This is a genomic window from Undibacterium hunanense (genome assembly GCF_014284335.1).
GTDB classification, from domain to species: domain Bacteria; phylum Pseudomonadota; class Gammaproteobacteria; order Burkholderiales; family Burkholderiaceae_D; genus Undibacterium; species Undibacterium hunanense.
Genome location: NZ_JACOGF010000008.1, coordinates 57672 through 173014, shown reverse-complemented (window position 1 = coordinate 173014; position 115343 = coordinate 57672). Strand labels below are relative to the sequence as shown.

The 115343-nt window shown below is 51.5% G+C and carries 106 protein-coding genes and 2 pseudogenes (2 of these 108 cut by a window edge); 71 read left to right on the top strand and 37 right to left on the bottom strand.

Annotated elements, in window-relative coordinates; all coding sequences use genetic code 11:
- Positions 1-382, top strand: the final stretch of a protein-coding gene (locus H8L32_RS16395; RefSeq protein ID WP_186948339.1) for a tetratricopeptide repeat protein. Its footprint begins 1286 nt before the window's first position; 382 of the gene's 1668 nt are visible here — the last part of the coding sequence; the start codon falls outside the window, past its left edge; the stop codon is at positions 380-382.
- Positions 383-577: 195 nt separating this feature from the next.
- Positions 578-1774: an eCIS core domain-containing protein gene (locus tag H8L32_RS16390; protein WP_329605193.1), complete on the top strand. Its 1197-nt coding sequence runs from the start codon at positions 578-580 to the stop codon at positions 1772-1774.
- Positions 1775-1980: 206 nt separating this feature from the next.
- Here the strand turns inward: H8L32_RS16390 and H8L32_RS16385 are convergent, their stop codons facing one another.
- Positions 1981-2655, bottom strand: a complete 675-nt coding sequence (locus H8L32_RS16385) for a glutathione S-transferase family protein (protein ID WP_186948338.1) — start codon at positions 2653-2655, stop codon at positions 1981-1983.
- Between the two features lie 108 nt (positions 2656-2763).
- On the opposite strand from H8L32_RS16385, the gene H8L32_RS16380 reads away from it, so the two are divergent.
- The gene (locus H8L32_RS16380; RefSeq protein ID WP_230412269.1) at positions 2764-3771 is read left to right on the top strand and encodes a helix-turn-helix transcriptional regulator; all 1008 of its coding nucleotides are present in this window, start codon (positions 2764-2766) and stop codon (positions 3769-3771) included.
- Between the two features lie 31 nt (positions 3772-3802).
- On the top strand, positions 3803-4297 hold the full coding sequence (locus tag H8L32_RS16375; RefSeq protein ID WP_186948336.1) for a hypothetical protein: 495 nt from the start codon (positions 3803-3805) through the stop codon (positions 4295-4297).
- Between the two features lie 88 nt (positions 4298-4385).
- Here the strand turns inward: H8L32_RS16375 and H8L32_RS16370 are convergent.
- A pseudogene (locus tag H8L32_RS16370) lies at positions 4386-4916 on the bottom strand (contractile injection system tape measure protein); the annotation flags it as partial.
- Positions 4917-5178: 262 nt separating this feature from the next.
- On the opposite strand from H8L32_RS16370, the gene H8L32_RS16365 reads away from it, so the two are divergent.
- Positions 5179-6471 carry a glycosyltransferase gene (locus tag H8L32_RS16365; protein WP_186948334.1) on the top strand — a complete coding sequence of 431 codons (1293 nt, stop codon included), beginning with the start codon at positions 5179-5181 and terminating at the stop codon, positions 6469-6471.
- A 218-nt stretch (positions 6472-6689) separates the two neighbouring features.
- Complete coding sequence (locus H8L32_RS16360) at positions 6690-7316, top strand: DUF2306 domain-containing protein (protein WP_186948333.1); 627 nt, start codon at positions 6690-6692, stop codon at positions 7314-7316.
- Positions 7317-7712: 396 nt separating this feature from the next.
- Here H8L32_RS16360 and H8L32_RS16355 read toward each other — a convergent pair whose 3' ends face one another.
- Positions 7713-8615 (bottom strand): LysR family transcriptional regulator, encoded by a 903-nt coding sequence (locus H8L32_RS16355; RefSeq protein ID WP_186948332.1) that lies wholly within the window; start codon positions 8613-8615, stop codon positions 7713-7715.
- Positions 8616-8753: 138 nt separating this feature from the next.
- Here H8L32_RS16355 and H8L32_RS16350 point away from each other — a divergent pair, with 138 nt between their 5' ends.
- On the top strand, positions 8754-9365 hold the full coding sequence (locus H8L32_RS16350; RefSeq protein ID WP_186948331.1) for an FMN-dependent NADH-azoreductase: 612 nt from the start codon (positions 8754-8756) through the stop codon (positions 9363-9365).
- 42 nt (positions 9366-9407) lie between these two features.
- Complete coding sequence (locus tag H8L32_RS16345; RefSeq protein ID WP_186948330.1) at positions 9408-9995, top strand: NADPH-dependent F420 reductase; 588 nt, start codon at positions 9408-9410, stop codon at positions 9993-9995.
- Between the two features lie 89 nt (positions 9996-10084).
- On the opposite strand, the gene H8L32_RS16340 is transcribed toward H8L32_RS16345, so the two are convergent.
- Positions 10085-10564 carry a c-type cytochrome gene (locus H8L32_RS16340; protein ID WP_230412268.1) on the bottom strand — a complete coding sequence of 160 codons (480 nt, stop codon included), beginning with the start codon at positions 10562-10564 and terminating at the stop codon, positions 10085-10087.
- Between the two features lie 3 nt (positions 10565-10567).
- Complete coding sequence (locus H8L32_RS16335; RefSeq protein WP_186948329.1) at positions 10568-10867, bottom strand: hypothetical protein; 300 nt, start codon at positions 10865-10867, stop codon at positions 10568-10570.
- 663 nt (positions 10868-11530) lie between these two features.
- On the opposite strand from H8L32_RS16335, the gene H8L32_RS16330 reads away from it, so the two are divergent.
- From H8L32_RS16330 to H8L32_RS16315, 4 genes are all read left to right on the top strand, one after another.
- Positions 11531-12613, top strand: coding sequence for a heme-binding protein (locus tag H8L32_RS16330; protein WP_186948328.1), 1083 nt, complete (start codon positions 11531-11533; stop codon positions 12611-12613).
- A gap of 1302 nt (positions 12614-13915) precedes the next feature.
- Positions 13916-16387 (top strand): TOMM precursor leader peptide-binding protein, encoded by a 2472-nt coding sequence (locus H8L32_RS16325; protein WP_186948327.1) that lies wholly within the window; start codon positions 13916-13918, stop codon positions 16385-16387.
- Between the two features lie 252 nt (positions 16388-16639).
- Positions 16640-17626: a Gfo/Idh/MocA family oxidoreductase gene (locus tag H8L32_RS16320; protein ID WP_186948326.1), complete on the top strand. Its 987-nt coding sequence runs from the start codon at positions 16640-16642 to the stop codon at positions 17624-17626.
- A gap of 114 nt (positions 17627-17740) precedes the next feature.
- Positions 17741-17956 carry a VF530 family protein gene (locus H8L32_RS16315; protein ID WP_186948325.1) on the top strand — a complete coding sequence of 72 codons (216 nt, stop codon included), beginning with the start codon at positions 17741-17743 and terminating at the stop codon, positions 17954-17956.
- Positions 17957-17999: 43 nt separating this feature from the next.
- Here H8L32_RS16315 and H8L32_RS16310 read toward each other — a convergent pair whose 3' ends face one another.
- Positions 18000-18215, bottom strand: a complete 216-nt coding sequence (locus H8L32_RS16310) for a hypothetical protein (RefSeq protein ID WP_186948324.1) — start codon at positions 18213-18215, stop codon at positions 18000-18002.
- A gap of 628 nt (positions 18216-18843) precedes the next feature.
- Here H8L32_RS16310 and H8L32_RS16305 point away from each other — a divergent pair.
- Both H8L32_RS16305 and H8L32_RS16300 read left to right on the top strand, forming a co-directional pair.
- Positions 18844-20352, top strand: a complete 1509-nt coding sequence (locus tag H8L32_RS16305) for a hypothetical protein (protein ID WP_186948323.1) — start codon at positions 18844-18846, stop codon at positions 20350-20352.
- Positions 20353-20387: 35 nt separating this feature from the next.
- On the top strand, positions 20388-22517 hold the full coding sequence (locus H8L32_RS16300) for a hypothetical protein (protein WP_186948322.1): 2130 nt from the start codon (positions 20388-20390) through the stop codon (positions 22515-22517).
- Between the two features lie 185 nt (positions 22518-22702).
- On the opposite strand, the gene H8L32_RS16295 is transcribed toward H8L32_RS16300, so the two are convergent.
- The 4 genes from H8L32_RS16295 to H8L32_RS16280 all read right to left on the bottom strand — a co-directional run bounded on the left by H8L32_RS16295 (position 22703) and on the right by H8L32_RS16280 (position 28250).
- The gene (locus H8L32_RS16295) at positions 22703-23755 is read right to left on the bottom strand and encodes a beta-propeller fold lactonase family protein (RefSeq protein ID WP_186948321.1); all 1053 of its coding nucleotides are present in this window, start codon (positions 23753-23755) and stop codon (positions 22703-22705) included.
- Between the two features lie 229 nt (positions 23756-23984).
- A complete protein-coding gene (locus H8L32_RS16290; RefSeq protein ID WP_186948320.1) occupies positions 23985-24890 on the bottom strand; it encodes a protein-tyrosine phosphatase family protein in 906 nt (301 codons plus the stop codon).
- 228 nt (positions 24891-25118) lie between these two features.
- A complete protein-coding gene (locus tag H8L32_RS16285) occupies positions 25119-25901 on the bottom strand; it encodes a substrate-binding periplasmic protein (protein ID WP_186948319.1) in 783 nt (260 codons plus the stop codon).
- Positions 25902-26183: 282 nt separating this feature from the next.
- Positions 26184-28250, bottom strand: a complete 2067-nt coding sequence (locus H8L32_RS16280; protein WP_186948318.1) for a DUF4214 domain-containing protein — start codon at positions 28248-28250, stop codon at positions 26184-26186.
- A gap of 279 nt (positions 28251-28529) precedes the next feature.
- Here H8L32_RS16280 and H8L32_RS16275 point away from each other — a divergent pair, with 279 nt between their 5' ends.
- Positions 28530-29633 carry an endo-1,4-beta-xylanase gene (locus tag H8L32_RS16275; protein WP_186948317.1) on the top strand — a complete coding sequence of 368 codons (1104 nt, stop codon included), beginning with the start codon at positions 28530-28532 and terminating at the stop codon, positions 29631-29633.
- A 15-nt stretch (positions 29634-29648) separates the two neighbouring features.
- Here the strand turns inward: H8L32_RS16275 and H8L32_RS16270 are convergent, their stop codons facing one another.
- Entirely contained in the window at positions 29649-30836 is a 1188-nt protein-coding gene (locus H8L32_RS16270) for a TCR/Tet family MFS transporter (protein ID WP_186948316.1), read from the bottom strand.
- A gap of 211 nt (positions 30837-31047) precedes the next feature.
- Here H8L32_RS16270 and H8L32_RS16265 point away from each other — a divergent pair, with 211 nt between their 5' ends.
- From H8L32_RS16265 to H8L32_RS16215, 12 genes are all read left to right on the top strand, one after another.
- Positions 31048-31710 carry a TetR/AcrR family transcriptional regulator gene (locus tag H8L32_RS16265; protein WP_186948315.1) on the top strand — a complete coding sequence of 221 codons (663 nt, stop codon included), beginning with the start codon at positions 31048-31050 and terminating at the stop codon, positions 31708-31710.
- Between the two features lie 343 nt (positions 31711-32053).
- Positions 32054-33268, top strand: coding sequence for a fumarylacetoacetate hydrolase family protein (locus tag H8L32_RS16260; RefSeq protein WP_230412266.1), 1215 nt, complete (start codon positions 32054-32056; stop codon positions 33266-33268).
- An 89-nt stretch (positions 33269-33357) separates the two neighbouring features.
- The gene (locus H8L32_RS16255) at positions 33358-34125 is read left to right on the top strand and encodes an SDR family NAD(P)-dependent oxidoreductase (RefSeq protein WP_186948473.1); all 768 of its coding nucleotides are present in this window, start codon (positions 33358-33360) and stop codon (positions 34123-34125) included.
- Positions 34122-35009: an SMP-30/gluconolactonase/LRE family protein gene (locus H8L32_RS16250; RefSeq protein WP_230412265.1), complete on the top strand. Its 888-nt coding sequence runs from the start codon at positions 34122-34124 to the stop codon at positions 35007-35009. The genes H8L32_RS16255 and H8L32_RS16250 overlap by 4 nt, the downstream gene beginning before the upstream one ends.
- Positions 35006-36790: an IlvD/Edd family dehydratase gene (locus tag H8L32_RS16245; protein WP_408058921.1), complete on the top strand. Its 1785-nt coding sequence runs from the start codon at positions 35006-35008 to the stop codon at positions 36788-36790. The genes H8L32_RS16250 and H8L32_RS16245 overlap by 4 nt, the downstream gene beginning before the upstream one ends.
- Positions 36791-36926: 136 nt before the next feature.
- Entirely contained in the window at positions 36927-37940 is a 1014-nt protein-coding gene (xylF, locus tag H8L32_RS16240; RefSeq protein WP_186948311.1) for a D-xylose ABC transporter substrate-binding protein, read from the top strand.
- 125 nt (positions 37941-38065) lie between these two features.
- Complete coding sequence (gene xylG, locus H8L32_RS16235; RefSeq protein ID WP_186948310.1) at positions 38066-39643, top strand: D-xylose ABC transporter ATP-binding protein; 1578 nt, start codon at positions 38066-38068, stop codon at positions 39641-39643.
- A gap of 42 nt (positions 39644-39685) precedes the next feature.
- Complete coding sequence (locus H8L32_RS16230) at positions 39686-40828, top strand: sugar ABC transporter permease (RefSeq protein WP_186948309.1); 1143 nt, start codon at positions 39686-39688, stop codon at positions 40826-40828.
- 58 nt (positions 40829-40886) lie between these two features.
- A complete protein-coding gene (locus H8L32_RS28005; protein ID WP_268977639.1) occupies positions 40887-41015 on the top strand; it encodes a hypothetical protein in 129 nt (42 codons plus the stop codon).
- 128 nt (positions 41016-41143) lie between these two features.
- Positions 41144-43570, top strand: coding sequence for a glycoside hydrolase family 3 N-terminal domain-containing protein (locus H8L32_RS16225; protein WP_186948308.1), 2427 nt, complete (start codon positions 41144-41146; stop codon positions 43568-43570).
- A 175-nt stretch (positions 43571-43745) separates the two neighbouring features.
- The gene (locus tag H8L32_RS16220; protein ID WP_186948307.1) at positions 43746-44993 is read left to right on the top strand and encodes a XylR family transcriptional regulator; all 1248 of its coding nucleotides are present in this window, start codon (positions 43746-43748) and stop codon (positions 44991-44993) included.
- Positions 44983-46032 (top strand): aldose epimerase family protein, encoded by a 1050-nt coding sequence (locus H8L32_RS16215; protein WP_186948306.1) that lies wholly within the window; start codon positions 44983-44985, stop codon positions 46030-46032. The genes H8L32_RS16220 and H8L32_RS16215 overlap by 11 nt, the downstream gene beginning before the upstream one ends.
- Before the next feature lie 100 nt (positions 46033-46132).
- Here the strand turns inward: H8L32_RS16215 and H8L32_RS16210 are convergent, their stop codons facing one another.
- Positions 46133-47122, bottom strand: coding sequence for an alpha/beta fold hydrolase (locus tag H8L32_RS16210; protein WP_186948305.1), 990 nt, complete (start codon positions 47120-47122; stop codon positions 46133-46135).
- Between the two features lie 351 nt (positions 47123-47473).
- On the opposite strand from H8L32_RS16210, the gene H8L32_RS16205 reads away from it, so the two are divergent.
- On the top strand, positions 47474-48565 hold the full coding sequence (locus H8L32_RS16205) for a class I SAM-dependent methyltransferase (protein WP_186948304.1): 1092 nt from the start codon (positions 47474-47476) through the stop codon (positions 48563-48565).
- A 202-nt stretch (positions 48566-48767) separates the two neighbouring features.
- Here H8L32_RS16205 and H8L32_RS16200 read toward each other — a convergent pair whose 3' ends face one another.
- Positions 48768-49082, bottom strand: coding sequence for a metalloregulator ArsR/SmtB family transcription factor (locus tag H8L32_RS16200; protein WP_186948303.1), 315 nt, complete (start codon positions 49080-49082; stop codon positions 48768-48770).
- Between the two features lie 131 nt (positions 49083-49213).
- Here H8L32_RS16200 and H8L32_RS16195 point away from each other — a divergent pair, with 131 nt between their 5' ends.
- From H8L32_RS16195 to H8L32_RS16155, 9 genes are all read left to right on the top strand, one after another.
- On the top strand, positions 49214-49591 hold the full coding sequence (locus tag H8L32_RS16195; protein ID WP_186948302.1) for a thiol-disulfide oxidoreductase DCC family protein: 378 nt from the start codon (positions 49214-49216) through the stop codon (positions 49589-49591).
- Positions 49592-49625: 34 nt separating this feature from the next.
- Positions 49626-50351: a bifunctional 2-polyprenyl-6-hydroxyphenol methylase/3-demethylubiquinol 3-O-methyltransferase UbiG gene (gene ubiG / locus H8L32_RS16190; protein WP_186948301.1), complete on the top strand. Its 726-nt coding sequence runs from the start codon at positions 49626-49628 to the stop codon at positions 50349-50351.
- Between the two features lie 180 nt (positions 50352-50531).
- Positions 50532-50933 (top strand): hypothetical protein, encoded by a 402-nt coding sequence (locus tag H8L32_RS16185; protein WP_186948300.1) that lies wholly within the window; start codon positions 50532-50534, stop codon positions 50931-50933.
- 634 nt (positions 50934-51567) lie between these two features.
- Complete coding sequence (locus tag H8L32_RS16180) at positions 51568-54456, top strand: glycosyl hydrolase 115 family protein (protein WP_186948299.1); 2889 nt, start codon at positions 51568-51570, stop codon at positions 54454-54456.
- A gap of 57 nt (positions 54457-54513) precedes the next feature.
- The gene (locus H8L32_RS16175) at positions 54514-55809 is read left to right on the top strand and encodes a glucarate dehydratase family protein (protein WP_230412264.1); all 1296 of its coding nucleotides are present in this window, start codon (positions 54514-54516) and stop codon (positions 55807-55809) included.
- 37 nt (positions 55810-55846) lie between these two features.
- On the top strand, positions 55847-57115 hold the full coding sequence (locus H8L32_RS16170; protein ID WP_186948298.1) for an SGNH/GDSL hydrolase family protein: 1269 nt from the start codon (positions 55847-55849) through the stop codon (positions 57113-57115).
- A 208-nt stretch (positions 57116-57323) separates the two neighbouring features.
- Positions 57324-57842 carry a glutaredoxin family protein gene (locus H8L32_RS16165; RefSeq protein ID WP_186948297.1) on the top strand — a complete coding sequence of 173 codons (519 nt, stop codon included), beginning with the start codon at positions 57324-57326 and terminating at the stop codon, positions 57840-57842.
- Positions 57843-57977: 135 nt separating this feature from the next.
- Complete coding sequence (locus H8L32_RS16160) at positions 57978-58133, top strand: DUF3096 domain-containing protein (RefSeq protein ID WP_186948296.1); 156 nt, start codon at positions 57978-57980, stop codon at positions 58131-58133.
- A 67-nt stretch (positions 58134-58200) separates the two neighbouring features.
- Positions 58201-58713 carry a GFA family protein gene (locus H8L32_RS16155; protein ID WP_186948295.1) on the top strand — a complete coding sequence of 171 codons (513 nt, stop codon included), beginning with the start codon at positions 58201-58203 and terminating at the stop codon, positions 58711-58713.
- Positions 58714-58803: 90 nt separating this feature from the next.
- Here the strand turns inward: H8L32_RS16155 and H8L32_RS16150 are convergent, their stop codons facing one another.
- Positions 58804-60963 carry a metallophosphoesterase family protein gene (locus H8L32_RS16150; RefSeq protein WP_222619386.1) on the bottom strand — a complete coding sequence of 720 codons (2160 nt, stop codon included), beginning with the start codon at positions 60961-60963 and terminating at the stop codon, positions 58804-58806.
- Between the two features lie 503 nt (positions 60964-61466).
- On the opposite strand from H8L32_RS16150, the gene H8L32_RS16145 reads away from it, so the two are divergent.
- Together H8L32_RS16145 and H8L32_RS16140 are read left to right on the top strand one after the other, a co-directional pair.
- Entirely contained in the window at positions 61467-62078 is a 612-nt protein-coding gene (locus H8L32_RS16145; protein WP_186948294.1) for a DUF4124 domain-containing protein, read from the top strand.
- A 250-nt stretch (positions 62079-62328) separates the two neighbouring features.
- Positions 62329-65472, top strand: a complete 3144-nt coding sequence (locus tag H8L32_RS16140; protein ID WP_186948293.1) for an eCIS core domain-containing protein — start codon at positions 62329-62331, stop codon at positions 65470-65472.
- Between the two features lie 148 nt (positions 65473-65620).
- Here the strand turns inward: H8L32_RS16140 and ppnP are convergent, their stop codons facing one another.
- From ppnP to argF, 3 genes are all read right to left on the bottom strand, one after another.
- Complete coding sequence (ppnP, locus tag H8L32_RS16135; protein WP_186948292.1) at positions 65621-65935, bottom strand: pyrimidine/purine nucleoside phosphorylase; 315 nt, start codon at positions 65933-65935, stop codon at positions 65621-65623.
- 72 nt (positions 65936-66007) lie between these two features.
- A complete protein-coding gene (locus tag H8L32_RS16130) occupies positions 66008-67240 on the bottom strand; it encodes an argininosuccinate synthase (RefSeq protein ID WP_186948291.1) in 1233 nt (410 codons plus the stop codon).
- Positions 67241-67534: 294 nt separating this feature from the next.
- A complete protein-coding gene (gene argF, locus H8L32_RS16125) occupies positions 67535-68449 on the bottom strand; it encodes an ornithine carbamoyltransferase (RefSeq protein ID WP_186948290.1) in 915 nt (304 codons plus the stop codon).
- A 477-nt stretch (positions 68450-68926) separates the two neighbouring features.
- Between argF and H8L32_RS16120 the strand changes: the two genes are divergently transcribed.
- Genes H8L32_RS16120 through H8L32_RS16100 form a run of 5 tightly spaced genes read left to right on the top strand, consistent with a single transcriptional unit; the run spans position 68927 to position 73194 of the window.
- Positions 68927-69586 carry an SGNH/GDSL hydrolase family protein gene (locus H8L32_RS16120; protein WP_186948289.1) on the top strand — a complete coding sequence of 220 codons (660 nt, stop codon included), beginning with the start codon at positions 68927-68929 and terminating at the stop codon, positions 69584-69586.
- Between the two features lie 23 nt (positions 69587-69609).
- Positions 69610-70269: an alginate O-acetyltransferase AlgF gene (locus tag H8L32_RS16115; protein ID WP_186948288.1), complete on the top strand. Its 660-nt coding sequence runs from the start codon at positions 69610-69612 to the stop codon at positions 70267-70269.
- Positions 70270-70294: 25 nt separating this feature from the next.
- Positions 70295-71692: an MBOAT family O-acyltransferase gene (locus tag H8L32_RS16110; protein WP_186948287.1), complete on the top strand. Its 1398-nt coding sequence runs from the start codon at positions 70295-70297 to the stop codon at positions 71690-71692.
- Between the two features lie 9 nt (positions 71693-71701).
- Positions 71702-72844: an alginate O-acetyltransferase AlgX-related protein gene (locus H8L32_RS16105; protein ID WP_186948286.1), complete on the top strand. Its 1143-nt coding sequence runs from the start codon at positions 71702-71704 to the stop codon at positions 72842-72844.
- Entirely contained in the window at positions 72814-73194 is a 381-nt protein-coding gene (locus H8L32_RS16100; protein ID WP_186948285.1) for a hypothetical protein, read from the top strand. The genes H8L32_RS16105 and H8L32_RS16100 overlap by 31 nt, the downstream gene beginning before the upstream one ends.
- 315 nt (positions 73195-73509) lie before the next feature.
- Here H8L32_RS16100 and H8L32_RS16095 read toward each other — a convergent pair whose 3' ends face one another.
- Positions 73510-74397 (bottom strand): AraC family transcriptional regulator, encoded by an 888-nt coding sequence (locus H8L32_RS16095; RefSeq protein ID WP_186948284.1) that lies wholly within the window; start codon positions 74395-74397, stop codon positions 73510-73512.
- A 148-nt stretch (positions 74398-74545) separates the two neighbouring features.
- Between H8L32_RS16095 and H8L32_RS16090 the strand changes: the two genes are divergently transcribed.
- The 5 genes from H8L32_RS16090 (at position 74546) to H8L32_RS16070 (ending at position 77443) form a co-directional block, all read left to right on the top strand.
- Positions 74546-75289 (top strand): SDR family NAD(P)-dependent oxidoreductase, encoded by a 744-nt coding sequence (locus tag H8L32_RS16090; RefSeq protein WP_186948283.1) that lies wholly within the window; start codon positions 74546-74548, stop codon positions 75287-75289.
- Between the two features lie 18 nt (positions 75290-75307).
- Complete coding sequence (locus tag H8L32_RS16085; protein ID WP_186948282.1) at positions 75308-75721, top strand: VOC family protein; 414 nt, start codon at positions 75308-75310, stop codon at positions 75719-75721.
- Positions 75711-76031: a hypothetical protein gene (locus H8L32_RS16080; protein ID WP_230412263.1), complete on the top strand. Its 321-nt coding sequence runs from the start codon at positions 75711-75713 to the stop codon at positions 76029-76031. The genes H8L32_RS16085 and H8L32_RS16080 overlap by 11 nt, the downstream gene beginning before the upstream one ends.
- Positions 76032-76163: 132 nt before the next feature.
- On the top strand, positions 76164-76865 hold the full coding sequence (locus H8L32_RS16075; protein ID WP_186948281.1) for an SIR2 family NAD-dependent protein deacylase: 702 nt from the start codon (positions 76164-76166) through the stop codon (positions 76863-76865).
- A 77-nt stretch (positions 76866-76942) separates the two neighbouring features.
- Positions 76943-77443, top strand: a complete 501-nt coding sequence (locus tag H8L32_RS16070; RefSeq protein ID WP_186948280.1) for a 2'-5' RNA ligase family protein — start codon at positions 76943-76945, stop codon at positions 77441-77443.
- Positions 77444-77597: 154 nt separating this feature from the next.
- Here H8L32_RS16070 and H8L32_RS16065 read toward each other — a convergent pair whose 3' ends face one another.
- The 6 genes from H8L32_RS16065 to H8L32_RS16040 form a co-directional block, all read right to left on the bottom strand.
- The gene (locus tag H8L32_RS16065) at positions 77598-79232 is read right to left on the bottom strand and encodes a S41 family peptidase (RefSeq protein WP_186948279.1); all 1635 of its coding nucleotides are present in this window, start codon (positions 79230-79232) and stop codon (positions 77598-77600) included.
- Positions 79233-79585: 353 nt separating this feature from the next.
- Positions 79586-81253 carry an outer membrane protein assembly factor BamB family protein gene (locus tag H8L32_RS16060; RefSeq protein WP_186948278.1) on the bottom strand — a complete coding sequence of 556 codons (1668 nt, stop codon included), beginning with the start codon at positions 81251-81253 and terminating at the stop codon, positions 79586-79588.
- Positions 81254-81791: 538 nt separating this feature from the next.
- Positions 81792-82556 (bottom strand): substrate-binding periplasmic protein, encoded by a 765-nt coding sequence (locus H8L32_RS16055; RefSeq protein WP_186948277.1) that lies wholly within the window; start codon positions 82554-82556, stop codon positions 81792-81794.
- A 232-nt stretch (positions 82557-82788) separates the two neighbouring features.
- A complete protein-coding gene (gene rsgA, locus H8L32_RS16050; RefSeq protein WP_186948276.1) occupies positions 82789-83694 on the bottom strand; it encodes a ribosome small subunit-dependent GTPase A in 906 nt (301 codons plus the stop codon).
- On the bottom strand, positions 83694-84044 hold the full coding sequence (locus H8L32_RS16045; protein ID WP_186948275.1) for a 4a-hydroxytetrahydrobiopterin dehydratase: 351 nt from the start codon (positions 84042-84044) through the stop codon (positions 83694-83696). The genes rsgA and H8L32_RS16045 overlap by 1 nt, the downstream gene beginning before the upstream one ends.
- 10 nt (positions 84045-84054) lie before the next feature.
- Entirely contained in the window at positions 84055-85314 is a 1260-nt protein-coding gene (locus H8L32_RS16040; protein WP_186948274.1) for a M48 family metallopeptidase, read from the bottom strand.
- 42 nt (positions 85315-85356) lie between these two features.
- Here H8L32_RS16040 and orn point away from each other — a divergent pair, with 42 nt between their 5' ends.
- Complete coding sequence (orn, locus tag H8L32_RS16035; protein WP_186948273.1) at positions 85357-85944, top strand: oligoribonuclease; 588 nt, start codon at positions 85357-85359, stop codon at positions 85942-85944.
- Positions 85945-86121: 177 nt separating this feature from the next.
- Here the strand turns inward: orn and H8L32_RS16030 are convergent, their stop codons facing one another.
- A complete protein-coding gene (locus H8L32_RS16030) occupies positions 86122-86478 on the bottom strand; it encodes an FKBP-type peptidyl-prolyl cis-trans isomerase (RefSeq protein WP_186948272.1) in 357 nt (118 codons plus the stop codon).
- 507 nt (positions 86479-86985) lie between these two features.
- On the opposite strand from H8L32_RS16030, the gene H8L32_RS16025 reads away from it, so the two are divergent.
- The 8 genes from H8L32_RS16025 (at position 86986) to H8L32_RS15990 (ending at position 94764) form a co-directional block, all read left to right on the top strand.
- Complete coding sequence (locus H8L32_RS16025; protein ID WP_186948271.1) at positions 86986-87960, top strand: YVTN family beta-propeller repeat protein; 975 nt, start codon at positions 86986-86988, stop codon at positions 87958-87960.
- Between the two features lie 13 nt (positions 87961-87973).
- The gene (locus H8L32_RS16020; RefSeq protein ID WP_186948270.1) at positions 87974-88777 is read left to right on the top strand and encodes a polysaccharide deacetylase family protein; all 804 of its coding nucleotides are present in this window, start codon (positions 87974-87976) and stop codon (positions 88775-88777) included.
- Between the two features lie 2 nt (positions 88778-88779).
- Positions 88780-89757, top strand: a complete 978-nt coding sequence (locus H8L32_RS16015; RefSeq protein WP_230412262.1) for a sterol desaturase family protein — start codon at positions 88780-88782, stop codon at positions 89755-89757.
- On the top strand, positions 89754-90584 hold the full coding sequence (locus H8L32_RS16010; RefSeq protein WP_230412261.1) for an EI24 domain-containing protein: 831 nt from the start codon (positions 89754-89756) through the stop codon (positions 90582-90584). Before H8L32_RS16015 ends, H8L32_RS16010 begins: the two co-directional genes overlap by 4 nt.
- 67 nt (positions 90585-90651) lie before the next feature.
- A complete protein-coding gene (locus H8L32_RS16005; RefSeq protein WP_186948268.1) occupies positions 90652-91458 on the top strand; it encodes a competence/damage-inducible protein A in 807 nt (268 codons plus the stop codon).
- The gene (locus H8L32_RS16000) at positions 91445-92791 is read left to right on the top strand and encodes a TAXI family TRAP transporter solute-binding subunit (protein WP_186948267.1); all 1347 of its coding nucleotides are present in this window, start codon (positions 91445-91447) and stop codon (positions 92789-92791) included. Before H8L32_RS16005 ends, H8L32_RS16000 begins: the two co-directional genes overlap by 14 nt.
- Positions 92792-92877: 86 nt before the next feature.
- Positions 92878-93324: a hypothetical protein gene (locus tag H8L32_RS15995; RefSeq protein WP_186948266.1), complete on the top strand. Its 447-nt coding sequence runs from the start codon at positions 92878-92880 to the stop codon at positions 93322-93324.
- A 189-nt stretch (positions 93325-93513) separates the two neighbouring features.
- Positions 93514-94764 carry an acetamidase/formamidase family protein gene (locus H8L32_RS15990; RefSeq protein WP_222619385.1) on the top strand — a complete coding sequence of 417 codons (1251 nt, stop codon included), beginning with the start codon at positions 93514-93516 and terminating at the stop codon, positions 94762-94764.
- A gap of 51 nt (positions 94765-94815) precedes the next feature.
- Here the strand turns inward: H8L32_RS15990 and H8L32_RS15985 are convergent, their stop codons facing one another.
- The gene (locus H8L32_RS15985; protein ID WP_186948264.1) at positions 94816-95085 is read right to left on the bottom strand and encodes a hypothetical protein; all 270 of its coding nucleotides are present in this window, start codon (positions 95083-95085) and stop codon (positions 94816-94818) included.
- Positions 95086-95162: 77 nt separating this feature from the next.
- On the opposite strand from H8L32_RS15985, the gene H8L32_RS15980 reads away from it, so the two are divergent.
- Both H8L32_RS15980 and H8L32_RS15975 read left to right on the top strand, forming a co-directional pair.
- Positions 95163-95954: an AraC family transcriptional regulator gene (locus H8L32_RS15980; RefSeq protein WP_186948263.1), complete on the top strand. Its 792-nt coding sequence runs from the start codon at positions 95163-95165 to the stop codon at positions 95952-95954.
- Positions 95955-96015: 61 nt separating this feature from the next.
- Positions 96016-96483, top strand: coding sequence for an SRPBCC family protein (locus H8L32_RS15975; RefSeq protein ID WP_186948262.1), 468 nt, complete (start codon positions 96016-96018; stop codon positions 96481-96483).
- 12 nt (positions 96484-96495) lie between these two features.
- Here the strand turns inward: H8L32_RS15975 and H8L32_RS15970 are convergent, their stop codons facing one another.
- On the bottom strand, positions 96496-97617 hold the full coding sequence (locus H8L32_RS15970; RefSeq protein WP_186948261.1) for a hypothetical protein: 1122 nt from the start codon (positions 97615-97617) through the stop codon (positions 96496-96498).
- A 146-nt stretch (positions 97618-97763) separates the two neighbouring features.
- Between H8L32_RS15970 and H8L32_RS15965 the strand changes: the two genes are divergently transcribed.
- Positions 97764-98459 carry a response regulator transcription factor gene (locus tag H8L32_RS15965; RefSeq protein ID WP_186948260.1) on the top strand — a complete coding sequence of 232 codons (696 nt, stop codon included), beginning with the start codon at positions 97764-97766 and terminating at the stop codon, positions 98457-98459.
- Positions 98456-99898, top strand: a complete 1443-nt coding sequence (locus tag H8L32_RS15960) for a sensor histidine kinase (protein ID WP_186948259.1) — start codon at positions 98456-98458, stop codon at positions 99896-99898. Before H8L32_RS15965 ends, H8L32_RS15960 begins: the two co-directional genes overlap by 4 nt.
- A 139-nt stretch (positions 99899-100037) precedes the next feature.
- Here H8L32_RS15960 and H8L32_RS28365 read toward each other — a convergent pair.
- Positions 100038-100322 (bottom strand): annotated as a pseudogene (locus H8L32_RS28365) (hypothetical protein); the annotation flags it as partial.
- 181 nt (positions 100323-100503) lie between these two features.
- Positions 100504-101604, bottom strand: coding sequence for a threonine aldolase family protein (locus tag H8L32_RS15950; protein ID WP_186948258.1), 1101 nt, complete (start codon positions 101602-101604; stop codon positions 100504-100506).
- 126 nt (positions 101605-101730) lie between these two features.
- On the opposite strand from H8L32_RS15950, the gene H8L32_RS15945 reads away from it, so the two are divergent.
- The 6 genes from H8L32_RS15945 (at position 101731) to H8L32_RS15920 (ending at position 107637) form a co-directional block, all read left to right on the top strand.
- A complete protein-coding gene (locus tag H8L32_RS15945; protein ID WP_186948257.1) occupies positions 101731-103449 on the top strand; it encodes a M14 family zinc carboxypeptidase in 1719 nt (572 codons plus the stop codon).
- A 101-nt stretch (positions 103450-103550) separates the two neighbouring features.
- Positions 103551-103760, top strand: a complete 210-nt coding sequence (locus H8L32_RS15940) for a hypothetical protein (RefSeq protein WP_186948256.1) — start codon at positions 103551-103553, stop codon at positions 103758-103760.
- A gap of 196 nt (positions 103761-103956) precedes the next feature.
- The gene (locus H8L32_RS15935; protein WP_186948255.1) at positions 103957-105546 is read left to right on the top strand and encodes a tetratricopeptide repeat-containing diguanylate cyclase; all 1590 of its coding nucleotides are present in this window, start codon (positions 103957-103959) and stop codon (positions 105544-105546) included.
- A gap of 300 nt (positions 105547-105846) precedes the next feature.
- The gene (locus H8L32_RS15930) at positions 105847-106224 is read left to right on the top strand and encodes a hypothetical protein (RefSeq protein WP_186948254.1); all 378 of its coding nucleotides are present in this window, start codon (positions 105847-105849) and stop codon (positions 106222-106224) included.
- A complete protein-coding gene (locus H8L32_RS15925; protein WP_186948253.1) occupies positions 106221-107048 on the top strand; it encodes an SAM-dependent methyltransferase in 828 nt (275 codons plus the stop codon). Before H8L32_RS15930 ends, H8L32_RS15925 begins: the two co-directional genes overlap by 4 nt.
- A 190-nt stretch (positions 107049-107238) precedes the next feature.
- Positions 107239-107637: a hypothetical protein gene (locus H8L32_RS15920; RefSeq protein ID WP_186948252.1), complete on the top strand. Its 399-nt coding sequence runs from the start codon at positions 107239-107241 to the stop codon at positions 107635-107637.
- Between the two features lie 96 nt (positions 107638-107733).
- Here H8L32_RS15920 and H8L32_RS15915 read toward each other — a convergent pair whose 3' ends face one another.
- From H8L32_RS15915 to H8L32_RS15895, 5 genes are all read right to left on the bottom strand, one after another.
- Entirely contained in the window at positions 107734-107949 is a 216-nt protein-coding gene (locus tag H8L32_RS15915) for a DUF3820 family protein (protein ID WP_186948251.1), read from the bottom strand.
- 21 nt (positions 107950-107970) lie between these two features.
- Positions 107971-108618: a DUF2242 domain-containing protein gene (locus H8L32_RS15910; RefSeq protein ID WP_186948250.1), complete on the bottom strand. Its 648-nt coding sequence runs from the start codon at positions 108616-108618 to the stop codon at positions 107971-107973.
- Between the two features lie 64 nt (positions 108619-108682).
- Positions 108683-108880: a hypothetical protein gene (locus H8L32_RS15905; protein WP_186948249.1), complete on the bottom strand. Its 198-nt coding sequence runs from the start codon at positions 108878-108880 to the stop codon at positions 108683-108685.
- Between the two features lie 418 nt (positions 108881-109298).
- Positions 109299-110009: a histidine utilization repressor gene (hutC, locus tag H8L32_RS15900; protein ID WP_186948248.1), complete on the bottom strand. Its 711-nt coding sequence runs from the start codon at positions 110007-110009 to the stop codon at positions 109299-109301.
- Positions 110010-110093: 84 nt separating this feature from the next.
- Entirely contained in the window at positions 110094-111029 is a 936-nt protein-coding gene (locus tag H8L32_RS15895) for a LysR family transcriptional regulator (RefSeq protein ID WP_186948247.1), read from the bottom strand.
- Between the two features lie 165 nt (positions 111030-111194).
- Between H8L32_RS15895 and H8L32_RS15890 the strand changes: the two genes are divergently transcribed.
- On the top strand, positions 111195-111962 hold the full coding sequence (locus H8L32_RS15890; RefSeq protein WP_186948246.1) for a 3-oxoacyl-ACP reductase family protein: 768 nt from the start codon (positions 111195-111197) through the stop codon (positions 111960-111962).
- Positions 111963-112024: 62 nt separating this feature from the next.
- On the opposite strand, the gene H8L32_RS15885 is transcribed toward H8L32_RS15890, so the two are convergent.
- From H8L32_RS15885 to H8L32_RS28000, 3 genes are read right to left on the bottom strand one after another with little or no spacing between them, the layout of a single operon-like run.
- Positions 112025-112501 carry a GNAT family N-acetyltransferase gene (locus H8L32_RS15885; RefSeq protein ID WP_186948245.1) on the bottom strand — a complete coding sequence of 159 codons (477 nt, stop codon included), beginning with the start codon at positions 112499-112501 and terminating at the stop codon, positions 112025-112027.
- Positions 112502-112504: 3 nt separating this feature from the next.
- Positions 112505-112912, bottom strand: coding sequence for a rhodanese-like domain-containing protein (locus H8L32_RS15880; RefSeq protein WP_186948244.1), 408 nt, complete (start codon positions 112910-112912; stop codon positions 112505-112507).
- The gene (locus H8L32_RS28000) at positions 112896-113027 is read right to left on the bottom strand and encodes a hypothetical protein (protein WP_268977638.1); all 132 of its coding nucleotides are present in this window, start codon (positions 113025-113027) and stop codon (positions 112896-112898) included. The genes H8L32_RS15880 and H8L32_RS28000 overlap by 17 nt, the downstream gene beginning before the upstream one ends.
- Positions 113028-113193: 166 nt before the next feature.
- On the opposite strand from H8L32_RS28000, the gene hutU reads away from it, so the two are divergent.
- Together hutU and hutH are read left to right on the top strand one after the other, a co-directional pair.
- A complete protein-coding gene (hutU, locus tag H8L32_RS15875; RefSeq protein WP_186948243.1) occupies positions 113194-114897 on the top strand; it encodes a urocanate hydratase in 1704 nt (567 codons plus the stop codon).
- A 213-nt stretch (positions 114898-115110) separates the two neighbouring features.
- Positions 115111-115343, top strand: the 5' portion of a protein-coding gene (gene hutH, locus H8L32_RS15870) for a histidine ammonia-lyase (protein WP_186948242.1). 1309 nt of this gene lie beyond the right edge of the window; only the first 233 of its 1542 coding nucleotides appear in the window; it begins with the start codon at positions 115111-115113; the stop codon falls past the right edge of the window.

The following is a 115343-nucleotide window of genomic DNA, read 5'->3' as shown; positions in this document are numbered from 1 at the left end:
CCTGATGCAACATGCGACAACGCTGGTAGGCCCGCTCAAACGGGAAGTCGCCGACATGGCCGCGCAGGTGTGGCACAACTATTACCCGCTGGGCGAGGTGCGCGACCTCGCCTTTGCGCTGGGTAGCCTGCTGTATGAAATTGAATATTATCCAGAGGCCATTACGTATCTGGAACAGTCACTCAGCCTGTATGGCAAGGCCAGCCCCACGCTGTACAACCTGGGCATGTGCCACTACAACCTGGGCCAGTTGTCACAGGCATTGCAGTATGTTAACGACGCCCTGCAACTTGATCCTGACTACGAACCGGCGTGTGTCATGCTGACTGCGATAGAAAATGAAATTCAGCAGAATGCAGAAAAGCGCAACGAAATAAAGTGAAATGTCCTGAATCGCCAGAAACCTGTACAGGTGTTAACGCTTATGAAAACCCAACAACCCGCGCCTGCTGAAGCACAAACAGCACAGCAAGCAATCAGAGTTGAATCGCAACCGGCGCAACTCAGTACGGAGCCACAGGCAGCATTTGCAGACAATCGCCCGGCAGCAGTCGCGCAGCGGCAATTGCAGACACTGGTGAACAACAGCCCGCAGGCAACACAAGCCAGCGCACTGCAAGCCATGATGAACAACAGTCCTCAGGCGCAGCACATGCAGGCGATACAGCGCATGGCGGATCAAAGCGCACAAAGCCATCGCCTGGGCACTGCTACGGGCAATGCGCCATTGCAACGCATGGCAGAGGCAGCACCTGTGCAGCGCGAGGTGCAAGTCGCTGCACCCAAGCCGAACAACACCGGTTTGCCGGACAATCTTAAGTCAGGCATCGAAGGCTTGTCTGGTCATTCGCTCGACGATGTGAAAGTGCATTACAACTCGCCACAACCAGCGCAGTTGCAGGCGCACGCCTATGCCCAGGGCACCGATATCCACCTGGCACCCGGGCAAGAACAACACCTGCCGCACGAAGCCTGGCACGTAGTGCAACAGAAACAGGGCCGCGTCCGGCCAACTTTCCAGATGAAGGCCGGGGTGCAGGTCAATGATGACGCCGGCCTTGAGAGTGAAGCAGATATGATGGGCAGCAAAGCCCTGAGCCTGGACACGGCACAGTTGGCGCGGGACAGCCAGACTGCGCATGGACGCGAAAGCGTGGAGGGCCGTGATCCCGTACAGAGGAAGCTCATGTCGCAGACAGGGGGGAGCAAGGTTGTGCAGGCTTTAGCAGATACTAAATTGGTTGATCGACCATTGCTGGCCCATATCGCTGAAGAAAAAACGCACCTGAAGCAATGGGCTGCGGGAGAGTTCTATGCGTGGGAATTGGATCAACATTCAAAAAACGAGTGCCATGCACACTTATTTAAACCAGAATTGAAGCCGGCAGAGGTAAAATTTAAAGGTCACGTGGTCACGGGCAAGAGCGGCGAGCTTAGAAATCAAACTCCGCACGAAATTAAAGCTGTAATGGCTAAACCCGATGATTGGACCACAACGGTCACGGTAGGCGCGCCTTTAAAACAAATAGAAACAGGCACACTTGTTGAACTCAAAGATCATGATGATTACGCAGAGAGGATAAGAGGTACTCTGCGTGATGCCGTTGCGGTTATGATGAATTCGCCAGAAAGTAACTTAGAATCCAGTATTGCAGAGGCAAAAAAAATTGCAGAAGGATTTAAAAAAGAAAAGAAAGATAAAAATGCGACAGGCTCAGTTGTTAAAGAGACAGAGTGGGCTGATGATTTCAGTCTTGGGACTGCCTTCGAGTAATCATGACTAACTCAGAGGCGATTCGTGTCAAGGGATGTGAGTAGCAGAGAGAGATTTTTCAATTTCTGCTACTGATTAACTGGCTGTTAGTATGGCAGTTGAGCGAAGGGGCAAGTGATGTAGCGTTTGTTTAAAGCGGTAATACATCAGGTATTTTTGCAGACTTAAACTTTTGCTGAATTAGCCCCCGCGCTCGTCACCCCACCTTACGCCGCCTTACCCTCTTTCGCTTCATTCATTTCATTCACAGCCCGCTCATGCTCAGCAGCCCAGGCGGCATCCATCGCGCCGACTTTGACGAACGAAGGGCGGCTGGTGATGCGCTGTACATACTCCATGATGATCGGGGTTTCGGGCACCAGCTTGAACATCGTGCCCCAGTTCAAGGCATTGCCCCACAGGATATCTGCTGCCGACAGTTGTTCACCCAGCAGGTAAGGTCCTTTTGCCAGTTGGGCGGTAACGGTATTGAGCATCGTATCAAAATCGCCGTAAGGACACATCGATGGGGATGCTGGCGGATTTTGCTGTGACTTGTCCACCAGGGCCGGTTCAAAACAGGAAGCATAAAATGCCATCCAGCGCAGATAAGTGCCACGCAGGCGGCTGCTTGGGGCAGGGCTCAGGCCAGTTTCCGGAAACAGCTCTGCCAGGTACATAAAGACAGCAATCTGTTCCGTGATCAGCTCGCCATGATGCAGCAGGGCCGGTACCTTGCCCATGGGGTTAATGGCCAGATACGGAGCTTGCCTTTGCTCACCAGCCTTCATGTTCAAGACATGCAATTGATAAGGCGCACCCATTTCCTCCAGTAAGGTCAGCGTGCCGGTAGCGCGGGTTTGGGGGGAATAGAACAGGGTGATGTTGTCATTGTTGCTCATGATCTTGCCTTTCTGTGTCAGGGTTGGCGGCTGTAAAGCGTCATTGCTTGGCCGATGTGAACAGAATACGGCTTGATACCTGTCATCTTTTGTCAGGATTGGTTATTATTGAAAAATTATTTAATCTCAACCATTCCGCACCATCCTGACATGCGCGCCAGCCGACTGATCTCCATCCTCACCATCCTGCAAGCGCGGGGTTTTGCCACTGCGCCTGAACTGGCGGACGAGTGCGGTGTCACCTTGCGCACCATTTATCGTGACATCGATTCCATGAGCGAGGCAGGCATCCCCGTCTATAGCGAACGCGGTTCGGCAGGCGGCTACCGGCTGCTGGACGGTTATCGTACGCAATTGAATGGCTTGTCCGCCAAAGAAGCCGAAGCCCTGTTCATGAGCGGCCTGGCCGGTGCCGCCACCGACATGGGCCTGGGGTCTGTCATGGTGGCGGCGCAAAACAAGCTGCTGTCTGCCATGCCGGCGGCCTTGCGTGACGGTGCCATGCAAATGCGTTCGCGCTTCCACCTGGATGCCCCCGCCTGGTTTTCGCTGACAGATCAGCCGCATTACCTGCCGCAGGTGGCCGATGCCGTATGGACGCAACGCTTGATCCATATCCGCTATGAAAGCTGGAAAGGCATCAAGGAAAGAACCGTCCAGCCCCTGGGCATGGTCATGAAAGGTGGTGCCTGGTATCTGGTAGGGCAGGTGGACGACAGACCTCGCACCTATCGCATCTCACGCATACTCGATTTCAATCTGCTGGAACAACATTTCGAACGCCCGGCCAGCTTCGACCTCACCCACTACTGGCGCGCATCCACCCGCAGAGTGGAACAGGACATGTATAACAGCCAGGCCACCATCCGCCTGTCACCCCTGGGCGTCAAAATGTGTGAACACTTTTTGTCGCCCTATGTCTACGCCGAAATGCACCTGTCCAAAGAAGTGGACGAACAAGGCTGGACCACCGCCACCATCCCAGTAGGATCACTGTGGCAAGCCAGCGCAGAAATACTGCGCTTTGGCAAAGACGCCGAAGTGCTGGAACCACCGGAATTGCGTAGCAGGATGAGGGATGTGGTGGGGGAGATGGGGGCGTTGTATGGGGTGTGAATTGATTTACTTAAAATCTGGAGGAGGCGTGATGAAATATTTTGTAACTCTATTTTTTGCTTTGAGTACGATTACTGCTTATGCAGATACACCTTTGGAGCCACCAACGGTACTCAGAAAAGAAAGCATCAATAAAGAATTCATCGTGACGTCAGACCCCAAAGAAGGGACGGTCGCTACCAGCCGTGATGGCAAAATAATCTGGCACATACCGTCTTGGTTCCGGTCATTTTATATTGCCAACGATGGCGAGTATTTCGTGACGTATTATTCCGGATTGAATTTAATACCCCGAGATTATCAAGATAGTCTGCCATTATTCACGTTTTGGAAAAATGGAAAAATTTTTAAAACAGTCTCTGTTAAAGAGTTTGTCACGCGTAAGAGCATTCTGGTGACAACAGCATCCCACTATTATTGGGGAACTGTTGAAGGTGTGAGTGATGATCGTGAGTTGAGAGTACGTCGGGCTGATGATGTCGTTTTCTTTTACGACATCAGGACAGGGCGCGAGGTCAAGAAGTAATATCCTTTCAATGTTTTTGGACGTGCTGGCAGAAAAATATTCAGTCATCTTGATTTTTACTTCTGCTGGCGTGAATGACAACTTAAAATTAAGTCGGCCAAGTCACCCGCAACACCTTATTCATCCACGGAAATTTGATGATGGAAAAACTAAACGGGCACTGGTTGATAAGTACATCGTAAGCGCGTTTTTCCACTTTCAGGTGCCAGTCTGCGCTGTCGCCTGACGAGCCATCTAGCGCACCATCCCTGACCAGCCAATTACCACGCATGCCTTCTACTGAGCTGGCACCGATTGCGGACCAATGGCCCATGAAGGCGTGCAGCATGCCCTCGCACAGGAGTGCTTCTTCTGCTGTCAATGTGATGCCGGTGCCCACGGTGTCTTGTGGTTTGAAGCCGCACAGGATTTTATTCAGCGTCAGATACTGGTCGGCGGTCTGGCTATGCCCGGTTACTAAAAACTGCAGGTAGTGGACAGCACGCTGTTGTGCTTCGGCAGAGATGAAGCGATTGTCTTCGGTCAGATGCAGATGTGAGAAAAGCGTGGGGACATAGCTTTGCAAGAGTATCAGTCCTGCATTATTCACTTTGATAGATGTAATCATTTTTTTCCTGTTGTCCCTGCTGTCAGATTGTGGTGTTGGGCGTCAATGTCGTTGCAAGCCGTGCAAGCGTACTAATTTACCATTTGCTGGCAGATTGGCATAGGTGGGCATAAGTTCACATAGATAGGCTTGTGTATGGTCCGGGCTATCAATGTCTGCACGGGTTTATGTTTGATCGGGTATTTCCAGCATCTCTTCCATACAAAGCTGCCGCCACCCGCTACAATTCTGTTTGCCCGATTTGATTGAAGCGCCTGAGCAAGCAAAACAGAATATGAAAATAGGAATACAAACTTGGGGTAGCCATGGTGATGTGCGGCCATTTCTGGCGCTGGCGGAAGGCTTGCAGGCAGCGGGGCATGAAGTCAGCCTGGTTATTACCTGCTTCGATGGTGCTTTGTATGCCGGTTTCAAATCGGCGCGTGGTGTAAAGATAAGGGTACTTGCTTCGCCGGTGGTCAGCCCGGAAGAGGCTGAGAAGATTGGTCGCCTGGTGTACACCACCCGCAATCCCATGACGCAAATGGCGACCATCTTGCGGCTGTGCTATGACCCTGTTGAAGATGCCATGTTTGACGCCGCCCAAAGCCTGTGCGCTGATGCCGATGTATTGATCGGGCATTATTTCATGCATCCGCTACAGATCGCGGCAGAAAAAGCGGGCAAGCCTTATGTCAGCGTCTTGCTGTCACATGCTGCCATACCCAGCGCTTTTAATCACCCCTTGAGCGTGGCTGTATTTGGGCAAACCGGTAATCGCGTGCTTTGGTGGCTGACGCAATTTGCGCTGAACCGGACGTTGAGGCATTATCCCAACCGCCTGCGGCAGCAGCTTGGTATGCCACTGACGCAAGACATCGTGACGCAAGTATGGATCTCGCCGCAGCTTGCCCTGGTGGCGGTCAGCCCGCAGATATGTCAGGCGCAGGCGGATTGGCCTGTATCTGCGCATGTTTGCGGTTTTCTGGATATGCCGAATTCTGAAGTGGAAGGTGTTGTGCCTGCTGCGCTGGCCAGCTTTCTGGCGGCAGGTGATGCACCTGTCTACATGACGTTTGGCAGCTGGATGCCCGCAGATGCCTTCGAACAGGGTAATACCATGCGCCTGTTCACGCAGGCAGCAGCACTGGCGGGTTGCCGGGCGATTATCCAAAGCCCGGGCTGGCAGGAATGCGGACAGGATGATGGTTGCGAATCCAGCGATCAGGTTTTGTATGTATCGGCGGCACCGCATCATGCCATCTTCCCGCTGTGCAAGGCTATCGTGCATCACGGCGGGGCAGGGACGACACAATCGGCGACGCTGGCGGGCAAGCCATCGGTAGTCGTTGCCCACATCAGCGAGCAAGAACACTGGGGCAATGAGTTACGCCGCCTGGGTATCGCCGGCAAGCTATTGAAACGACGCAAACTGACGGCGCGTGGCCTGGCGACACAAATCAAGGCCGTATTGAATGCGCAGCAGATGACAGTCAAAGCAAAATCAATTGCCGAAGCAATGAAGCAAGAAAACGGTGTTGCCGAGGCGGTTAGGTTGCTTAACAGGACTTTTGCAAAACTGGGCTAATCGTATCTACGCCGGTGACATACGTACGATTACGCTTCGCTAATCGTACCTACGACCTATCTTGGTTCGCATCTACATTGTGATACTTACTTTTACTCACAGACTTTACAGCTTTTGTGTCAGTCAAAACTCCCGCAATGACGTTGAATACCCTTTAAGTCGCTCTTTAAGCCTCTCTGGCACATAGCCATTGCGCTTGCATCTTTTGGGAGAAAATCATGCTGAACCGTGAGGTATTCGTTCGTCCCCGGCTGGTTTTTTTCCTCATTACGGGTTTGCTGTTCATGCTGGTGATGTGCAAGGTGGAGCTGCCTTTGCTGCTGGGTATGAATCCGCAGTGGGAACAAAAAATAAATGCCTATCGCTGGTGTCTGCACGCGCACGCACTGGCGGCAACGGTGGCGCTGCTGGTTGCACCGGTACAATTTTTCCCCGAAATTCGACACGGGCATTTGCAGATGCACCGGCTACTGGGGCGCTTGTATGCAGTCGCTGTCGGCATTGCCGCACCGCTTGCGATATACATTGCGTTGATGCATCTGGCCCCGGCTGAAAAATGGCCTGCGGTTGCGCAAGGCTGTTTGTGGCTGGGGACGACCGTGGCGGCTGTGGTCACGGCCTGTAACCGGCAACTGATCATGCACCAGATCTGGATCACCCGCAGTTATGCACTGACGTTGACTTTTATCGTCACGCGTATGCTGGTCGACGTATTGAAAATGGATATCAACGCCAGCTTTGGCGGCGCCGCCAACCTGATCTGGGTCAGTAGTTTGATGGCCCTGGTGATGGCTGATTTGTTGTGCCTGTCCCTGCCACGCGCCAGTCAGTTGGAAATTGCCTGAGCCCAGTCAGAACCTGTTCCAAAAAAAGCCCACAACTGTTGCCAGTTGTGGGCGAACACCTTTGGAGAGGAATATCTTGCACCTTGCACAGCAGACCTGATTTGGCTTCTGCGTTACTCCAGCAAGCAGAATAAGATAATCAGGTCAATAAATTAATTATATACATTTTATTGATAAATTGTAGTTAATTTGTGATTAAGTTGTCGGTGTCGTGATTTTGTTGAGGCTTTTACGGGACTTTCTGCATGATCTTGCCTGGTGCTATTTCCTTTCGGCAAGGCTGTCGGAATAGGCGCCTGAGTAATGTGGTTGACTACTGTGATTGACTACTGTGATTGATTAATGTGCTTACTCGATACGGATGATCAGGCTGGTGTTTGTATAGGGAGTCTGATTTTATGCAGGACCAAGGCAACGCTGTACCTGTTCAATAAACCAGCGCCCCGCCGGGCCGGGTGGGGCGGCGCTGGGGTGGACTGCCAGCATGGGAAGTTTTTTGCCACCCTTGGGGAATTCTTCGATATCGAGAATCTTCAGGGTGCCGGCGGCCAGGTCGCGCTCTATCATCGGCAGAGGCATGCCGCCCCAGCCTACGCCATTGAGCAGGAACGCATGTTTGGCTGACAGGTCGGCCAGGCGCCAGGTGTGGGGTGACATGACGCCCAGTTCCTGGCCTGCCATCAATTCTGAACGGTCGGTGATGACTAGCTGGGTATGCCTGGCCAGTTCGGATTTGGGGATGGTGCCATGGATGGCTGCCAGCGGATGACTGTGCAAGGCCACCATCAGCAACGGCACTTCACCCACGACCTTGCTGCTGAGCGTTGGAAAATGAAGCGGCAGGGATGCCAGTATGCCCAGGCTGCAACGTTCATCCAGCACTGGCTGATACGCAGCGCCCAGGCCTTCTACATACAGCCGCAAGGGCGTATGCGGGAATTGTCTGGCGAAATCTTTGGCGACGGCGGCAATCACGGCGGTGGGAAAGAACACGTCCACCACCACCGACAGTTCCGGTTCCAGCCCGGATGCCATTAATCTGGCACGCGCTTTTAGCGTATCAACACCGGCCACGATATTGCGGGCATCGGCCAATAACAATACGCCTTCAGGTGTGAGCCTGGGGTAGCGGCCAGAGCGATCAAACAGCACCACGCCTATCTGTTCTTCCAGGCTGCTGACCCAGCCGCTGACGGCAGACTGCACACGGTTCAGCTTTCTGGCGGCGGCAGAAAAACTGCCTTCATCTACGGCCGCGATGAAGGTTCTGAGTTGATCCAGCGATACGCCGTCCAGCATGGTTGATCCTAGCTTGATACCTATCCATCTCAAATGAAGATGGTATATATCTCAATATATCATCTTTTCAGATTCAAACATTGGCAGCATCATTCAGTTCACTTCTTCTTCCTTAATTTCCTTATTAAAGGTTCTGTTATGAAACTCCTGCATCTTGATTCCAGCATTCTTGGCGCTTATTCCGTCAGTCGCCAGTTGTCTTCGGACATCGTGACACGTGAAGTGGCCCTGCATCCGGGTATTGAAATTATCTATCGTGATCTGGCTGCGGATGCGGCCCTGCATTTGTCCGGCGCGCACATGGCAGTGCGCCAGGGCGCAGCGCTGGAAGACGCTGCTCTGGGTAGCGACATCGCCAAGGGCGACGCCTATGTGGAAGAGCTGATCGCCGCCGACATCGTGGTCATTGGCGCGCCCATGTATAACTTTTCTATCCCTACCCAGCTCAAAGCATGGATAGACCGGGTCGCAGTTGCCGGCAAGACGTTTCGCTATGGTGCCAATGGCCCCGAAGGTTTGTTATCCAAAAACAAAAAGGTGGTGATAGCCGCCGCCCGTGGCAGTGTGTATTCGGCGGGTAGCCCAGCCGCCGTGTACGAACATCACGACAGTTACTTGTCTGGCCTGCTGTCCTTTTTGGGTATCACTGACATCACCATCATTCGCGCCGAAGGCCTGGCTTTCAGCCCGGAAGCCAAGGAAGCTGCCATTCACCAGGCGCGTCAGGAAATCGCGGCCATTGCTGCCTGATGCCATCTTGAATTCCCTCTTAAATAGATCAAGGAAATGAACATGACTTACTCCATCATCGGTGCCGGCAAGGTCGGCACTGCACTGGCCCGCCATTTTGCCCAGGCTGGTATCCAGGTATCGATTGCCAATACCCGTGGCTCTGCCAGTATGACTGCGCTGGCAAAAGAACTGGGGCCGACAGTGACGCCAGCAAACTTGCAGGATGCACTTGCTGCCGACACCGTCATTTTTGCCATACCGTTTCGCGCTCATGCAGATGTTGCTGCCGCGCTGCCCAGTTGGAAAGGAAAAATCGTCATCGACGCCATGAATGCCTATGGCATTGCGCCAGAAGAATTACGTGGCATGGCCTCGACAGAAGTGTTGGCGGCAGCATTGCCCGGTGCCCGCGTGGTCAAGGCATTTAACCAGTTGCCAGCAGCCTTGCTGGCCAGCACGCCTGCACAGAATGAAGGCCGCCGTGTGGTGTTTGTGGCAGCTGATGACGCTGAAGCCAGTGCCAGCGTTGCCCATCTCGCCACCCAGTTTGGCTTTGCACCGATACAGCTGGGCAAGATAGCTGAAGGTGGCCGTTTGCTTGCGCTGAACGGGCCACTCTTGCTACAGAATCTTATCAAGCTGGTTTAGGCAGCGGATGACGGCGTGGGCATGAGTATGAGCATGAGCATGAGCATGAGCATGAGCATGAGCAAGAAGATGAGGGCGCTGCTGGCGACTTACTTTTTTGCCGTCTTCGTGCTCAGGGTTTTCAGGTAGGCGATCAGGTTTTTCCTGTCTTCGGCCTTGCTGACGCTGACATCCATCTGTTGGCCGGGGACATAGGATTCGGGGTCTTGCAACCAGCGATCCAGAGTTTTTTCATTCCAGACTATTTTTGCACCACGCAAGGCCGGTGAATATTCAAAATCCGAAATACTGCCTGCCTTGCGGCCTATCAGATTGGCATGTTTTGGGCCAATGCGATTGGCATCCACCGAATGGCAGCCAAAACAACGCGCTTCATACAAGGCCTGACCCTGCTGCACATCGCCAGCAGAGGCGGCGAGGGCATCTGCACCCATGATCAGCATGCTGATAGGTAATAGCCAGACGGCCAGGTTTTTTAGCCAGGCAACAAAGCCCGGTCTTTGTGACAATGCGGGCAAGGTGCTTGTTGCTACTGTGACCGATGGCGTGAAAGTAAAAAAAGCAGCCATCGTTTATACACCCACACTCACTGTTTGCTCAGACACGCTCGTATCCGGCGTGGTCGACAAAATAGTCCATTGCATGGTGTCATCAGCAACCAGGTGACCGGTGATTTTGACCAGTTCGCCATCCTTGATGGCGGGCTTGGTTGCCAGATAGGCATTAAGCACCGCATTGGCACCGACATTCGCCGCCAACACCTCATTACCAGCCAGCAGCGCAATACCCGACGCTGACAGCGCCATGCTCGACATGGTGCGGGAAAACCGCCGGCGATTGCCAACGGATGTAGAAATATTCAAATTTGTCATGACATCCTCTTCGTTTTAACCAGGGCTGTGTTGGCCACTCTGGATATACGGCAACAATTTCAAATCGGATTCACATTTCTTTGCACTTTTTTTGTTCTTTTCTTTGCACTTTGCGATGTGCTGATTTTGTCCTTCTTTTTTCGAGGGAAAGTGCCTGAAGGCACTACGGTAAGTCATGCGTAGTTTTAACTATTAAATAACATTGCAATATTATCTTTTGGATAATATTATTATCAAATAAGTATATAAAAATTTCAACTAAGGGAGTGTGGAGCTCGTTTTCTTCCTTAATAGAAATGGCAATAGATCCTGATTCTGCTGGATTTTTACAGCAGGTTTTGGATTGAAGCGTTATCGGGTCACCCATGCATGGCTGGCTATATCAAGGCGTGGTGGATTGGCTTGGTAGCAGAATTTTAATAATAAAACCAATTTTTCCTTACGGAAAAATATGAATTGCATTGAGAGATGTTTTCTTATTGCAATGCAATTTTAAAGAATGACGATTCCTGCGTTTTGATACGGTGCGTTGACATAGCAACTGGTAACGCCACCCATTTTCAAAAAATCGTAATCAATGCATCTCCTGCTGTTCGCGACGTTTATTTCACCTTTGTTCCGCACATTTCGCCTTTATTCCACACTAGAAGGAGCCAGAACGACATGAAATCTGAAAATGAAATTGAACAATTGCAAGTTGATATAGAACAATTAAGTTCTGCTATTGATCGCTTGCAAGCATCAAGCTGTCCGGTCAGTCACGCCGTACAAAAATGTCATTGTCCAGTGAGCAAATGCAGTAGCTGTGGTCCGGTTTCCCCTTTTGTACCTGATTACAATATTCCTTTACTTGCGCCCGGTGGCGGCGACCACAACCCGACAATGCTGAATAATCTGGGCCCGTTGGCAGGGTTGATAGGCACCTGGGTAAGCCCCAAAACCAATGGCTTTAACGTCATGCCTTTACCGCAGGCAACCGCGCCAAACGGTTTTATCCTGAAGAATGTTTTTTACTATGAAGTAATGACCTTCAGCGCGCTGCAGGGAAAAGTCGCCAATCGCGGCGGCGTGGATGAGCAGGACAGCTACACCTTATTCTATGAGCAGCGTGTGTTCTTCTCTGACGGTGTTCAGGCGAATACGCTGGTACATGCAGAAAACGGTGCCTGGCTTAATCTGATCACCGGTCCGCAGGGGCAAGGGCCGCTCGATACGCAACCGTATATCCCCAGCCCACCTGCACCTGACCCCATTCCGCCACAAAACCCGGCACGACAAATCATCAAACAGGTTTCTGTGCCGCACGGGAATTCCATCCTGGCGATGGGCGATGTCACAGTCATTCATGGCGCACCGGATATTCCCAATGTCAGTACTTTGCCGATTGATGCACCGGCTGCTTTCAATGTGCCTTATGGCACGGATATTCCAAGCAACCCGAACATCAATCCCAATATCGTTTTGCAGGATGCGTTGGCGGTGCTGCCCCAGCAGGGCATCAGGGTATTGCGCACCCACAAGCTCAATGTTGATACCGCTAATAACGGTGGCATTACCAATAACCCCTTCATCGCAGAGCATAACAACGTGACGCAGTTCACGCATACCGTCTGGCTGGAAGAATTATCCAACGGGCAGTTGATGTTGCAGTATTCGCAGAACATCAGTCTGCGGCTGCATCTGGTGGATGGTCAGTCTTATGTGTTCCCGCATATCACTGCCAACACCCTGAGCAAAATCCAATAGTTGATTTTGTTGTAGTAGCAACAGCGTCCATGGAGCGAAATTATGCTGCTAAAGACAATGTTTCAGGCGCTGATCAGTATCTCCCGCCATTTATGGCACAGGCTGTTTTATCAACATCCGTTGGCGCAAGCCAATATTTCAGGAAGAGAAATCATGAGCGATAACATCCAAGAGCTTCAATTGCAACTCACCGAATTGACATCCAAAGTCAAGGCGCTGGAAGAAACCTTGAGCAACAGCGCGCCCGTATTCAAATGCGACACCTGCCTGCAGTGTACGCCGTGTGTGGTGCATTGCGTGCCATGCATTACACTCTGCGCACATTGCCTGCATTGCTATTATTGCGTACCGTGCATCGTCAATTTTTGCGCACTGTGCCAACCTGCACCACAGGCACAGACTGCCAATGTCGTTTGCGCCGTCTGTCAGCCGGTCGCATTCTGCGCCCAGTGTGTGCACTGTACACCTTGCACTCCTTGTACCTTGTGCGCGCAGTGTAGCCATTGTGCACAATGCTATCAATGCGCAGCCTGCCAGCCAGCGGCGCAGTATCAAACTTCGAACGTCGTGTGCGCGGTGTGTCATCCTACCCAGCAATGTTTCTGCTGCCAGCCTACGACGCAGTGCCAGGCCTCCAATGCAGTCTGTGCAGTTTGTCAGCCAGTTTCCTTGTGTACGCCATGCACTCCATGCACACCATGTGCCACCGGTTATCCGACGGCACAATGTTTCTGCTGCCAGCCAACCGCACAGTGCCAGACCGCCAATGTAGTCTGCGCAGTTTGTCAGCCAGTTGCCTTGTGTACGCCATGCACCCCATGCACACCATGTGCCACGGGTTATCCGACAGCGCAATGCTTCTGCTGCCAGCCAACGGCACAGTGCCAGACAGCTAATGTGGTATGCGCGGTTTGCCAGCCAAGTCCGCAGTGCTATTGCTGCCAACCTGGTGGCCCGGTCACTTTTTGTGTACTCAGCGCAACCAGCAGCAGCTAGTTGTGAAGGGTGAAATGGGCAGGCTAGTGGACTGTAACAGTTGAAACAGAAGTGAAAGACGCTTGCCCGGCGATCAGGGCAAGGCAAGGTTAAAACCTGGGCAGAGCGATAGTGAACTATCGCGAGCATTTGCAACGCAGCCATGGTCGTCGCGCAAGCGGAAGGCACTCTGTTTTCAACTGTGACAGTCCACTAATATTATCTTGCCTTGAGGAAGTAGACGGTGCGGATAGTGACATGTGTACGCCACTATCCGTACTGTCCGTAGTTTTCAGCATAACCGTATTGACTAAAGAGCGATTTGCCATGATGAAGAAACTTCAGTTATCTCCCGCAGCCACGATCACGCCCAATGCACAAGGTGTGCTATTGCAATCCGATCTGGGCGATTTTCAATTGCATGGTAAGGACGTCCGCGATTTTGTGAATAATATCTGCCCCTTATTGCAGGGACAATATAGTCAAACCGAACTGTGCACCCAGCTTCCTGGCTATGCCGATGCCAGCATTATTGCCGTCGTCGATTTGCTCAAGAAGCATGGCCTGTTGGAAGAAATTGACGAGAGCAATCAATTTTCACCGCCATGGTCGCCGCATGAACGTTTTCTTAAAGCCTGGCAGCATCCAGATAAAAAATCGACAGATGATCTCAGTCAGGCCAGGTTGCTGGTGATTGGTCTGGAACCCTGGTCAGTCAAAATGATTGATGAACTGGCCAACGCAGGCATTGGTCATTTACATCTGCTGGATAACGAATCCCTGACCAAAGACGATGTGCTTTGCCATCGGCCATTTGGATCCGAACATATAGGACAAGCGCGGGCCGACATATTGCAGACCATACTGGCGCAACAGGCGCCCTGGTGCAAAGTCACCACAGGGCGATTGGCCCTTGGTGAACAAAAGCAGTTGACGGTGACAGACGAGAGCGAATGGGATCTGGTGATCGTCAGCCTGAGCAAAGAGGCACAATTCTGGCTGCACAAAGCATCAGAATATATCGATGCCGGTGGCTACCAGGCCTTGTTTGGCTGCCTTGATGGCCTTGAGTCCTGGATAGGCCCTTGGGTAATCCCCAGCCAGACCAGTTGCTGGAACTGCCTGCGCTTGCGCCGGCTGGGTACGGCGCATCAACCCTCGATGGCCCACGAACTGGACAAAGTGGCGACCGATAGCCAGCAAACCAGCCGCGCCCGCACATTGCTCAGCCCGATGGCGGTGATGGTGGGGCAGCAAATGTCGATGGAAGTCCTGAAATTATTACTGCGCTATACAACATCTACCCTGGACGGCCAGGTAAGGGTACAAAACCTGGTCACAGGTGAAAGTGAGCAACACAAAATTATTCCCATGCCGTGGTGTGAAATCTGCGGACATCAGCATGAACTTCGGCATCAAGATCAGCCACGCATCCCTGCAACAAGCGTCGGCCAACTGCCGCAATTCGGCGCCATGAGTGCGGTGGCGTCGTATGAACAGCCAGGCAGCAATCCGCTGAATCATGTCACCACGGTTGAGCAGTTAAAAAAATTACTGGCAGGCTGGATCGATCCTGTCACCGGGATTATTCGTCAATTGAGTGGTCATGCACTGCATCTGCCTGATTTTCCGGTTACTGCATCAGCAGGCATGTCGACTTTTTCTGCCGGCAAATTTGATCCGCGCAGTATGGGACAGATAGGCTCAGGCAAGGGTCTGGATGATATTTCTGCACACATCAGTGCCATTGGCGAAGCGATAGAACGCTATTCCGCCGCGCGTTACAACATGCGCGATTTTAAATACGCCAATGTCAGTGAATTGCGTGGCGACTATGTAGATCCGGAAAAACTGGTCCTGTATTCGAAACGCCAATACAGCACACCCAATTTTCCTTTTTCACCGTGGCGTGCCAAGCAAAAAATTCACTGGACGAAAGGGCATTGGCTGGGTTTGCAAAAGCCGGTGTGGGTACCCGCACTGGTCAGTTATTTCAACTTTGCTTCTCCTTATGAAGAACAGTTCAGCCAGGTATCATCCAATGGCCTGGCTGCGGGACAAAACAATGATGATGCCGCCATCCGCGCCACCTACGAATTGATAGAACGTGATGCCATGATGCTGACCTGGTATGCCCAATTGCCTTGCCAGCGCTTGAGTCTCGACAGCCAGTACCACGGAAAAATGCGTCTGATGATTGACGATCTTACCGGGAACGGCATACAACTGGAATTGTATCTGCTCGATGTCGGTATACACGTACCCACCGTGGTTTGCCTGGGGCTGGGTGATGGCATCAGCACACCCGCTGTATCGGTCGCACTGGCCACCCATGGCGACATCCAGGTGGCAATGCGCAAAGCCTTGCTGGAACAGGGGCACGTGATGCCTTACCTGTGCCACTTGATGCGCAGCGGGCACAAAATTCCCCAGCAAGTACACGAAGTACAAACGCTGGAAGACCATGCCGCCTACTACTTTTCCAGTAACAAGCTGGGGGCGTTCGACTTCATGCGCCAGCCAGCCAGCATGGCCATGGACGCCAGCCGCTGGCCGTATCCTGATGTCCAGAATGCAGAAGACTTGCGTCAGCGTCTGTTGGCCGCGAATGTGGATGTGGCGATCGTTGATGTCACTGCGCCTGACGTCGCCCTGAGCCCGTTCCGGGTAGCACGTGCGGTGGGCATCCATATGCAGCCCATCCACTTTGGCGAACAGTTCAAACGCATCGACAACCCCAGATTACGCAAATTACTCAAAGGCCGTATCGTCAACAACAACCCGCACCCGATTGCCTGAAGAGAAACTGAGCAAAAATTAAATCGGTCAGAAAAATTTAATGTAGGACTTACGCAAAATTGTCCCAGCAAGGCTATCGCTTTTAGAAAACATCCCTTGCAGGGAATGTTCGTTACGTCGGCAGACAACATGTTGTCTGAAACCCCGACTACACCGTAGCGACGAAGACAGTACTTTAGTACGCGGCTCCTAGGAGAGGAGCTACAACGCAGCTGGGGCGGTTTTGCGTAATTCCGACCTAGGAGAATTTGCATGAGAGTATTGGTATGTGGCAGCAACTACGGCGCGACCTATATCCGCGCCCTTACAGCAAGCCAGGACAGTGTCCGGCTGGCGGGCATACTATCGACCGGCAGCGCACGGTCTATGGCTTACGCCCATCAGGCGCAAGTTCCGCATTACACCGATGTGGCCAGCATCCCTGATGGCAGCATCGACATTGCCTGTGTCGCCGTACCTGGCGAAACCGGCAACCAGTTAAGTCTGGCATTGCTGTCCAAAGGCATACACGTCATTTGTGAGCATCCCATCGGCCCGGAGCAAATGCGCAAAGCGCTTGCCGTGGCGCAAGAACATGGTCGTTTGTTCCAGGTCAATGCCCATTTTGCTGATCTGCTGGCACCGCAGGCTTTTTTTCAGGGGCTGGCCGTTGCACAGCACATGGGGCCGCCTCTGCATTTTGATCTGGCAGCCAACCTGAGAACCTTGTATTCCAGCCTTGATATAGTTGGCCGCGCCCTTGGCTCGCTGGCAGACATACAAGTCATACCACCAGTGGCAACGGGCGACAGTCCTCCCATGTTTGCCAGCCTGCTGCTAGTCAGCCCCACGTTACATATTTCTTTGCTGTGCCAAAACTTCGCCTCCGCCGCCGATGATGGTACTGCCACCTTGCTCAATCACCGCTGCAGCGCCACCTTCGCCCATGGCAACCTGCTACTGGCAGAAAGTAACGGCCCAGTATTGTGGTTCCCATCTCCCGTGTCCATGCCCATACCGCAATGGCGCAATTACCTGCCTGTCGACATGAATCAGATCGATGCCCATGCACTGCAACAGCAACGCGACCAGGCCAATCGCATGGTGATCAAGCAAATGGTGGCGACAATCCACGGGCAAGCGCTAGCAGCACATCAACCGCCTGCACATCAACAGCCTGAATACCTTCTGGCGCTGGCAAGTGTGTGGGAACAGGTTCTGTATGCGCTACAACCGGCAATAGGGCAGAGGGTAGCCTGAGCAGACGCAGGTGTTGCTGCCGTTGGGAGCGTGATGTCGGACCTTTATGGAAGGAGGGATGGTGCGTGTGAAGTCCCGGCCTGCTATCATCCGGCATCACCAAGGAATAAAGCAATGAACGAACAACATCCACCCCGCACCCTGAATGGCATCACCCTGGAAAAAATCCTGGAGCAACTCGTCGCCCATTATGGCTGGGAAAAAATGGGCCAGCTCATAGACATTAACTGCTTCACCAGCGACCCCAGCATCAAATCCAGCCTGAAGTTTTTACGCAAAACTCCATGGGCAAGGGCGAGGGTGGAGGAGTTGTTTTTGAATATGCCGTGAGAGAAAAATAGCTGAATCCCGGCAGGCCCGAAGTCTTGCCCGGTCAGCCGCTTTTCTTCAGAAGATACCGGTTCTGCAAGTACCTCGTATAACAACGCAATTCTTGAATCTCTACTTTGGGATTGGCCACCTTCAATGACTTGATTGCAGCGACAATTTTTCCTTGCGCGATGAGGTCATTAACATCTTCAGGCACGGTGCCAGAAAAATCCGGGTTACCGGACATGCGGCGGATATATGCTTCCTTCTCAATTTCCATGAGCGGCAACCCAAAATCTACATCATTCTTTTCGCACCATAGTCGATGCTGTGTGCGGCATGTCTCGCAATACGTCGTCTCGGTCGAGTAGACCTCACCGCGCCTGCAGCCACCTAGCATGTAAAACCTTGAGTTGGGAAATAGCGTTCTATGCGCCTCGTGATATTCCGACGAATACCGAAACAGTCCATACAAGATCAGAACTATGTCCTGCTTGAGTCGTTCATCATGAACTGAACAAGATTCTTCAAATTTTATTCTCGGCATTATTAAGCAGTTTATATGTTCAATATGTTCATTGTCCCGGCCACGCAAGAATACATGCAAATCGTGGCAAAAAATTGTTTTTAAAAAATCAATTGAATAAATATAAATAGTGGTATATTTACATTATAAATTGTTAATCTCCGGGCTTTGTCGTTGAGTCCAATCAGATGCCGTATTGTCGGGATTCGCGTCTCAGCATTAACTTGAGAAGTCATGTCCAGCGCTTGGTCGTTTTGCTCGCGTTGCTTACTTTGCTTACTTTGCTCACATATCTCTGTTGATGAAATAAGTTTTAGTTTTAGACGGTTGTCCTGCGTCAGAAGTGCCAAGAAGCTTCTTGATCACAAAGAAAGGAATGTTTATGAAAAAAATCATCCCGCAGCGCCGTTTCTCAATAAGCGCGGCTGCTGTCATTGCAATTGCTGTCATGGGCATTATTACGGCACTTCCCTCAATTGCGCAGGCACAACAGAACCCGTTACCCAGTCCCGTAGTCTGCAACGCCAGTTCGACATGGGTAAGCAACCCGTCTTTGCCAGGCGATGTGCAGAATACCGATAACTGCAGTTTTCAGCAGTATATGTGGCAGACTCTGCTGTATCTGGTGCAACCGGTGGCAGCGGGCAGCAAGGTCCGGCAATTTGAAACCTTTATGCCTAGCTACGGCATTTTTGTTGATCCGGGCAAGACCCCAACCCCATGGGGAAAGACACCCAAACCGACGTATTGCAAAGGGCCATCTACCTTAAAACAGAGCTATGTTTTTTCCAATCTGACCTTGCAGGCAGGAGTCGGGCAGGCATTGATCGACAAATCGCTGAACCGGGTATTTTATGGCGTATCGGTCAATAAACCAGCGTATGACTTTATCACCGGTTGTGGCTTGCAAGAGGCGCAGTGCAGTTTAAGCCTGGCGCCCGATCTGGTTGATCCGGTTGGTTACAAGGTGGTGGATATTCCAAACCTGTACCCGAATCTGGCGTTTCCTACCGGCGCGATGGAATTGAAAACCGCATGGAAAATTTTGACGCCCGACGAAGTGACAGGCAACACCTTCTTTACCACTAAAGGCTCGGTTCAGGCACCCGGTAAAACCTGTATGGAGAATGTGAATCTGGGGCTGGTGGGCATGCACATCGTGAGCAAGACACCGTCCCAGCCGGAGTTTATCTGGGGTACCTTTGAACACCGCAATAACGCGCCGTATTGTTCCAATACCTCGGCTCCACCCCCATTAGGTGGAAACTGGACTTTTTATAATCCCAACTGCACCGGCAGCAGTTGCACCACCAATCATTATGCCGAAGGCAAAGCCACCCAGGTGTGCACCATGCACCCCTGGGGCGACCCGACGTTGGGCACCATGCCCAATAATTTGACTTGTGGTTCCACGCCGCCGCCTGGCTATATTTGTGACCCGGATACCCAAAAGTTTGTCATACAACCCACCACCGCCAATTTGCAGGCATTGGATTTATCTGTGAAAGCCATGTTGACCGCACTGCCTGCGGGCGACGCAAATAAATTGTGGGCCAATTATTCACTGGTCGGCAACGTATGGACAGCCAAGGGTACCTTGCCGCCTTCGGTGCAGGTGCAGGTCGGGTCTTTATCGGGTGCTAACAACAGCATGGAAACCTATGTGCAAAATGGCGTCTCGAACATTCAAAATCCCTACAACTGCTTTAGTTGTCACAATCTGGATGGCAAGAACAAAGGTCAGGCACTGGCTGACGCAGTAAAAGTTCAGTTGCCGCCAGCGGGTCTTTCCCATATTTTCAATTTACTGAATCTGAAAACCAAAGGTTGCAGCACAGGCGTATTACCTAGCAACCCTATGTGCGTCGCTAACGGTGGCCCAACCAAGTAAAAAAACCGCGTTCAACGATATTGAGAGGAATTGGCATGAGCTATTTGACCTATCCAAGATTGCACTTTAGCGGTGGCTTTTTGGCTGATCCAAGCACGGTGAACAATACACCGGACAACTATACCGATGCGAATAATGACGTAGCAAAGTTGCAGCTTTACTGGAACCCAAACGGCACCGGTATTTTTGATTTTCAAAGCTGTCTTGTCACCAAGGTAGTCTATGGCCCCGGCGACGAAACGACTGACCCTGCGGTTGACCCGGTGATAGGGCAACCAGTCAATGCCGTGTATACGATGGCAGCACCGAAACTGGTGGACCTCGATCCGGATCAGCAAAATACCAGCGAAATATGGGGGCTGAGTCTGCAAGTGGCCGGCATTACCACCAACCCGGCATCGATCAGTGATTTTGTCCGTGGTGATTATGTCGCGGGTTCATATAACGCGGTTTGGGCCCAGGCAATCAACGGCCCACGAAGCTCGGGCAGTGGTTGCGGGGTATATCAATCAAGCCTGACCAACTTGAGCTGGACGACAGCAGCGAAACCACAGTCTAAATTTCTCAGTTTGCTTCAGCAACAATCGCCGCAACAATTGAGCGTCAATTTTGTAGTGAACGCGCATAATAATGCGCCAGTGATCTATCTGTTCAATAAGGACACCTTGCAGGCATTGGAGAAAAAAGGCGTACCTGCCACTATCACTGCCAAGTTACTGCCCATGACCCGATACTACATGAACCTCGATAGTAAGGGTGTGCCGGCCAACCTGGGCTCGGTTCCTACTGAATCGTATGTGAATAATCGCCTCACTATTTTGCTGGGGCAGGCCGACGCCGATACCTATCGCGCCACTATCCTGGCGACTACACTGGCACCGCCACCATCGCCAGTGCCACCGCCGAACATCAATACCCTGTTTCCAACCGGTTTGTTAACTGGCACGATAGGGCCGCTGCCTACGGCGACCCCGGTGTTTTACACGCCATCACGCATGATGGCACCGGTTACGGTGCCGAATAGCAATGCCCAATGCAATTATGCCCCGTTCTGCACGCAGGAGATCAACAAAAGCGATGGCAGCAACGAAGTGTTGATCACCGTTAATCTGGGTAATTCACTTGCCACCGACAAGCCCGGTTATAACGATCCGGCGCAAGGTTTCGGGATTGCATTGTCTGCGCTGGGCGAGTTGTTTTTGGTCTATTTTGATCAAAATCAAGGAACGGGCATTAGCTTGAACAATGCAGTTACCATCGCCGCTTTGCCAAACGATCCGGCACAGATGGCGGAATTGATGACAACCAGCGGTGGCATACTGACGGTGAAAGTCGATCCCACTTTACTGCCACCTGGCTTGACCGTGCAACAGGCAGAACAGAAGGTGCTGACGATGCCCTTGGGTCTGATGGGCAAAAAATCGCCTGCGCCAGTTATCTGGTTGGCAGAAAACATCAATGGCTATAATTTGCGGGCCGATCAGTTTGTTTTCAGGATGAACCCCGGCATTCCTACAAGTCCAGACCAGCCCAACGGCGCAACCGCGCTGGTTCGCTTATATGCCACCCGGTTTGGTCAACCTGCGGCCAATATCAGCCTCCAGGCAACGCTGATGTCGCCAGAAGATTCGGTGACCTACACCAGCAATACCATGGGCACTGGCGGCACCTCTGGATTGAAAAATATCGCGATACCGCAAAATGCCTTGTCCTTCAACACTGCGCCTGTGCTGACCAATGCGCAAGGCATGGTCGAATTGAAAATCGTCGGCACTGACCCTGGTTTTCCGCGCGCCAGTCAAAACGTTGATGGGCAAATTTACTTTGTGCGCTACAATTTCGCCGATCAGACGATCGCAAAAAGCTACACCCAGCATCCGGACGATTTGATCAGTATCCTGCTGTTCAGCCAGCAGACCTTTCCCGAAAATCCGACCTGGGATAATTGCATCCAAACCATTTTGCCGCAGTACGCCAAGCTGTATCCCATCATGGGCCGTTTTAAACTGGACGACTATGCGACCGTGGTCCAATATGCCGAACCGATCAGCGTGGTGCTTGCAAAACCAATTGATGACGCCTTGCATATGCCGGTAATCCGGGATTTATCGATACAGCGCACCCAAGTTATCCTGAAGTGGTTTGCCAACAAGACGCCGAAGTAAGGCAGGCGAAGTAAGGCAGGGTTAGTCGCCACCGTAGCCGCATCATCGTGTCAAAATGCGCTCGTCAGGGTAGCATCCATGGCAGCGCATTTTGCACAACTTTGTAAGAAACAGCGTTAGCTCACTCACCACGCGGGGGACGATGGAATTCGGTAGTTAGCAGACCCGCACTGGTTCGCTGGTGCTTACGGCAAACTGATAACGCTGACGGTGTTGGAGGTGTAGTTGGTGACATAGGCGTTGCTGCCATTGGGGGTGATGGCGATTCCTGCTGGTGATTGTCCGACGGGCAGGGTGAATGGCAGCAGGGTGTTGGTTGCAATGTCGATGATATTGACCGTTCCCTGGCCGGCAGTCAGGCTGGTATAGTTGGAGCCAGCATACAGGGTATTGTAGTTGGAGACAAAGGCGTGACGGCCATCAGGCGTGATTGCAATACCGGCGGGCTGCAAGCCAACTGCAATCGCGCATGTCCAGCTTGGGTTGGCAAGATCAACCACAATGACGTGATGACCAATTGGTGCAAAGTTGTTGCTGCCAAAATTGGTGATATAGGCAAATGCGCTGTCAGGGGTGATGGCGATTGCAAAGGGACCGGACAGTCCTATGCCTGATACGGTATTGGTTACGACATCGCAAGAGGTATCGATTATGCTAAGGCTGCCATTGTTGGGGTTGCCATCGCCGTAATTGATGACGTAACAAAATTTACCATCAGGACTCAATGCCAATGCAGCAGGCGCCAGCCCCACTGTAATTGTCCCGACGATGGTCTTGTTTTGCAGATTGACTACGTTGACGCTTGTTCCGTTGCCGCTCTTGACCCCGTTTGGTCCACCGTAATTATTGACGTAGGCTTTGCTGCCGTCTGCCGTGATTGCAAAGCCAGAGGGGCCGTCAAAACCATCAATAACCTGAACGACATTGTTGATGGCAATGTCGATGACGCTCACGGTCGAGTCATGGCTATTCGACACATAGGCATATGTACCTGTTGGGTCTATCGATACCGTGTATGGTTGATTAAAGCTGGTGTGGTATATGGTGGTCAAGACCGTATTGTCCGGGAGATTCAGAACGGTGACGGAATCTTCTCCAGCAAGTCCATAATTATTGTTGTTGGCGATATAGGCATAATTGCCATCAGGGGTAATGGCAATTCCTGCCGGTGTGATGCCGGTATTGATGGTGGCGATAGAATCGTTGATTATGATACTGGAATCTAACTGTGTATTCATCATTATCCTCATAGAAAATTTGTAAAAATCAAAGTAACTGCGCTTCTGCTACATTTTTTTTGCTGTTTTGCTTCGTTTTTTGCTTCCTCTATTACAAGTCGGACTTACGCAAAATTGCCCCAGCAAGGCCCTTGCTAAAGTAACGATTTGCTGCTGGTCGTTGGTGTTGCCCCGGTGTTTGAACGCCGGGGTGATGGTGCATGCTGGCAACGAGGCGCGTTGACCTGGCTCAGCTAAAACTCAAAGGCACACATTCCTCCACCAGCGTAGCGTCGACGATGCCGGTGCTGAGCAGGTTGCAGTAGGCGCAGGCGACGGGGATGTCGCTGCCGCCGGGTGGGCTGGTGTCATTGCTGGGTGGGGCGAGATTGGCGGCGGTTTGTGCCTGTGCCACGGTATAGGGGGCGGCAGGTGTACTAGGCAGTGATAGGGCGCTGACCTGGCTGCCATAGCTCATCAGATAGCCGACAGCGGCGGCACCGGTGCGGTTGACGCCAGAATCGCAATGGATGTAGATGATGGCATTGCTGATGCTGGTCAGGCTGGCTGGAGCATTGGGCAACGCAGCCACATTGCCGGTCAGGGCATGGTAGATGGCACTGATCAGGCCGGTGTAGTTAAAGTCGGTCTGGTCAGCACCGATGGAAGTGGCAGGTGATACCGGCCAGGTTTCGCCAGTTGCGGTGGGGGCTGTGCCACCTATGGCCTGTATGGGCCAGTACACCATGACGCCCGGATTATCTGCAATGGCCGAGGGAATGTAGACAGGATAGGGGCCGGATTCACCATTCAAGGTTGGTGGGGTATTGGTGAACCAGGTCATTTCGGTATAGACGATGCCTTGATCTTTTGTGTTTGGCGCAAAGCCGATCAGACAAAAATCGATGATCACAGGGTTGCTGGAAAGGCTGATGCCGGCGGCCTTTGCCGCTACAAAATTAGTGTCTTGTGCGATGGCCTGGGTTAACTCTGCAATACCAAAGCCTGGTGTACCGAAGCATGCGCTGCCGCGTATCAAGACATTGTTGTTGGTGGTGTCGTAGTCCAGCAGGCGTACTGAACCTGCGATGAAGCTGCCGTTGCCATGCATGCTTTGCACGGTGCTTTCCAGTTCTCTTTCCATTAGGCTGTCCATTCTTATCCTCGCTATTTGATGGTTGAAGAAGTCTTTGCGCCTGGCCGTCCTGTGCATGGGCACGGGCAAAATACGGCTGTTGTCTTCTTGGTATATCAAATTGCGTGCCAGATATTTTCCCGGGGAAATTGGCGTTTTTCGCTGTTGTCAGTGTGAAATAAACTACTTTTTACATGCGGGGCCATGTGTTGACATGTCAATGACAGCTTTTTACATAGGGGGAGGGAGCTAATCCTGATATTTCTCGAACAGTTTTGCCAGCACGCCCTGGTTGTCCAACTGGACTAGGGCGGCACGCAATTTTTTTGCATCGTCGGCAGCCACGGTTTTTGATACCAGCATGTAGAACTGTTCTTTGAGCATGACCTTGGGCAGTAGCTTGACCTTGCCTTCCAGGCCGGCCTTGCGGATTTCGGTGACGATGCCGGGTGAGCGATGGCAATAAAAACGGCCACGGTTGGCCAGCAGTTTGTTCAGATTCGATTTGGATGAAACCGCTGTTGAATCCACCTGCAGGCCCCCCATGCCACGCAGGATGTCGCTGATGGCAAAATTGTGCATGGACAGGATGATGCCGTCATTGCCCAGCTTGCGGATATCGTCCCAGTCATTGACTTTGACGTCGTCATCGGCGCGCACGACCAGCAGGTAATTGACGGTAAATAAGGCCGGGCTTATATAGTCGTATTTGAGGGCGCGTTCCTTGGTGTACAGCAAACCGCAGACGACATCGTCTGGTCCGCCATAGACGCGGGCCAGTGGCAGCCAGTTTTGATCACCCACGAATTTAAGTCCAGGCTCTATCGCTTCAATGGCGCGCAATACGTCCACGCAAAAACCACCTACGCTGGTTTTGCCGCCTTCTTGTTTGGCGATGAATTTGGGTTCGGATGCTTCTTGTGCTGCGGTGCGCAATATGCTTTGTGCGCTGGCTGGGGAAGAGGCACACAGGATGAAGGCTGCCAGCAGCAGAAGTAATCCTTCCCGGGAAAAATCGGCTAGGCGATGCACGTGGTCTCCCCAGTTTGTCCTGACGCTGGATGGCGCAGTGCAAAAACGGCTTGCCTGCGGCAGTCTTTTTTGCATTGTACTACCGGGATGGAGATACGTCGCGGATCAAGTGCTGATACAGCACCTGGTTGCAACAAGGTGCTGCACGTGAGATGTAAGGGGGAGTGTAAGGTGGGGGAAAGTCAGTTGCGGAAAGCGGCGCATGAGGCTATGGCAGCCCCATGCGCCGGGTATATGAGTTAGCTCAGTTCGCTCAGCTAATTGAGTCAGAATTGAGTCAGATCAGGCTGTCCAGCCTATGTATTCAATACCGTTTTGTATCGCTGCGATGACCAGTGCCTGGTTTTCCGCGCTTTCGCAAAAGCTGGCCAGGGCACCGGCAGCGCTGATTTTGCCAGTATCGAGGGAATTAAGCCAATAATCAAAACCAGCTTTGTCAGGTGCGCGGTGCAGCACGTTCTGGTAAAAATTGGTGATCAGTGTGGTGTTGCTGGGGCTTTTTCCATACAGTTTTTGAAATTCTGGCGATGAAAAGAAGCCGGACGCCACTGTGGTCAGGCTGGAACCATTTGACATATCGTTGATCCAGTAACCCAGGCCGGCCAGATCGGGTTTGCGATCAAAGGCTGCCTGGTACAGGCGATAGGCCTGGCCTGCAATGCCTGCTGTTTCAAACGAGAGGTAATGGTCGTCAAACTTGATCAGTTCAATGTTTTTGAGCAGGTCGGTACCCTCTGCACCGGTCTTGTCCTTGACGATGTAGTCATTGCCGGATTTGGTCACCGTGTAATTGCTGATATTACCGGCACATTGCACCAGGTCTTTACCATCGGCACCGTCTATGGTGTCATTGCCACCACCACCTGACATCCAGTTGGCGTAAGAGCTACCGGTGATGTAGGTGCCAGTGCTGCCATAGATGCGGATGTTTTCCACGAAGCTGTAGCTGGCTAGCGAGCTATTGAAATTCACCCAGACGGTGTCTATGCCTTCACCGCTGTTTTCATACACCTTGTCTGCACTGGTATCGAGTACGTAGACATCATCGCCTGTGCCACCGACAAAGATATCGTTGCCACTGCGGGTACCTTCATCCCAGTCGAAAAGGTCATTGCCTGCGCCGCCGATCAATGTATCGTTGCCATCACCGCCATTCATGCTGTCGTTGCCGTCGCCGCCATTGATGCTGTCATTGCCACCCATGCCGTCTATTCCGTCATTGCCGGCCCCGCCATAGATGTTGTTGGCAAGGTCGTTGCCAAAGATGACGTCAGCCTTGGCCGAGCCGACGGCGTTTTCGTATTCGCCATAAAACCAGCGCAGACTGACAGGGCTACCGCCATAGACGATGGTATTGGCACCATCGTACAGGCTCATCGCTACCCCCACCAGATGGCTGGCACCGGTGATGGTGGTACCCATATGGAAGTAAGCACCATTGCTGTACAGCGACAGGTCTACTGTATCAATGCCGCCTTTGTCAAAATAGGTGCGATAGCCGTCTGTGCCTACTTGCAGAGTGTCATCGCTGACACCGCTGGTACCACGGCCTTCACCATACGCCTGTTGCAGCGCAATGACATCCAGGATCATAGGGGTGTAGGCATGCAGGGTTGCAGAATAATTCTGATCATCATACGACATGATGGTGAAATATTCCTTGTACATGTCTGCTGCACTGCTGGTCTTGAAGCCCAGCTTGTTGAACCCCAGGTACTGTGTCGCCGCAAAATCGGCACTGATGACAGGTGTTCCATTTGTATAGCTGATGTGAGGGTGTGACAAGCCCAGCGAATGTCCCAGTTCATGCATCAGGGTCTGGGTGGCACGGCTATATGGGCTCAGGGAATAATCGCCCTGAAATTCTTCCGCAGCTTCGTTGAGGAAGATGTCGCCGGCAGCGCCGGTATACCCCAGATTTTTGTCGGTGCTGCCACCGGACTTGCCGGCAAAGCTGACATCTGTGCGATAAATCCAGTTGATATTGATGTCGGTGACGTTGGAGCGGCCTACGTCTTCCGGGTTGGCAATGGTGCTGGTACTGGTGTATTCATAGTTGACCGCCTTGGTGAACGACAGGTTGGCAAACTGTGCATACACATCCGTTGCCAGGTCTATGTTATTGAGCTGTGTCGTGGTCCATACGTATTCATTGGGGCCATTGGTATAGATACCGCTGTTGAACAGCGAATAGTCTTTGTCCGAATAGTAATTGGCATAACTGAAATCGTCCGACACGCTGATGCGTATCGTGCCAGCAAGAATGTAATTGGTAATGCCAAAGGCATCAAAATTGAACATCGCCTTGGTGATGGTCGTGCCTGGAAAATAGGGTATGTATGAGGCCATAACGGATATCTGATTATTGTTTGTTATCGTTTGTAATGGTGAAACGCACGCCTGCCTGTCTGAAAACGGCAATGGTGGTGTTTTGGTTGACAAGGAAATATCCCTGTCATTTTTTATTCTCGCCACATTTCCGCCATGATAAGCAATAAACACCAATCGTAGTTATGATTTTTAGGGATGCCCTGTGTTTATCCAGCCAGCCATGCTTAAATCGCGGCAAAGATGAATTTCAGAACTCATTTCATGATGTTTGATGCTTTTTTATGACTCAGGATAGTTATGCATAAATTGATAGGGCGCGCTTTATTGAGCTTGAGCCTGGCGGGCATAGGCAATGCAGTGTTCGCTACGGAGCAGGGCAGTGATGCCGCGAGTGCTGTGGCGAACCCGCAACCGGCACCGGTATTAAAAAACCTGGCGGCTTTTCCTGTTGGCGTGGCAGTCAGTGCCGGGGATGAAAGACGCAGCCTGTTCAGGAAGACCGATCAACAAGCACTGATCAATCAGCAGTTCAACAGCCTGGTGGCGACCAACATCATGAAGATGCGCTATCTGCATCCGGCTGAAGACGTGTTTGCTTTTGATGATGCCGATGCACTCGCCAATTATGCCAAAGAGCACGGCATGATCCTGCATGGCCATGCGCTGGTATGGCACCCGGATTATCAGGTACCGGCCTGGATGAAAAACTACAATGGCGACTGGGATGCCATGCTCACTAACCATGTCGGGCAGATTGCCAGGCATTTTTCCGGACGGGTCGCCAGCTGGGATGTCGCCAATGAAGTGATAGACGAAAACGTGCCAGCAGCTTACCGGCCATCACTGTTCTATCAGAAGATGGGCAAGTCCTATATAGAAAAAGCTTTTATTGCTGCACATGCTGCAGACCCGGCGGCTGACCTGTATTACAACGATTTCAATACCGAATCCGTGCAATCCAAGCTTGATTTCATGCTGGGTATGATTGATGACTTCAAGGCGCGGCAGATTCCCATTCATGGCATCGGTTTCCAGATGCATGTCGATGTTGATTATCCCAGTATTGCGCAAATCCGCAAATCCTTCAGGGAGGTGGCTGACCGTGGCCTGAAGGTGAGGATTTCTGAACTGGATGTCGCGGTGAACAAACACAAAAATCTCAAATCCCTGACGCCTGCCGTGGCCATCGCACAAAAAGCCCGTTACAAGGAAATCGTCACGGCGTATCTGGAGGAGGTGCCGGCAGCACAGCGTGGCGGCATTACCGTCTGGGGTTTGGTTGATGGTGAAACCTGGCTCAGTGGTTTTCACAAACGGGCAGAGTGGCCTTTGTTGTTCAGGGATGATTACACCACCAAGCCAGCTTTTGATGGCGTGGTCGAAGCCCTTACGGGCCAATAGAAACCATCAACGTATTCAGTCTCCTTTGCGAAACCGCAAGCTCAGTACTAGCGGCACGGCGATCGCATAGACCACTACCACAGATAGCCAGATCGCCCCTGGCCATTGTTCGCGGACGACGAAGTAAAAGCTCGAGAATGCCAGTGGGGCGATGATGGATGCCAGGCTGACGACCGATGCCAGCACGCCCTGAAACTGACCCTGCTGATTTTCATCGACCAGACGGGTGGCAAGCGACTGCAATGCCGGGACGCCGATACCACCAAGTACAAACACCGGCATGACCGCAAATACCATCCAGCCTTGTCTGGCAAACGCCATCACAACCAGGGCGATGCATGTGCCTGCGATGCCGGTCAGGATGGTGCCGCGTTCTCCCAGCAGTTTTACCGCAGGGCCGGGCAGGAAAGCCTGCGCCAGTGACTGGCACACACCATAGGTACCCAGCGACAGACCTATCCACAGGCCGTTCCAGCCAAACACATCATTACCCCAGAGCGCCCAGCAGGTGCCATACACTTCACCCGTGGCACTCAAGAGGAAAAAGATGATGATGACGGGGGCCAGGTTTTTCATGGCAAATACCGAGCGTAATGGCCTTAGCGGATTCAGCACTGCCAGATCCAGCTTTTCATGATTTTCACGACTTGGTATGCGTGATTCTGGTAAGACAAACAATGCCAGCAGCAGATTACCCGCATTCAGCAGCGCCGCAGCGATGAAGGGTAGTCGCAACCAGTAATCACCCAGCACGCCACCCAACACCGGGCCGATGATAAAGCCTGCACCAAACACCGCATTGAACAGGCCAAAGCGGCGCGCCCGCTTGTCTTCGGGTGAAATGTCGGTGATATACGCCATGGCAACCGACATGTTGGCGCTGGTCAAGCCGGCAATGGCGCGGCCCAGCAGCAGCATCCAGAGCTGCGGTGCGAAGGCCATCACCACGTAGTTGATGGTCGCCCCGGCGAGTGAGATCAGCAGTACAGGCCGGCGGCCAAGACGATCACTCAATGCGCCAAGGACGGGCGCGAAAATAAACTGCATCACCGCATACAGCGCAGTCATGATGCCGATATAGGATGCGACATTCTCGCCATGCGTAACCTCTGCCAGCAGTCGCGGCAGGATGGGAAAGATCAACCCTATGCCGACGGCATCAAGACCAATGGCAGCGAAGATGACGGTCAGTGCCTTATTCATAGCCGCTCCCAAGGATGCAGCACACATCAGGTGCCCACAGGCGATCCTGTATGGGGATGCATACATCTACCCACGCCGGATGAGTGGTGAACGGCAGTCCGGATTGTCTGGCTGATGGGCTGGTTATTTCAATAACAAAATTGGTTTTCATAAATATGTACTTAATCTATAAATATACTGAGTACATATAAAATATGCTATCATGCGCCGCATGTCAATCCCATCTGATCTCCGGTCCCGCAAGCGTCTGGCCATGCGTCAGGGCATCTCCAATGCCGCTACCCAGCTCTTTCAGGAGCGGGGCTTTGATCATGTGACAGTGGATGACATAGCAGCAGCAGCCGATGTCGGGCGGATGACGGTGTTCAATCACTTTCCGCGTAAAGAAGACATGTTCTTTGATCGTGAAGAAGAAGGGCGTGAAGTGCTGCTCGAGGCCTTGCGACAGCGTGATCCCGGGATATCTGCAATAGAGACCTTGCGCCTGCTGGCGCACAGGCTGGTTGCGGAAGAGAGTCCTTATGTGCGGTTTGCTGCCGGAGCGCCCGGTTTTATCTCTGCCGCTAGCCAGGGCTTTATAGAGACGATAGAAGGCAGTGAAACCCTTAAGGCACGCGCCAGGGCAATCAGGGACGAGATCGCGCAAGTCATTGCGGTGGCCCTGGCCGGATCCGTCAAGCGGGAACCAGGCGACCCGGATGCTGAACTGGCAGCCGGTCTGCTGCTGGCAACCTGGACAGTGGCATTGATCCAGGCGCACCTGTGCTTCCGTCAAAAGCAGGACGCAGACGAAGCGAAAGCCATCTTTCTGGCGCTGGTAGATAAGGGCAGCACAGGCATACAGGCTGCACTTGCAGGTACACCTTACGCCTGATCAGGCATCTGTGACAAAAACTGCGTTTTCCATAAAACGGTTAAGCCGCAGAATTCGGCACGCGTTTTTCCTCGTATTCCCACCATAAGCTACGTGACTTCCCCCTGACCTGCGCATGGGCTTTCTTGCACGTAATCATGATTCACATTGGTGAGTTTCATAATTGTGAATGATCCCGATACCAGCGAGTATACCTATCAGCCTATCAATAAAGATCAGGGACACCGGCTGACTGCTTCATACAGGTAGAAAAGCAGTCGGCCTTCCTGCCAGGAGCAATCCGCAGGAAACTCTAAAGCGAAGAGCAAGGTGATCCAAAAAAATCGCTATACGGGAGACTATGATGAACAACACGTCCGGCATATCCTATTTGCCGCATGATTATAAACAAGCTGTGCTGCTGGGCCGCGTATGGCGTGCCGGCAAGATCAACGGGCCTTGCGTGGTTGTCGTGCGCCAGGGCGAAGTAGTCGATATTACCGCCCAGGTACAGACCGTTGCCGATCTGCTGGAAAAGGATCCGTTGCTGGACTTTGTCCTGTCCGTCAAAGGCGAATCGCTGGGCGACGTGCAGACCCTGATTGATCAATCCCTGCACCGTCAGGCAGATTCCACCACACCCTGTTTGCTGGCCCCCTGTGACCTGCAAGCCATCAAGGCCTGTGGCGTGACCTTTGCCGTCAGTCTACTGGAAAGAGTCATCGAAGAACAGGCCGCTGGCGATGCGGCAGCAGCAGACCGCTTGCGTGCAGCCATGCAGGCCAGCATAGGCACCGATCTGTCGCGTATACGACCTGGTTCTGACGTGGCAGAAAAACTCAAGCAGGATCTGATCAGCCGTGGTGCCTGGTCACAATATATGGAAGTCGGCATTGGTCCCGACGCCGAAGTATTTTCAAAATCGCAGCCCATGTCAGCCGTTGGTTTTGCTGCCGATGTTGGCATCCATCCCGATTCCAAATGGAATAACCCTGAACCGGAAATCGTCCTGGCCGTCAACAGCCGTGCACAAGTGCTTGGTGCGACGCTGGGTAATGATGTCAACCTGCGTGATATCGAAGGGCGCAGCGCCTTGTTGCTGGGCAAGGCCAAGGACAATAACGGCTCTTGCGCTATTGGTCCGTTTATCCGCCTGTTTGACAGCCACTTCACGATCGATACCATACGCCACGCCGAAGTGCGTCTGCTGATAGAAGGGCAGGACGATGATTTCAGGCTGGACGGCATCAGCATGATGCGCGAAATCAGCCGCGACCCGCTGGATCTGGTTAGCCAGGTCTGTGGCAACACCCATCAGTATCCGGACGGTTTCATGCTGTTTCTGGGCACCATGTTTTCGCCGATCAAGGACAGAGACGCTGCCGGCAGCGGATTTACCCACCATACCGGCGACAGGGTCAGCATTGCCAGCCCGTCTTTAGGTGCTTTGGTGAACCATGTACAGTATAGTGATGCGATTGCACCCTGGAACTTTGGGGTGCGCGCCCTGTATCGCAGCCTGGCCGTGCGCGGTATTGCCCATGGCCTGACGCATGGTGACACTTCAGGTGCGGTATGAGTGATAGCAATACGGTGAGCCATAGCGCAGACAGACAACAGATTCCGGTGGGCAGCCACCATCCCAAATCGCACAATGAAAGAAAAGCGATGATTTATGCGAGTTACCCGAATTTAGCCGGGAAAAGAGTAGTCGTAACAGGTGGTGGTACCGGTATCGGTGCCGCCATCGTGGATGCCTTCTGCAAACAGGGTGCCCAGGTGTTTTTTCTGGATATCGCCGACGAAGCGTCACAGGCACTGGAAAAAAGCCTGGTGCAGTCAGCCAAGCCACCCAGATTCATGCATTGCGACCTGACAGACCTGGATGCCGTCGCCAAAGTGTTTGCTGACATAGAGCGCGAATATGGTGCCGTAGAGATTTTGATCAACAATGCTGCCAATGATGACCGCCATCAGGTGCAGAATGTGACGCCAGCCTATTGGGACGACAGCTTTGCCGTGAATTTGCGCCACCAGTTTTTTTGTGCCCAGGCTGTGGCTCCGGGTATGAAAGCCCTGGGTGGAGGTGTTATCCTTAACTTTGGCTCCATCTCCTGGCATCTTGCCCTTGGCAATCTCAGCCTGTATATGACAGCCAAGGCAGCGATAGAAGGCCTGACCCGTGGTCTGGCGCGTGATTTGGGGCCAGATGGCATACGTGTCAACTGCATCATCCCCGGTTCTGTACGTACCCCGCGCCAGATGGCGTTGTGGCACACGCCGGAAGAAGAAGCGCAGATACTGGCCGCCCAGTGCCTGCACGAAAGGGTGGAAACTGAAGATGTCGCTGCCCTGACTTTGTTTTTGGCCTCTGACAACGCCGCGCGTTGTTCAGGACGTGATTATTTTGTGGACGCAGGATGGTACGGCGCATGATATTGGATCAGTCTCACTGCATTTGGGAAGTGGCTACGCATCTGGGCGAAGGCCCGGTGTGGCACGCGGGCGAAAAAGCGCTCTATTTTGTGGACATCAAAAGCCGTAAAATCCATCGCTGTGCAGAGGATGGTGCGGCCCGCCAGAGCTGGGATGCGCCCGACCAGATCGGCTTCATCCTGCCTATCCAAGGTGAGAATGGTAATTTCATCTGCGGCTTGCCGGGCAAGCTGGTGCGCTTTTCCAGCAGCACTGGCAGTTTCACAACCATGCTGGAAGTGGAAACCGCTCAACCCGGCAACCGCCTTAATGACGGCTATATCGATAGTCAGGGTTGCCTGTGGTTTGGTTCCATGGACGATGGGGAAAAAGCACCGAGCGGTTCCTTGTATAGACTGAACACACTCACTGATTTGCAGGCGAAGGACCATGATTACATCATCACCAATGGCCCCTGCATGAGCCCCGACGGTAAAGTGTTTTACCACACCGACACCCTGCGCAAGAAAATTTATGCCTTTGATGTGACACCTGATGGCAATCTGTCCGGCAAGCGTGTGTTTGCCGACATCACCAACGGTGGCCACCCGGATGGCACCGTGGTCGATGCAGAAGGCTATCTGTGGGTAGCAATTTTTGCCGGTAACCGGGTGGAACGTTACTCGCCTGCAGGTGAGATCGTCCAGGTCATCAGCTTCCCGTGTTCAAACATTACCAAGGTATGCTTTGGCGGCGATGATTTGCGTACCGTCTTTGTAACTACCGCCTGGAAAGGCATGTCGGCAGAAAGACGTGAACAGCAGCCACTGGCGGGTGGCCTGTTTTCTTTCCGTGTGGACGTGCCCGGTCTGCCGCAATATCAGTTCAGTGAGCATGCATCATGATGTTTGACAACAGCAAGGCACGTCGTTTTCGCTCGCAAGACTGGTTTGATAATCCCGATCATATCGACATGACGGCGCTGTACCTGGAGCGCTTCATGAACTATGGCATCACCCCTGACGAACTGCGTTCTGGCCGCCCCATCATCGGCATAGCCCAGAGCGGCAGCGACATTAGCCCCTGCAACCGCATCCATCTGGAACTGGCCAAGCGGGTACGCGATGGCATCCGGGATGCCGGTGGTATTGCGATGGAATTTCCGCTGCATCCGATTTTTGAAAACTGCCGCCGGCCAACCGCAGCAATAGACCGTAACCTGGCGTATATGGGGCTGATTGAAATCCTGCATGCCTATCCTATCGACGCCGTTGTGCTGACCACAGGCTGTGACAAGACTACGCCAGCCCAGATCATGGCGGCATCGACGGTGGATATCCCGGCCATCGTCCTGTCTGGTGGACCCATGCTGGACGGCTGGATGGATGGTGAACTGGTCGGTTCCGGTGCCGCCATCTGGAAAGGCCGCCGACAACTGGCCGCAGGTGATATCGATGAAGAAAAATTCTTGCAGATAGCGGCGGCATCCGCGCCATCGGCAGGCCATTGCAATACCATGGGTACCGCATCCACCATGAACGCCCTGGCTGAAGCCCTGGGCATGTCATTGACTGGCTGTTCAGCCATCCCCGCGCCTTACCGCGAGCGTGGTCAGATTGCGTATGAAACAGGCCGTCGTATTGTTGAAATGGCGTATCAGGACATTCGCCCATCCAGTATTCTGACGCGTGATGCCTTTCTGGACGCCATCGTGGTTAATGCCGCGATAGGTGGTTCCACCAATGCACAGCCACATATCATGGCCATGGCCAGACATGCCCATGTAGAGCTGCATTCGGATGACTGGATGGCACATGGTCATGACATCCCGCTGATATTGAACATGCAGCCAGCCGGCAAGTTTCTGGGCGAGCGTTTCCACCGTGCCGGTGGCGTGCCCGCCATCATGTGGGAATTGCTGCAAGCCGGCAAACTGCGTGCCGACCGTCTCACCGTCACCGGCAAGACTATGCAAGACAACCTGGATGGCAGGCAAACGAATGACCGCGAAGTCATCTACCCGTATGCGGCACCGCTGAAACAGCAGGCTGGTTTCATGGTGCTGAAGGGTAATCTGTTTGACTTTGCCATCATGAAAACCAGCGTGATCTCACCCGCATTCCGCGAACGTTATCTGAGCAAGGCCGGGCAGGAAAACATCTTTGAATGCAGGGCCGTGGTCTTTGATGGTTCTGGCGATTACCATGCCCGCATCAATGACCCATCGCTGAATATTGATGAAGACAGCATCTTGGTGATACGTGGTGCCGGCCCCGTGGGCTGGCCCGGTTCGGCTGAAGTCGTGAACATGCAACCGCCAGATGCGCTGTTGAAGCGCGGCATACTGAACCTGCCTACGCTGGGCGATGGCCGGCAATCTGGCACATCGGATAGCCCATCCATACTGAACGCCTCGCCTGAAAGCGCGGTTGGTGGTGGCCTGGCCTATATCCGTACCGGTGACACCATACGCATCAACCTGAACACCGGTCGCTGTGACATGCTGATCACGCCAGAAGCACTGGAAAGCCGCAAGGCCGAAGGCATACCGGCCTATCCGGCCAGTCAGACGCCATGGCAAGAGATTTATCGTTCTACCGTAGGGCAGCTGGAAACCGGTGCCTGCATGGAACTGGCTGTGCCATACATCGGTATAGGTAACACGTTACCCCGCCATAATCATTAATTTATACATTAGATTTATAAAAATAGCAGTTAACAACCGGAAGCAACAATACTGAATATACATAAAAACTTAAAGCAATAATAAATGGGATGAGCAATGCGAATACCCATGCTTTAATCCAACAGGAGACAAAACAATGAATACAAAAGTAAAAGCCGCTATCCTCAGTGTGATGCTGGCCCTGAGCAGCAGCATGGCTGGCAGTGCTTATGCCGATGCAAAGAACCCGAAAATCGGCTTTTCCATCGATGATCTGCGGGTAGAGCGCTGGGTCAGGGACAGGGATTTCTTTAGCGCAGAAGCAGAAAAACTCGGTGCCAAGGTGTTTGTGCAATCTGCCGACGCCAGCGAGCAGCGCCAGATTTCGCAGATAGAAAACCTGATCTCGCGTGGCGTCGATGTACTGGTCATCGTACCTTACAACGCCACGGTATTGAATAATGCCATCCGCGAAGCCAAGAAAGCCAATATCAAGGTCGTATCCTATGACCGCCTGATCCTGAATGCTGATATCGACGCCTATATCTCTTTTGATAATGCCAAAGTCGGTGAAATGCAGGCCGAAGGCCTGGTGCAACTGAAACCGAAAGGCAATTACTATTTGCTGGGCGGTGCACCAACCGACAACAACGCCAAGATCTTGCGTGAAGGTCAGATGAAAGTCTTGCAGCCGCTGATCGACAAAGGCGATATCAAAGTGGTCGGCAAACAGTGGGTGAAAGACTGGAGTGCTTCTGAAGCCATGTCCATCGTCGAAAACGCCCTGACTGCGAATAACAACAAGATTGATGCCATCGTTGCCTCCAACGACGGTACTGCCGGTGGCGCGATACAGGCCCTGGCCTCACAAAAACTCAGTGGCAAGGTACCAGTGTCCGGACAGGATGCTGACCTGGCAGCCGTCAAACGTGTGATGGCCGGTACCCAGGCCATGACCGTGTACAAACCCCTGAAGCTGATCGCTTCTGAAGCCGCCAAACTGGCCGTGCAACTGGTACGCAATGAAAAGCCTGCCTACAATTCCCAGTACGAGAATGGCCTCAAAAAAGTCAATACGCTGCTGCTGAAACCTGTTCCGCTGACCAAGGCAAATGTGAACCTGCTGGTGGAAGAGGGTTTCTACACAAAGGCACAACTGTCCGCTAACTGAAATTGATTTTAGTCGTCATGGTAATGGTAGCCAGCAATTGCTGGTTGCCAGTACCAGCTTCGCCTGCCTTGCTCGTGTGCAGGGCTGATTTATAGTTTGCTCCAGGATGCCCCGGGAAAATTAGCATGTCTGAATATTTGCTCGAAATGAAAGACATCGTCAAAGAATTTGGCGGTGTGCGTGCCTTAAACGGTATTGACATCAAGGTCAGGGCTGGTGAATGCATAGGTCTGTGCGGTGAAAACGGTGCCGGCAAATCCACCCTGATGAAGGTCTTGTCCGGCGTCTACCCGCATGGTACCTGGGATGGTGAAATTCTGTGGGAAGGTCAGCAACTGAAGGCGCAATCCATTCGTGATACCGAATCGGCAGGCATCATCATCATCCATCAGGAACTGATGCTGGTCCCCGAATTGTCTGTTGCTGAAAACATGTTCCTGGGGAATGAAATCACCTTGCCAGGTGGCCGCATGGATTATGCTGCCATGAACAAGCGCGCCGAAGAATTGCTGCGTGAACTGAATATACCCGAAGTCAATGTGGTACTGCCGGTCAAGAATTATGGCGGCGGCCACCAACAATTGATAGAAATTGCCAAAGCACTCAACAAGCAAGCCAAGCTGCTGATACTGGATGAACCTTCATCGTCGCTGACTGCATCAGAAATCACGGTTTTGCTCAATATTATCCGCGCCTTGAAGGCCAAGGGCGTGACCTGTATTTATATCTCACACAAGCTCGATGAAGTCGAAGCCATCTGCGACACCATCGTCGTCATACGTGATGGACAGCATATTGCCACAACACCGATGGCCGCTATGAGCGCAGAACGCATCATCGCCCAGATGGTGGGGCGTGAAATGAATCAGCTCTATCCCAAGCAAGAACATGCCATAGGCGAAGTGGTGTTTGAAGCACGCAATGTGACCTGTTATGACACAGAAAACCCGCAACGCAAGCGTGTCGATAACATTTCATTCACCTTGCGCCAGGGTGAAATTTTGGGTATCGCTGGTCTGGTCGGCGCAGGCCGTACCGAACTGGTGTCGGCCCTGTTTGGTGCTTACCCAGGGGAATATGAAGCCGAAGTCTGGCTCAATGGCAGCAAGCTCGATAGCAGCAGTCCACTGAAGTCCATACGCGCTGGCCTGGCCATGGTGCCGGAAGACCGCAAGCAGCATGGCATCGTGCCGGATCTGGATGTGGGTCAGAACATGAGTCTGAGCGTTTTGCATGAATTTGCCAGGCTCAGCCGCATCGACAAGGAAGCGGAACTGAAGACCATACGCACAGAAATCGCCAGCATGACCCTGAAAACCGCCAGCCCGTTTTTACCGATTACCAGCCTGTCTGGTGGTAACCAGCAAAAAGCGGTGCTGTCGAAGATGCTGTTGACCAAACCAAAGATTTTGATACTCGATGAACCGACGCGCGGTGTCGATGTCGGTGCCAAGTATGAAATCTACAAACTGATGTTTGAACTGGTGAAGCAGGGCATGTCCATCATCATGGTGTCATCTGAACTGGCTGAAGTGCTGGGTATTTCTGACCGCGTGCTGGTGATAGGCGAAGGCAAACTGCGCGGCAATTTCATCAATAAGGATTTGACGCAGGAAACCCTGCTGGCGGCGGCACTGGATCAAGGTCATGCGCTGGCGTCCAACCAAACAAGCCAGGCAAATCAATTCAGCCCTGTGCTATGACCACCCATCTGATGCCATTCATCGCTATCGGTAAAAATTAATATGAAAAACCTGAATATCAAACAGTTGTTCACCCAATACAAAATGCTGGCCCTGCTGATCGCCATCGTGCTGATCTGGGCTTTTTTCAGCTGGAAAACTGAAGGCGGTTTCATTACCCCGCGCAATTTGTCCAATCTGATGCGGCAAATGTCGATTACCGGCATCGTTGCCTGTGGCATGGCGCTGGTGATTATCGCTGGCGAAATTGATCTGTCTGTTGGTTCACTGCTGGGTTTGCTTGGTGGTGTGGCAGCGGTGCTGGATGTTACCCATCATTTGCCGCTGCCAGTCAACCTGATGCTGGTGCTGGCCCTGGGTTTGCTGATAGGCCTGTTCAATGGCTACCTGACTGCCTACATGAAGATACCGTCCTTCATTGTCGGGCTGGGTGGCATGCTGGCATATCGTGGCATCGTGCTGGGTGTGACTGGCGGCACCACGGTAGCGCCAGTGTCCGCTGACATGGTGTATCTGGGCCAGGGTTATCTGTCGGCGACGACCGGTGTCCTGCTGGGCATAGCCCTGTTTGCACTGGCAGTCTTTTTGACCTGGCAGCAACGCAACAAGCGTGCACAGCATGGGCTGGATGTCGCCCCGTTGTGGCGTGACGGCATCAAAATCGCTGCGATTGCGGCGGTGTTGCTGGCCTTTGTGATGACCTTCAACAGCTACGAAGGCATCCCCCTGCCGGTGTTGCTGTTGCTGGTGTTGCTGGGCATCTTCAGCTACATGACCACGCAAACCGTATTTGGCCGCAGGATTTATGCCGTGGGTAGCAATATGGAAGCCACCCGTCTGTCAGGCATCAATGTGAATGCCATCAAGCTGTGGATATTTGGCATCATGGGTTTGATGTGCGCGCTGGCTGGTCTCATCAATACAGCCCGTCTGGCGGCTGGTTCGCCCTCTGCCGGTACCTCGGGCGAGCTGGATGCGATTGCTGCCTGCTTTATCGGCGGCACGTCCATGCGCGGCGGTTCTGGCACGGTGTATGGTGCGCTGATTGGTGCGCTGGTCATGGCCAGCCTGGATAATGGCATGTCCATGCTGGACGTGGATACCTACTGGCAAATGATCGTCAAAGGCTGCATTTTGACGCTGGCTGTGTGGGTGGATGTGAGCACCCGTTCGGCCAGACGATAGTTTTTCAAGTTCCCTTCCGGGTCCGGCAAGGTTCGCCTTGCCTTGCAAGGCGGTTTCTATGAGACCGCCTTTTTTTATTGCTGAAGCAAAGCTGGCCATGCTTAACATAGGTAGCGTCGGTAACATCGGTAACATCGGTAACATCGGTAACATCGGCAGCATCGGTAATCATGATGATGATTGGTGAGTTTCATAATTGTGCCGCTATTCTTTTACATGCAAGATAGTACAGTCGGCACGGCAAGGTAGAAGCCTTGGGCTGTGACCCGCTATTTCAAAAATAAATGCTAAAAATAGCATATGGAGATCACATCAATGAGCAATCAACGCAGGCAATTTTTGTCTTCCGCATCCGGTTTGGCTGGCTGGGCGGTGCTGTCACCTTCTTTGCTTTCACCTTCCCTTGCCTGGGCTGCTGCTGCAAAAGCCGGTGGCAAACCTGTGTATAAAGATGCCGCCGCACCGCTGGCAGCGCGCGTGGATGACCTGCTGGGCCGCATGACCCTGGATGAAAAAATCATGCAGATGCAATGCGTGTGGCAAGACAAAAAACTGATACAGGAAGCCAATGGCGATTTTTCCGTCGCCAAGGCAGGCAAAGTCTATCCCCATGGCCTGGGTATGATGGCACGCCCATCCGACCATCAGGGCATCGCCAAGGCCACAGGTGCGGGTGATGATGGCTCGGTGCCAAACCGCAATGCCTTGCAAACGGCCACCTATGTCAATGCCGTGCAAAAATGGGCTGTCGAACAGACCCGCCTGGGCATTCCATTGCTGATGCATGAAGAAGCCCTGCATGGCTATGTGGCGCGTGATGCCACCTGTTTCCCGCAGGCGATAGGGCTGGCATCGTCGTTTGATCCGGACATGGCGACCAGAATATTCAGCGTGGCTGCGCGTGAGATGCGTGCACGCGGCGCGAATTTTGCGCTGGCACCAGTGGTCGATGTGGCGCGTGAACCGCGCTGGGGCCGCATAGAAGAAACCTATGGCGAAGACCCGCACCTGTGCGGCGAAATGGGCAAGGCTGCGGTGATCGGCTTCATGGGCCCCATGAGCAAAGACAAAAAACTGGCGAAGGACAAGGTGTTTGCCACGCTCAAGCACATGACAGGTCACGGCCAGCCAGAAAACGGTACCAACATCGGCCCGGCAGAAGTCAGTGAACGCACCTTGCGCGAAGAATTTTTTCCGCCCTTTGAAAAACTGGTGCGTGAAACCAATATCAGCGCCGTCATGCCATCCTATAACGAGATCGGTGGTGTTCCCTCACATGCGAATCGCTGGTTGCTGACCAAGGTCTTGCGCGAAGAATGGGGCTTTAAAGGCGCGCTGGTGTCTGACTATTTCGGTATTAATGAACTGGTGACCAGGCATAAGCTGGTACCCAATCCCAAAGAAGCAGCATTGCGCGCCATCAAGGCCGGTGTCGATATCGAAACGCCAGATGGCCTGGGCTACCGCACCCTGGCAGAACTGGTGAAGGAAAAACGTGTTTCTGAAGAAGAAATCAATCGCTGCGTGCGCCGTGTACTGGAACTCAAGTTCCTGGCTGGTTTGTTTGAAAACCCATATGTCGATGCCAGCATTGCCGACCAATTGACTGCCACGCAAGACGCCGTGGCACTGGCACGTGAAGCGGCCACCCGTTCCGTCGTCCTGCTGAAAAATGACAAGGGCCTGCTGCCGCTGAATGGCAAGAAGGTCGGCAAAGTCCTGTTGCTGGGTACCCATGCAAAGGATTGCCCTATCGGCGGGTATTCTGACATCCCGCGTCATGTGGTATCCATCTACGAAGGCTTGCAGGCAGAAAGCCGGGCCCAGGGCTTTGAACTTAGCTATGCCGAAGGGGTACGCATTACCGAAGGCGGCCATGTCTGGGGACATGATGAAGTCAAATTCACGCCACCGGCAGTCAATGCCAAGCTGATTGCCGAAGCGGTAGAAGCGGCCAAATCAGCCGATACCATTATCATGGTATTGGGTGACAATGAACAAACCAGCCGTGAAGCCTGGGCCGACAACCATCTGGGTGACCGTGCCAGCCTGGATTTGATGGGTCAGCAAAATGACCTGGCCAAGGCGATTTTTGATCTGGGAAAACCGACCGTCGTGTTCTTGCTGAATGGTCGCCCGCTGTCCGTCAACCTGCTGGCCGAACGCGCAGACGCGCTGGTAGAAGGCTGGTACATGGGACAGGAAACCGGCTTTGCAGCAGCAGACATTTTATTTGGCCGCGTCAACCCCGGCGGCAAATTGCCGGTGTCGATTGCCCGCAATGTCGGCCAGTTGCCGATTTATTACAACTACAAACCGTCTGCCCGTCGTGGCTATCTGGATGCATCGACCAAACCCTTGTACCCGTTCGGCTTTGGCCTTAGCTATACTTCGTTCAGCATTTCGGAACCACGTCTGACCAAGGCAACAATGGGCGTCGGTGACAGCACCAAAGTTGAGGTCGATGTCACCAACACTGGTGCTGTCAAGGGTGATGAAGTTGTGCAAATCTATGTTCGCGATGATTTCAGCTCGGTCACCAGACCGGTGCTGGAACTGAAAGCCTTCAAGCGGGTGACTCTGAACCCGGGCGAAAAACGTACTTTGTCTTTTGATATCAAACCATCAGATCTGTGGTTCTATAACATGGACATGAAACGCGTGGTGGAGCCGGGCAGCTTCACCATTCATGCCGGTTCCAGCAGCGCTGATCTGAAATCCATCAAGTTGACCGTTAGCTGACTGTTAGCTGACGCATAGCAAGCTGGATGGAAGATTAATGTCGAATGGGGGAGGGTACTGTCTTTGCCACTATGGCGTTCCTTTGGATTTCCTGAAATCGAAAGATGGAAAAGGGAAGGCAGTACAATATAAAAAGTATGGTGACCAAGCCATCCCCCCACGGAGCTGACCGAATATGAAGATGCCTAACTCGCATAGAATTGCTTTATTGTTCAATGCAAACAAGATTTATGACAGGGAAATCATCGCTGGCGTTGCCTCTTATCTCAGCTCGACCAGGGTATCCTGGGATCTGTTTCTGGAAGAAGATTTTCGCGCCCGCCTGCATGGTATAGAAAGCTGGCAGGGTGACGGCATCATCGCTGATTTTGATGACCCTGTGGTCTGCGAGGCGCTGTCGCATAGCCGCGTGCCGGTAGTGGCCGTAGGTGGATCGTACGAGAACGAAGCGCATTATCCCAAAGCTGTACCGTATGTGGCGACCGACAATTTCAAGCTCATCAAACTGGCATATGACCATTTGATTGAAGCTGGTCTGCCACGCTTTGCCTTTTTCAGCCTGCCGGAAGCACCAGAAAACCGCTGGGCGCAAGAACGCGAAAACGCCTTCCTCCAGTTGATGAAGCGCGACCGCCTGACGGCAGAAATTTATCGTGGCCAGATCACCAGTGCGCCATCCTGGGATGAAGCAGTCCAACAATTGATTAAATGGCTGGAAGGCTTGCCCAAGCCGGTTGGCATCATTGCCGTGACCGATGCCCGCGCCCGCCAGTTATTACAGGCCTGCCTGATTGCAGGCATCGCCGTGCCGGAGCAGGTAGCCCTGATAGGCATAGACAATGACCCGCTGGCCCGCATGCTGACCCGTATCCCGCTCAGCTCGGTCATGCAGGGGACGGAAGAAATGGGCCGTACTGCGGCCCACTTGCTGCACCAGATGCTGAACGGGGCAAGGCTGTCCACCACCAGAATCCTGGTGCCGCCGGTCGGCATCAATGTGCTGACGTCATCACGTTATGAGACCCCCAAGCACCCGCACGTCATGCAGGCACGCCATTTCATCCGTCAGTATGCATGTCAGGGCATCAAGACTGAACAAGTGGCTGACTATGTCGGCATTTCCCGTTCATCGCTGGAATCGTATTTCAGGCAGGAACTGGGTCGCAGCGTGCATGATGAAATTCTGCATTTCAAGCTGGAAGCAGCCAAGGCCATGCTGACACTGGGCCAGAGCAGTATTGCCGATGTCGCCGTCAGTTGCGGCTTTACCACCATACAGTATATGCATGCCGTGTTCAAACGGGAACTGGGCTGCACCCCGCGCAAATATCAGGAAAGCGTATTACAGACGGATGGCAATGCCACAGGCTTGCCGCCGTCACATCCCCACACTCAACTTGCCGAGCAAAGTGATGACGAATAAAAAAACAGTATCCTGCACGGCGACAACGGCAGACGAAAACATTTACACCCTGCGCAATGCACAGGATATGCAACTGACCATCAGCGATCGCGGTGCCTCGCTGGTATCCTGGCTGGCACCCGACCGTTACGGGCGCGTCGGCGATGTTTTACTTGCCTATGCCGAAGCCGGCAGCTATGTGCAAAATCCATTTTATTTTGGTGCCATCATCGGGCGCTGGGCCAACCGTATTGCCGCCGGACAGTTTGAGCTGGATGGCCGTAGCTACGCCGTGGAATGCAATGATGGCGACAATCATCTGCACGGCGGCAGCAGCGGCTTTCACACGGCCCGCTGGCTGGCAACAGAAGAAGACGGCAGCCTGCGCATGTCGTTGACTTCACCGGATGGTGAAGGCGGTTTTCCCGGCAACCTCAAGGTGCAGGTGACATATCGCCTCGATGACGAAGGGCGCCTGACGATAGACTATGAAGCACAATCCGATGCACCAACACCAATCAACCTGACATCGCACCCTTACTTCAATTTGAACGCTGGTACCTCAGACATCAAAGACCATTTGCTGTGCATCGACGCATCGCATTATCTGAAAATCGATGCAGGGTGCATTCCTGCAGAACTGGCGTCAGTAGCAGGCAGTGCCTTCGATTTTCGTCAACCGGCACCCATAGGCCCCAGACTTGACTGGCCCGATCAACAGGTCTTGATCGCTGGCGGTTTTAATCATTGCTATTGCGTGCAAGCCGGGTTGAATGGCCAGCCAGGCCCGCTGCGCGAAGTTGCCAGTGTGTACGACCCAGGCTCAGGCCGCAAGTTGTCCGTCGCCACTGACCAGGCAGGCCTACAGTTCTATAGCGGCAATTTCCTGAGCGGCGTCGCTGGCCGCGATGCACATGACTACGCCAGACACGATGGCTTTTGCCTGGAAGCACAAGCCTACCCTAACCAGATCAACGGCCCGCACGCCGAAGCCGTCATCCTGCGACCTGGACAGGTGTACCGGCAGACGACGGTGTATAGGGTTTCTTTGCAGAGTTGATGGGTCGCGGCAATCAGTATTTGGCACGACTGCACAGGCCACATGCGATAAAGGATCTTTTTGTCGGAGCTAGTGGGTAGCTCCGACAAAGAAGCAGCTCTTACTTGCCAGATGCCATCGCTGGCAATGTGCCTATGATTGTATTTTGAAATTTTTCTGGTTCGTCCTTATGGATTTGATGTCCAGATTTTTCAAACAAAAACAAATTTTTCTTTGGCGCTTTCAATTGTTCATAGTACTTTTCCGTAATGCTGGTCAATGTTTGAATATCGTTCTTGCCAACCAAAAAATACACTGGACAGTCAACTTCTTTCAAGGTCTTTGGTAAATCGACGCTTATTACTGCGTTCCATACAGGTGACCAGGATTTTGACCATTTAAGAAAGCCGTTTTTAAATTCAGTGCTTGTTACATTCTCTTTTCCCTCTTTGTATGCGAGCCACTTTCTTAAATAAAACAGGTCTTCGTCATTTTTTAAAGGAATATTCACGCTAGCCAATTCAGTACTTGCGATAACATTATCTTTGAAATGCTCTTTCAAAATGACAAGTAATTCTTTTTCGCTCGCCAACTGACTAATGACTGGATTTGCCGCAAAATATGCATGCAGTAATTCTGGATGATTCTTAACGATATAAAAGCCTAAAACATTGCCCCAGGAACTACCCAGTAAATATATTTTTTCCTGGTGTAATTCTTTTCTTATAAATTCTATGACTTGATATGTGTCCTGTTCCATTAGTTCTACTGAGGGCTGGATGGGCGAAGGATTTAATTTTAATGTCTTCCCGGCATCCCTCTGATCCCATTGAACAATCGTAAATTTAGTTTTTAAAATTGTTGTAAACGAAGCGGCATTGTTCATCATGGAGCTTCCAGGTCCTCCAGACAGAAATAACAGAACTGGCTTACTTGAATCATCCGTTTTAATTTCTACAAACTGTTTTATGCCACCAATGTCTGGAGTCAGAAGTTTGTCGATTTGTATTGGCGTGTTTTGGGATTTAATTTCGCTTACATCCTGGCCTAAGCATTCAGAAAATGGAATCAAGGCAATAAACAGAACTGCTAGTATATTTTTATTTATCATGGATTGATCGTCTGGTTAATTACTTATACGGTTGCTTCTATCCTAAAAGCGCATTGTATCTGCTAGATAGCTTCCGCTTTGAATTCATCTGCAAAGCCACTTTTTCTCATGATGTACATCCTTCTCAGTTTTTGACATTATTAAATGCCTACCGAATTAGTCGAAGTCCAACAAGACCAAACTTAACGACGGATATATATGCATGTAGAACTGATAAGAACGCTTAATTCGATTTATTAGTTGTTTTAAATTCAAGTTCCACCTTCTTTTAGTCTTATAATGTTAATAAATCAATCAACTAATCTTTACGAGCCAAGTTTGCATCAACCTAAATGAGAAATTCAAGCTTTTATGAAATCATCAAAAAATTATGCTCTCGCGCAGTTGCATTTTTATTTAAGCAAATGGCCGTTTGGGTTTATGTTGGTCAAAACGGTCTTTTCCGGTACTTTTATCCACAGAGGAATCCAAAGTGCCGTCCATCAATATCGCACTAAGCAATGTCAAGCACCGATTGTTGCCCATGTTGATGTAGTCGCAAATGAGAATACCGTACACTGGGATAATCATGTCAAATTAGTTGAAAGTAAGGTTTTGAAAGGATGGCTTGACTGGGAGTTCATCGAAGTCGAGCATATAAGGCCGAGTGTATCGGGGGATCGATCAATTTACTATCTCCAACATTTTTTTACTGAACATCTGCCACATATGCCTGTGAAACGTGCGCTGAGTTTGGGCTGTGGAGGGGGAAATTTAGAGCGCGCTTTAATTGGGTTAAATGCTTCGGAGACTATTGATGCTTTTGATGCGAGTCCAGAATCAATCAATTTGGCAAAGCGACTAGCCGTCGAAAACGGTTGCTCAAATCGAATTCACTACAACGTAGCGGATATTGATAAAATTAAATTGGAGGCGAATAGCTATGATTTCATCGTAGCAAAAATGTCTTTGCATCATTTTGAAGACTTTGATCATATTTTCGCTCAGATATCTCGTGCCTTGAAACCTGGCGGTGTATTCATGTTCAATGAATACATAGGACCAACGCGATTTCAGTGGACTGAGCTACAACTATCAATCACAAACAGAATCTTACAAACTCTTCCTGAAAAATATCGCCTCAGCGCTTTTACTGGTTCTATTTTGGATGAAATTCAAAGGCCAACGATAAAAGAGATGATCGACATGGATCCTTCTGAAGCGATCAATTCTAGTGAGATTATTCCTAAAGTCGAACAATATTTCGATGTTGTTGAATTAAAGAGATATGGTGGCACCATACTGCATTTGCTTATGAACCATATCATGGCAAATTTCGATACTGACAAAGAGTTAGATGCGACATTATTACGGCTGATTTTTTTACAAGAACAGCTTCTTGTGGAGAATAAGGTTCTAGACAGCGACTTTTGCTATGCCGTTGTTAAGCCTAAGAAAAATTAACAAATTAAGTCTTTGAAATAAAAACCCTATTTAAATTGTAAAAGATTAAATGATGAGTGGATATACATGCGAGGGAAAGCCAAGCTACTGAATTTGATTTCTCAGAAGCTGAAATTATTTTGACATCCAAAAAGTGCATTTTATCGATGAAGAACAATATGAAGTGCTCACTTAAACTTGGTCTGGTGCAGCAGTTCTCATACTATTTCGCCTGTTTTTTTACCGCCAAAGCTTCGCTTTCTTTTTTCAAACCTTTGGATACTGGGCATACGGCCTGCATGAAAGAGGCCAGGGTGTTTGCCAGGTTGTCGCTTTGCAGACGGTAGAACACAAATTGCCCGCGCTTGTCGCTGGCGATCAGTCCTGCTGATTCCAGTATGCGCAAGTGCTTTGACAGGGATGGTTTGGTCATTTCAAAGCGCGCAGCAATTTCACCAGCAGACAATTCTGTCTCCGATAGGTAAGCCAGGATTTTCCGGCGCGGCGTCGATGCCAGAGCTTCAAATATTTTTTCCATACGCAACTGAATGATCTTAATGATTCATCATAGCATTTCGCTGCAATTTATTGAAGTTATTTAGTTAATTAGACATTTAGCTAAATATAGTATATTCTTATTCCATGAACTTTGACGATAGATCGAACATCATGGAATCTGACAAAAGCCCGACAGGCATTGCGACGGTGTACTACAACAGTGCCTGTCCGGTATGTGATGCTGGTATCCGTGATCAGCGTCAACGCATGCAGGCATGCAATATCAACTGGGTGGATGTGCATAGCCAGCCTGATGCAGTGGCTGAAATAAACGGTGAACTTGAAGCCGTTCGTGAGCGCCTGCATGTTCGACATGCCAACGGCGACATCCTGGTTGGTGAGCAGGCCCTGGCTGCATTGTGGTCGGAGACAAAAGGCAGGCGCTGGCTGGCCTGGTTGACTTTACGCATGGGTTTCCTGACCCGGCCTTTGTATAACTGCGTTGCCAAGTACCTGTACCGCTGGAATCGCAGGCGTGGTCACTGGTAATACCAGAAAAAATCATTTCACTATTGAGAACACCATGAACGCTACACAAACCACAGAAAGTAATGCCGACCCAGCCGAATTGGCTCGCTTCAATAAACTGGCCAATCGCTGGTGGGATGAAAATTCAGAATTCAAACCCTTGCACAGAATTAATCCGCACAGGCTGGAGTGGATAGACAGTCTTGTACAGTTGGCCGGAAAACAGGTGCTGGATGTAGGTTGCGGCGGTGGCATATTGGCGGAATCAATGGCGCATAGAGGAGCGAACGTGACAGGCATAGACCTGGCTGACAAGCCTTTGCAGATCGCACAATGGCATGCGCAGGCCCAGGGCGTGGATGTGCGCTACGCCAAAAGCAGCGCAGAAACCTGGGCGCAGCAACAAGCAGGGCAATACGATGTTGTCACCTGCATGGAAATGCTGGAGCACGTGCCATCTCCGGTAGCCGTCATTCAGGCCTGCACAGACATGGTCAGGCCGGGTGGCTGGGTATTCTTTTCCACCATTAATCGTAATCCGCTGAGCTATGCAATGGCTATTGCGGCAGCCGAGTACATCATGAACATCCTGCCCCGCGGCACGCATCAATATGCGCGCTTTATCAAACCGGCAGAATTGCTGTCCATGGCAAATAGTGCAGGCCTGGTACTGCAGGACAAGCGCGGTCTGGGCTATAACCCTTTGACGCAACACTTCCGCTTGCATGGTTACATGGGAGTAGGGTACTTGCTGGCCATGCAGAAGCCACTGAAGCCATGAAATTGTTCAGGCTTGAATGGATAAAAGATAGTTCAGGTCAGATGTGACAAAGTCACAGCAAAATCCCAAAGAGTCCATACCAGGAGCAGGGTTGATTTGATGACAAGTGGCAGCATATTCTTCATGAAGTGATGGTGACTGCTTGACAGACCATGGCTTCCTACATGAAAGGGTACCGCAATGAATTCGGAACTGTCACTACGCACACAATTGACCAGCCTGGGCCGGGCGCTGCGTGATTTGCATAAGCGCTTGATAGAAGTGGAAACGCAATATTTTGGTGCGGTGGGTAGCCCGCTGGAGCATTTGCATCTGGTGGTGAATCACCCGCATTTTGCCTGGATACAGAAATTATCCAGCCTGATGACGGAGATGGATGAACGTCTGGGCGATGAAAAAGACATCAGCGCGGCCGAAGCCTTTGCGTTTCGTACTGCCATCGAAGAGCTGATAGGCCCGAATGAAAAAGGCGATATGGAATTTCGTGCCAGGTACAACGCGCTGCTGCATGATTCGCCTGACGTGGTGATGGCGCATGGCGCGGTGCGTCAGATATTGGTCGGTATTCTTCCGGCAAAGTAGCCAGATCTTTGCGCCGCTTCGCCGCTTCGTCGACATCCGGAATAATGTGTCTGACACAAAATGACTGGTGCATTCCCTCCCTTTCAAGGGGAGGGTTAGGGTGGGGATGGGTTTCGGTCAATTGACGGCAATGAATTTGTGACAGAAACCTATCCCAGGCTGCCCACTGAGCAGCTTGTAGCATCATCCCCTTGGAGGGGCGCTTGAAACGGTTTTTATCAAACATATCACCCATTTCTCCACCACACCTTAGCTGAACTGCCATCGCCCCATCAATTTGATGGCGTCGGCAGTTGCTGCGCGTAATCATGCCCATGATTGGTGAGTTTCATAATTGCCTAACAGCGCGACTGCGGGCATTCTTTATCCTGCACAAATTCATGGCCTTCGTTTGCAGGCAGACTTGCCGTATAGTCTGTTCCGAATGATAGCCGGCGTGATTTGTAGCGAAAAATTAAAATAAAATTGAGACAAAAATGCCCAAAATGAACGGCAAGGCACCCTGCGACATGCTCAGGTTGCTGTTTGTGTTCATTTCATCTGTTTTCAAAACTCAATTTACATAGCCAGTTGCCAGTGATGTGGTGGCTTGGCGAGCCGATTTTCATGCAGATGAATAGGGACTGAAACCGATATGAACAGAAAAATTTCAAGGCTGGTGTTTGCTGTTGCCGGTTTTTTTATGCTGGTGAGCAATAGCTGTTTTGCCCTTGGCGAAAAAAGCTATATCAGCCAAACACGACAGGCGGGCGATGTGGTCCTGGTTGGTGCCAACAGTACGGCCAGCCTGTATGTGGATACGGGTGATTATGCGAGTGTTCAACGTGCGGTAGGTAATCTGCAAAAAGACATAGAAAGCATTGGCGGTAAAAAACCTGTTATTACCAATGATGCATTGGCCTTGAAGGGCCAGGCTGTCATCGTCGGCACCATAGGTAAAAGCAAGCTGATTGATCAGTTGATTGCGGCGCATAAAATTGATGTCAGCGGTATTGCGAACCAGTGGGATGCCTATCAACTGGTGACGGTGCAAAACCCTCTGCCGGATGTGGCGCAGGCGCTGGTGATTATCGGTGCCAATAAACGCGGTGGTGCGTACGGTGTGTATGACCTGTCTGAACAGATCGGTGTGTCGCCCTGGTACTGGTGGGCTGATGTGCCTTTGAAAAAGAAGAGCAGCATTGCTATCCGGAAAAATACACTGGTACAGGAAATTCCCAAAATCAAATATCGTGGCATCTTTTTGAATGATGAAGCACCGGCACTGACGAATTGGGTCGCCAAAAATTACGGCAATTACAATCAGCAGTTTTATGGCAAGGTGTTTGAATTGCTGCTGCGCCTGAAGGCCAATTATCTGTGGCCAGCCATGTGGAACAATGCCTTTAATGTCGATGATGAACAGAATCGCTTCCTGGCGGATGAAGTCGGCATCATCATGGGTACTTCGCATCACGAACCGATGATGCGCGCCCACAAGGAATGGACGGCAGAAAACGGCAAATGGGATTACCAGAGCAATAAGGCCAAACTCTACCCCTTCTGGGAAGGCGGCGTCGCCCGTAACAAGAACCAGGAAAGTTTGATCACCATAGGCATGCGCGGTGATGGTGATGAACCGATGTCGGAAAGCGAAAATATCTCGCTGCTGGAAAACATCGTCAAAGACCAGCGCCAGATCATCAGCAAGGTGTACGCCAAACCAGCCACGGAAGTGCCACAGGTCTGGGCCTTGTATAAAGAGGTGCAGGCTTACTATGAAAAAGGTATGCGTGTGCCAGATGACGTGACCTTGCTGTGGTGCGATGATAACTGGGGCAATATCCGCCGCCTGCCCAAGCCGGAAGAGCGCAAGCGCGCCGGTGGTGCCGGTGTCTACTACCACTTTGATTATGTCGGTGGCCCGCGTTCTTATCGCTGGATCAATACCAATTCCATCGCCAAGGTATGGGAGCAGATGGATCTGGCTTATCAGTTTGATGCCAGACAGATCTGGATCGTCAATGTCGGCGATTTAAAACCTATGGAATATCCCATAGAGTTTTTCTTGCGCATGGCCTGGAACCCGGAAAAATGGCCGAAAGAACGCCTGCCAGAATTTGGCAAGCTATGGGCAGAGCGTGAATTTGGCGCAGAACATGCCGAAGAAATCGCTACCTTGATGACGGGCTATTCGCGCCATAATTACCGCCGCAAGCCAGAGCTGCAAGACGCCACTACCTACAGCCAGTTGCATTACGATGAAGCTGATCGCGTCACGGCAGAGATCAGGGATTTGCGCAGCCGGGCAGAAGCCTTGTACGCAAAAATGCCAGCAGAATACAAAGACGCGTTTTTTCAACTGGTGCTGCATCCGGTAAAAGCCAGTGCCATCGTTACCGAGATGTACAACATGGTGGGCAAGAACCGTTTGTATGCCAGACAGGGGCGGTCCAATGCAAATGATTATGCCGCGCAGGCCCGTGCCCTGTTCAAGGCGGATGCCGATTTGCAGCGTCAGTATGATACCGAGCTGAGCGGGGGCAAGTGGCAGCATTTCATGGACCAGACCCATATCGGCTACATTCACTGGGACCAGCCCGCCGCCAACACCATGCCTTTGCTGTATGACTTGCAGCCACACAATGGTGCGGATATGGGCGTGGCAGTGGAAGACATCGAACCTGCCTGGCCACAGAATGCCGCATCTGTCTGGCCGCACCAGGGCAATTATCAACTGGCGCGTTTTGACCCTTTTGGAAAACAGCAGCGCACTATCACGGTGTTTAACAAGGGAACCAAGCCATTCAAGTACACCGCCAAGGCCAGCGCGCCGTGGATTGTTCTTAGCGATAGCAGCGGCCAGGTGGTGGGTAGCCAGACTATCAAGGTATCAATTGACTGGAGTAAGCTGCCCATGGGCAAGGTTGAAGGCATGGTTGATATCAAAGGTACAGGCTGGGGCAGTGCCAACATTAAAGTATCAGCCCTGAATGTGGCGCCGCTGCCGCAGGATTTCAAAGGCTTTGTCGAATCAGATGGCAATGTGACGATAGAGGCAGAACACTATAGCAATAGCAGAAACGCGGGTCAGTTTTCCTGGCAAAAAATCCCGGAACACGGGCGGCATTTGTCGTCGATGGCGGTGTTCCCCCGCAGCGACAGGCATTTTACTGACCTGAGCCAGGCTCCTTATCTGGAATACACGGCTTACCTGTATTCCACCGGTGATGTCAGCATAGACTCAATTTTTGCACCCAGCCTGCCTTTTGCCGAAGGGCCAGGTCTGCGTTTTGCGATTGCCGTTGATGATGAAAAACCACAGGTATTCAATATAGTCAAAGACATGAGTTTAAAGGCCTGGGAAGAGTCGGTGAAGGACGAGATGCGTAAAATTACCAGCCGGCACCACATCGCCAAAGCGGGCCTGCATCGCATACGCCTGTACAGCTTGGACGCAGGCCTTACGCTGGAGCGCATAGTCATGAATACCGGCGGCTTGTTTGCAAGCTATCTGGGGCCAAAGGAAAGCACCAGGAAATAAGCGCCAGGAGGCTGTCGCAAAATCAAATGAAAACCATTTTTATACATGGGTAAGAAAATGAATCAGACCATTCGCAATGCCACTATGTTGATACGCCAGGTGCGTGTGACGCCGATCGCGTTTCGTGACCCACCTTTGCTCAATGCCAGCGGTATTCATGAACCATGGGCACTGCGCAGCATCATAGAAATCGAAATTGCCGATGGTCGCGTCGGTATTGCCGAAACCTATGGCGACCAGCCCATGCTGAAGGTGCTGGAACAAGCCAAAACCTTGCTGGCAGACCTGACGCCATTTGACCTGAACTCCATGGAAGTACGTGTACGCAAAAACATCGTCTCTACCGGTGGCGGGGCAGGGGTGCAGATAGAACTGGCACCCGGCTCGCATACCAATAAAAATGCCGACAAGGTCATCAGCGCGCTGGAAGTGGCCATGCTGGATTTGCAGGGCCAGATACTGGGTTTGTCTGTTTGCGACCTGTTGGGTGGTACCGTTCGCGATGCGGTACCGTATAGCGCCTATCTGTTTTACAAATACGCCAAACACGTAGACAACCCTTATCCGGCTGATGCCTGGGGCGAGGCGCTGACACCAGACCAGATCGTCAGGCAGGCACAGACCATGATTGCCCAATACGGTTTTAAAAGCATCAAACTGAAAGGTGGCGTGATGGAACCGGTGCAGGAAATTGCCGCCATCAAGGCACTGCGTGAGGCTTTCCCGACCTTGCCATTGCGGCTGGACCCGAACGCCAACTGGTCGCTGGAAACCAGTATCGCTGCGGCGAAAGAGTTGGATGATCTGCTTGAATATTATGAAGACCCGACCCCCGGTCAGATAGGCATGGCCGAACTGGCAAGGCATTGCGATGCGCCACTTGCCACCAATATGGTGGTCACGACGATGGAAGAATTCAAGCGCAATGCGTCAACCCATGCAGTCGAAATCCTGCTTTCTGATCACCATTACTGGGGCGGCCTGCGTGCCACGGTGTCACTGGCGCGCATGTGCGAGGTATTTGGCATGGGCATGTCCATGCATTCAAATTCTCACCTTGGCATCAGCTTGATGGCCATGACCCATGTGGCGGCTGTCATTCCTGGCCTGACCTATGCGTGCGATACCCATTACCCCTGGCAGGAAGAAGATGTCATCAAGGGTGGGCGGGTGCGCTTTGTTGATGGTTCGGTGCCGGTACCGACTACGCCTGGACTGGGTGTGGAAATTGACCAGGTCAAACTGGCGGTACTACATCAGCAATATCTGGAATGCGGCATACGCAACCGTGACGACCTGGGACAGATGCGCAAATATGATCCTGATTTCAAAGGTGCCAGCCCACGGTTTTAATGAAATACTGTTAGTACCAATAAAAAAGAGAAAATACATGAGACAAGCAAAAAAATTATGGTCAGCCACGCTGCTGGCAATCGCCTTGCCCCTCGCTGTTACTTCTGCTGTTGCCAGCGCTGCGGCGGCAGATGTGCACTGGGTAGCATCCTGGGGTACGGCCCAACAAGTGCCGGAGCCGGACAATATGTTGCCCGCAGAGCGCTGGCGCGAATCCAGCCTGCGCCAGATTGTGCGCGTCACGCTGGGTGGCAGCCGTGTGCGCGTGCGCTTCAGTAATGTGTATGGCACGACGCCGCTGTTTATCGAAGCTGCGAGTCTGGCCCGCGCGGTTGCTGCAGGCAAGACCGATGTGGAGGCATCCAGTCTGCAACAATTGAAGTTTGCCGGTCGCAACAATGTCATGATACCGGCAGGTGCCGAATACTATAGCGACCCGGTGAACTTGCCACATGCCGCAGCATCGGATCTGGCCATTTCCATGTATTTCAAGGGCGAACCGGTACGCCAGACCAGCCACCCGGGTTCACGCGCCAACAGCTTTTATATCAAGGGCAACCGCATTCTGGAATCGGCCTGGGCTGATGCCGGCAAGGTCGCACACTGGTACCAGATTGCCGATGTCGAAGTGCAGGCACCGCGTAGCGTCGGTGCCGTGGTGGCGATAGGCGATTCGATTACCGATGGTGCTGGTTCCACCACCGATGGCAATGATCGCTGGCCAGACCAGTTGTCCGCCCGTTTGATCAGGGAAGGCGCACCAGCCATGGGTGTGATCAATGCTGGCATAGGTGGTGGACGCATGCTGCGCGACGGTACCGGCCCCAACCTGGCATCCCGTTTTGAACGCGACGTGATTGCCCGCAGTGGTGTCACGCATGCCATCGTCATGATAGGCGTCAATGATCTGGGTGGGCAGCACCGCAATGGCGACGACGTGCCGGAAGCGCGCAAAAAGATCATCGAAGACTTGCTGACCGCCCATATTCAACTGGTGGAACGTGCCCATGCACACGGCATCTGCGTCATTGGTGCGACCATCACCCCATATATGGGCAGTGACTACTATCGTCCGAATGCATCCAATGAAGAAGACCGCCAGGCTATCAATAGCTGGATACGCACATCTGGCGTGTTTGATGCCGTGGCTGATTTCGATGCCGCCATTCGTGATCCAGCACAGGTGGAACGCATGCGCAAGGAATATGACACGGGCGATTTCCTGCATCCATCAACAGCAGGTCTTCGCGCCATGGCCCATGCAGTGCCCTTGCCGGCATTGCAGAAGTGTGTGATTCGCCAGTAAGGTTTTTCAGCTTCCTGCTTCCTGCTTCACTCAAGCCGCCGCCATACTATTGAATAGGATTTTCGGTAGTGCTGCGGCTTGCCGCCAATATGCATCAATACGCATTTGTAAGACCTTTGCAAATGTGTCATGATCATACTGCTGTCTTACCCGCAAGACAGGCAGATCAAATCAATCTGCATCCGCCCCCGCCCCCTGCGCAAGATGAATGCGCAGCTTGTTACCTGATGGAGAGCCTGGCTTGCGCCCATTGAAACGACTATTTCTGCTTGTTTTGGTTTCTGGCCTGACCTCTGTCGCGCTGGCTGGCACCGTGTATAAATCCGTGTCGCCAGACGGGCGCGTCGTGTTCAGCGACCAGCCACCCAAAGAAGGCCGTCTGGAAAAAGTCATGCAGTTCAAGGACCAGCCCAGTAGCGAAATCCCTGCATCCAGCCTGTCTTATATTGAACGCCTGAAAAAAGCACGTTCTGCTCCCAGCCCAACTGCCGGGAAAGAGCCTGTGCTGTATTCCGCCAGTCGGTGTGGTTACTGCAAGCAGGCCAAATCCTATCTGTCGGGCAAAGGCATCTCATATCGTGAAGTGGATATTGACACCAGTTACGGCAAGACAGCGTTTGCCGAAGCCGGTGGTGGTGGCGGCATACCGCTGATGTTGGCCGGTAACAAGCGCATACAGGGTTTCACGGCGCAAGCCTATGACGAATTCTTTGCCAGCAAGGATTGATGGGTCTCTGATGCTGCATGCTATACATGCCACAGCAAGTTTTTAAGCAAAAATAATCCAGCCGCGTTAACATGGGTGCCTGGCTTTACAGGCCATGTAGTTCATTATTTCTTTTTATTTTCTGACTGATTATTCATGAATATCCATCTTTCCCTCATGCCTGTTCTGGCTCTGGTAGCCGGTCTTTGTATCCTGGTTAAACCCAAGCTGGTGAGTTTTATTGTGGCTTTGTATCTCATCGTTGTGGGCCTGGTGGGCATACTGGGTTTGGGGCGTTTTAATATTTTTTGATGAACATGCAGGTGGAATAGTCCACTAGCACTGTTTCATCTGCCATTTTCTGAACAGGGCAGGCATCATGACAACATCGGTATTTCCTTTGGAAGGTGGCTGCGATTGCGGGCACATACGCTATCGCATGCTGATGGCACCACTGGTTGTGCATTGCTGCCATTGCCGCTGGTGTCAACGTGAAAGCGGCGCAGCATTCGCCCTCAATGCCATGATAGAAGCTGAACAGGTGCTCAACCTGGGCGGTGAACCAGACGTGGTCGATACCCCGTCAAACAGCGGTGCCGGGCAACAAATTGCCCGTTGCCCGCAATGTAGAATTGCCGTCTGGAGCAACTATGCAGGCGCTGGCCCGCTGATGAAATTTGTGCGCGTCGGCACACTGGATCAGCCCGATCATTTGCCACCCGATATGCATATTTTTACCGAATCCAGACAACCCTGGGTCAACCTGGCCGGGGACATACCCGTATTTGCCGAATACTATGACCGCACACAATACTGGTCAGCCAGCAGCCTGGCAAGGCGGGCAGCATTGCTGCCGCAGATAGAAGCGTATCAGGCCGCGCGCAAGAAATAGTATTCAGACCCACTCGGTGCAGTAAAGAAAATTGCTGAAAAAATATCCCCGTTAGCGCAAAAGGCTAACGGGGATATTTTAACTACGTTCTTAGTTAAAACTGGCCGAGCTGGTATTGGTATTCGTCAACGTCTGTGTCTTGAAGTTGACGGTGAAACGATCGCTAGGCTTGCCTGATCCCAGTCCTTTCAAAATACTGAATACCTGCTTGAACTGATTCTGGAAAACCACATTGACCGGATTCTGGTCTGAGGGTTTGCCATCCAGCACACTGATGGCAGCAGGGCTGGCAGGGAAGGCATTCATCAGCACCTTGTACTGCTTGACCCTGTCTGTACCCATATCACGCAAGGCCAGTTCACCCGCATACACGGTACGGTGGAAGTCACCATAAAACTCATATGCCGTTATTTTGGCAAAATCATCCAGTTTGTAACCTGCGGCGGTGGCCAGCTGTGTCGCTTTGGCCGTTGCCACAGTCCAGTCAGCCGTCAACTGGCTGGCAGATACCGGTGTGCCGCTGACGCTGCCTTTAGACATACAGGTGGCTGTTAAAGGCAAGACACCGGGGATGTCTTTCAATTGCGCGAAAGTGACCTGGGTTTGCAATTGCGACAGGATCAGCATCTGTTTTGCATCGAGGCTGGAAGCAGCTTCTTTCATTTCGCAAGGCCAGTATTCATCCATGAAGCGCAGGCGCGACAGTTCACCAAAATAGAAGCGGGTAAATTCGCCGTAGGATTTGGTGGCAAGAATATCCTTGCTCCAGCGCTTGCTGATATCGGCAGCAAGGCTGCTGTTTTGCAGGTAATCGTACTCGGTCTGGTAATACTTGAAGAGTTCGTTATAACGTGCCACATTGTTCAGCGACACGGTTTCGATATCGACAGTATCCTGGTCTTTGTATTTGACGATCTTGTAGGCGGCACCAAATACGGCTAATGACGGCGATTGCACATTGACGAAATAATTACCGGACGCATCCTTATAGTCATTGGTGCCATTGAAATGCATGTGGCCACCCATATGCAACTGCATGCCGGTTGCTGCCAGTGCCGTGGTCGTGGCCAGGTCCGGCACGCGGGTCACCTGGAAGGCGCCAGATTTGAAGACGGCTTTCATGGCATCGGTCTGATTCGCATAAAAATCCATGGTCGGATAATGCGAGAACGCAATCAGGCGCTTGCCCTGCGACTTTGCGCGTGCGGTAACGGTCTTGATCCACGCCAGCAAGTGCTTTTTATGCGTCAGCACCTTGTTCCAGCCAGCATTGCCTGCACCGTCAAAACCTTTGAATGCCTTGGCATTGACCGGGTCAAATGCGCTGTTGGGGATGTGGACATTGGCATCAATTGACAATAACCATACACCCTTGACAGGCTCCACCAGATAGCTGGAATCGATAATGCTGGTGCATTTGGTAAAGGATTTGCCCAGGGTTTTTTCACCGTCGGCCTTGTAACTGCCACCTTCGCCTTCGGCGCAAATTTCAAACTGGCGATTTTTCACATCGGCGCTGGTGACAGCTGCATCATAGCTATATGCAGCGCTGCCATAGTTGGAAAATGGGGTTTCCCAATACACGTCAGCCTTGTTGGGCATGTAGCCAAACTCACCCAGTTGGGCGATGAGCTTTTCATAGCCCAGCTCCATCAACTGGTTGGTACAGGCCACCGTGGGGTCCAGCGATTTACAGCCAGAATAATTGACCGCAAAGACTTTTTGCTCTTTACCTTCTGCTGTCAGAAAGTCGCTTTTGCCAGCTTCGTCATCATCATAAGGTTCATTTGGGTCATGATTGCCAGGGGCGATAAAGAAACGCATGCCTTTGGTCTGGTATTCCTTCAGGATCGCCGCTATGCCATCAATATTCACTGGCTGCGCATCATCCGAATAATCGCCTGACAAAGCAACCAGCCGTATGCCACGCGCATACGCATCATCCAGCGCACCACGGAAAGCAAAATAGTTTTCGTTAAACAGGCGGGTAGAGGTCAATTGCGCATACATGGTACGGATGGTCGCAAATTTGCCGTCACCGGTCGGGATACCAGAAAACTTGGCATTCTTAAGGTCACCGTAGACATTTTCAAAATGCACGTCAGACATGACGGCAACAGCAGGTGTTTCAGCCTCGGTTGCTGGTGCTGCTGTATCTTTGCTGTCACCGCAGGCAATCAATGCCAGCGGCAAGCAGAATGAAAGCAATTGCTTTGCAGCTCTGCCTTCATTTAAAAAACGAAGATTCATGGTAGTTCCTGTCACAGGTTTGATGGGCACAGCTATGTCATTTGTGCCGGCGCGTGGTACGGATAGAAGACTGTTGTATGACGCTAAAGAATAGAAAAATTAGCCATATCCAGTAGTCGAGGATTGTAAAGTTGCTTAATGACAAGCTTGTGACGATGGTGACCCTATATTAAGCGGCGAGCGGCTTGAGCCTGAACCTGATGGAATTTGCTGATTTGTTGCCATAGGGGAAATTTGATAGATGCCTGATCAAGTGCAGGCGGGCATAGGCAGAAAGGTTCAGCATCTGCACATGCAAGAAGTGACAAAATTGTGATGTCGAGAATGCAAATAAATGGAAATTTATGTATGCCAGGATAGGGGCCTGAATTATAATTTCTTAACATTCCACATAGGTAAAGAGCAAAGTGTTTTTTGAAATAAAATGTAATTGCCTGAATTGCCTGAATTGCCTGAATTGCCTGAATTGCCTGAATTGCCTACCGACTTATAAAAACTGCCTCATGAATAAATCACTGCTGTCTGCCATTTTTTGTCTGAGTATTTTCGCGTCTGGCGCTGCACATGCCGAAGTTCGTAAATGCGTCACCAGCACAGGCGAAACGATCTATACCGACCAGCCCTGCAACGCCAAAGTCGGCGCTGTCGCCACTGAAGTGAAAAGCGATGGTGCCTTGCGCAAGATCAGCTCTTTGCAAAAAGAAAAAGATACCGGTAAAAGCTGCTGGGTGCTGACACATCGTTATCAGCAATGTAGTACCAGCGTTGACAGCGTGCTCATGACCAATTTCAAGGAAAATTGCGAATCACCGACGAACAAATTTATCAAGGATAGCAATGCGGAAGCCGACACCGGCTACAAGAAAACCTACCGCGATAACCGCTACAGCCGTGAACAAACGCCAGACGCAGATGATCTGGAATACAGCCACCGCTACGTCAACAAAAGCCGCGCCGTTCTCCAGTGCGAGGTATTGCAAAAAGATATGTGGAACTATCTGAAAAACAATTTCAGCGAAAAAATACCGCAGGCAGATGCCAAAGGCATTGAATACCGTTTGCTGGGATTACCCGATCCTTCTGCCAGTGAAGCTTCGTATAAAAGAAAGCGTTGAGAATCGCTCAGAAGCGACAATAAACCTGATCAGAAAACGATGAATGTAAAAATGGCTTGCTATACAAATATAGCAGGCTATTTTTTTGCCTGTCATTTTGTTAAACAGCACACCAGCTACTAATTTCTGAGTGGTAATCTGATCACAAAATAAAACCTGATTGACAAGTCTTTGTGTTATCAGGAATACTTTCTTAAATGTTATCTACTCGGTAGCTTGTCCCGAGAAACTGTTTAGTCGAAAAATCTCCATGTCCAGCTACGCCAAGCATGCATCTAACAAGAACAATGGTACGCAAGCCACTCAACTGAATGCTTCAGAAGTGCGGCAAAGTAGCGACGCCGTGGTAAATTTTCAAGACGATCGCCCTCAGGCAACTGCACAGCGACAAATACAGACTCTTGCAAATAATAGTTCTCGTGCCTTGCAGTTAAAGGCGGCGCAACAGCAGGCAAATCTGAGCCCGCAAGCAAGCCGGTTGGCTGGCATACAGGCGCTAGCCAATCAGCATACAAGTCAGTTACAGCACAATCTGGCCTCACAGCAAAAAAACGCTAACCCTGCGACACCAGTTCTTAAGCCAAATAATACTGGTCTTCCCAACCAGCTCAAGGCGGGCATAGAAAATCTGTCAGGTCTGAGCATGGACCATGTTCATGTGCATTACAACTCGGCACAGCCCGCACAATTGCAAGCCCATGCTTTTGCAAGCGGAAGCGACATACATCTTGCACCAGGCCAGGAGCAACACCTGCCGCATGAAGCCTGGCACGTGGTGCAACAAGCTCAGGGGCGGGTATTGCCCACTACGCAGATGAAGGGTAACGTGCCGGTAAATGATGACAGAGGGCTTGAGGCAGAGGCAGATGTCATGGGGGCGCGTGCTTTGACGCATGGTGCTTCAGTAGCTTCTTTGCAGCGTGCAGACAACAGTGCTTTGGAGTCGCCAGCTTCCCATAATCAGGGTGGCAAATTGGCTGCAACATCTGTCCAGCTCAAATTTGATGGTCATAGCACCATGAGGGATATGAAAGTTGCACTTAATAATTATCCCGATGCAGTGCAGGCGTTGGAATTGCGGGAAGTGCACGACCTGATTGATCCGTATTTGACTATGGTATCCAATCACTATCCAACCAAACTTAGTGCAAAAGACCCTACAAAGGTTGAAATAAAGAAACCCATCAAGAGCTACGATATTGAATACCTGTCCAAATGGATTCTGAAGATAAAAGATTTCTATTATGGACAAAAGAAAAGCGAAGAAGGATTTGGGATCGATCATTCTTCTCTTCCATCACTTACCAAGCAACACAACGATAACTGGCAAAAATTTGTCAAAAACAGACTTGACAAAATCAGCTTGGGTAAGTTTAACAAAAGTAAGTTAAATAGCTTAAGGTTAAATGCTGAAGCCGCAGCAAAACGACTTGACGGAGAAGACCCGACGACTGCATCTGCAGACAGAGATATAGTCAATGCATTTGCCGAATATGTATATAACAAAGCGCAAAGTCCAGATATAAAACCTTCCATTCCTGTTTGGAGCACTGAAAGTCAGTACAACACGGGTACCAGGGTGCATGCCACTTACTTTCCTGGCTATACGATGATGAAAGGTAGCGGGTCAATCATCAAAACACCGATAGACTGGTTTTATGAAAGTCGCGTCAAAGATGGTGGAAGTGCTTATTACATCAAAGGTCATTTGCTTAACGATCATGTTGGCGGGGTCGCCAAAAATTACAACTTGTCACCACTCAAAGATAATCGCAATAAAGAACATGAAGCGGGTATCGAGCATTACTTGAAAGACGCTGTTGGGCAGATGACAGATGAACATTCCAAACAGGTTACGCCGACATATAACAAAATTGAATATACAACAGAACTTGGTGCACAGACTGGGCCTAGATCAAATACCTTGCTCTGGGAAAGTGCGCTTAACTATTGGAACCAGGTAAAAACCACAGATGCTGTTAGCTACCAGTCCACTACGCTTGACGATGTTTTAAAAGACAAGAATGTACCGGTTAATGTAAAAACCGCGATCCAGACCTGGAGTATTAACTATCAGGATTACACCATGAAAGACTTGTTTTCATGGGTTAAAACATCGGCCTTGTTACTTGAGACTGAGGATTATCTGGTGCGCGATTGGACGGTGCATTTGCGCTTGTCCTATTCGAATAATAAAGTGGAAGACAGATTTGTTGTTTTAAAAAATGAAAAAATTGATGGCGACAAAGTATCTGTTAAAGAACGTTTATATAAAGATACCAAAGGCGTCGGAAATATTGTCAAAGATACCGACAAGTATCACAAGGACAGGCCAACAGCGATCAAACATTTTATTCATAATCTTGGCGAGACTGATCGTCTGGGCCTCACTGAATTTATTTCAAGCCATCAGCTACATCCAGGTTTCGATATCATGGATATGGACCTGGTCGAGCAGTCACCCGACATCGGGATACGGCTATTGTCTGAATATGACACTTATGTGAAAAATTTACCCTCAGAGAATAAGTCACTGAAATCGGAGAATGATGAAATAAGTCTCAAATATAAAAAAGTAAAAAGAGAGAAAAGACGTTTGACGAGAGAAAAGGTGAGTAACCAATCTGACATGAAACTTGTCATGAAGCGTCAAAGCGTTATGCAAAACTTGAAAAAGAATCCAAGTACGAAAGTTATCGGACGGACTTTACTGGAATTCAAAAAGATAGATAGCGTTGATGGTACTGCGAATATTCTTGAAGAAGGGTTTAAGTTTTTATTGGATAGCAGTCTGGAGGAGACAGAAAAATTTGAACGCAGGTTCAACAGAAGAATAAAAAAGGAGGAAAAAGAATCTGTTGAAATAAGAAAACGCAAAAGAAACAGTGACGGACCGATACGAAAACGTAAAAAAATAGAAGTGATCGATGATGATAATGACGAGGTAATCGCCAACAAACTGCCGTTAGAGGTAAGGGCTTTTATCAATCATCATTGCCAAGGTTTTTTCATCTTGGATGGTACGGAAGATGTTGGCACGGTAAACGAATTTGTCAGACTCTATAGGCTGATTGAGTCAAAACAGTTGAACTATGATGAATACAATAATGAAGAACAGCAGATATTCCTGAAATGGAAGAATGCAAGCCCACTGGGCTGGGTCAAAAATGGCTATTTATTGTCAATGGGTGTCAAGCAGCTCATTAATAGCCATATCTCAAAAGGAAATCAGTTCAAATCCGGGGATCTGCAACCTGATCACTCTAAAGATGTATTAAAGTTCAAGTGGCTATATACCAACCATCATAATTTACATCTGGACCTTTTTCATAAGAGTGAAAAATCCTTGCTGGAGAACTGGATGTACGCACCTGCATTGAAATGGTTGGGATAAGAGCGCCAAGCTCCAGTTTTTTCTATTTCATCAACAGGTTAAGACACTTCCGATAAGGATACTGCAATCAGAGGGCAAAACCAGTTTGCTGGAAATTGTTTTCCTTATTTTGCAGGAAGCGCGGTATTGCTTCCTGCAAAACCGACGTTTATACAAAGTGGCAAACGTAATCCAGCGTATCAATGGTTTCAATTTCAAAACTGGAATTGGCCGGTACATTGAATTGTTGGCCGCCTTCGTAGGTGGCCCATTCTACTTCACCTTTGAGGCGGATGCGGCATTTGCCGGCGTTCAGTTCCATGATTTCTGCGGCAGCGGTGTTGAATACCAGGCTGGATGGGAAGATCACGCCTATGGTTTTTTTGCTGCCGTCAGCAAACAACACGGTGTGGGATACGCATTTGCCGTCGAAATACAGATTGGCTTTTTTGACGACGCTGACTTGATCAAATTGGGTAGACATGCTGGATAGCTCCGAAAAAAAAGACCCGCACAAATCAATGAGCGGGTCTGGAATAGATAAAAGTCTAAAAGATTACTGACCGCGTTTTGCGCGGGCATTGGCAGCAATACGCATGCGCAATGCATTCAGCTTGATGAAGCCGCCAGCGTCTGCCTGGTTGTAGGCGCCGCCATCTTCATCAAAGGTTGCGATGTTCATGTCGAACAGCGAATCGGTTTTGGAATCGCGCGACACGGTGATGACATTGCCCTTGTACAGTTTCAGGCGTACCCAGCCATTGACGGTGTGCTGGGTGTGGTCGATCAGCGTTTGCAGCGCGACGCGCTCTGGTGCCCACCAGTAGCCGTTATAGATCATGCTGGCATAACGTGGCATCAGGTCATCTTTCAGATGGGCGACTTCACGGTCCAGGGTGATGGATTCAATGGCGCGGTGGGCGCGCAGCATGATGGTGCCACCCGGGGTTTCGTAGCAGCCGCGTGATTTCATGCCAACGTAGCGGTTTTCAACCAGGTCCAGACGGCCAATGCCGTGCTTACCACCCAGGCGATTGAGTTCTGTCAGCACCGTTGCTGGCGACATGCGTACGCCATTCAGCGCGACGATGTCGCCGCGTTCAAATTCTACGTCCAGGTATTCTGGCTGATCTGGTGCTGCTTCCGGGCTGACGGTCCAGCGCCACATGGATTCTTCGGCTTCGGCACTTGGGTTTTCCAGGTGGCGGCCTTCAAAGCTGATGTGCAACAGGTTGGCATCCATGGAGTAGGGGGCGCCACCGTTCTTATGCTTCTGGTCGATGTCTATGCCTGCATCTTCTGCATATTTCATCAGTTTTTCGCGGGACAGCAAATCCCATTCACGCCACGGGGCGATGATCTTGACGCCTGGCATCAGGGCATATGCACCCAGTTCGAAACGAACCTGGTCATTGCCTTTGCCGGTCGCGCCGTGGGAAATGGCATCGGCACCGGTTTCTTTGGCGATTTCGATCAGGCGTTTGGCGATCAACGGGCGGGCGATGGAAGTGCCCAGCAGGTATTCACCTTCATAAATCGTATTGGCGCGGAACATAGGGAACACGAAATCGCGCACGAATTCTTCACGCACATCATCAATATAGATGTTTTCAGGTTTGATACCGAACTTGATGGCCTTGGCACGCGCCGGTTCCAATTCTTCGCCCTGGCCCAGGTCGGCGGTAAAGGTGACGATTTCGCACTGATAATTATCTTGCAGCCATTTCAAAATGACAGAGGTATCCAGACCGCCCGAATAGGCGAGGACGACTTTTTTAATATCGCTCATGATGTGCTTTCAAAATTAAACTAACTTTATGCTGAAGACCTAAAAGCTCACCACAGAGGCACAGAGACACAGAGAAAGGCATGAGAAAAACATCATACATTTATCTGCGACTTAGCTCCTACGATTACTCTTAATTTGATCTTGCCGCTTCCAATATAAAACGATTACAGAGACATTGAATTAAGACACTCTTTATTGACGTAGATTAAATCTCAATTTTGACAAGATTTTCTCCTGTTTTTCTCTGTGTCTCTGTGCCTCTGTGTTGAGAGGTCTTTTCTTAAAATGACAAACTCAGCGAATTTCACCCACAACCAAAAATTCCAGCAAGGCTTTTTGCACGTGCAGGCGGTTTTCGGCTTCGTCCCATACGACTGACTGCGGGCCGTCGATCACACCGGCAGATACTTCTTCGCCACGGTGGGCCGGCAGGCAATGCATGAACAGGGCGTCAGGGTGGGCGCGGGCCATCTTCGCTTCATCGACGATCCAGCCATCAAAAGCTTTCAGGCGTGCCTGGTTTTCATCTTCATAACCCATGCTGGTCCAGACATCGGTATTCACCAGATCCACACCGGCACAGGCGTCAGACGGGCTGTCAAACACGGTGTACTGTGATTTGTCAGCGGTGACCTGTGACATGTCCATGTCATAGCCCTTGGGCGTCGAAATATGCAGGTGGAAGTTGAATACCTGTGCAGCCTGCAGCCAGGAATACAGCATGTTATTGGCGTCACCTATCCACGCCACTTTTTTACCGGTGATGGAGCCACGGTGTTCTATATAAGTAAACACGTCGGCCAGTACCTGGCAGGGGTGGTGTTGATTGGTCAGTCCATTGATGACAGGCACGCGCGAATTGGCGGCGAAGCGCTCTATCATTTCCTGTTCGAATGTACGGATCATGATGATGTCGCACATGCGCGACATGACCTGGCCTGCATCTTCGACCGGTTCACCACGGCCCAGTTGACTGTCGCGGGTATTGAGGTAAATTGCGGCACCGCCCAACTGGTGCATGCCGGCTTCAAAAGACAGGCGGGTACGGGTGGAATTTTTTTCGAACACCATCACCAGGGTTCTATCCAGCAAAGGGTGATAGGTCTGGTAAGCCTTGAAACGCTGCTTGATGATGCGGGCACGCTGCATCACGTATTCAAATTCGGACAGCGAAAAATCGGAGAACTGCAGGAAATGTTTGATAGCCATAAATAAAACGGGCAGCAAGTTGAGCTTGCCGCCGCTTGTCATAACTGCTTAATTATAAGGGATTAATTCGTCTTTCCCATATTAAATTCTGGGTAGAGATTAATCCTGTCCATTTTACGCAGTTTTTTGCTTTCAGGCATTAATTTATTGCCATATGTGCAATGACTCTTGTAAACTTGCCGATTTTATTTCCCACATAAAGAATTTCAACATGTAACAGTTATTGCATTTCCTATTTGAATACAGTCAGCAATTTGTGAATTTTCGTCAACTAACTGGCATTGCGGACTGATTTGTTTACACTCAAATATATTGCAGTAAACGCACAAAAATGGATTTCGTATTTAACAGAATTTAACGATTCCGCAAACTGCAACCAATAGTGTTTGTTTTTGCAGCGGCCCCGGATTGCTTCAGCAGGTGGGGCAGATATGACAAACACATGTTATCCAACGCATTAATAAAAGTAGATAAATTATGAGCGCACTGTTAGCCGGACTTACCGTCCTGATTATTGGCGATAGCCATATGTCCACCCCTGATTATCTGATCACGACCCTGCATGATGATCTGATGAGCAAGGGCGCTGTCGTGTATTCCTTCGGTGCCTGCGGTGTTGCCGCCGGTGACTGGATGGTGAAAAGCCAATCGCCATGTGGCGGTGCGGCGCGTATCAAGGATGGTCCGGTAGAAGTGAAGACTGGCCAGGATGCAGTGACCCGTCCCTTTAATGAACTGGTTAAAACATATAAACCGAATCTGGTAGTTGTCGTCAATGGCGACACCATGGCGTCGTATGCCGCACCAGAACTGCCGAAAACCTGGATCTGGCAACAAGTGACACGCCTGACCAAGGGCGTTAAAAACAATGCAGTGAGCTGCGTCTGGGTCGGCCCTGCATGGGGTACCGAAGGCGGCAAGTTCAACAAGACTTTTGCACGTGCCAAGGAAATGTCTGGCTACCTGTCTGAAATCGTTGCGCCTTGCACCTATGTGGATTCTCTGAACATGTCCAAACCAGGCGAATGGGCTTCGGCTGATGGTCAGCATTTTGACCTGGCTGGTTACAAAGCCTGGGGTACGGCGATAGGCAATGCCATTTCTTCGCCAGCCGTTTTGCAAAACATTAAAAAATAAATAAAACCGGATCACCCTTAATCATGAAAAAACTGATCGTTGCCTGTCTGGGCTCTATCTTGGTGGTGGCGGCGCATGCCGCTGACAATCCTTTATATGAAACCGGTCCTGCCCAGGATTCTTCCTTTGTGCGTTTCCTCAATGCCAGTGAAGACAAGGCCAGTGTGGTGAATGGCGCTGCGAAAGTGGCGCTGGCAGCACAGGGCGACGCCAGGGTGTCCCGTTTTTATCCGGTCAAGGCTGGTGCCAAGCTGGCTGCCAATGTGCAGGTAGGCACTGCAAAAACAGCAGTGGAAGTGGTGGCCAAGCCAGGTGAATTTGTCACCGTTGCCATCATCAGTAAGGGCACAGGCATAGAAACCGTCATCATCAAGGACACACCGACGGATTTCAATGCCAGCCGTTCTTCAGTCGCCTTGCTGAACCTGGATGCCAGCTGCGCCGTTGCTGGTCTGAATGTGGCAGTAAAAAATACCCCAATACTGGAAGCCGTTAAACCAGCTACGCTGCAACGTCGCCTGGTGAACCCCATCAGCCTGAAAGCGCAAGCCATGTGCGATGCGAAAGAAGAAGGCAAGGGCGTTGACCTGGGGCAGTTGCAAGCCGGTGAACGTTATAGCGTTGTAGTCATGCCGGGCAAAAAAGGACGTCAGACCTTCTTTGTCCGCGACAGTACTTCCTGATCCACGCTAAGCACAGGCACGATCCATGGTATTTGCGTCTTTAGAGTTCCTGACTCTCTTCCTGCCACTGTTCTTTGCTCTCTACCTGGTCACTCCCCAGCGGTTTCGCAATCACACCCTGCTGGTGGGGAGCTGGCTGTTTTATGCCTGGTGGACGCCAAAGTTCCTGGTATTGATCATTGCTCTGACTGTCTTGGCCTGGGCCGCAGCCATCTTGATCGACAAAACCAGCAATGAACGCAGCAAGACCCGCATCATGGCGGCTGCCATTGTGCTTAACCTGGCGTCGCTGGTCTGGTACAAGTACACCAATATGCTGGTGTATTCGCTCAATACCATCCTGACTGGCCGTGACATGCCCACCATCCCGTGGGAAAACCTGATGTTGCCGATAGGCCTGTCCTTCACGGTCTTGCATGCGATTTCATATATCGTCGATGTACGGCGTAAAACCGTACCGGCGCAATACAGCATTATTTCTTTCAGCGCCTATATGGCGATGTTCCCGCATCTGATTGCTGGCCCGATTGTGCGTTACAAGGTCATCGATACTGAATTGCGCGAGCGAGTTTTTTCTATCGACAAATTTGCCGCCGGTGTACGCCGCTTCATGGTCGGTTTTTCGATGAAGGTACTGATTGCCGACACCCTGTCGCCCATCGTCACACTGGCATTTGGTTTGCACAATCCAAGCTTGATCGATGCCTGGACGGGTTGTGCCGCCTATACCCTGCAACTGTATTTTGACTTTGCCGGGTACAGCGCCATGGCAATCGGCCTGGGCCTGATGCTGGGTTTCGATTTTCAGGAAAATTTCAACAACCCCTATCTGTCCGTGTCGATACAGGATTTCTGGCGTCGCTGGCACATGACACTGTCTTCCTGGCTGCGTGATTATCTGTATATCAGCCTGGGCGGTAACCGTCACGGCGCGGGCCGCACCTATGTCAACCTGATGCTGACAATGGCCATAGGTGGTCTGTGGCACGGCGGCGAAAACTGGAATTACCTGATCTGGGGCATCATCCACGGCTCGGCCCTGTGCTGTGACCGCATGTTTACCCAGCGTGGGTTATCCATGCCCAATTATCTGTCCCGCACGCTGACCCTGCTGGTTGTGATGCTGGCCTGGACCGTGTTCCGGTCCGATAGTTTTGCGACGGCGATGGATTTGTGGGCTGGTCAGTTCGGCCTGCATGGTGTTGCCATGGGCGACGCCATTGCTCTGGCATTGCGTCCCAGTATCGTGCTGACCTTTGTGCTGGGCCTGATCTGCGTCGTCTATCCGGCTACGGTCATCGGCAAGCGCGGTGGTCTGGGCTTTGCTGGCTGGAGCATGACTTGGCCCGTGCTGACCTTTGCTTATGCCGTTGTGGTACTGGCCGGGCAAAAGGCCATTCCCTTCCTGTATTTTCAGTTTTAGGAGGCGATCATGAGTGAGTGCTTTACCTTTGATCCCAAAAAAGCCGGCTGGACCCGTTTTTTGCCGGTGACGGCCTTTGCCGTCATCATGCTGGGTGGCCTTGCGGTGACCCAGACTTCTCTGCGTGATGTGCCTGCCGACCGCTGGAAGGGGATTGATAATCCCACGCGCCTGCTTGATGGTGAGGCCACCCGCCAGTTTTCTGCGCAACTGAACAGTTACTTCCTGCTCAGCAAACCATTCGCAAAAATTGAACGTGGCGTGACCTGGCTGCTGGCTGGCGATACCGGTGTATCGGTGCGCAAGGGCTGTACCGACTGGCTGTTTTTGACGGATGAACTGACTCCTTTCGCCAATGCTGCCGACAATGCCGCCGCCAGGGCAAAAATCATCACCCAGACTGCCAGCGATCTGCAAAAACGCGGCATCAAACTGGTGGTGGCCGTCGTACCCGACAAGACCCGGATCGAACATGATCATTTGTGTGGACTGCATCGCCCGCCCGGTTTTGCAACACGGGTGGACGACTGGGTAAAAATCCTGACAGCCAGCAAGGTCGATACCCTGGACTTTACGCCAACACTGGCCGCCATGACGGAAGAACGCTATTACCGCAGCGATTCTCACTGGAATGAACACGGTTCCAACGCTGCCGCCAAGGCCCTGGCAGAACATTTGCAGGCGCTGAACCTGGTAGATAAACCCAAAGCCTCACCCGACCCCAAAGCCATACAATCATCCAGGGTAGAGCGTTCGGGCGATCTGATGCGTGTCTCCAACCTGGAAGGCTTGCCAGCCTGGGTACGCCCGGCAACCGAAGTCACGCAGATCAGCAAGGTGGCCCCCGTTACTGTCGCCAGTGATGACCTGTTTGGCGACGCCGGTTTGCCACCAGTGGCACTGGTAGGCACGTCCTTCAGCCGCGCTTCGAATTTCTCCCCTTTCCTCAGTCAGCACCTGGGTTCGCCGGTCGCCAACCTGGCCAAGGATGGCGGTGATTTCGATGGCGCAGCCTATGCCTACCTGAATAGCAACGAATTCAAAACCCAGGCCCCCAAAGTGGTCGTTTGGGAAGTACCAGAACGCATGCTGCCCAAGCCCTTGTCTGTATCAGAAAAAAAATGGCTGGCGTCATTGGGACCAAAGACTTGATGTGGCGGGCGATTTTCAAAACGGAAATGGATAGTGTGCTCAGTGGCCCTTTAGGCTCTTACCCGGACAGGGATGAATTTCAGATAGCGCGTATGCTGGTCTGGGTTTATTACCTTGATGGGGATGAACGTGCATTACAGCTATCGAAGGCCAATGGCATTTTTCCCGCAATTCAGGCAGACATCCCAAAAGTAGAAGTCATGGCAAGCCGGGTTAGTGGCGAAAATACGAAGGTGATAGGCATATCCATCAAGCCAGATGGCAGCACGATATATACATGCAGGCAAGACGACCATGAAGACAGCATTGACATCGTCCGTACGGTTGCTGGTAGGCTGATGCTTCGTTGATGTTTTAAATTGAAGCCAGCAGCATGAAGCTTGAAATGCAAATAAAAAAATTGTCGTTTTATCTCGTTTAGACTTAGCTCTAAAAATAGAGACGCCTTGAAGCTTTATTAATTCTTTTGGTGCTCAGTTGAGATAGACGGTAAATGCCACAAAAATCCAAAGCTGTTTGGATGCCTATGATAGTTGTAATGTGCTTCTTCCTTGAAAGACATAACACTTCATTGACTTGTCAGAAAAGGCGCTGAAGACGACTGGTTTTTTTAGGTAGGGATTGTATTTGCTTAAGAGATACAATATTTTTCATGACAGGCTTGCTTAACGCCTCAGTACATTTGCAATTCTTGTAGCATCTTTCCCCGGAGGTTGCCCGAATTCGCGCAAATACTCCCGGCTGAATTGAGTTGAACTTTGATAGCCTACCTCATGTGCGGCGGCGGTAACGCTGTATCCGGCGGCCACAAGCAAAGTGCGGGCGTTCAGCAATCGAATTTGCTTCTGATACTGGACCGGACTGAGCGTTGTCGCCGACTTGAAGTGCCGGTGAAACGCAGATACGCTCATCGCAGCCCTGTTCGCCAGGTCTTCCACACGCAGTGGCAGCGTATAGTCGCGCCGGATCTGCTGGATAGCCAGGTTGACTCTGGAAAGTGCGGAATCAGGCAAGGCGATGTCGCGCAGCATCCATCCCATAGGCCCCTGCAATACGCGATAAAGAATTTCACGCTCATACACCTGTGCCAGCGCAGGGATATCGGCAGGATGATCCATGAGCCGCAGCATTCGTACCCAGGCATCAAGTAATTCCGGCGTCACCGCCGCAACAGAAAAACCTGCTTCCCTTGCATTAAACCTGTTGGCAGTATCAGGCAGGTCGCCCAGCAGATTGGCAATCGTGCTGGCTTCCAATGTCAAACTGACAGCAAGATAGGGCGCACCCGTATCTGCCGGGTGGACCACGCCTGCTGCGGGAAGATCAACAGACATCACAAAATAGGTTGCCGGATCATAATGCAGGGTCCGTCCCCCTACAGTCATGGATTTGCTCCCTGTAAGAATCAGATTGATCATGGGGTCATAGACGGCTGCCAGCTGGTGCTCAGGAATGGCACCCTGCACCATGGCAACGCGCGGAATACCTGTTTCTGTACGCCGGTTTTCGGCATGAGCGGCCAGGGTTCGAAGTTCATTTAACTGTTGTTCCATGCACAGATTAAACCCCAGCTTGAGGTGTGTTGGCAATGCAAAAGCAGGATCAGGCAGGATTGGGCAGGATTAGAGCATGAAATGGCAGGCCCGATTCTGCACGGATGCCTATCATGGTGGCTCTTTTACATATCTCTCGGAGCTACAAATGAACATCGTCATCATCACCGGCGGCAGCCGCGGAATCGGCTCCAGTACTGCCCTGGAATGCGCACGCCGTGGACTGGGCGTCATCCTCACCTACCATAGCCAGGCGGCCAAAGCGGAAGAGGTGGTTGGCCAAATCGCCGCTGCTGGCGGCAAGGCCACTGCCTTGAAACTGGACGTTGGCGACGTGCGTGCTTTTGCCGGTTTCCGTAGTACAGTAGAGCGCACTCTGGCCAGCGTTTGGGATAGCAGTGAACTTGCTGGCCTTGTGAACAATGCAGGCCATGGCCTGTACAACCCCATCGAAACCGTTACCGAAACACAGTTCGATGATTTGATGAATGTGCATCTGAAGGGGCCGTTCTTTCTTACGCAGACACTGCTGCCGCTGATGAAGAAGGGCGCAAGCATCGTCAACCTGACCAGCGCAACCACGCGGGTTGCGACTGCGGGTGTGGCACCGTACGCCGCGTTCAAGGGCGGGCTGGAAGTGCTCACCCGTTATATGGCCAAGGAATTTGGCGAACGGCGTATCCGCGTCAATGCAGTATCGCCTGGTGCCATACGTACTGAGCTCGGAGGCGGGCTGAACGATGAATTCGAAACACTTCTGGCATCCCAGACCGCTTTGGGGCGGGTTGGTGAACCAGAGGATGTCGCTCGCGTTATTGCAGGTTTGCTGACGCAAGACAGCGGCTGGATCAATGCGCAATCCATCGAAGTTGCCGGCGGCTACAACATTTAATACGAAGAGGGCAAAATCATGCTGGATCATATCTTTCTTTCGGTCAGTGACATTGACCGTTCCATCGCCTTTTACACTGCCGCACTGACACCATTAGGTATCGTCAATCGCCTTGACTACGATGGCAAAAACGGCCCGCCGGGCCACCCCGACCTGAAAGGATTCGGGGCGAACGGACGCGTGTTCTTTTGGCTACGCGAAGGCGTCGTTGAAGGCCAGGCAGCACACGTCGGATTTGTCGCTCGCGACCAGCACGAAGTGAACGCCGCCTATGCCGCTGCCATGGCGGCTGGCGCGACCGACAATGGTGCACCAGGGGCGAGGCTTCATTATGACCCGCGTTACTACGCCGCCAATGTGCGCGACCCGGATGGCTACAGCCTGGAGTTCGTCTACAAAAGTTGGCAGCACGGAGAAAATGATGGCAACTAAATCATTGGCAACTGAAGCGATGGAAATCACGACTTTCTACTTGTCAGCGGGCGTAACGATGAAAGACTTTATCGCGGCAAACAGTGATGTTGATGGCTGGCTACAGCATCAACCCGGTTTTATTCTGCGACGCATTTGCCAGAGTGCAGATGGCCTGGTGACTGACATGCTACTGTGGAAGTCAGCCAGGGATGGTGAACGTGCCGCCAGCGGAATCGTCACAGAACTCGCACACTCACCCGTTCATGCGGCGATCGACCAAGCTACGGTAAACTGGTCTGTCAACGTGTGTCGACATCGTTTGAACTGAAGAGGGCGATGCAAGTCCTTCCGAAAAACTGTATGCATTCATTCATGGCGAGGCTGGAGACAGTCTTGACATAGCCAGGATAGTTAATGGTAAGCTGATGCTTCTTTCCTGTATTATATTGAAGCCTGTAGTATGAAACCTGAAATACAAACCAACAAAATCGTTGTTTTATCCGGTTCTGGCATTAGCGCAGAAAGTGGTTTGCCGACTTTTCGTGATGCAAATGGATTGTGGAAATCTTACTCGTGGGAAGAAGTAGCCAGCCCAGCAGGCTGGGTAGCCCATCCAGAGCTTGTGCTCGAATTTTATAATGAGCGACGCGCACTGGCTGCTCGCGCCGAACCCAATGAAGCACACATTGCACTTGCCAAATTGCAGTCGGCATATGAAGTCGTTGTGATTACTCAAAACGTCGATGACCTCCATGAACGCGCAGGGTCCACCAACGTCATACATGTGCATGGTGAACTGACCTATGCCCGTGGCACATCTGACGCCCGCAGGCGCTATCGTATCGGCGATGCACCCATCACTATCGGGCAATTATGTGAGGACGGCACCCAGCTTCGCCCGGATATCGTCTGGTTTGGTGAAGAGGTCCAATATATGACCGAAGCGCGGCAACATATAGCCACTGCGGCCAAAGTGCTGGTCGTGGGAACATCCTTGACCGTCTTCCCAGCCGCTTCATTGGTCAAGTCCGCACGTGGCAGGGCAGAGAAGTTACTGGTCGCGCTGGACATGGAAAGCCTGCCTTTCGGCTTCACATTCTCGCGTGGTCGGGCAACCAATATTATTCCGCATCTTTGCGAGCGGTGGCTTAGTACACGCTAATTAAATTAATGCAGGATAAAGTAAGTACCTGACTTCCACGATGGATTGACTTTTAAAAACGTATTGAATTTTTCTTCATGGCTTCTATTCGACAGCAATTGACCATGTTTGTGCCAGCGCATGCTGCGGCTGAACTGGAACACGTGCGCAGCATTGTTGATCCTGTACAAAGCAGCCTGATCCCGGCACACATCACACTTTGCCGTGAAGATGAAATCGTCGATTTCTCATCCATCAGGCAAAGGCTGCAACATCTGGCATTCCCACCCATCACCCTGACGTTTGGTGCACCCGAAGTATTTTTGGGGCATGGCCTGATACTGCATTGCATTGAAGGAGAACAGGCTTTTCTTCAATTGCGTGAATACATTCTGGCCTCAGACAATATCAAGATTCAACGCCCACATCTGACCCTGGCCCACCCAAGAAACCCGAAAGCCTCTGGTAATTCACTGGCAGCGGCCGCCAGCCTGTCCAATCCTCTACAGATCAGTTTCACCAGCATTTACTTGATAGAGCAAGAAGGCACAAGCCCGTGGCGGGTGTTGGAGACATATGTCTTGCTGAAAAATCGGTGACCATACCCGGATTGAACGAGACGGGAAGAATATTTATCTTGTCCAAGATCCGGATGGCAGGAAAATTGAAGTCATGTAAGCCAAGCATGTAACACTGCTTTGCTTGTAGCCCACTCGCCAACCAGCGTTTTCTGGCGAGAGTGGGCCTGTTACATCACCTGACTTTTTCAATCTCTGCCAGTGCCGCATTGAGTTGCGTATCTTTGCCCGCCCTGAAGTCATCTATTTTTGTGTGGATCAGCTTGCCAGGTTGTACGCCTACGCCGACAAACGCCTTGCCGTCGATATAGCTGTCTTTTTTGGTACAGATGCGGGCACTGCCGCCACCGGGCATGCTGATCATTAATGGTTGGCCTGTGCTTCCGCCGGTAGGTTCGCCAATGATCAGGCCACGCTTCATGCTGTCAAAGGCAACGGCGAAATCTTCAGCGGCGGAAAAGGTTGATGCGCTGGTCAGGACCATGACTGTGCCGTGATAGGCGCGCTCTGGATCTGGCTGGTTTTTTTCGTCGGCAAAGTCATGCATGGCTTGCTTTTCGCCCCATGCCCGCTTTGCGGGCTTATAGTCGCGGGTGGCGGCATGGCTGCCGTCAAAGGGTGGCGTCCCCAGGGTTTGCAATACTCTGTAGCCTACGTCAGTATCACCGCCACCGTTTTTCCTCACATCGAAGATGATTGCCTTTGCCTTGGCAATTTCTGCATAGGCTTTGATGTATTCGTTGGCCGCGGTATTGTCACCAAAAGAGTTGAGTTCAACGTAGGCAACATTATTGGCTAACATGCGCCAGTTGAATGCCGGCCTGGGTGTCGCAAACTTGCGCCGGGTTGTGGTATTAATACGCTTGATGTCGATGGAAAGTGTCTTGCCCTGCGGGTCTGCGACAAGCATTTTCACTGGCGTGTCCAGGTCACCAAGCAACAGTACATAATTGTAGAGCCGGACATCCATGTCTTGCGGGGTAGACGCACTGATATAGGGGGCTACTGTTTTTTGTAAATAGGCTTTGATATCCTGCCCATCCGCAGTCAGTATCTGATGACCGGGCAAGATGCCGCGTTCGCGCAATGCAGGATCAAGCACGTCCGTGATGATGACCTTGTCTTCCATCAATGTGGCGCGTAGCGGTACGGTGCCCCACACATCGTTGTATAGGATGGTTGGTGGCATGACATTGGTATGTCCATCTTGTAGCAAGGCGCACATTTCCATCAGAATCTTGTAATAGTCTGCCGTGTTTTTTGCTGCGCGTACCTTGGGCAGATAACGCAGATAGACGGCATCCCAGTCCAAATCCATCAGTTTGTTGGTGTATACAAAATTGTATTTCACTTCAGACCAGAATTTGGACAGGCCAGCTATTCTCTCGTCTTCACTCAATTGTTCAGCATAAGCGCTATCCCACACTGGTGATGACCAAAGACGGGCTTGCCGGGCGGCTTCTTTCCTGGTTTTTTCGATTGTTTTTTGCCAGCGCGGATCGTCATGCAGGCTGTCAAAATCGCTGTCCTTAAGCATGTGATCAACATTCAGGTAACCAGCACCGATGGCCACATCCAGCCATTTGAAGGCATCGTCTTTCGCCCCGCTCAATGCGTGCAGGCAGGCAATGTCGTAAGGCAGTTCATGCGATGCAGGGACAAGTTCATACGCCTTGACCAGCAATTGCACAGCATCTGCATAACGTTTATCAAGCCGGGCGACGTCACCTGCCTTGTAGTATTCCCGTGCCTGCCTGAGGGCTGGATCAGTGGTTTTTGTCTGTGCCAGGCTGGCGGATGAAGGAACCATGTTCAAGCTGGCTATGATGAGGCAGCCAAGGACTTTTTTCGCAAACAGGTGCATCACATTGCTTTCAAGGAATGTTGACAGAAATCCTATTCTAAATGAAATGCTTATAGAAGCGAAGTGGCGCGATAAATCTCCTGAACTGAGGTGCCGGGGTGTCGAGGTGCAGGATGAAGAAGAGGCTGAAACAGGGCTCGTTCGCAAACGCTGGTTTTTATACTGATTGCGGAACAGATAGAGATTTTCTGCTGTTGCAGAAAAGTCCGGAAACCTGGTTTGTTGCCAGATTTCCGGAAAAGCTTGTTTGATCACTTGATCGTTTAGTCGTGATCGTTTAGTCGTGAGAAGGGGGAGTTCTAGTGTGTATTGAAGGCAGTTACATAACCTTCGAAATTCCTCACGTACAGGACACCATTTTTTGACATGCTCAGGTAGCCACTTCTTGCATAAGTCCAGACCGTTTTGTGTGTGCCCAGATCAATGGCATAGACACTGGAATTGGAAGTGGCGAGTAAAACGTTATTGGTCAAAATCAGGTTGAGTGGCATGGTATCTCTGGTGCTGAACACGAAGTTTTCCAGTGAGGGCAGAGCCCATGTCCACTGCAAGGCACCGCTTTCCAGGGAACGTGCTTCTATGGTTTTGCCATTGATGATATAAAAAGTGGTGCCCGTACAGACTGGATTGCTGTTGAATTCACCTCTTAGTCCCCATTTTATTTTTGATGATGACATATCAAAATTGGTGAGATACGAACCCAGGCGTGTCATCAGCAGGTTTTTATTACTGCAGATGGCCGGAGCAGATCGCAGGGAATCATTGCTGTTTTTGTCGTCCGGGTTTGCCACTCTACTGGCGATTTGTCCATTTTTTCTATCAAACGCAACCATCACCGAACTGTTGTCGGCGGAACTGTTTTTTGAATAGACATAGGTAAAATCCGTATCCATTGCTGCTGTCCAGCGATCCGAGTTGGGAGAATAATCAGATACTCTGCTGCCGAGCCAGTTGGTACTCAAGGTCGTGGGATTGAAACTCGCCACGCCATTACTAAAGCTAACAGGAACAATTACGCTTTGCTCATCCGCTACTGGTGCCAGGTAGGTGGTGTATGTTCCTGAATAGCTGTTTACCTTTGCCAATTGCTTTCCACTTGCCTGATCCAGCACGGAGAAATACTGGCGTCCGTTTTCATCACCGACAAAGTAGACCTTGCCATTTTCTGCTGCAGGCGAATTCAAACGGTAGTTGGATGTCGGGAAAGTCCATTTCACGCTTCCGGTAGCTTCATCGAGGGCCGTGATTGCACTTGTATAAATATAGTTACCGTTTGTAGCAGCGTAGCCGTCGCTTTCTACAAAACTGGTTATTCCACCTTGTGTAACGATGTCAGATTCCGCTGTTTTGATATTGGACTTCGCCAGGAAGCGGAGCGAGAAACTGTTGACGTCGAGGTTAACCGGAACATATCCGGTATGCGCCTTGTTACCCTGGAACGTGGTCCAGTCCTGCGCACCTGGTAAGGCTGAAAGTGTCTTCAGGTTAGGAGCTCTTACCTCTATGGAATATGGTAATTTCCAGGGGGATCCCTCATGCGGCTGTGCACAAATCACAGCAAAGTCCTTGCATAGCCGCACTTCAATGACGCCGCTATAGGTACCAACAGCAAGTTTGGGTGAAGTCGTCAACATGGCACGATAAGTGGTCGCATCCAGTCCGTAGATAGTGGGGTTGGTGTTTAATACACCGGCAGTATCGACGATTCCTATATTCACAAAACTAGGAAAATTTTTATTTGCGTGCGCTATTACTGGTACCGACAGGCTATCACCCTGAAGTACGACAGCCGTTAAAACCGATGGATCAAGTGTCAGGCCTGGATCATTGGAGACTGCAGGAACGTTGACATTTCCTGTTGACGTTGAAGAGGTTTGACCTGCGCTGGAACCACCGCCACCACCACCACAGGCGGTGACAGTGAGAGTCAGCGCGACCAGGGAAAGAGCACGTCGAAATTTTTTCATCGGTATAAGATAGACAATAGTGAGGTCAGGGATTATAAGTTTGCAGGCGCCATTTAACAATGAATTATTAGCGGGCCCTGGTTAGCTGGCCAGGGTAAATCGGCCTTGCCTGGGCAAACTTTTATTAATACCCCACCGTCTGCTTTGATTCATGCTTTAGTGGACTGTCACAGCTGAAAACAGAGTGCCTTCCGCTTGCGCGACGACCATGGCTGCGTTGCAAATGCTCGCGATAGTTCACTATCGCTCCGCTTTGCGTCTTGCCCTGATCGCCGGGCAAACGTCTTTCACTTCTGTTTCAACTGTGACAGTCCACTAGTGGTTCAAACATGTCATGCCGCATGATAGAGATGCTGCTGTCTTTGACTGTGGCCAAAATCGCGCAGCCGGGGGCAGCATGCCTTTGTTGAGGTGGTGCAGGCCAATTTGGTGAAAGCAGGGTGAGTCCATCGGCTCATCCATGTGGTGCAGGCGGGAGAAGGTGGTGGTGGGCTTGCCTGTGTCGAGCATGACCGGTTTCAAACGTGAGCCCTTACAGTTAAGGCATACCACCATAATTATTCATTATTGCCTCGATGCTTCCGTCTGCGATGGATGCATCAATTGCAGCATTGAGATGCCCTAACACATCACTCGCGTCTGGACGTGATTTGGAAATTCCAAAATAATTTTTATCTATCGCTAAAGGTGTTTTCTGTACAGTTAAGTCATTGAAGTCTATTCCCGCCATTTTTGCATTAAACGTCACGGCTGCAACACCACCTGGAATAATTGCAGCATCAATTCGACCTAATACAAGCTTACGCAAACGGGAAACGCCACTATTATCTTCATCCAGATTTACCATTGGAAGTTCTTCAATATACTTTGTACCGTATTTTGACCCTCGGTTTACACCAATGGTCATACCTTTCAAATCGGCCAAACTCGCTGCGACTAAGTTTCTTTTCTTTAAGGTGACGATTACCACACGATCGACAAGGACGGCATTCGAGTAATTAAAAAGCATTTCACGCTCAGGTGTCTTGGATAAACTACAAATAACACCTTCGCCTCGCTCCGCCATTTGCACTGCCCGTGCCCAGGGAACCGCAACGATCACAACCTTGTAGCCTGCGCGTCTGCCAATTAACTGTGCAAGTTCGGTGAAATAACCAACAGGCTTCTCAGCATCATTCAAAAACATCTTGGGTGCATTACTTGTGCCGACGAGCATGGTCAACGTAGGCTCTGCAGCTGACGTCGTTGCACTCAATGCCACAGAAAGGAAAATGAATAAAAAACGTCGTTTTAAAGAATCCATTTTTCTCTCTTGTTGTTAGAACTCATCCCTATTGATGAAATGAGTTTTAGCTTCGTTGGAGTGAACTTTTGACGCGCTTCAAAGCAAGTATAACCTTTACCGAAATAGATGGTCAAACCAAGTGGAATACTCACAATGCCCTGGCTGTAGCCAGCATAGATCAAATTTTGGTATTTGTTTGCATCAATGGTATTTCGTTCTACTCAAGAAGCAAGTTGCTTGTTGTTGCTTGTTAATACCCCACCGTCTGCTTCGATTCATGCACCAGTTGTTCAAACATGTCATGCCGCATGGTGGAGATGCTGCCGTCTTTGACTGCAGCCAGAATGGCGCAGCCGGGTTCGGTGTGGTGGTGGCAGTTGTAGAACTTGCATTGGCCCAGATGAGGTAAAAATTCAGGGAAGGCGCGTTCCAGCATGCCTTCGCTAAGATGATGCAGGCCAAATTCCTGGAAGCCGGGTGAATCGATCACGTAGGAATTCTCATCCATGTGATACAAGCGGGTGAAGGTGGTGGTGTGCTTGCCGGTATCGAGTGCGGCAGAGATTTCGCGGGTGGCGATTTCTGCATCGGGTATCAGCAAATTAATCAGTGATGACTTGCCCATGCCAGACTGGCCGATGAGAATGGTGCTTTGTCCCTGCATCAGCTTTTGCATCAGCAGGCGCGTGCCTTCGGGGTCGGTTTTTACGGATACTTCATGCACGGGGTAACCCAGGCCCGCATACAGGCCAACACGTTCACGTGCCTTGGGCAGGGATGTGGTGACGTCAACCTTGTTCAGAATCAGATGCGGTTTGATACCGGCTGATTCTGCCGCTACCAGCGCGCGCGATACCAGGTCATCGGTAAAGCTGGGTTCGGTAGCCACCACGATCAGCAACTGCGTCAGGTTGGCGGCCAGCATCTTGGATTTGTACTGATCAGATCTGTACAGCAAGGTCTTGCGCTCGGTGATGGCTTCGATCACACCCTGGTTTTTGGATGTCAGCGCATATTCAACGATGTCACCCACAGAGACATCACTTTTTTTACCACGGGTGACGCAATGCAGTTTGTGTTGCTGACCATCGATTTCGGCCTGTACCAGATAGTGGCGGCCATGCGCGGCTATGACCAGGGCTTGTGCACGTGCCATCAGGAAAAGCTTTGCTCAAAAATAGTGTTGATCTTGGCTGCGCAGATAAAATCATTTTCTGAAATACCGCCTTTGCCATCATTTACCGTATGCGTATCAAACCTGAGGACGCAGCGGTTATAGGTGACGACCATTTCCGGATGATGGTCTTCAGCGTGGATGACATAGGCAATCGCATTGATGAAGGACAGGGTTTCGTAATAATTCTTGAACTGAAAGGTCTTGACGATACGTGGCCCATCCTGGGTCCAGCCAGGGGTGGCGGCAAAATAGTTGGGCAGGCTGGCTGCGTCCAGCCCGGTTTCGGTATGCTGGGATTTTTTCGCCAGCAAGTCTGAGGTCTTGATCATGGTGTCTCCGTTATTGGGCAGCCAGCAGGTGCTTGATGCGCACCGAGGCAGAAGGATGTGAGTCATAAAACGCCGAATGCAAGGGATCGGGCGTCAGTGTCGATGAATTGTCGTCATACATTTTGACCAGGGCCGTGACCAGGTCGCTGGCATTGGTGTGTTGGGCGGCAAAGGCATCGGCTTCGAATTCGTGCTTGCGTGAGGTAATGGAACTCAGCGGTGAAAATACAAAGGTAAATACCGGCAGACTGAGCATGAACAGTATCAGTGCCATCGCATCATTGCGGGCCAGCAGCATGGGGTCTACACCCAGGCCGGTGTAAAACCAGACCTGGTCTTTCAAAAAGCCCAGTATCGCCAGAAACACCAGCGACAGCCCGAATGTAACGACCATGCGCTTGACGATGTGCTTGAGCTTGAAATGGCCCAGCTCATGTGCCAGCACGGCTTCAATTTCATTCGGGGCCAGACGTTCCAGCAGGGTATCGTAAAACACGATGCGCTTGGCACCGCCAAAGCCGGAAAAATAGGCATTGCCGTGGCCTGAGCGCTTGGAACCATCCATGACGAAGATGCCTTTGAGTGAAAAACTGACGCGCTTGCTCAGATCTTCAATACGTGCACGTACCTCTTCATTGTCCAGTGGCCAGAATTTATTGAACAATGGTGCAATCACAAATGGAAAAATTAATAGAAGCAATAACTGGAAAGCGATAAAAGTGCCCCAGGCATATAACCACCACAGGCTGCCAGCTTTTTCCATCAGGCTTAAAATAGTCCATACCAAGGGGAGACCAAAGACAACACTGATACCTGTCCACTTGGCCATGTCAATAAAAAACAGACTACGTGACATTTTATTGAAACCAAAGCGCTCTTCCAGCACAAACTGCGAGTAATAACTGAATGGAAATTCTATGATGCCGCTGATGAGGGCAAACGCAACCAGCAGGCTGATCTGGTACAGCATGCCTGGGCCTGCCAGTTTAACCAGGGTCACCGACAGCCATTGCAGCCCGCCAAACAGGGTAAAACCGATCAGCACCGATGCATTCACTATCTGCATCACGATGCCCATCTTGGTCTTGGCAATGGTGTAGTCGGCGGCTTTCTGATGCGATGCCAGACTGATCTTTTCAGCGAACTGGGCAGGCACGGCGGCACGGTTGCGCAGGATGTGGCGGATATGGCGGGAAGCCAGCCAGAACTGAAAAACCAGCGTCAATAGCAGGAAGGAAACGAATAAAACCGAAAAAACGACTGAAATCATGGGAAAATGTGACATTCGATAAGTAATAGCTAAGGAAGAATTATGTCACAAGCGACCGACATTCAAACAAACACGACCATTCCGGCCCGCCCTAACGAGTTAAACCTGATCTGGCTGGACATGGAAATGACCGGCCTCGACCCGGATACCGATCGTATCATCGAGGTGGCGATAGTGGTAACTGATTCGCAATTGAATGTATTGGCCGAAGGCCCGGTATTTGCCATCCACCAGTCCGATGAAACCCTGGACAAGATGGACAACTGGAACAAGGGCACCCATGGCCGTTCGGGCCTGATTGAGCGCGTCAAAGCCTCTACCGTCACCGAAGCCGATGCAGAAGTCGCCCTGATCGCCTTCCTGAAAGCCTTTGTACCCGCAGGCAAGTCACCCATGTGCGGCAATACCATCTGCCAGGATCGTCGCTTCATGGCACGCGGCATGCCCAAGCTGGAAGCCTTCTTCCATTACCGCAATCTGGATGTATCGACCCTGAAAGAACTGTGCCGCCGCTGGAAACCAGAACTGGCATCCGGCTTCAAAAAACACCAGAAGCATACCGCCCTGGCCGATATCCTGGAATCGATTGAAGAGCTGAAATACTACCGCGAGCATTTCATTAAAGAATAAGCTGTATTCATCAAACTTGTTGCAAAAAAGCCAGGCATGCCCTGGCTTTTGCTTGTTTGACGCTTATTTAGTACTTATTTTGCAATGAAAACCTGATCAATACAGCATCAAACCCGTAACCTCAGTCCCGGGTTTGCCAATATCGTTCATGCTGCCAAGGTTGGGGATGCCAGTGGATTAAACGCCCAGCAATTCAACTTCAAATATCAGGGTTGCATTGCCAGGGATAACGCCACCAGCACCGCGTGGGCCGTAACCCAGGCTGGAAGGGATAGTCAGCAGACGGGTACCGCCCACTTTCATGCCTTGTACGCCTTCATCCCAGCCCTTGATCACATGGCCAGCGCCCAATGGGAAAGAAAACGGCTGACCGCGGTCTTTGCTGGAATCAAATTTTTTGCCTGCGCTGCCGTCAGGATTTTGCAACCAGCCTGTGTAATGAACATCGACATGTTGACCGGCTTGCGCTTCTGCGCCTTCGCCGATGACTTTATCTTCATATTGCAGACCGCTGACTGTTGTGATTGTGCTCATGGTTTTTCCTTGGTAATGCGATAATGCGAAGTAATAGGGCGCATTAATACGCCCGCCATTGTTGGTTTTTTCAGGTGCAGGCTGACTTGGGGTTTTTCTGCTACCCTGTTTCTCTGGTCTGGGATGGGCTGGCGGGCATGTTACTCTGTACTGACGCACCAGGCGAAAACCATTGCTGCACGTTGAAACTGCATGCAAATCGTCTGGTGGCGAAGTGTGAGCTACAGGCCCGGCAATTCCCTCATCAAAAAAGCTGGCGCAATTGTAGAGCAAAAGTTTCCGGCATGGTGGATGGCGATACAATTGTTGAGAGCTGTCACAATTGCTTACTACTGCTTGCACTGTTACTTGCCAGTTTTTGACCTGTTTTGCTTTTCGGCAAGTATGATGCAGCTTGATTTTACGCAAAATTAGCGAAAAATCTGAAAAACAATGAAAGGAAAGCCCTTTCCTTATTGTCATGCGCTGTAAAATGCCTGTTCAATTTAATTTTTTGCGGTAACTTTCATGCGTAGTCGTTTTTTGTTGTCGTCTTTGGCGTTTTCTTTGCTTTCCAGTGTTGCAGCATCCTCTGTCCAGGCCAATGTCGTCGTGGTATTGAATTCACGTGACGCGACCGTGAGCTTGCTTGACCAGACAAGCTATAAAGAAATCAGCACGTTTCCTGTAGGCAAGGAACCGCATCACCTGATGGCTACACCGGACAATAAGTCCCTGATCGTGGCCAATGCAGTCGGTAATGAACTGGTGTTTCTCGACCCGAAAACCGGGCAGATACAACGCCGCATGAAGGACATTGCCGACCCTTACCAGATCGGCTTTTCACCTGACCAGAAATGGTTTGTATCGAATTCTTTGCGTCTTGATCGCGTCGATTTTTATAAATACGATGGCCAGGACATGAAACTGGTGCAGCGCGTGCCCCTGGGCAAGTTGCCCAGCCATATGGCATTTGATGCCGCCAGTACCACGGTCTTCATTACCCAGCAGGGCAGTGACCAGGTATCTGCCATTGATCTGGCAACCCAGAAAATCAAGTGGACTATACCTGTAGGCAAGTTGCCGGCAGGTATATCCATGACGCCAGACGACAAATACCTGCTGGTCGGTATCATGGGCAGTAATTATGTCGAAGTGATCGATTGGCGCACGCAAAAAACGGTCAAGAAAATCAAGGCAGGCGAAGGCACGCACAATTTCCGCGCCCTGGGTGACAAGCGTCATACCTTTGTTTCTAACCGCACGTCCAACGAAATCAATATCCTTGACCAGCAGACCCTGGAAATGGTCGGCAACATCCAGGTACCTGGCGGGCCGGATTGCATGGAAGTCAGCGATGACGGTAAAACCCTGTGGACGACCCTGCGCTGGATCAAGAAGGTGGCCGTGATTGATATCCCGTCCCGCAAAGTGATCAAGATGATACCGGTAGGGCGTTCCCCACATGGTGTGTATTTTGCCAACCGTGCCGGCAATATGTAAATTGCCGCTGCGCATGAAACTGGCCCTGGTGGCCATGCTGGGCTTGCCCGCAGTGGCCTCGCATGTTGCCGCTGCTGCCGCCGCCGCTGGTACCAATGCCAGCAACTGCAAGGCTACGATCTATCTGACTTTTGATACTGGTAGCCAGTCACAGGCAGAACTGATTGCGACTACCCTGCGCCGGCATCACATCAAGGCCACGTTTTTTCTGGCAAATGAAAAAACCGTGCAGGGCGATTATTCACTCGACATGAGCTGGTCTCCCTACTGGAAAAGCCTGGCTGACGAAGGCCATGCCTTTGGCACCCATACTTTTGACCACGTGTATGTTGCCGGTGATCTGCCCGACGGCCGGATAGCAGTCAAGCCGCAATTTGGTGCCCAGGCCGGGCAGACCCTGCAATGGACAGCACAGGAGTATTGCCAGGAGCTGCGTCGCGTCGATCAGCGTTTCTTTGCCTTGACGGGTAAAAAGCTTGATCCTTACTGGCGTGCGCCGGGTGGCAAGCTGACGCCGGGTTTGCTGAAAGCCGGTCAGGCCTGTGGATATCAGCATGTGGGCTGGGCACCGGCCGGGTTTTCTGGCGATGAACTGCCCAGTGAAAAATTCAGTAACCCCATGCTGCTCAAACGGGTGCTGGACAAGCTCAGGGATGGCGATATTTTTGTCGCCCACATGGGCATCTGGTCACGCAAGCAAGCCTGGGCACCCGAAAACCTGGAACCGCTGATTAGCGGCCTTGAGCAAAAATCCTTTTGTTTTGCTACCCTACGTGAGCATCCTGCTTACCGTAATTTAAATCAACCGAAAAAATAATGATGATTTCTGATCTGTTCACAAATCTGCAAGCCTGGATTTTTGAAACGATAGTGCAGCCCCTGATGTTTTATCTGGGGCTGGGCGAGTTTGTTGAAGATTCTTTCGAAGGCGTCGAATGGTTCATCCTCGGCGTGTTGCAACTGATCATACTGTTTATCGTGCTGCGTCCGCTGGAATCCTGGATACCCGTGCACGAAATCAAGAACCGCTATGCACGCTGGAATGATTTCATCTATACCGCCCTGCATCGGCTGGGGGCGTTTTCCATTCTGGTGTTTTTCGTGCTTGATCCCTTGCTCGACAGTGCGTCTGCGGTGCTGCATCTGCAAGGTGTCAATCCCTTCAATCTGGAAAACATCTGGCCCGATATGCTGCAATATCCGGTCTTGCTGTTCTTTGTCTACCTGTTCGTACTTGATTTCTTTGATTACTGGTATCACCGCGCCGAACATCACTTCAACTGGTCGTGGGCACTGCACAGCCTGCACCATAGCCAGCGTGACATGAATCTGTGGAGCGACAACCGCAACCACCTGCTGGATGATTTTATCCGTGACATCTACATGGGCGTGATTGCCCTGGCTATTGGTGTTGAACCCGGCCAGTACGTGATGCTGGTGATGGCATCGCAGATGCTGCAAAGCCTGCAGCATGCCAATGTGCGTATTCATTTTGGCCGTATCGGTGAATACCTGCTGGTGTCGCCGCGTTACCACCGTACCCACCATGCCATAGGCATAGGCCATGAAACCAATGGCAAGGGTACGCTGGGGGGGCATAATTTTGCTGTCTTGTTCCCGGTCTGGGATCTGCTGTTTGGCACCGCGCTGTTCAGTAAAGAATTTGCCATGACCGGCATCCGTGATCAGTTGCCCGCACCGGATGGTAATAACCGTAACTATGGCGAAGGTTTCTGGTCACAACAGTGGCTGGGTTTAAAACGCATGACAGGCTTTGACAAGGAACAGCAACCATGAACATGGCTTCCATCATGCGTGCCTGGGGCAGGGCAGTAGCAGGGCAATTGCATTACCGCATGCTCTTGCTGACTTTTGTCCCTTTCCTGGCAGCTTTGATGCTATGGGGGGGCGCCATGTGGTGTGGCTTGCAAAGCATGATGGACTTTATCCAGGCCTGGTTTGGTGAGCACAATGGCTTCCAGGCGGCAGGCAGCGTACTCAATATGCTGGGTCTGATCGCCTTTAAAACCATGGTCGTGCCGCTGGTGGCGATGTGGGTCTTGCTGCCACTGATGGTCTTTACTTCATTGGTTTGCATCGCCCTGTTTGCGATGCCTGCCATCAGTCAGCATGTGGGCAAGCGGCATTACCCGACGCTGGAACAAAAAAATGGCGGCAGCCTGCTGGGTAGCCTGGCGCATTCGTTTGCATCATTCGGCATTTTTGCCCTGATCTGGCTGCTGACATTGCCGCTGACCCTGATACCCCCCGTCAGCCTGGTCTTGCAGCCATTTCTGTGGGGATGGCTGACCTATCGCGTCATGGTGTACGATGCCCTGGCCCAGCATGCCGATACCGATGAAAGAGACGCACTGTTGAAGCAGCATCGCCCTTCATTGCTGGCGATAGGCATTGTCGCCGGTCTGTTTGGTGCCGGGCCGGGTTTGCTATGGCTGGGCGGGGTCTTGTCGGTTCTGTTTTTGCCGGTCATCGCGGCTGTGGCGATCTGGGTTTATGTGCTGGTATTTGTCTTTACCGGTTTATGGTTCCAGCATTATTGCCTGGATGCGCTACAGGTGCAGCGACAACAACATGAGAAGTTACAGGAGCAAGTGATCAACTGAGCGTGATTACCCACCAAACCGAAAATGGCGCACAATAGAGGCTTCATGCATAACAGGGGAGTGGATTGTGGCGATAGGTTTGATCATAGTCGGAGATGAAATTTTATCCGGCAAACGCGAAGACAAGCATATGTCCAAGGTCATTGCCCTGCTCAAAGCACGCGGCTTGCAACTGGACTGGGTCGAATACATAGGCGACAACCGCGAGCGCATTACCGCAACCCTGAAACGCAGTTTTGCCAGTGGTGACATCGTATTTTCTACCGGCGGCATCGGTGCCACACCAGATGACCATACGCGCCAGTGCGCGGCGGCTGCGCTGGATTTGCCGATAGTCCTGCAGCCCGAGGCCAAACTCCTGATCCAGGAACGCATCATCGACATCGCCAAAGAAAAAGGCGAAGTGGCCGACCTGAATACCCCTGATAACCTGCACCGGTTGAAGATGGGTGAATTTCCGCAGGGTGCGGACATTATCCCCAATCCTTTCAACAAGATTGCCGGTTTTTCGATACAGAATCATTTCTTTGTACCTGGTTTTCCGGTCATGGCCTGGCCCATGCTGGAATGGGTGCTGGATACCCATTTTTCTCATCTGTTCCACCAGAACGTGCAATTTGAAAAATCCGTACTGGTATATGAAATCGCCGAATCCATACTCACTCCCCTGATGGAAGAGCTGGAAGCCACCTATGCCGGTATCAAGGTCTTCAGCCTGCCCAGTGTCGGCAGTGCAACTGAACGCCGGCATATAGAACTGGGCGTCAAAGGCGGCCAGCAAGACGTGGCTATCGCTTATGACACCATGCTGGAAGGCTTGCAGAAACTAACGACTGACTATATTCCCACCCCACAAAAACATGCAGAAGATTAAATTCACCCTGTTCAATCTGCGTGATCTGCTGGTCGCTTTTGGCCCGGTCACGCTGATGGTGGTGATCGTCTGTGGTGTTGGTTACTGGCTGGTAGACCCGGCGCCATCACGCATCATCGATATGTCTACCGGTCAGGCCAATGGCGCCTATGAGCGTTTCGCCAAACGCTATGCGCAAGAGCTGGCCAAGAACCAGATCGAATTGCGCCAGCAGGCTTCTCTGGGGTCGGAAGAAAATCTGGCACGTATCAGCGACCCCGATTCTGATATTGAAATCGGTTTTGTCCGCAGTGGTTCCACCGATGAAACAAAGGCACAGGAACGTGGCCTGATCTCGCTGGGCAGCCTGTTTTATGAACCGATCTGGGTGTTTTATCGCAGCCCCAAAGAAGTCACCACTATCAGCCAGTTCAAGGGCAAGACTGTGAACGTCGGCCCCGATGGTACCGGCGTTGCCCGTCTGTTTGAGCAGATATTAGATGTCAACGGTATGACCGCAGAAGACGTCAGCATACAAAAACTGGCAGATACGCCAGGCACGGTAGCTTTGTTGGATGGCAAGGTCGATGTGCTGATCTTCAGTTCAGCCAGCGATTCGCCACTGGTGCAAATGCTGTTGCAGACGCCAGGTATACGTCTGTTTGATTTTGTCCAGGCTGAAGCCTATACGCGCCGCTTCCCTTTCCTGTCACACGTGGTGTTGCCACGCGGCATAGTCGATATAGGTCGTGACATTCCAGCCCGCGATTATCATCTGATTGCACCTACCGCCACCCTGGTCGCCCATGAAAGCCTGCATCCCGCAATGATAGGACTGCTGTTACAGGCAGCCAGGCGCATACATAGCGGGGCGGACTGGTTCAGCAAGCAGGGTGAATTTCCATCGGATAAATACACCGAAATCCCGGTCGCAAGAGAGGCCGAAAAATTCTATAAAAACGGCCCGCCGATGCTGCAGCGTTACCTGACATTCTGGGTTGCAAATTTCTTTGAACGCATGTGGGTGGTGCTGGTCGCACTGGGCGCACTGTTCCTGCCTTTGTCCAAAATCATTCCACCGCTGTATGTATGGCGCATACGCTCACGCATCTATCGCTGGTATGGCCAGTTGCGACTGGTCGAGCAATCGATAGAAAACGTGGACCCGGCAGAGTTGCAAGCCGTGGCCGCCAGACAGTTGCGCCACCTCGATGAAATCGAAGAAAAGGTCAACCGCATCACCATACCGCTATCCTATGCTGAAGAACTGTATGGCCTGCGCAGTCACATCAACTTCGTGCGCGCACGGGTAGAGGCGATGATGAAGGCCGGGGCGGTGCAGGCGGCGACTTGATGGAAATTTTTTCTGGAAATCGCAAATAGAAATGCCGTTTGAAATTACGTGCACAATGTGGAAACACATCGAAATGAGAGTTCGTTATGTCTTGGATATATAGCCAATTCTTTAAGAGACTGGTAGTTGTATTGTGCCTGATAATGCTGGTGTTGCTGGGTTGCCCCTGGCTCTTGTATATGTATGGTTTATCAAACATCACTGGTCGTCCTGAACCAGCAAAAATAGTTACGCTCACCCCCGAGACTAAAGAGTTGATTTGGATGGATCTGAGGGAACAGGGGCCGATACGCCTGGAACCTTTAACACCTTATGATATTTATTCTCTATTATTGGATAAGCCAGATACTGCCGGTGTGAGGATAGCATGGTATGTCGCCAGAAATTATAATCAAGATCATTTGCAAGACCGTCGCATGCTTTACTGGCATATCTCAGGCGAGGCACTTACTATTTGGCTGACCAGGAACTGGAGTGCAGACAAATTGTTGACGAAGGCACGGGAAATTCGTCAATATAAAGTGAAACCATAATTCCGTAGAATATCGATAGTGCAAAACTATATGCGTTTGTTTGCAGTCTGTGCATAGTAATTGATCGTTCATCGCATTTAATGAAGTCTGAAGAAAAAAATAATTTAGTATTGCCGCTACATTTTAATTTCTTTGTTGGGTAAAAATATGCTGCGCTACGCGATACTTTTGGTCTTTCTTGTTCCATGTTTGGCTCGTGCAGCAGGTGAAGAACAATGGCTGTTGCAGCTTGATCGCTGGGGCAATATTTCTTACCAGGCCATGACCCTGAAAGCAGCAGGCAATGCCATTAACGGTCAACTTGACGGTGACAGCCTGGCCGGTACCCGCAATGTGGGCCGTATCAGCTTTATCGTGACCGACAAGGACAAAGCCAGCTACACCTACAACGGTACAGTGACGCAGGATGTGATACAGGGCGTGGCAGATTTTCCCGATACGAATAATCCGCAGGCCAGGGCCAGCCATGCCTTCAGCGCCCGCCGCTTGCCTGAACGCCCGGCAGGGCCAGCGCGGGTCTATGACTTCCAGCCCAAAGATTATTCGAATGAATTCAGCCCGCATCGCTTGCCGGTGTTGACGGTCTGGCCCGGTGATTCGGTACATACCAAGACCATCGATTCTGGCGGTGTGGATGAACATGGTGTGACCAAAGCCCTGTATGGCAATCCGCAGACCGGGCCATTTTATGTGGCTACGGCCGAACCGGGTGACACCCTGGTGATCCATCTGAAACGCCTGCGTCTGAACCGTGATTATGCCGACAGTCTGGACAGCATCGTCGGCAGGGCAATGGGCCCTGGTCTGGCTGCCAAGGCCGGCAATCTTGGCAAGCCTATACGCTGGAAACTTGACCGTGAACGCGGCCTGGCCAGCCCGGAAAAACCGACGGAAAATCTGCGTATGCTGAGCCTGCCAGTTCGCCCCATGCTGGGTGGGTTGGCAGTCGCCCCCGGCAATGGCTCGCCGCCCATCTCTACTGGTGACACAGGCCGTTTTGGCGGCAATATGGATTTTAATGAAGTGGTCGAAGGCAATACCGTCTACCTGACAGTGCAGCAACCGGGTGCCTTGCTTTACCTGGGTGACGCCCACGCCTTGCAGGGCGATGGCGAGACCTCACAATATGCGCTGGAAACCTCCATGGATGTGGAATTTAGCGTTGATGTCATCAAAGGCAAATCCGTCGCATCACCCCGGGTAGAGTCCCCAACGCAGATCATGGTGCTGGGCCAGGCTGGCTCGCTGGACGATGCGCTGCGCGTTGCCACCAGTGGCATGGTACAGTGGCTGCAACAGGATTATGGACTCAGCCTGTCTGAATGCGCGCAATTATTTGGTACCGCCATTCATTTCAGTATTCCCAATCTGGCGGGACGCAGCGTCGGCGTGGCCGCCAAAATCGACAAGGCCGTGCTGGCAACCTTGCGTCGTCCATGATCAGATGCATTGATCTGACGCATTGATCTGGCGCATTGACGACACGGATAATCAGCGCACTGTCTGGTGGCTGTGTTTTGCTATCAGTTCCCGCAGTGCTGGGTCGGCAATGATGAACACATCAAAAACACCCAGTGCCTGCAAGGCTGGCAGCGCCTCCAGTGCGGATGATAGTGCCGTATCGCGTTCAAGCGCGGGTGTTGCCAGGTTCAGGTAAGTCTTGGCATTCACCAAAAATGCGGCAACCGTGCCTTTTCTGATGCTCAGCCCATTGATGTGGGCAATATTGATGTCGTCGGGGAGTATGTCTTCTGCTTTCATGTTTTTCCTTGTTGATGAATAATGGAAGCTGAAGTTTGCGCCGCATGGGCCTGAGACGCTTGCGATATAATGCCAGTATGTGTCGCACTGAGGCCAAGCCACTACCCTTGATTGAGACTGCCCGCGCCAATGCGGACGGTGGCGCTGTTGTCTACGCTGTCACCAGTAGCGGACAAGCGCGGACAACGCCAGAGCATAGCCACGCCCGTGGTCAAATGCTGGCGGCAATGTCAGGTGTGCTGGTTATCGCTACTGAACAACAGCATCTGGTGGTGCCCAGTGGGTACGCCATCTGGTTGCCGCCATTTCATCGTCATGCTTTACGAACCAGCCATTTGTTTAACGGCTGGAGCGCTTACCTTAGCGATTCTGCGGCGCTGCCTGTAGAGACCCAGGTGTTTCCCGTATCCGGTTTATTGCGTGAGTCGGTTTTGCGGGCCGCCAGTTGGAGTGTCAGTGATCATTTGAGCCCAGCTCAAGAGCGCATACTTGCCGTCATCGTTGATGAAACTGCCGGTTTGCCGCAGCGGGATTTTGTGCTGGCCATGCCAACTGACCGCCGCCTTTTGAAAGTCGCCAGCGCCTTGCTGGAAACCCCAGGTGACCCGCGGTCCATGCAAGAGTGGGCAACATGGGCCGGTATCGCGCCGCGTAGCATGACCCGGCATTTTTTAGACGAAACAGGCATGAGTTTTTCTGACTGGCGCCAGCGCGCCAGACTGATGCTGGCGCTGGAGTTACTGGCTGCGGGGACTGCCGTGACTGCCATTGCACTGGAACTGGGCTACGATAGCCTGAGTGCTTTCATCGCCATGTTCAAGCGCCATTTTGGTGTGCCACCAAGTCAATTCTCGCCAGAGAATACATAAAAATTAATCAGAAAAATTTATCAGAAAAATTTATCAACCTCAAAATCATTACGCAAAAATTATGCTGATCAAACATGAATTTGAAGTGCATGCCAGTGCCAAATATCTGTTCGACCTGACGCAGGATTACACCCTCAGGGCTGCATGGGATACGCTGACCAGTGAGGCCTATCTGATCAATGCTACGCAGGCGGCAGTAGGTGCACAGGCGCGCGGCATGGGGGGCAATGGCTTGTCCATGGATATTGAATACGTATCTTACAAGCCCAGTGAAGTGGCAGCCGTCAAGATGATCAGCGGGCCGTATATCTTCGATCAGTTTGCCGGTGGCTGGCACTTCAAGGCACTGTCGGATGAGCTTACCCGTGTGCGCTTCTCGTACAATATCACCGCCAGGCCACGCTGGCTGTCATGGATTTTGACGCCCATACTGTGCCTGAAGTTCAAGCTTGAAACAGAAAAGCGCATCGTCGCCCTGACCGCCTATGCGGAACGGCAATTTGTTGCCGTTCCGGTGGCAGTGCGCTAGCGATAACAGCAATTACAGCGCATTCATGAAAGCCTTGCGTATCTGCCGCCCGCATTTGACTGAGGCGACATAGGCACCGGTTGACCTGTCATGGCGCGACAGGATGCCGTAGTATTTTCTGTCGGGTGAAACCCAGGGGTAAAAACCCCATTTTCCAGGGCTGGAATAGGCGTCGATGCTGCCTTTGCCCTGTTCCGATTCTACCCAGTGATTGTACGAATATGTCCAGGGTTCGTTCAGCAATTGTATGGGTGAATACACGACCTTGCCCGGACAGGCTGCTGCCAGTGCGCACACTGCCTGGTCACCCAGGTAGCGACCGATTTCGAGTTCCTGCTTCATGATTTTTTTCAGGAACAGGGAATAGTCAGTGGCAGTACCCAGCATGCCACCCGCCATCAAAGGGTCTAGCGGCGCCATGTTGAAACCCTTGCTCAGACCCAGGGTGTTTTGGTATTCGGTATCAAGCTGGGCGGCAGTGAAGTTGCCCAGGCCCAGGTCTACGCTGGCCAGTTTCTGGTCATGTCCGCTGTCATAATCAAACAGGTTTATAGTCGTCGCGTCGGGCTGGCTGGTCTTGCCGCTGGTACCGTCCATGCCGGCGATAAAGCAGCCATTGATGCTGAGTTTGCCGACGCAGGCTTCTTCATCAAAACCGGTATAGCCTGACATGAAACGCAAGCCATTGCTGAGTGAGGTACTGCTGCGTACCTGGTCTATGCCTTTCTTTTCCAATACATAGGCACCAAATATCCACTTCGATGCAGACGCAATGTTGAAATACGTCGTTGCCGTCACGCTGCCTGCACCCTGCGCGCCGGACACTGCAGGTGTGCTGTCGGTGGCGTTACCAATTTCCCAGTAAAAATCACCAAGCTTGTCTACACTGCACAGCGGGTCGGTGCCGGCGGCTGTTTTGGCGGCGGCAATTGCAGCGGCAATGCGGGGGGTAACGCTGCCCGTTGTTGTGCCAGTAGTTGTGCCGGTGGTTGTGCCAGTAGTGTTAGCCGTGGCGGACGCTGCCGGTGGTGCGGCGGCATCTGTGCTGCCAGATCCGCCGCAGGCACTCAGCAGGCTGCTGGCAGTTGCCATGGTGGAGACCATCAACAGCGAAGAAACAGAAGGATAAGACATGATCATCTCCAGTAAGGACAAAAACGCGGTTTACATCTTGTTCTGACTGTAGTCATCAATTCTGTAATTTTGATGGAAGCAGGCCCGCTTACCCGTGCTATGGCAAAATGAAGGCCATTAAATTGTTACTACTTGTTTCTCCATCCATGCATCCTGCAATTCCTGTCCATTCTGTTCTTCTGGTCGAAGACGATCCCATGATCGCCCGCACCTTGAGCATGGGTCTGCGTTACGAAGGTTTTGCGCTCAGTCATGCTGCCAGCGTGGCTGCGGCCATGCAACTGCTGCAACAACAGACATTTGATCTGATCTTGCTGGATGTCGGCTTGCCCGACGGTGACGGCATTAGCCTGTGCCGGCAATTGCGGGTACTGCATCCTGCCACCCCGATATTGATGCTGTCTGCCAGGGCCGATGAAAGCGCTGTAGTCGCCAGCATAGAGGGCGGGGCGGATGACTACATACGCAAGCCCTGCGGTCTGCGTGAACTCAGCGCCCGTATGCGGCGTCTGCTGGGCCAGCGCCAGTCGGAAACCGCAGGCCGTCCTGTGATTAGCTATGGCGCCATCCGGATGGATAGCCAGCGTCGCACTGTCAGTGTGGGCGATACACCACTGCAACTGGGCAAGAAAGAATATGAGGTACTGATGCTGTTGGTGCGGGCCAATGGTGACGCCATTACCCGTGAACAGATACTGAATCAGTTTGAAGACAGCAATGTCATTTATGATCGCACCATCGATTCGCATCTCAGTCATTTGCGGCGCAAATTGAAAGATGCCAGTGCTGTAGAGCGCATCGTCGCCATTTATGGCGTGGGTTATAAACTGGAGTCTGCATGAGTCGTCCCCTGTGGTTACGTTTTCTGGTGATCAGTGTATTTTTTTCTGTGCTGCTGAGTCTGGTGTATCTGTGGATGATCCGGGAAGTGACGACGCGACCCGGTGACGAAGTGCAGCGCAGTATGTATCTGTTCATCGCCCGCATCGTCGAAGGGAATGACTATGCCGAAGGCTTGCACAGGGTGCAGACTTATCGTAGCGAATCACCGGCCATCGCGCTGGAAATGTGGGTCGTCAATGCCGACAATCAGGTGCTTGCCAGTAGTGTCAAGGGTGAAAAACCGCCCGCCAGCCTGCTGGAACGTAAAAAGCCTGACGCCATCCATGAAGTGGTGGCGCGCGGGCGTTTCTTTTCTGGCAGCGCTGCGTCTGCCATCGTGCGGCTGCAGTCGTCAGAGCCGGTCTACCTGCTGGTAAACAATCCCGGCACCCCGGCGCGGGGTGCTTTTCTGATGATGGGCGTATTGTTTGTGATAACCCTGATCGCCGCTATTCTGCTGGGCCTGTTATTGCTGACTTTGTACTTGCGTGGTCGTTCTGCCGAAGCGCGGCGTGTCATACAAAACATGGAAGCGGGTGATCTGACAGCGCGGTTTACATCGGGCCGACTGGATGCCATAGGCGGCCTGATGCAACATTTTAATGCCATGGGTGATGAAATACAGCGGCTGGTCACGCAATTGCAGGCAATCGAAAAAAAACGGCGTGAATTATTGCAGGAACTGGGACATGATTTGCGCACGCCACTGACCAGCCTGCGCACCGCGATTGATACGCTGACCGTGCATGGCGATGATATGGAACTGCAGGAACGTCAGGAATTTTTCAACGTCGTCAACAGCGAGCTGGATTATTTCACCCGCTTGATCGATGACCTGTTCTTTATCGCCAATATTGATGAACCACGGTACCGGAATCAGGCCACCAGTCTGGATCTGTGCGACTTGCTGAAAGCCGAAACCGGGCATTCCGTCCATAACCAGCAGCAGACCGGGCAACCGATCGCTTTCGAATTGCAGATTGACGCATCTTGCGCGCAGAACGGCCATATCAATGGCGACACCTATCTCATTGCCAGACTGTTGCGCAATGTGTTTGACAATGCGGCCAGCTATGCACAAAGTCGGGTACGCATACGGCTACAGGTGCTTGCCGATACGCTGGAACTGGTGGTGGAAGACGATGGCCCTGGCATTTCCAGTGACGGCATTTCCCGTTTTGGACAAAGGCGTGATACACGTCTGATGTTTGCCGGCTTACCAAGCAGGCAATCCGGCATTTCTTTGGGCTTGGGGTCGGTCATCATCAAAACCATTATCGAACTGCACGGTGGCCATGTCCGGATAGACAATGGCGAGGCGCGCAGTGAATTTCCGGGTGCACGACTGACGCTGGTTTTTCCCAGATTTGCCCAGAACTTGATCAATACTGATGGCTGAGAGCACGTTTGGTATTTGACGATGCAGGGCGCTCCGTATTCGTCGATGAGCTACGTTTTGCATTTGCCGCATGTTCCGTATTTGCAGATGCTGCAGATGTAGCACGTTCCGTACTGGCCGAAGACCTGTTTGCCAGTATCGGTTTCAGTTGCAGATCAGTAATCCGGAAATTTTCTCTCTTGTCACCCATCAGGGCGCGCAGTTCCTTGATGCTGAGGCCACTGGCTTCATGCATGCTGATCATCAGCGATGCACCTATAGGCAGGCGATGATGACGGATTTTACTGATCACCGGTGGTGCTACATCGAGTAAGCGGGACAAGGCCGCATCGTTTTTTAAATGCAGACGTTTGATCAGGGTATCAAACAAATGATTCGGGTCATACTTGAACTTGTCTGATTTCAGGTTGATTAAATTAACCATTTTTCTTCCTCCATTTGTGAATGCACGCAGGCAATTTGCCTTGATGCGCATTCACGTTTAAAAAAAACATGAAACAATGAATAGAAGATTAATGAAGAATTAAAGTCCTGTATGTGCGATGACTAACATAGCAGCCAGGCCCTGCCAGAACATGGTGGAAAGAGATAAAACCGCTGGTTTTTCAGGCAGCGGCTGTCAATGCGTCCGCCAGCAGGGTCAAGGCATTTCTGACCGCAGCATCATCAATGGTCAGTAAATTGTCGCCTGCATACCATTCAAACATGCATTGCCCTGGCAAGGCCGTGTGGACGGCGTTATTGAACAGCCATATTCCGTGTTCTTGCGCAATGCGGTTGCGGATGGTGATGGCAGTATCTCTGTCCACCGGCAGGTACAGGTGTAGCATATTGCATTGTGGTACTGCTGGATTGGTCTTGAATACAGGGTAGTCGCGCAGGGTTTCAAACAGCCATTGTGTACGGGCAAAGCAGGCGGGCAGGGCGGCCAGCCTGTCGTCAAACTGCATGGCTGCCGACACCACATAGGGGCTGCGCCGGAAGATGCTGCCGCCTTGCCTGTGCATCCACACTTTTGCCTTGGCGATGAATTCGACATTGCCCAGTAACATCGCACCGCCCAGCCCGCCTATGCCTTTGTAAAAGGAGACATAGGCAGTCTCGAACCCACGGGCAACATCGGCCAGGCTGCGTCCGTATCCGGCGGCTGCTTCCCACAGACGGGCACCATCCATATGTAAGTGGACATCGGCTTCACGGCACCAGGCCTTGATGGCTTCGAGTTCTTCCCACGGTGGTAATTGCCCACCGATTTCGCGCATCGGCAATTCATACTGAGCAGCGGCCAGTTTTTCCGGCACGGCCTGCAAATCTTTCAGTAACCAGGGGCGATGCGGGTTGCCGATCTGTAGTGCGTTGAAATGCTGTAGCAACTGGTAATTGCTTTTTTCATGGACCAGGATATGTGAACTTGCATGCAGGGCGACCAGGTCACTGCCTCTTTCTTCACAGGCCAATCTCAAGGCAGTGACCTGGGTCATGGTGCCGGTCATGCAGAACAGGCCCGCTTCCATACCCAGCAGGGCAGCGACTTTTTGTTCAAATGCCTGCACCAGTTCACCTTCGCCATAGGTGTCGTGCTGCACCTGATGCTGCTCGCACCAGGCGGCCATGCGGGCAAAAGTCTGGGCCGGGCTCAGGTTCTGGTGGCCCGGAAGTGTGGTGTGGCAGCGCAGGCGCAGGGCCAGAATATCGGCGTCGGTCAAGGTGGGTTCTCCGGCAATCCATTACATGATGCAAATTGTTTCAATCCAACATGAGTATGCCATGCCAGTTAGCCTACTTGTGAGATAAAATCTCGCGCATCAACTATTTAAGAGTTTATCGAACCTATGTCATCTCCGTCAGTGAATGCCAGTAGTCCTGCCAGTTTTCTTACACCCTATGAAGCCGGCAACCGAAACCAGACCACAAGCTGGGAAGACTGCATCGCGTTTTATCAAGGTCTGGCGGCGCAGTTTCCTGCTGTGCTGCAGTTTTCGCAAATCGGGGTATCGGATAGCGGCCGTCCCATTCATGCCGGTGTGGTGACTGCCGACGGGGTGTTTGACCGTGAGCATATCCGGCAGCAACAGCGTTCGGTGTTTTTCAATAACAATGGCATCCATCCGGGCGAACCGGAAGGCATTGATGCCTGCATGGCTCTGGTGCGTGATTTTTGCACCCAGCCAGAACGCCTGGCAGCACTGGGGCAGACAGTTTTTCTGTTTGTGCCGGTATATAACGTCGATGGCAGTCTGAATCGCCAGAATACATCCCGAGTGAACCAGGATGGGCCGGAACAATTCGGCTTTCGCGGCAATAGTCTGCACCTGGATCTGAACCGTGATTTCATCAAATGCGATAGTGAAAACGCCCAGGTATTCAACCGCTTCTTCAGTGAATGGAGTCCGGATGTCATGGTCGATACCCATACCTCGAATGGTGCCGACTATCATTACACCATGACCCTGATACAAACCCAGGCCGACAAGCTGGGCTATGGTTTGGGGCCATTCTTGCGCGATACCATGCTGCCAGCCATTTATGCCGACATGCAACAGCGTGGCTGGCCCACGTGCCCGTATGTGAATCCGGTCAAGGACAGCCCAGATCATGGCATAGAAGATTTCCTGGAAACACCGCGCTTTTCGACCGGCTATGCCGCTCTGCATCACACCATCAGTTTCATGCCAGAAACCCATATGCTGAAACCCTTTGCCGACCGTTATGCATCCATGCGTGCACTGGTGGAAAGCGTGCTGTCCTTTACTGTCGCCAATGCAGCGCAGATACAGGACCTGCGCGCGAAGGCGCGTCAGGCTGCCAGCCAGCCGCAACAGGTGGCGGTCCACTGGGTGATCGATCACAACCAGCCTTCGCAATTTTTATTCAAGGGTTACAAGGCCGTATATACACCCAGTATATTAGGTAATTACCAGCGTCTGGCGTATGACCGCAGCCAGCCCTGGGAAAAACCGATAGCCTATTATGACCGTTTCGTTGCCGACATCCGAGTGCAGCAGGCAAAAGCCTATCTGATACCGCAAGCTTGGCGTGCCGTGATCGAACGACTGCAATGGAATGGCGTGCAGATGCACAGACTGGAAGAAGATAGCAGCCTGCAGGCCGAGGTGTACCAGATACTTTCTGTTACATCACGCCCTCATGCCTATGAAGGCCATCTGTTCCATGATGACGTGCAATTGCAGGCAGTGTCACTGAATATGGCAGCGTATGCAGGTGATTATGTGGTGCCACTGGATCAGGACAAAGCCCGTTACATAGTCGAAACCCTGGAACCGCAGGCGCATGACAGTTTCTTCCGCTGGGGATTTTTCAACAGTGTGCTGGAAAAGAAGGAAGCTTATTCTGACTATGTATTTGAAGACACTGCCAGCGAGATTCTTGCCACCGAACCCGAGGTAAAACAGGCATTTGAAGAGTGGAAACTAGCCAACCCTGCCTTGCTCGACAAACAGGAAGCGGTGCTGGATTTTATTTTTCAACGTTGCCAGCGCTTCCATGAACCTGAATGGCGGCGTTATCCCGTGTTGCGCCTGATGGCGTAAATGCTTGAAATTTGTTACAACTTTTACAGAATCATAATAGAATCTTCATCAGTATGTCTCTCGTTTCTTAACCCACGAAGTTAAATGGAAGGTGAATCAACATGTCTAAACTGCTTGAGTACTTGAATACACTGGATAAAGATAGCGCTGCGCTGGCGGCCCACAGAAGCGATCCTAACGCTGCCATGGCCGATTTTGGCCTGACTCCTGAAGAGCAAACAGCTGTTTTGTCTGGTGACAAAGAAGCGGTTGCTGGATTGCTGGGAATTTCTGCTGAAGACCTTCCTGCTCTTGATTCAATTGAATATTAATAACGTAGCTGCGATAACTTTCCCGGTATAAGCGATGATTTCAGGCTTGAAACTAAATTTTTTCACGGCCATTTTGCTTGTTATTGGACTTTGCGCAAGTGTGCAATTATCCGCACGCGAAGCAGACACTGTTGATGGAATGCTGTCACAGATGGGGCAAGAAATCAGAAGCGCGCCTGATATCGTATCTACTACGATGACTCGTTTAAGCGAGTTGGAGCCAACGTTTAGCGACGCACAAAGAAATCGCTTCTACTTGCTTTCTGCTTCGGCGTACGGCTATAAGGGGCGTCACAAAGAGCGTGTCGAACTGGTGGAGTCGCGTTTGAGTTTTGTCAAAGACCCGGATTACCGCGTCCGGTTTCTTTATCAATTGTCTTCCGGCTACACCAGCCTGGGCGAATATGAGAAAGCATTGAAGGCCATCAATGAAAGCATCATATTACTTCCTAAATTAACTAATCAGATCGCCAAGGTCGATACTCTTCAGGCCGCAATCACTTTACTGAATTCCCTGCGTGCCTATGACGAAGCATTGGTCTATGCCGAGCGGATGTTGGCACTGGACGTTGATGTCGAGAGAAGTAGCTCGAGATGCGTTGGCATGGGAGATCTGGTGGAAATCAATTTCCTCAAAGGTGAGCGACAAAAGGCAAGATCACTATTGCCAGACGCTATCTCATTGTGTGAATCGCAAGGGCGGAAGTTTTTCGCTCTGTTGTTGCAGACGCTGGCCTGCATAGATCTCATTGATTCGGGTAATTACCAGCAGGGTAAAGGTGCTGGGCTTGCGCTGTTGACTGAGTTTTCCAAAACCACGCAAAGCTCGGATTACCTGACCATGCTGGAAGAGGCGATGGCGCGCGCGTTTCTGCATACCGGCAATCTTGAACAGGCTGAGCGCTACGGACTGCAAGCCTATCAGCACGCCAAGTCAGGCAATGCCGTACAGATCATGGAAAAAACTGCTGAGACCATGGCCAATGTCAAGCGCGCACAGGGGCAGTTTGCCGGGGCGCTAGAGTATTATGAAACGGCACTTGCCTTGAAAAATCGGGTACTGGACGATCAGCTACATAAAAATCTTTCATACCAGCGCGTTAAATTTGATAGCCAGGATAAAGCCAATCAACTGAGCCTGCTGGAACAGAAAAATAAAATCCTGGCTGTTGAGCGCGAGCTGGAAAAGAAAAGTAACCAGAATTTATGGCTGGTCATCATTCTTGTCGTCATCATCATGGTGTTGGTGGTCTTGTGGCTGATCAAGACCCTGCAACAGAAAAACCAGTTCCGCGAATTCTCACAGACAGACGGTTTGACCCAGGCTGCGAATCGCATGCATTTCATGACATCATCAAATGATGCCTTCAAAATGCGTACCGGCAGCATGAGCATCATTCTGTTTGACATGGATTTGTTTAAAAATATTAATGATTCTTTTGGTCACGCTACTGGCGACTGGGTATTGAAGAATGTCTGTGAAACCATCAAGACCCATTTGCGCAAAGAAGATTTGTTCGGACGTCTGGGTGGTGAAGAATTCGGTATTTGCATGCCGGATTCAAATCAGTCTTCGGCCTTGCAACTGGCAGAGCGTTGTCGTATGGCTATCGCCATGATCGATACCGAGCCTAGCGGTTATCGTTTTCCATTGTCAGCCAGTTTTGGTGTTGCCACCGTAGATAGTAACGGCTTGACAAGTTTTGACGCCACGCTGGAAGCAGCAGACAAGGCTTTGTATAACTCCAAGGCCGAAGGGCGTAACTGTGTGACAGTGTATCGATAGTTTTTTGCAATTCAAATCGTTAAAAAATGTAAAAATAAGTTTTTTGTTGCTTAAAAAAGTGGCATAAAATCCTTGATGACCATACTGCCAACATGTTTTGATCATCAAGGAAAATCGTATCTCCAGGCTCTTGGATTTTTTGAACGTCTAGAATCTGCTTACGATCTGTAGCGAGCGTGGGTCAGCGTGATAAGAGTAACTAAGCGCAGCACAAAAAGCGGAATGTACTACATTGCATGAGCATTTTTAGCAGCACATGTGCCACGATCACACACGCGCAGTAAGATCGCAAACAGGTTCTTGGATGCAAATGCTGACCTGATTCATGCAAATAAACAGGATCCGTACCAGGCGACCCACGATTTTGGTTTATCGGTTGACGAGCAGGCGGTCTTGTTGATGCAGGGCAGGAAAAAATTTCTGCTTTCCTCGATATCCCCTTCAAGGGCTTCGATTCACTCGATACAACAGAAGCGCCGTTCGATCTGGTTGGTAGCAGTATGCGTTTTGAAGAAGAAGCCATCATTGCCTGATGATGGTTTTGTTGTTTTCTCTCACTGCAAAATAAATGTGCGGGAAATAGTCAAAAAAATGAGCGAGACAACACTGCTTGCTTCGCTCATGGGCCAAATCCAATATGCTGCACTCTTTAAAGTTAATTTATTGAAAAGTCTATGACAAATCAAACTCAAGGTTCACTGGTCTGTGTAGGTACCGGCATGCGTATGGGAGGGCAACTGACGCCCATTGCGCAAAGTTATATTGAAACTTTTGATATCGTGATTGCAGCGATACCGAACGTCTTTACCCGTAAATGGCTACAAGGTGTTGCCAAAGAATATGTCTGCCTCAACGATCATTATGACGATACTAAAGTGGACGGCAAGACCCGTCGTGATACCTATCGTCGCATGGCCGATACCATCCTGAAAGAAGTCAGGGCCGGTAAGAAAGTGTGTGCAGCCTTTTATGGTCACCCCGGCATTTTTGCCTGCATCTCGCATATGGCGATAGCCGATGCACGTGCCGAAGGTTTTGACGCGCACATGGAGCCAGGCATCTCGGCACTGGATTGCCTGGTGGCAGACCTGGGTATAGACCCTGCCAACAGTGGCATGCAATCCATGGAAAGCACGCAGTTCATGATTTATCAAAAGCAGATAGACCCGACGGCACTGCTGATCTTATGGCAGATAGGCATAGCCGGCGATCTGAGCCTGAAACGTTTTGACACTGAGCCTGCACACTTGCAGATCGTGGTGGACAAACTCAGCCGCAGCTACCCGCTCGATCATGAAGTGATACTGTATGAGGCCGCCACCGATCCGATGGAAAAAACGCGCAAGGAAAAACTGTTGATGCGCGATTTGCCAAACGCCGCTTTCCGGCAAGTCACGACCCTGGTGATACCACCGGCAAAAACGATGGAAAAAGACCAGGCCGTGATTGATCAGTTGAACGCATTGGCGGCACAAAGAAATCTCGCCCAGCAGGTAGCCTGATAGTAGAAGAGACAAGGTTTTATTGTTTTTCATTGTGTTTTATTGCCACATGGAAATTTTCGTAAATGATTTAACAAATTTCATTTAAAAATACTTTCCAGGTTACAAATAAGCGCTTTCAATTTGATTTGCTCTTATTTAGAATTGGCTGCGGAAGACAAAATGGTTTGTCGACATGTTGGGGGATACTATGAAAAAAATGCTTAAGAACACACTTATTGGTCTGGCTTTGGCCGGTGGTTTGTCAGTTGCCTGTGCTGAAGGCGTGGACACTTCTGTCGACGGTATCTTCACTGCGCTGACCAGCAGTTCCAATCTGCAGGCAACGGTAGACAGCCTGGTTGCCAGCGGCGCCAATCCACAATCCATCGTTTCCGTAGCGGCTGCTGCGGGTATTCCTCTGGATACCGTCAAGGACTTGCAAGTCTGCAGCAACTCTGCACCGGATGCAGCCGTACTGAGCGCTTCCTGCCTCAGGCAGCGCAGCATGGTGACTGCCTATGCGGCAGGCGTCAATGACCCGATGAAATTCCTGCCAGCAACTGCTGCAGGCAAGCGTCAAAGCAAAGACGTTACCAAAACGAACTAAGTTTTTTTGCTGGACTTAAAAAAGGCAGGCATGTTGGACATGTCTGCCTTTTGTCGTTCCGGCCTGTCACAGGCCGCCTGATGTTGCCCTGAATAGTCAGGTTTTCTTCCTCAGTGGCACCAGTAGTTCACCCAGGTTATTGTGGTCGATCTCGTACATCAATTCCAGCAGACGGCCTATCTCGCCCTTAGGAAAACCTTCGCGGGCAAACCAGCCCAGATAATGGCCGGGCAGGTCGGCAATGACCGTGTCCTTGTATTTACCATAAGGCATCTTGAAACTCAACAGGCGTTGCAGGTCATCGGCTTGCATGGGTTTTATCTGCTTTATCGCTTATTCATCTGATTGCTTGACGACGGTTTCCGGTGGTGTCACCGGTGTGGCAGCCTGCGTTGCAGGTGCCGGTGTCGCGACGGTCTTCTTGTCTTCTTCGGTATCAGGTATGTAAGGTACGCTGTCCAGATAACGTTCCACCAGCTCAAAGAATTGTTCATAGAACTGGCCAGTGGGTATGGTTTCACTGGCGACCTTGACCAGCGCATCATCGGTAGAGCCAAACGGCAGGGATACCGAACCAATGGCGCTGACACCGATACTGGCCGAAGTATTGCTTTTCTTTAAGGAATAACGGTCACGTATGGCATTCGCAAACACGGTGGTGCTATTGCTGCCCTTGCTGTCGGCGACGCAGACGACATTAAATTCGATCTCTGCGTGCACATCGGCATCCGGCTGGTATTTTCTGCGGCCTTTGAGGACGGAGGGTTTCCAATCACTGATGACATAGCCCTGGCTCAGCAGAGCCCGGCGGGCCGACTCGCAGGCAGTTTTTTCGCTGCCGGGAAAGCTGCGGGTAAATACACCGGTAGCACCAAATTCTTCATGCTGGATACCTGTATGCTTGTTCGTTGTCGAACAGGCGCTCAAAGTAGCCAGGCACAGTACGACGGGTAGTAATACAAAACGGTGAATCATCTTCATTTCAATTCTTTTATTTCGTTGACGGCATGATGCTGCATGAATGCAGGTTGACGAACTGTCGCTGTCAGGCCAGTGCTTCTTTGGCGGCTTCTTCCGGGCTGAGTCCATCAAAGAACAAGTCCGTGAACCACTCGATCTGTTCTTCTATGTGATCCTGTGCCTGATGCACAGTGGCACCACCGGCAACCAGAAAGCCTTCCACTTCCGTACACCAGGCAATCAGCGCCTCGGTTTCGGGATCCAGTTCATCTTTTTTCGCCATGATGTGTCTTTCTTGCAATTCCAGCAAATCGCTGCGTAGCCAGCATTTTAACTTGCCAGCCTGTTTGAGGTGTTACCAGTTGGTTACCGTATGTGCCAAATTATTAATGTATAACGCGGCTGAAGGTGATTTGGGTGACATGGTGGTCGAAATATTTAAGACCGGAAAGCTCAACACAGAGACACAGAGGGGGCACAGAGGGGCACAGAGAAAATCTTTTGCAAAAGATCATTATTTCGTAAGCAAGCAATATGTTGCTTGAATTCCTTACTACATGAAAGAGTGAAACAGAGAAGAACTAATTCTCAATCTACATCTCAATGTCAGTCCTTTTCATGCAAAATTTCTTTACCAACATATACATCTTAAAGATTTTCTCTGTGCCCCCTCTGTGTCTCTGTGTTGAGAGGTCTTGCAGTCAAAAACTACCCGCAAATTGATAACGCTTACCCGGATGCCACATGGTGACGCTGGTGGCGATCATGCCTTGTGAGCGGGTTTTTCTGTGCAGGACCAGGCAGGCTTCTTTGGCTGGAATATGCAGCATGTCGGCGATCAGTCTGGTGGGTAGCACGGCTTCGATGCGGTAATCAACGCCTTGCAGCGGGGCGACCGCGACCAGGTATTCATTCGGTGTCATGGTGCTGAAGTCCTGTTGCAGGTATTCCGGCGTCACGCTGGAATTGACCCAGCGATCTTCCACCTGTATTGCCACTTCGTTTTCAAAATGGACGATGACGGAATGAAACAGCGGGTGCCCGGCCTTGACCTGGAATTCTGCGGCCAGCAATTCGGTCGCGGCTTCCGCCTTCAGTTCATGTAATTCGCTACGATGGGCATGGCCGCGAGAACGGATTTCTTCGGCGATGCTTTTGATTTCCACCAGCGTGGCTTGGTATTTTTGTTGCGCCACATAGGTGCCGGAACCCTGTATGCGCGTCAGTATCTGCTCGCTGGTTAATTCACGGATGGCACGGTTGACTGTCATGCGTGACACCCCGAACTGGCCAGCCAGCGTGGTTTCAGCCGGAATGGCGTCACCTTCTTTCCATTTGCCTGCCTGGATTTCTTTCAGCAGGGTATCTTTGATCACTTGAAAGGCTGGAATATCTGGCTTGCTGGGTTTCACAGGATGGGCGGCAATAGAAAAATGGCGAATGCCTGCATTTTCTCATAGGCAGGCAGGGATGGCGAACATATCCACCGCCAGCGTTTATTTTTTTCGTGGCAAGGCAGAAAACTTGCCGGCGATATCCAGTTCCCTGAAGCGCATGAGGATGAAATCGACAAACAGCCGGGTCTTGGCAGGCATCAGTTTACTGCTGGCGTAGTACAGTGAAATCGGGCCGATATCCGCATGCCAGGCTGGCAGCACGCGCACCAGCGTACCACTTTCCAGATAGGGCAGGGCATGCAGTCGCGGCACCATGGCCACACCCATGTCCAGCAAGGCAGCGCGGCACATGGCCTCGGGGTCATCCATGATGATGCGCGTTTTTAATTCCATCGCAGCCTCTTCACCTGCTGCATTGCGCAAGGTCCATGATCGCAACCTGCCGCTTTGCGGTGAACGTCGGATGATGCCGTCCAGTGTCGCCAGGTCAGCAGGCTTGGCTGGTATCTTATGGGTAGCCAGATAAGCCGGTGACGCAACCGGTATCACATGGGCGCGCCCGATTTCACGCGCAATCACGCCGGGCACCAACTCTATGCCGCCACCGATGGCGACATCAAAGCCTTCGGCGATCAGGTCCACGCTGCGGTTGTCAAAATGCAGGTCGGGGATGACGTCGGGGTAAGTCGTGACGAAATCATTCACGGCTGGCAAGACATAATCCCGCCCAAAGGCCAGTGCCAGGCTGATCTTCAATACGCCGGCTGGTTTGCCAGCGACATTTTCAACGTTTGCAAGGGCTGCCTGTATGCTGTCCAGCCCACCCTTGATCTGGGCCAGGAATACTTCACCCGCTTCTGTCAACACCAGGCTGCGCGTGCTGCGCTGGAACAGCCGTATCCCCAGCCGTGACTCCAGCTTGGCGACATTTTTGCTGACCGCCGCCGGCGTCAGCCCCAGATTGCGCGCCGCCTGCGAAAAGCTGCCTGCTTCGGCACTGCGGACGAATGATTCGATGCTTGAAAGTGTTTCCACGACTATCCTTTTTATCTTCAACCTTTGGTTGAAAGTGATGTAATGGATTATGGACTACCTGTAATTACTTTAAAAGCACAAAATAGCTTCATCCAATCACGGATTGAACAGAAACTCATTAATACCCTTCATTGAAATTAAATTGCAACTACACAGGAGAATGACATGACACAAATTTTGAACACACAAGCAAACACAACATTGAACGGCAAAGTGGCCCTGGTTACCGGCGGTTCACGTGGTATTGGTGCCGCCATCGCACAAAAACTGGCACGTGACGGCGCCGCAGTGGCAATTACCTATGCCAGCAGTGGTGATCAGGCAGAGCAGGTTGTGGCCAGCATTCGTGCTGCCGGTGGCAAGGCCCTGGCGATACGCGCCGATGCACAGGATGCTGATGCCGTCAGGCAGGCAGTCAACACCGCAGCAGCAGCCTTGGGCGGGCTGGACATACTTGTCAACAACGCAGGGGCAGCCGTGTTTGGCAGCATTGACGACTTCAGCATGGCCGACTACCAGCGCCTGCTTGCCGTCAACGTGACCGCAGTGTTTGTCGCTGCACAAGAAGCACAACGCCATATGAAAGAGGGTGGTCGCATCATCACCATCGGCAGCGTCAACAGTGATTTTGTACCTGTACCCGGCCTGTCTGTCTATGCGCTGACCAAGGGCGCGGTAGCATCCTTCACACGTGGCCTGGCGCGCGACCTGGGCCCACGCGGCATCACTGTCAATAATGTGCAGCCCGGTCCGGTAGATACCGAAATGAATCCTGCCAACGGCCCCTTTGCCGACACCATGCGCACTTACATGGCAACCGGCAAATACGGTACCGGCGCACAGATCGCCAGCCTGGTAGCCTACCTGGCGAGTGAAGATGCGGCATTTATCACCGGTGCCAACCTGAAGGCGGATGGCGGCTTTGATGCCTGATGTTTGATGTTTGATGTTTGATGTTTGCTGGGGGGGCGGGGTATTACCTTTGCAAGGCTTCACTACAAAGGCAGTATCCACGCCTCCCACCCAGTATCAGGTTGTCCACCAAAGCGGCGATAAAATTGCCTGGCATTTTCATTGCCAGGCAATACATCCCATTTCAAACGACCACTGCCACGCGATCTGGCATGGGTCAGCACAGCTTGCATCAATGCCGTGCCCACGCCCAGACTCCGGGCACTGGGGCAGACATATAGTTCCTTGAGACGGCAGTCGGGGCGCAAATCATAGGTGAAGGCTATTTCCACCAGCACCGCATAGCCCAGCAAGGCACCATCTGCCGACTCTGCCAGCAGGGCGTGGAATTGGGCTGGCTCATGTTCCCATTCACGCCCCAGTCCACGTGCCAGCAAGTCCTGTTCCTGGACACGAAAGTCAGGCAGATAGTCTTCAAATTTTGCCAGCTCGCGCATCATTGCCAGCAAGGCCGTGGCATCAGCCGCCTTTGCATAACGCACCTGAATGTCTGTCGACATGCGCTATGCCAGTTCTGTCACTTCAGTCGTCAGGCTGAAGCCTTCATCCAGCCATCCGGTGATGCCACCTATCATGATTTTGACCGGGCGGCCTAGTTGTGCCAGCTTGATTGCGGCCCGTGTCGCGCCATTGCAGTGTGGGCCAGCGCAGTAAGTCACAAACAGGGTATCTGCCGGATAACTGGTCAGTTTGGAGGCGATGATTTTGCCCCGTAGCAGGTTAATGGCCCCAGGCACATGGCCTTTTGCATAGGATTCCGGGCTACGCACATCAAGCAGCACGAAATCGGCCTTGCCTTCGGACATGGCATGATGGGTATCCCAGCAATCGGTTTCAAAACGCAGGCTGTCTGAAAAATGGGCGATGGCTTCTGCACTGCCAGCAGCAGCAACTTCAGTAACGACGGACATGGGGTTTGCCTTTCATGGTGTGGTTGATGATGTGCTCATTGTCGGCTTGCTGGCTGTCCACGCATAGTGGCGTTAACGGCATAGGGCGGTAAGATTGCGCCAATGTGGCTGGCATATAAAATATTCCTGAAGTCCCATAATATTCGCTTGCAAAAGTTGTATATACAACTTAAACTTTCTCTCAATGGTTCAAATCTGATCCGGTTTTACTGGTTGGTTTTATTTTTGGTTTTATTCCATATAGCCGGATTTCTATATTGCATTTGTTGATGGAGAGAGACATGAACAACGATCCTCGCTGGGATGCCAGCCGTGAAATTCACGCCCCGCATGGCGCAGAAAAAACCTGCAAGACCTGGGTGGCCGAAGCGGCCTACCGCATGATCCAGAATAATCTGGACCCTGCCGTCGCAGAAAACCCCAAGCACCTGGTGGTGTATGGCGGCATAGGCCGTGCTGCGCGCAACTGGGAATGCTATGACCAGATACTGGCGTCCTTGAAAGAGCTGGAAGAAGACGAAACCCTGCTGATTCAATCTGGCAAGCCGGTCGGTGTCTTCAGGACTCATGCGGATGCGCCACGCGTACTGATCGCCAATTCCAACCTGGTACCCAAATGGGCCAACTGGGAACATTTCAATGAACTCGACCGCAAGGGCCTGTTCATGTATGGGCAGATGACTGCCGGCAGCTGGATCTATATCGGCACCCAGGGCATCGTCCAGGGTACCTATGAAACCTTTTCCGAAGCAGGGCGCCAGCATTTCAACGGTGACTGGGGTGGACGCTGGATTTTGACAGCCGGCCTGGGTGGTATGGGCGGCGCGCAGCCTTTAGCTGCCAGCTTTGCTGGTGCCGTATCGCTGAATATAGAATGCCAGCAATCGAGTATTGATTTTCGTCTGCGTACCCGTTATGTCGACAAGCAGGCCAAAGATCTTGATGATGCACTGGCACTCATCAAACACCATTGTGACCGCAAAGAAGCGATATCCATCGCCTTGCTCGGCAATGCCGCAGAAGTTTTGCCAGAACTGGTTAAACGTGCAAAAGCCGGTGGCATGAAACCTGATCTGGTAACAGATCAAACTTCTGCCCATGACCTGATCAATGGCTACCTGCCCATAGGCTGGACTGTCGCACAATGGAAGGCTGCACAGCAAGACGTAAGCCAGCATGCCAAACTGACTGCCGACGCTGCGCAAGCTTGCGCCGTGCATGTACAAGCCATGCTGGATTTTCATGCCATGGGCATACCGACTGTCGATTACGGCAATAATATCCGCCAGGTGGCGTTTGATACCGGCGTCAAGAATGCCTTTGATTTCCCTGGCTTTGTGCCTGCGTATATCCGTCCACTGTTCTGCGATGGTAAAGGCCCGTTCCGCTGGGTCGCCTTGTCTGGCGATCCGGAAGATATCCGCAAGACCGATGCCAAAATCAAGGAATTGTTCCCGCACAATAAGGGCGTGCACAAATGGCTGGACATGGCGAGCGAACGCATTGCCTTCCAGGGTTTGCCGGCACGTATCTGCTGGCTGGGTCTGGGGGAGCGTCATATCGCTGGCCTGGCCTTCAATGAGATGGTCAAAAATGGCGAACTGAAAGCACCGATTGTTATTGGTCGTGATCATCTGGACACAGGTTCAGTCGCCAGCCCCAATCGCGAAACCGAAGGCATGCGCGACGGCACCGATGCCGTATCTGACTGGCCTTTGCTGAATGCCTTGCTGAACACGGCAGGTGGTGCCAGCTGGGTATCATTGCATCATGGCGGTGGCGTGGGCATGGGTTATTCCCAGCATTCTGGTATGGTCATCGTTGCAGATGGCACGGATGCAGCGGCAAAACGCCTGGCGCGTGTACTGGTGAATGACTGCGGTTCTGGCGTCATGCGGCATGCCGATGCAGGGTATGAGCAGGCGGTTGCCTGTGCAGAGCGTGAGGGCTTGAAGTTGCCGATGATTAAGGGTACAGCCAGGTAAGCCGATTTTATTTATCGCAATAATAGTAATTTATTTTTATATTCCCTCCTCTTCAAGGGGAGGGCTAGGGTGGGGATGGGTTTCGGTTGATTGACCAGAAATCCAGATTACACAAGAAACCCATCCCCATCCCTACCTTCCCCTTGAAGGGGAAGGGGTAGACTGCCCCACGAATCTGCCCACACAAATTATTAAAGTATTCAGGAAAAAACCATGAGCACCCATTTTGAAATCCAACCCGGCCAATTCAGTCTGACTGACCTGCGTGCCATCTGGACCAAAGCCCAGCCTTTGAAGCTGGCGGACAGCGCCTATGCAGCCATCAATGCCTCTTCCGCCACCATCGATAAAATCGTGGCGAAGGGCGATGCCGCCTATGGCATCAACACCGGTTTTGGCAAACTGGCCAAGACCCGTATTCCGGATGAACAGCTGGAACTCTTGCA

Coding starts and splice junctions, on each gene's coding strand:
- H8L32_RS15880 (WP_186948244.1), bottom strand. CDS start 112,912: ATGTCCGTCGTTACTGAAGTTGCTGCTGCTGGCAGTGCAGAAGCCATC.
- H8L32_RS15910 (WP_186948250.1), bottom strand. CDS start 108,618: ATGAAGATGATTCACCGTTTTGTATTACTACCCGTCGTACTGTGCCTG.
- H8L32_RS16350 (WP_186948331.1), top strand. CDS start 8,754: ATGAAACTCCTGCATCTTGATTCCAGCATTCTTGGCGCTTATTCCGTC.
- ubiG (WP_186948301.1), top strand. CDS start 49,626: ATGAACGCTACACAAACCACAGAAAGTAATGCCGACCCAGCCGAATTG.
- H8L32_RS16290 (WP_186948320.1), bottom strand. CDS start 24,890: ATGGACAGCCTAATGGAAAGAGAACTGGAAAGCACCGTGCAAAGCATG.
- argF (WP_186948290.1), bottom strand. CDS start 68,449: ATGGCTATCAAACATTTCCTGCAGTTCTCCGATTTTTCGCTGTCCGAA.
- H8L32_RS15980 (WP_186948263.1), top strand. CDS start 95,163: ATGTGTCGCACTGAGGCCAAGCCACTACCCTTGATTGAGACTGCCCGC.
- H8L32_RS16225 (WP_186948308.1), top strand. CDS start 41,144: ATGAGCAATCAACGCAGGCAATTTTTGTCTTCCGCATCCGGTTTGGCT.
- H8L32_RS16175 (WP_230412264.1), top strand. CDS start 54,514: ATGAATCAGACCATTCGCAATGCCACTATGTTGATACGCCAGGTGCGT.
- H8L32_RS16155 (WP_186948295.1), top strand. CDS start 58,201: ATGACAACATCGGTATTTCCTTTGGAAGGTGGCTGCGATTGCGGGCAC.
- H8L32_RS16055 (WP_186948277.1), bottom strand. CDS start 82,556: ATGGATTCTTTAAAACGACGTTTTTTATTCATTTTCCTTTCTGTGGCA.
- H8L32_RS16115 (WP_186948288.1), top strand. CDS start 69,610: ATGAAAAAACTGATCGTTGCCTGTCTGGGCTCTATCTTGGTGGTGGCG.
- H8L32_RS16160 (WP_186948296.1), top strand. CDS start 57,978: ATGAATATCCATCTTTCCCTCATGCCTGTTCTGGCTCTGGTAGCCGGT.
- H8L32_RS16080 (WP_230412263.1), top strand. CDS start 75,711: ATGGCAACTAAATCATTGGCAACTGAAGCGATGGAAATCACGACTTTC.
- H8L32_RS16255 (WP_186948473.1), top strand. CDS start 33,358: ATGATTTATGCGAGTTACCCGAATTTAGCCGGGAAAAGAGTAGTCGTA.
- H8L32_RS16025 (WP_186948271.1), top strand. CDS start 86,986: ATGCGTAGTCGTTTTTTGTTGTCGTCTTTGGCGTTTTCTTTGCTTTCC.
- H8L32_RS16010 (WP_230412261.1), top strand. CDS start 89,754: ATGAACATGGCTTCCATCATGCGTGCCTGGGGCAGGGCAGTAGCAGGG.
- H8L32_RS16325 (WP_186948327.1), top strand. CDS start 13,916: ATGATGAAGAAACTTCAGTTATCTCCCGCAGCCACGATCACGCCCAAT.
- H8L32_RS16245 (WP_408058921.1), top strand. CDS start 35,006: ATGATGTTTGACAACAGCAAGGCACGTCGTTTTCGCTCGCAAGACTGG.
- H8L32_RS15920 (WP_186948252.1), top strand. CDS start 107,239: ATGAAAAAAATGCTTAAGAACACACTTATTGGTCTGGCTTTGGCCGGT.
- H8L32_RS16180 (WP_186948299.1), top strand. CDS start 51,568: ATGAACAGAAAAATTTCAAGGCTGGTGTTTGCTGTTGCCGGTTTTTTT.
- H8L32_RS16075 (WP_186948281.1), top strand. CDS start 76,164: ATGAAACCTGAAATACAAACCAACAAAATCGTTGTTTTATCCGGTTCT.
- H8L32_RS16040 (WP_186948274.1), bottom strand. CDS start 85,314: ATGATTTCAGTCGTTTTTTCGGTTTTATTCGTTTCCTTCCTGCTATTG.
- ppnP (WP_186948292.1), bottom strand. CDS start 65,935: ATGTCTACCCAATTTGATCAAGTCAGCGTCGTCAAAAAAGCCAATCTG.
- H8L32_RS16265 (WP_186948315.1), top strand. CDS start 31,048: ATGTCAATCCCATCTGATCTCCGGTCCCGCAAGCGTCTGGCCATGCGT.
- H8L32_RS16030 (WP_186948272.1), bottom strand. CDS start 86,478: ATGAGCACAATCACAACAGTCAGCGGTCTGCAATATGAAGATAAAGTC.
- H8L32_RS16085 (WP_186948282.1), top strand. CDS start 75,308: ATGCTGGATCATATCTTTCTTTCGGTCAGTGACATTGACCGTTCCATC.
- H8L32_RS28000 (WP_268977638.1), bottom strand. CDS start 113,027: ATGCCAGCCACATTGGCGCAATCTTACCGCCCTATGCCGTTAACGCCA.
- H8L32_RS16250 (WP_230412265.1), top strand. CDS start 34,122: ATGATATTGGATCAGTCTCACTGCATTTGGGAAGTGGCTACGCATCTG.
- H8L32_RS16100 (WP_186948285.1), top strand. CDS start 72,814: ATGGCTGGCGTCATTGGGACCAAAGACTTGATGTGGCGGGCGATTTTC.
- H8L32_RS15940 (WP_186948256.1), top strand. CDS start 103,551: ATGTCTAAACTGCTTGAGTACTTGAATACACTGGATAAAGATAGCGCT.
- H8L32_RS16195 (WP_186948302.1), top strand. CDS start 49,214: ATGGAATCTGACAAAAGCCCGACAGGCATTGCGACGGTGTACTACAAC.
- H8L32_RS16335 (WP_186948329.1), bottom strand. CDS start 10,867: ATGACAAATTTGAATATTTCTACATCCGTTGGCAATCGCCGGCGGTTT.
- H8L32_RS16375 (WP_186948336.1), top strand. CDS start 3,803: ATGAAATATTTTGTAACTCTATTTTTTGCTTTGAGTACGATTACTGCT.
- H8L32_RS16105 (WP_186948286.1), top strand. CDS start 71,702: ATGAGTGAGTGCTTTACCTTTGATCCCAAAAAAGCCGGCTGGACCCGT.
- H8L32_RS15925 (WP_186948253.1), top strand. CDS start 106,221: ATGACAAATCAAACTCAAGGTTCACTGGTCTGTGTAGGTACCGGCATG.
- H8L32_RS16215 (WP_186948306.1), top strand. CDS start 44,983: ATGACGAATAAAAAAACAGTATCCTGCACGGCGACAACGGCAGACGAA.
- H8L32_RS16210 (WP_186948305.1), bottom strand. CDS start 47,122: ATGATAAATAAAAATATACTAGCAGTTCTGTTTATTGCCTTGATTCCA.
- H8L32_RS16310 (WP_186948324.1), bottom strand. CDS start 18,215: ATGGAAATTGAGAAGGAAGCATATATCCGCCGCATGTCCGGTAACCCG.
- H8L32_RS16345 (WP_186948330.1), top strand. CDS start 9,408: ATGACTTACTCCATCATCGGTGCCGGCAAGGTCGGCACTGCACTGGCC.
- rsgA (WP_186948276.1), bottom strand. CDS start 83,694: ATGGCACGTGCACAAGCCCTGGTCATAGCCGCGCATGGCCGCCACTAT.
- H8L32_RS16020 (WP_186948270.1), top strand. CDS start 87,974: ATGAAACTGGCCCTGGTGGCCATGCTGGGCTTGCCCGCAGTGGCCTCG.
- H8L32_RS16095 (WP_186948284.1), bottom strand. CDS start 74,397: ATGGAACAACAGTTAAATGAACTTCGAACCCTGGCCGCTCATGCCGAA.
- H8L32_RS16120 (WP_186948289.1), top strand. CDS start 68,927: ATGAGCGCACTGTTAGCCGGACTTACCGTCCTGATTATTGGCGATAGC.
- H8L32_RS16280 (WP_186948318.1), bottom strand. CDS start 28,250: ATGGCCTCATACATACCCTATTTTCCAGGCACGACCATCACCAAGGCG.
- hutU (WP_186948243.1), top strand. CDS start 113,194: ATGAACAACGATCCTCGCTGGGATGCCAGCCGTGAAATTCACGCCCCG.
- H8L32_RS16015 (WP_230412262.1), top strand. CDS start 88,780: ATGATTTCTGATCTGTTCACAAATCTGCAAGCCTGGATTTTTGAAACG.
- H8L32_RS16150 (WP_222619386.1), bottom strand. CDS start 60,963: ATGAATCTTCGTTTTTTAAATGAAGGCAGAGCTGCAAAGCAATTGCTT.
- H8L32_RS16355 (WP_186948332.1), bottom strand. CDS start 8,615: ATGCTGGACGGCGTATCGCTGGATCAACTCAGAACCTTCATCGCGGCC.
- H8L32_RS16295 (WP_186948321.1), bottom strand. CDS start 23,755: ATGAATACACAGTTAGATTCCAGTATCATAATCAACGATTCTATCGCC.
- H8L32_RS16360 (WP_186948333.1), top strand. CDS start 6,690: ATGCTGAACCGTGAGGTATTCGTTCGTCCCCGGCTGGTTTTTTTCCTC.
- H8L32_RS16140 (WP_186948293.1), top strand. CDS start 62,329: ATGTCCAGCTACGCCAAGCATGCATCTAACAAGAACAATGGTACGCAA.
- H8L32_RS16275 (WP_186948317.1), top strand. CDS start 28,530: ATGCATAAATTGATAGGGCGCGCTTTATTGAGCTTGAGCCTGGCGGGC.
- orn (WP_186948273.1), top strand. CDS start 85,357: ATGTCACAAGCGACCGACATTCAAACAAACACGACCATTCCGGCCCGC.
- H8L32_RS16315 (WP_186948325.1), top strand. CDS start 17,741: ATGAACGAACAACATCCACCCCGCACCCTGAATGGCATCACCCTGGAA.
- H8L32_RS16260 (WP_230412266.1), top strand. CDS start 32,054: ATGAACAACACGTCCGGCATATCCTATTTGCCGCATGATTATAAACAA.
- H8L32_RS16060 (WP_186948278.1), bottom strand. CDS start 81,253: ATGAAAAAATTTCGACGTGCTCTTTCCCTGGTCGCGCTGACTCTCACT.
- H8L32_RS15915 (WP_186948251.1), bottom strand. CDS start 107,949: ATGCAAGCCGATGACCTGCAACGCCTGTTGAGTTTCAAGATGCCTTAT.
- H8L32_RS16170 (WP_186948298.1), top strand. CDS start 55,847: ATGAGACAAGCAAAAAAATTATGGTCAGCCACGCTGCTGGCAATCGCC.
- H8L32_RS15965 (WP_186948260.1), top strand. CDS start 97,764: ATGCATCCTGCAATTCCTGTCCATTCTGTTCTTCTGGTCGAAGACGAT.
- H8L32_RS15985 (WP_186948264.1), bottom strand. CDS start 95,085: ATGAAAGCAGAAGACATACTCCCCGACGACATCAATATTGCCCACATC.
- H8L32_RS16045 (WP_186948275.1), bottom strand. CDS start 84,044: ATGATCAAGACCTCAGACTTGCTGGCGAAAAAATCCCAGCATACCGAA.
- xylF (WP_186948311.1), top strand. CDS start 36,927: ATGAATACAAAAGTAAAAGCCGCTATCCTCAGTGTGATGCTGGCCCTG.
- H8L32_RS15960 (WP_186948259.1), top strand. CDS start 98,456: ATGAGTCGTCCCCTGTGGTTACGTTTTCTGGTGATCAGTGTATTTTTT.
- H8L32_RS16165 (WP_186948297.1), top strand. CDS start 57,324: ATGCGCAGCTTGTTACCTGATGGAGAGCCTGGCTTGCGCCCATTGAAA.
- H8L32_RS15935 (WP_186948255.1), top strand. CDS start 103,957: ATGACTCGTTTAAGCGAGTTGGAGCCAACGTTTAGCGACGCACAAAGA.
- H8L32_RS15970 (WP_186948261.1), bottom strand. CDS start 97,617: ATGTCTTATCCTTCTGTTTCTTCGCTGTTGATGGTCTCCACCATGGCA.
- H8L32_RS16220 (WP_186948307.1), top strand. CDS start 43,746: ATGAAGATGCCTAACTCGCATAGAATTGCTTTATTGTTCAATGCAAAC.
- H8L32_RS16185 (WP_186948300.1), top strand. CDS start 50,532: ATGAATTCGGAACTGTCACTACGCACACAATTGACCAGCCTGGGCCGG.
- H8L32_RS16130 (WP_186948291.1), bottom strand. CDS start 67,240: ATGAGCGATATTAAAAAAGTCGTCCTCGCCTATTCGGGCGGTCTGGAT.
- H8L32_RS16000 (WP_186948267.1), top strand. CDS start 91,445: ATGCAGAAGATTAAATTCACCCTGTTCAATCTGCGTGATCTGCTGGTC.
- H8L32_RS15890 (WP_186948246.1), top strand. CDS start 111,195: ATGACACAAATTTTGAACACACAAGCAAACACAACATTGAACGGCAAA.
- H8L32_RS15945 (WP_186948257.1), top strand. CDS start 101,731: ATGTCATCTCCGTCAGTGAATGCCAGTAGTCCTGCCAGTTTTCTTACA.
- xylG (WP_186948310.1), top strand. CDS start 38,066: ATGTCTGAATATTTGCTCGAAATGAAAGACATCGTCAAAGAATTTGGC.
- H8L32_RS15885 (WP_186948245.1), bottom strand. CDS start 112,501: ATGTCGACAGACATTCAGGTGCGTTATGCAAAGGCGGCTGATGCCACG.
- H8L32_RS16270 (WP_186948316.1), bottom strand. CDS start 30,836: ATGAATAAGGCACTGACCGTCATCTTCGCTGCCATTGGTCTTGATGCC.
- H8L32_RS16330 (WP_186948328.1), top strand. CDS start 11,531: ATGAAATCTGAAAATGAAATTGAACAATTGCAAGTTGATATAGAACAA.
- H8L32_RS16230 (WP_186948309.1), top strand. CDS start 39,686: ATGAAAAACCTGAATATCAAACAGTTGTTCACCCAATACAAAATGCTG.
- H8L32_RS16320 (WP_186948326.1), top strand. CDS start 16,640: ATGAGAGTATTGGTATGTGGCAGCAACTACGGCGCGACCTATATCCGC.
- H8L32_RS16340 (WP_230412268.1), bottom strand. CDS start 10,564: ATGGCTGCTTTTTTTACTTTCACGCCATCGGTCACAGTAGCAACAAGC.
- H8L32_RS16365 (WP_186948334.1), top strand. CDS start 5,179: ATGAAAATAGGAATACAAACTTGGGGTAGCCATGGTGATGTGCGGCCA.
- H8L32_RS28005 (WP_268977639.1), top strand. CDS start 40,887: ATGAGACCGCCTTTTTTTATTGCTGAAGCAAAGCTGGCCATGCTTAAC.
- H8L32_RS15905 (WP_186948249.1), bottom strand. CDS start 108,880: ATGGCGAAAAAAGATGAACTGGATCCCGAAACCGAGGCGCTGATTGCC.
- H8L32_RS15995 (WP_186948266.1), top strand. CDS start 92,878: ATGTCTTGGATATATAGCCAATTCTTTAAGAGACTGGTAGTTGTATTG.
- H8L32_RS16065 (WP_186948279.1), bottom strand. CDS start 79,232: ATGGTTCCTTCATCCGCCAGCCTGGCACAGACAAAAACCACTGATCCA.
- H8L32_RS16385 (WP_186948338.1), bottom strand. CDS start 2,655: ATGAGCAACAATGACAACATCACCCTGTTCTATTCCCCCCAAACCCGC.
- H8L32_RS16090 (WP_186948283.1), top strand. CDS start 74,546: ATGAACATCGTCATCATCACCGGCGGCAGCCGCGGAATCGGCTCCAGT.
- H8L32_RS16300 (WP_186948322.1), top strand. CDS start 20,388: ATGAGCTATTTGACCTATCCAAGATTGCACTTTAGCGGTGGCTTTTTG.
- H8L32_RS16205 (WP_186948304.1), top strand. CDS start 47,474: ATGAAATCATCAAAAAATTATGCTCTCGCGCAGTTGCATTTTTATTTA.
- H8L32_RS16110 (WP_186948287.1), top strand. CDS start 70,295: ATGGTATTTGCGTCTTTAGAGTTCCTGACTCTCTTCCTGCCACTGTTC.
- H8L32_RS15975 (WP_186948262.1), top strand. CDS start 96,016: ATGCTGATCAAACATGAATTTGAAGTGCATGCCAGTGCCAAATATCTG.
- H8L32_RS16305 (WP_186948323.1), top strand. CDS start 18,844: ATGAAAAAAATCATCCCGCAGCGCCGTTTCTCAATAAGCGCGGCTGCT.
- H8L32_RS16200 (WP_186948303.1), bottom strand. CDS start 49,082: ATGGAAAAAATATTTGAAGCTCTGGCATCGACGCCGCGCCGGAAAATC.
- H8L32_RS16070 (WP_186948280.1), top strand. CDS start 76,943: ATGGCTTCTATTCGACAGCAATTGACCATGTTTGTGCCAGCGCATGCT.
- H8L32_RS16145 (WP_186948294.1), top strand. CDS start 61,467: ATGAATAAATCACTGCTGTCTGCCATTTTTTGTCTGAGTATTTTCGCG.